At 67.4% G+C, this 115,343-nt stretch carries 98 protein-coding genes, 4 tRNA genes and 1 pseudogene (1 of these 103 running past the window's edge); 40 read left to right on the top strand and 63 right to left on the bottom strand.

What is annotated here, in order from left to right; genetic code table 11:
- The 14 genes from ACFWUP_RS08590 to ACFWUP_RS08525 all read right to left on the bottom strand — a co-directional run.
- Positions 1 to 1,015: the 5' portion of a VWA-like domain-containing protein gene (locus ACFWUP_RS08590; RefSeq protein ID WP_379232157.1), read on the bottom strand. 209 nt of this gene lie to the left of the window's left edge; only the first 1,015 of its 1,224 coding nucleotides appear in the window; it begins with the start codon at positions 1,013 to 1,015; the stop codon falls past the left edge of the window.
- Positions 1,012 to 2,247 carry an AAA family ATPase gene (locus ACFWUP_RS08585; RefSeq protein WP_379232155.1) on the bottom strand — a complete coding sequence of 412 codons (1,236 nt, stop codon included), beginning with the start codon at positions 2,245 to 2,247 and terminating at the stop codon, positions 1,012 to 1,014. Before ACFWUP_RS08585 ends, ACFWUP_RS08590 begins: the two co-directional genes overlap by 4 nt.
- 238 nt (positions 2,248 to 2,485) lie before the next feature.
- Entirely contained in the window at positions 2,486 to 3,970 is a 1,485-nt protein-coding gene (locus tag ACFWUP_RS08580) for a hypothetical protein (RefSeq protein ID WP_379232337.1), read from the bottom strand.
- 258 nt (positions 3,971 to 4,228) lie between these two features.
- Entirely contained in the window at positions 4,229 to 5,263 is a 1,035-nt protein-coding gene (locus tag ACFWUP_RS08575) for a polyprenyl synthetase family protein (protein WP_379232153.1), read from the bottom strand.
- Positions 5,264 to 5,292: 29 nt separating this feature from the next.
- Entirely contained in the window at positions 5,293 to 6,666 is a 1,374-nt protein-coding gene (locus ACFWUP_RS08570; protein WP_379232151.1) for a family 2B encapsulin nanocompartment shell protein, read from the bottom strand.
- Positions 6,663 to 8,918 (bottom strand): germacradienol/geosmin synthase, encoded by a 2,256-nt coding sequence (locus ACFWUP_RS08565; RefSeq protein WP_379232149.1) that lies wholly within the window; start codon positions 8,916 to 8,918, stop codon positions 6,663 to 6,665. Before ACFWUP_RS08565 ends, ACFWUP_RS08570 begins: the two co-directional genes overlap by 4 nt.
- A gap of 5 nt (positions 8,919 to 8,923) precedes the next feature.
- Positions 8,924 to 10,342, bottom strand: coding sequence for a family 2B encapsulin nanocompartment shell protein (locus ACFWUP_RS08560; protein WP_379232147.1), 1,419 nt, complete (start codon positions 10,340 to 10,342; stop codon positions 8,924 to 8,926).
- Positions 10,343 to 10,857: 515 nt separating this feature from the next.
- Positions 10,858 to 12,276 carry a glyceraldehyde-3-phosphate dehydrogenase gene (locus tag ACFWUP_RS08555; RefSeq protein WP_379232335.1) on the bottom strand — a complete coding sequence of 473 codons (1,419 nt, stop codon included), beginning with the start codon at positions 12,274 to 12,276 and terminating at the stop codon, positions 10,858 to 10,860.
- Positions 12,277 to 12,467: 191 nt separating this feature from the next.
- Positions 12,468 to 12,911 carry a DUF5990 family protein gene (locus tag ACFWUP_RS08550; RefSeq protein WP_379232145.1) on the bottom strand — a complete coding sequence of 148 codons (444 nt, stop codon included), beginning with the start codon at positions 12,909 to 12,911 and terminating at the stop codon, positions 12,468 to 12,470.
- A 68-nt stretch (positions 12,912 to 12,979) separates the two neighbouring features.
- Complete coding sequence (locus ACFWUP_RS08545; RefSeq protein WP_379232143.1) at positions 12,980 to 13,192, bottom strand: helix-turn-helix domain-containing protein; 213 nt, start codon at positions 13,190 to 13,192, stop codon at positions 12,980 to 12,982.
- A 193-nt stretch (positions 13,193 to 13,385) separates the two neighbouring features.
- Positions 13,386 to 14,360: a helix-turn-helix domain-containing protein gene (locus ACFWUP_RS08540; protein ID WP_379232141.1), complete on the bottom strand. Its 975-nt coding sequence runs from the start codon at positions 14,358 to 14,360 to the stop codon at positions 13,386 to 13,388.
- Positions 14,361 to 14,533: 173 nt separating this feature from the next.
- Positions 14,534 to 15,166 (bottom strand): GNAT family N-acetyltransferase, encoded by a 633-nt coding sequence (locus ACFWUP_RS08535; RefSeq protein ID WP_379232139.1) that lies wholly within the window; start codon positions 15,164 to 15,166, stop codon positions 14,534 to 14,536.
- Positions 15,163 to 16,329, bottom strand: a complete 1,167-nt coding sequence (locus ACFWUP_RS08530; RefSeq protein WP_379232137.1) for a ThiF family adenylyltransferase — start codon at positions 16,327 to 16,329, stop codon at positions 15,163 to 15,165. The genes ACFWUP_RS08535 and ACFWUP_RS08530 overlap by 4 nt, the downstream gene beginning before the upstream one ends.
- Positions 16,330 to 16,527: 198 nt before the next feature.
- Positions 16,528 to 19,101: a cytochrome P450 gene (locus ACFWUP_RS08525; protein WP_379232135.1), complete on the bottom strand. Its 2,574-nt coding sequence runs from the start codon at positions 19,099 to 19,101 to the stop codon at positions 16,528 to 16,530.
- A gap of 118 nt (positions 19,102 to 19,219) precedes the next feature.
- Here ACFWUP_RS08525 and ACFWUP_RS08520 point away from each other — a divergent pair, with 118 nt between their 5' ends.
- Both ACFWUP_RS08520 and ACFWUP_RS08515 read left to right on the top strand, forming a co-directional pair.
- On the top strand, positions 19,220 to 20,497 hold the full coding sequence (locus ACFWUP_RS08520; RefSeq protein WP_379232133.1) for a glycosyltransferase: 1,278 nt from the start codon (positions 19,220 to 19,222) through the stop codon (positions 20,495 to 20,497).
- Entirely contained in the window at positions 20,494 to 21,255 is a 762-nt protein-coding gene (locus tag ACFWUP_RS08515) for an ABC transporter permease (RefSeq protein ID WP_379232132.1), read from the top strand. The genes ACFWUP_RS08520 and ACFWUP_RS08515 overlap by 4 nt, the downstream gene beginning before the upstream one ends.
- Positions 21,256 to 21,261: 6 nt before the next feature.
- Here ACFWUP_RS08515 and ACFWUP_RS08510 read toward each other — a convergent pair whose 3' ends face one another.
- From ACFWUP_RS08510 to ACFWUP_RS08455, 12 genes are all read right to left on the bottom strand, one after another.
- Positions 21,262 to 22,185, bottom strand: coding sequence for a hypothetical protein (locus tag ACFWUP_RS08510; protein ID WP_379232130.1), 924 nt, complete (start codon positions 22,183 to 22,185; stop codon positions 21,262 to 21,264).
- Positions 22,182 to 22,820, bottom strand: coding sequence for a nitroreductase family protein (locus ACFWUP_RS08505; RefSeq protein WP_379232128.1), 639 nt, complete (start codon positions 22,818 to 22,820; stop codon positions 22,182 to 22,184). The genes ACFWUP_RS08510 and ACFWUP_RS08505 overlap by 4 nt, the downstream gene beginning before the upstream one ends.
- Positions 22,817 to 23,770, bottom strand: a complete 954-nt coding sequence (locus tag ACFWUP_RS08500; RefSeq protein WP_379232126.1) for a ScbA/BarX family gamma-butyrolactone biosynthesis protein — start codon at positions 23,768 to 23,770, stop codon at positions 22,817 to 22,819. Before ACFWUP_RS08500 ends, ACFWUP_RS08505 begins: the two co-directional genes overlap by 4 nt.
- Positions 23,767 to 24,666 (bottom strand): nucleoside-diphosphate kinase, encoded by a 900-nt coding sequence (locus tag ACFWUP_RS08495; RefSeq protein ID WP_379232124.1) that lies wholly within the window; start codon positions 24,664 to 24,666, stop codon positions 23,767 to 23,769. The genes ACFWUP_RS08500 and ACFWUP_RS08495 overlap by 4 nt, the downstream gene beginning before the upstream one ends.
- A complete protein-coding gene (locus tag ACFWUP_RS08490; protein ID WP_379232122.1) occupies positions 24,663 to 25,751 on the bottom strand; it encodes an SDR family oxidoreductase in 1,089 nt (362 codons plus the stop codon). The genes ACFWUP_RS08495 and ACFWUP_RS08490 overlap by 4 nt, the downstream gene beginning before the upstream one ends.
- Positions 25,748 to 25,993, bottom strand: a complete 246-nt coding sequence (locus ACFWUP_RS08485; RefSeq protein WP_379232120.1) for an acyl carrier protein — start codon at positions 25,991 to 25,993, stop codon at positions 25,748 to 25,750. The genes ACFWUP_RS08490 and ACFWUP_RS08485 overlap by 4 nt, the downstream gene beginning before the upstream one ends.
- The gene (locus tag ACFWUP_RS08480; protein ID WP_379232118.1) at positions 25,990 to 29,346 is read right to left on the bottom strand and encodes an AMP-binding protein; all 3,357 of its coding nucleotides are present in this window, start codon (positions 29,344 to 29,346) and stop codon (positions 25,990 to 25,992) included. The genes ACFWUP_RS08485 and ACFWUP_RS08480 overlap by 4 nt, the downstream gene beginning before the upstream one ends.
- The gene (locus ACFWUP_RS08475) at positions 29,343 to 32,063 is read right to left on the bottom strand and encodes a phosphoenolpyruvate synthase (protein WP_379232116.1); all 2,721 of its coding nucleotides are present in this window, start codon (positions 32,061 to 32,063) and stop codon (positions 29,343 to 29,345) included. Before ACFWUP_RS08475 ends, ACFWUP_RS08480 begins: the two co-directional genes overlap by 4 nt.
- Before the next feature lie 177 nt (positions 32,064 to 32,240).
- Positions 32,241 to 32,642 (bottom strand): hypothetical protein, encoded by a 402-nt coding sequence (locus ACFWUP_RS08470; RefSeq protein ID WP_379232114.1) that lies wholly within the window; start codon positions 32,640 to 32,642, stop codon positions 32,241 to 32,243.
- A 157-nt stretch (positions 32,643 to 32,799) separates the two neighbouring features.
- Positions 32,800 to 33,465, bottom strand: coding sequence for a Fic family protein (locus ACFWUP_RS08465; protein WP_379232112.1), 666 nt, complete (start codon positions 33,463 to 33,465; stop codon positions 32,800 to 32,802).
- Positions 33,466 to 33,600: 135 nt separating this feature from the next.
- Positions 33,601 to 33,672, bottom strand: a tRNA-Val gene (locus tag ACFWUP_RS08460).
- A 115-nt stretch (positions 33,673 to 33,787) separates the two neighbouring features.
- On the bottom strand, positions 33,788 to 35,338 hold the full coding sequence (locus ACFWUP_RS08455) for an ArnT family glycosyltransferase (protein WP_379232110.1): 1,551 nt from the start codon (positions 35,336 to 35,338) through the stop codon (positions 33,788 to 33,790).
- A 343-nt stretch (positions 35,339 to 35,681) separates the two neighbouring features.
- On the opposite strand from ACFWUP_RS08455, the gene ACFWUP_RS08450 reads away from it, so the two are divergent.
- From ACFWUP_RS08450 to ACFWUP_RS08430, 5 genes are all read left to right on the top strand, one after another.
- Positions 35,682 to 35,753, top strand: a tRNA-Gly gene (locus ACFWUP_RS08450).
- A gap of 40 nt (positions 35,754 to 35,793) precedes the next feature.
- Positions 35,794 to 35,864, top strand: a tRNA-Cys gene (locus tag ACFWUP_RS08445).
- A 1-nt stretch (position 35,865) separates the two neighbouring features.
- Positions 35,866 to 35,940 (top strand) — tRNA-Val (locus ACFWUP_RS08440).
- A gap of 178 nt (positions 35,941 to 36,118) precedes the next feature.
- A complete protein-coding gene (mraY, locus tag ACFWUP_RS08435) occupies positions 36,119 to 37,192 on the top strand; it encodes a phospho-N-acetylmuramoyl-pentapeptide-transferase (protein ID WP_379232108.1) in 1,074 nt (357 codons plus the stop codon).
- Between the two features lie 52 nt (positions 37,193 to 37,244).
- Entirely contained in the window at positions 37,245 to 38,432 is a 1,188-nt protein-coding gene (locus ACFWUP_RS08430; RefSeq protein ID WP_379232106.1) for a hypothetical protein, read from the top strand.
- Here ACFWUP_RS08430 and ACFWUP_RS08425 read toward each other — a convergent pair.
- Positions 38,398 to 39,351 carry a hypothetical protein gene (locus ACFWUP_RS08425; RefSeq protein ID WP_379232104.1) on the bottom strand — a complete coding sequence of 318 codons (954 nt, stop codon included), beginning with the start codon at positions 39,349 to 39,351 and terminating at the stop codon, positions 38,398 to 38,400. The genes ACFWUP_RS08430 and ACFWUP_RS08425 overlap by 35 nt on opposite strands.
- A 376-nt stretch (positions 39,352 to 39,727) precedes the next feature.
- Here ACFWUP_RS08425 and ACFWUP_RS08420 point away from each other — a divergent pair, with 376 nt between their 5' ends.
- A complete protein-coding gene (locus ACFWUP_RS08420; protein WP_379232102.1) occupies positions 39,728 to 41,824 on the top strand; it encodes a hypothetical protein in 2,097 nt (698 codons plus the stop codon).
- Between the two features lie 153 nt (positions 41,825 to 41,977).
- Here the strand turns inward: ACFWUP_RS08420 and ACFWUP_RS08415 are convergent, their stop codons facing one another.
- Together ACFWUP_RS08415 and ACFWUP_RS08410 are read right to left on the bottom strand one after the other, a co-directional pair.
- Positions 41,978 to 42,922 (bottom strand): LysR family transcriptional regulator, encoded by a 945-nt coding sequence (locus tag ACFWUP_RS08415; RefSeq protein WP_379232100.1) that lies wholly within the window; start codon positions 42,920 to 42,922, stop codon positions 41,978 to 41,980.
- A 64-nt stretch (positions 42,923 to 42,986) separates the two neighbouring features.
- A complete protein-coding gene (locus tag ACFWUP_RS08410; protein WP_379232098.1) occupies positions 42,987 to 44,498 on the bottom strand; it encodes a flavin-containing monooxygenase in 1,512 nt (503 codons plus the stop codon).
- Positions 44,499 to 44,628: 130 nt separating this feature from the next.
- Here ACFWUP_RS08410 and ACFWUP_RS08405 point away from each other — a divergent pair, with 130 nt between their 5' ends.
- Positions 44,629 to 45,168: a GNAT family N-acetyltransferase gene (locus ACFWUP_RS08405; protein WP_379232096.1), complete on the top strand. Its 540-nt coding sequence runs from the start codon at positions 44,629 to 44,631 to the stop codon at positions 45,166 to 45,168.
- A 39-nt stretch (positions 45,169 to 45,207) separates the two neighbouring features.
- Here ACFWUP_RS08405 and zapE read toward each other — a convergent pair whose 3' ends face one another.
- Positions 45,208 to 46,227 (bottom strand): cell division protein ZapE, encoded by a 1,020-nt coding sequence (zapE, locus tag ACFWUP_RS08400; protein ID WP_379232094.1) that lies wholly within the window; start codon positions 46,225 to 46,227, stop codon positions 45,208 to 45,210.
- 35 nt (positions 46,228 to 46,262) lie between these two features.
- Here zapE and ACFWUP_RS08395 point away from each other — a divergent pair, with 35 nt between their 5' ends.
- The 4 genes from ACFWUP_RS08395 to msrB all read left to right on the top strand — a co-directional run bounded on the left by ACFWUP_RS08395 (position 46,263) and on the right by msrB (position 50,516).
- Complete coding sequence (locus ACFWUP_RS08395; RefSeq protein WP_379232092.1) at positions 46,263 to 47,024, top strand: pyrimidine reductase family protein; 762 nt, start codon at positions 46,263 to 46,265, stop codon at positions 47,022 to 47,024.
- Positions 47,025 to 47,056: 32 nt separating this feature from the next.
- A complete protein-coding gene (locus ACFWUP_RS08390) occupies positions 47,057 to 48,610 on the top strand; it encodes an alpha/beta hydrolase (RefSeq protein WP_379232090.1) in 1,554 nt (517 codons plus the stop codon).
- 85 nt (positions 48,611 to 48,695) lie between these two features.
- The gene (locus ACFWUP_RS08385) at positions 48,696 to 50,027 is read left to right on the top strand and encodes a glycosyltransferase family 87 protein (RefSeq protein WP_379232089.1); all 1,332 of its coding nucleotides are present in this window, start codon (positions 48,696 to 48,698) and stop codon (positions 50,025 to 50,027) included.
- 60 nt (positions 50,028 to 50,087) lie between these two features.
- The gene (gene msrB / locus ACFWUP_RS08380) at positions 50,088 to 50,516 is read left to right on the top strand and encodes a peptide-methionine (R)-S-oxide reductase MsrB (protein ID WP_379232087.1); all 429 of its coding nucleotides are present in this window, start codon (positions 50,088 to 50,090) and stop codon (positions 50,514 to 50,516) included.
- A gap of 4 nt (positions 50,517 to 50,520) precedes the next feature.
- Here msrB and ACFWUP_RS08375 read toward each other — a convergent pair whose 3' ends face one another.
- From ACFWUP_RS08375 to ACFWUP_RS08355, 5 genes are all read right to left on the bottom strand, one after another.
- Positions 50,521 to 52,383 (bottom strand): glycosyl transferase, encoded by a 1,863-nt coding sequence (locus ACFWUP_RS08375; RefSeq protein ID WP_379232085.1) that lies wholly within the window; start codon positions 52,381 to 52,383, stop codon positions 50,521 to 50,523.
- Positions 52,384 to 52,510: 127 nt separating this feature from the next.
- Complete coding sequence (gene hemQ, locus ACFWUP_RS08370) at positions 52,511 to 53,206, bottom strand: hydrogen peroxide-dependent heme synthase (protein ID WP_379232083.1); 696 nt, start codon at positions 53,204 to 53,206, stop codon at positions 52,511 to 52,513.
- A 38-nt stretch (positions 53,207 to 53,244) separates the two neighbouring features.
- Entirely contained in the window at positions 53,245 to 54,483 is a 1,239-nt protein-coding gene (locus ACFWUP_RS08365; RefSeq protein ID WP_379232081.1) for a globin domain-containing protein, read from the bottom strand.
- Positions 54,480 to 54,953 (bottom strand): RrF2 family transcriptional regulator, encoded by a 474-nt coding sequence (locus ACFWUP_RS08360; RefSeq protein ID WP_379232079.1) that lies wholly within the window; start codon positions 54,951 to 54,953, stop codon positions 54,480 to 54,482. Before ACFWUP_RS08360 ends, ACFWUP_RS08365 begins: the two co-directional genes overlap by 4 nt.
- 316 nt (positions 54,954 to 55,269) lie before the next feature.
- Positions 55,270 to 56,241 carry an oxidoreductase gene (locus ACFWUP_RS08355; protein ID WP_379232077.1) on the bottom strand — a complete coding sequence of 324 codons (972 nt, stop codon included), beginning with the start codon at positions 56,239 to 56,241 and terminating at the stop codon, positions 55,270 to 55,272.
- A 40-nt stretch (positions 56,242 to 56,281) separates the two neighbouring features.
- Between ACFWUP_RS08355 and ACFWUP_RS08350 the strand changes: the two genes are divergently transcribed.
- Positions 56,282 to 56,704, top strand: a complete 423-nt coding sequence (locus ACFWUP_RS08350) for a MerR family transcriptional regulator (RefSeq protein WP_379232076.1) — start codon at positions 56,282 to 56,284, stop codon at positions 56,702 to 56,704.
- Between the two features lie 111 nt (positions 56,705 to 56,815).
- Here the strand turns inward: ACFWUP_RS08350 and ACFWUP_RS08345 are convergent, their stop codons facing one another.
- Both ACFWUP_RS08345 and hemE read right to left on the bottom strand, forming a co-directional pair.
- Complete coding sequence (locus tag ACFWUP_RS08345) at positions 56,816 to 58,174, bottom strand: protoporphyrinogen oxidase (protein WP_379232074.1); 1,359 nt, start codon at positions 58,172 to 58,174, stop codon at positions 56,816 to 56,818.
- Positions 58,175 to 58,447: 273 nt separating this feature from the next.
- The gene (gene hemE, locus ACFWUP_RS08340) at positions 58,448 to 59,503 is read right to left on the bottom strand and encodes a uroporphyrinogen decarboxylase (protein ID WP_379232072.1); all 1,056 of its coding nucleotides are present in this window, start codon (positions 59,501 to 59,503) and stop codon (positions 58,448 to 58,450) included.
- 356 nt (positions 59,504 to 59,859) lie between these two features.
- Between hemE and ACFWUP_RS08335 the strand changes: the two genes are divergently transcribed.
- Positions 59,860 to 60,498 carry a DUF3000 domain-containing protein gene (locus tag ACFWUP_RS08335; RefSeq protein ID WP_379232070.1) on the top strand — a complete coding sequence of 213 codons (639 nt, stop codon included), beginning with the start codon at positions 59,860 to 59,862 and terminating at the stop codon, positions 60,496 to 60,498.
- A gap of 22 nt (positions 60,499 to 60,520) precedes the next feature.
- The gene (locus ACFWUP_RS08330; protein ID WP_379232068.1) at positions 60,521 to 61,771 is read left to right on the top strand and encodes an HRDC domain-containing protein; all 1,251 of its coding nucleotides are present in this window, start codon (positions 60,521 to 60,523) and stop codon (positions 61,769 to 61,771) included.
- 80 nt (positions 61,772 to 61,851) lie between these two features.
- Here ACFWUP_RS08330 and ACFWUP_RS08325 read toward each other — a convergent pair whose 3' ends face one another.
- The 5 genes from ACFWUP_RS08325 to ACFWUP_RS08305 form a co-directional block, all read right to left on the bottom strand.
- A complete protein-coding gene (locus ACFWUP_RS08325) occupies positions 61,852 to 62,097 on the bottom strand; it encodes a hypothetical protein (protein ID WP_379232067.1) in 246 nt (81 codons plus the stop codon).
- 62 nt (positions 62,098 to 62,159) lie between these two features.
- Complete coding sequence (locus tag ACFWUP_RS08320; protein WP_379232065.1) at positions 62,160 to 62,480, bottom strand: AbrB/MazE/SpoVT family DNA-binding domain-containing protein; 321 nt, start codon at positions 62,478 to 62,480, stop codon at positions 62,160 to 62,162.
- A gap of 139 nt (positions 62,481 to 62,619) precedes the next feature.
- Positions 62,620 to 63,330 carry a hypothetical protein gene (locus tag ACFWUP_RS08315; RefSeq protein WP_379232063.1) on the bottom strand — a complete coding sequence of 237 codons (711 nt, stop codon included), beginning with the start codon at positions 63,328 to 63,330 and terminating at the stop codon, positions 62,620 to 62,622.
- A gap of 8 nt (positions 63,331 to 63,338) precedes the next feature.
- Positions 63,339 to 67,889 (bottom strand): DUF6531 domain-containing protein, encoded by a 4,551-nt coding sequence (locus ACFWUP_RS08310; RefSeq protein ID WP_379232061.1) that lies wholly within the window; start codon positions 67,887 to 67,889, stop codon positions 63,339 to 63,341.
- A complete protein-coding gene (locus ACFWUP_RS08305) occupies positions 67,886 to 68,215 on the bottom strand; it encodes a type VII secretion target (RefSeq protein WP_379232059.1) in 330 nt (109 codons plus the stop codon). Before ACFWUP_RS08305 ends, ACFWUP_RS08310 begins: the two co-directional genes overlap by 4 nt.
- A gap of 687 nt (positions 68,216 to 68,902) precedes the next feature.
- Here ACFWUP_RS08305 and ACFWUP_RS08300 point away from each other — a divergent pair.
- The 6 genes from ACFWUP_RS08300 (at position 68,903) to ACFWUP_RS08275 (ending at position 73,404) form a co-directional block, all read left to right on the top strand.
- A complete protein-coding gene (locus ACFWUP_RS08300) occupies positions 68,903 to 69,205 on the top strand; it encodes a hypothetical protein (RefSeq protein ID WP_379232057.1) in 303 nt (100 codons plus the stop codon).
- A 181-nt stretch (positions 69,206 to 69,386) separates the two neighbouring features.
- Positions 69,387 to 69,944: a DUF3558 domain-containing protein gene (locus tag ACFWUP_RS08295; protein ID WP_379232055.1), complete on the top strand. Its 558-nt coding sequence runs from the start codon at positions 69,387 to 69,389 to the stop codon at positions 69,942 to 69,944.
- Between the two features lie 26 nt (positions 69,945 to 69,970).
- Positions 69,971 to 70,363, top strand: a complete 393-nt coding sequence (locus ACFWUP_RS08290; RefSeq protein ID WP_379232053.1) for a hypothetical protein — start codon at positions 69,971 to 69,973, stop codon at positions 70,361 to 70,363.
- 32 nt (positions 70,364 to 70,395) lie between these two features.
- The gene (locus ACFWUP_RS08285; protein ID WP_379232052.1) at positions 70,396 to 71,667 is read left to right on the top strand and encodes a hypothetical protein; all 1,272 of its coding nucleotides are present in this window, start codon (positions 70,396 to 70,398) and stop codon (positions 71,665 to 71,667) included.
- A gap of 2 nt (positions 71,668 to 71,669) precedes the next feature.
- Positions 71,670 to 72,428: an ESX secretion-associated protein EspG gene (locus tag ACFWUP_RS08280; protein WP_379232050.1), complete on the top strand. Its 759-nt coding sequence runs from the start codon at positions 71,670 to 71,672 to the stop codon at positions 72,426 to 72,428.
- 136 nt (positions 72,429 to 72,564) lie between these two features.
- Complete coding sequence (locus ACFWUP_RS08275; RefSeq protein ID WP_379232048.1) at positions 72,565 to 73,404, top strand: class I SAM-dependent methyltransferase; 840 nt, start codon at positions 72,565 to 72,567, stop codon at positions 73,402 to 73,404.
- A 5-nt stretch (positions 73,405 to 73,409) separates the two neighbouring features.
- Here ACFWUP_RS08275 and ACFWUP_RS08270 read toward each other — a convergent pair whose 3' ends face one another.
- The 3 genes from ACFWUP_RS08270 to ACFWUP_RS08260 form a co-directional block, all read right to left on the bottom strand.
- Positions 73,410 to 74,270: a 3-hydroxyacyl-CoA dehydrogenase NAD-binding domain-containing protein gene (locus ACFWUP_RS08270; RefSeq protein WP_379232046.1), complete on the bottom strand. Its 861-nt coding sequence runs from the start codon at positions 74,268 to 74,270 to the stop codon at positions 73,410 to 73,412.
- Between the two features lie 93 nt (positions 74,271 to 74,363).
- A complete protein-coding gene (dxs, locus tag ACFWUP_RS08265) occupies positions 74,364 to 76,262 on the bottom strand; it encodes a 1-deoxy-D-xylulose-5-phosphate synthase (RefSeq protein WP_379232044.1) in 1,899 nt (632 codons plus the stop codon).
- Between the two features lie 256 nt (positions 76,263 to 76,518).
- Complete coding sequence (locus tag ACFWUP_RS08260; protein WP_379232042.1) at positions 76,519 to 77,817, bottom strand: RNA-guided endonuclease InsQ/TnpB family protein; 1,299 nt, start codon at positions 77,815 to 77,817, stop codon at positions 76,519 to 76,521.
- Positions 77,818 to 78,182: 365 nt separating this feature from the next.
- Between ACFWUP_RS08260 and ACFWUP_RS08255 the strand changes: the two genes are divergently transcribed.
- Entirely contained in the window at positions 78,183 to 78,848 is a 666-nt protein-coding gene (locus ACFWUP_RS08255) for an SIMPL domain-containing protein (protein ID WP_379232041.1), read from the top strand.
- A 416-nt stretch (positions 78,849 to 79,264) separates the two neighbouring features.
- Here the strand turns inward: ACFWUP_RS08255 and ACFWUP_RS08250 are convergent, their stop codons facing one another.
- Both ACFWUP_RS08250 and ACFWUP_RS08245 read right to left on the bottom strand, forming a co-directional pair.
- A complete protein-coding gene (locus ACFWUP_RS08250; protein WP_379232333.1) occupies positions 79,265 to 80,623 on the bottom strand; it encodes a class I SAM-dependent RNA methyltransferase in 1,359 nt (452 codons plus the stop codon).
- Positions 80,624 to 80,659: 36 nt separating this feature from the next.
- Positions 80,660 to 82,657 carry an APC family permease gene (locus tag ACFWUP_RS08245; RefSeq protein ID WP_379232039.1) on the bottom strand — a complete coding sequence of 666 codons (1,998 nt, stop codon included), beginning with the start codon at positions 82,655 to 82,657 and terminating at the stop codon, positions 80,660 to 80,662.
- Between the two features lie 172 nt (positions 82,658 to 82,829).
- On the opposite strand from ACFWUP_RS08245, the gene ACFWUP_RS08240 reads away from it, so the two are divergent.
- Together ACFWUP_RS08240 and ACFWUP_RS08235 are read left to right on the top strand one after the other, a co-directional pair.
- Positions 82,830 to 83,495, top strand: a complete 666-nt coding sequence (locus ACFWUP_RS08240; protein ID WP_379232037.1) for a potassium channel family protein — start codon at positions 82,830 to 82,832, stop codon at positions 83,493 to 83,495.
- Between the two features lie 2 nt (positions 83,496 to 83,497).
- Positions 83,498 to 84,169, top strand: a complete 672-nt coding sequence (locus tag ACFWUP_RS08235; protein WP_379232035.1) for a potassium channel family protein — start codon at positions 83,498 to 83,500, stop codon at positions 84,167 to 84,169.
- Positions 84,170 to 84,172: 3 nt separating this feature from the next.
- Here ACFWUP_RS08235 and ACFWUP_RS08230 read toward each other — a convergent pair whose 3' ends face one another.
- From ACFWUP_RS08230 to ACFWUP_RS08220, 3 genes are all read right to left on the bottom strand, one after another.
- On the bottom strand, positions 84,173 to 84,814 hold the full coding sequence (locus ACFWUP_RS08230; protein WP_379232033.1) for a sigma-70 family RNA polymerase sigma factor: 642 nt from the start codon (positions 84,812 to 84,814) through the stop codon (positions 84,173 to 84,175).
- A 125-nt stretch (positions 84,815 to 84,939) separates the two neighbouring features.
- The gene (locus ACFWUP_RS08225; RefSeq protein WP_379232031.1) at positions 84,940 to 85,686 is read right to left on the bottom strand and encodes a DUF3159 domain-containing protein; all 747 of its coding nucleotides are present in this window, start codon (positions 85,684 to 85,686) and stop codon (positions 84,940 to 84,942) included.
- A 3-nt stretch (positions 85,687 to 85,689) separates the two neighbouring features.
- Positions 85,690 to 86,097: an OB-fold nucleic acid binding domain-containing protein gene (locus ACFWUP_RS08220; RefSeq protein ID WP_067458744.1), complete on the bottom strand. Its 408-nt coding sequence runs from the start codon at positions 86,095 to 86,097 to the stop codon at positions 85,690 to 85,692.
- A gap of 74 nt (positions 86,098 to 86,171) precedes the next feature.
- Between ACFWUP_RS08220 and ACFWUP_RS08215 the strand changes: the two genes are divergently transcribed.
- A complete protein-coding gene (locus tag ACFWUP_RS08215; protein ID WP_379232029.1) occupies positions 86,172 to 86,921 on the top strand; it encodes an alpha/beta fold hydrolase in 750 nt (249 codons plus the stop codon).
- Between the two features lie 114 nt (positions 86,922 to 87,035).
- On the opposite strand, the gene ACFWUP_RS08210 is transcribed toward ACFWUP_RS08215, so the two are convergent.
- Entirely contained in the window at positions 87,036 to 87,929 is an 894-nt protein-coding gene (locus ACFWUP_RS08210; protein WP_379232331.1) for a DUF3710 domain-containing protein, read from the bottom strand.
- Positions 87,930 to 87,934: 5 nt separating this feature from the next.
- Positions 87,935 to 88,405 (bottom strand): dUTP diphosphatase, encoded by a 471-nt coding sequence (gene dut, locus ACFWUP_RS08205; RefSeq protein WP_266290988.1) that lies wholly within the window; start codon positions 88,403 to 88,405, stop codon positions 87,935 to 87,937.
- A gap of 123 nt (positions 88,406 to 88,528) precedes the next feature.
- On the opposite strand from dut, the gene ACFWUP_RS08200 reads away from it, so the two are divergent.
- The gene (locus tag ACFWUP_RS08200) at positions 88,529 to 89,035 is read left to right on the top strand and encodes a DUF3093 domain-containing protein (RefSeq protein ID WP_379232329.1); all 507 of its coding nucleotides are present in this window, start codon (positions 88,529 to 88,531) and stop codon (positions 89,033 to 89,035) included.
- A 96-nt stretch (positions 89,036 to 89,131) separates the two neighbouring features.
- On the opposite strand, the gene ACFWUP_RS08195 is transcribed toward ACFWUP_RS08200, so the two are convergent.
- Positions 89,132 to 89,434 carry a DUF4193 domain-containing protein gene (locus ACFWUP_RS08195; protein ID WP_056811237.1) on the bottom strand — a complete coding sequence of 101 codons (303 nt, stop codon included), beginning with the start codon at positions 89,432 to 89,434 and terminating at the stop codon, positions 89,132 to 89,134.
- Between the two features lie 375 nt (positions 89,435 to 89,809).
- Here ACFWUP_RS08195 and cei point away from each other — a divergent pair, with 375 nt between their 5' ends.
- Entirely contained in the window at positions 89,810 to 90,493 is a 684-nt protein-coding gene (cei, locus tag ACFWUP_RS08190) for an envelope integrity protein Cei (RefSeq protein WP_379232027.1), read from the top strand.
- On the opposite strand, the gene ACFWUP_RS08185 is transcribed toward cei, so the two are convergent.
- Positions 90,490 to 91,389: an inositol monophosphatase family protein gene (locus ACFWUP_RS08185; protein ID WP_379232025.1), complete on the bottom strand. Its 900-nt coding sequence runs from the start codon at positions 91,387 to 91,389 to the stop codon at positions 90,490 to 90,492. The two genes, cei and ACFWUP_RS08185, sit on opposite strands and share 4 nt — an antisense overlap.
- 96 nt (positions 91,390 to 91,485) lie before the next feature.
- Between ACFWUP_RS08185 and ppgK the strand changes: the two genes are divergently transcribed.
- The 3 genes and pseudogenes from ppgK to ACFWUP_RS08170 all read left to right on the top strand — a co-directional run bounded on the left by ppgK (position 91,486) and on the right by ACFWUP_RS08170 (position 94,991).
- Complete coding sequence (gene ppgK, locus ACFWUP_RS08180; protein WP_379232023.1) at positions 91,486 to 92,244, top strand: polyphosphate--glucose phosphotransferase; 759 nt, start codon at positions 91,486 to 91,488, stop codon at positions 92,242 to 92,244.
- Positions 92,245 to 92,472: 228 nt separating this feature from the next.
- A pseudogene (locus ACFWUP_RS08175) lies at positions 92,473 to 93,864 on the top strand (RNA polymerase sigma factor); the annotation flags it as partial.
- Positions 93,865 to 94,085: 221 nt separating this feature from the next.
- Positions 94,086 to 94,991 carry an MHYT domain-containing protein gene (locus ACFWUP_RS08170; RefSeq protein ID WP_379232021.1) on the top strand — a complete coding sequence of 302 codons (906 nt, stop codon included), beginning with the start codon at positions 94,086 to 94,088 and terminating at the stop codon, positions 94,989 to 94,991.
- Here the strand turns inward: ACFWUP_RS08170 and ACFWUP_RS08165 are convergent, their stop codons facing one another.
- From ACFWUP_RS08165 to ACFWUP_RS08155, 3 genes are read right to left on the bottom strand one after another with little or no spacing between them, the layout of a single operon-like run.
- Positions 94,992 to 96,170 carry a cation:proton antiporter gene (locus ACFWUP_RS08165; protein ID WP_379232019.1) on the bottom strand — a complete coding sequence of 393 codons (1,179 nt, stop codon included), beginning with the start codon at positions 96,168 to 96,170 and terminating at the stop codon, positions 94,992 to 94,994.
- A 7-nt stretch (positions 96,171 to 96,177) separates the two neighbouring features.
- Positions 96,178 to 96,660, bottom strand: coding sequence for a cation:proton antiporter regulatory subunit (locus ACFWUP_RS08160; RefSeq protein ID WP_379232017.1), 483 nt, complete (start codon positions 96,658 to 96,660; stop codon positions 96,178 to 96,180).
- Between the two features lie 37 nt (positions 96,661 to 96,697).
- Positions 96,698 to 97,069 carry a DUF952 domain-containing protein gene (locus tag ACFWUP_RS08155; RefSeq protein WP_379232015.1) on the bottom strand — a complete coding sequence of 124 codons (372 nt, stop codon included), beginning with the start codon at positions 97,067 to 97,069 and terminating at the stop codon, positions 96,698 to 96,700.
- Positions 97,070 to 97,472: 403 nt separating this feature from the next.
- Here ACFWUP_RS08155 and ACFWUP_RS08150 point away from each other — a divergent pair, with 403 nt between their 5' ends.
- Positions 97,473 to 97,667 (top strand): hypothetical protein, encoded by a 195-nt coding sequence (locus ACFWUP_RS08150; RefSeq protein ID WP_266291007.1) that lies wholly within the window; start codon positions 97,473 to 97,475, stop codon positions 97,665 to 97,667.
- 159 nt (positions 97,668 to 97,826) lie between these two features.
- On the opposite strand, the gene ACFWUP_RS08145 is transcribed toward ACFWUP_RS08150, so the two are convergent.
- On the bottom strand, positions 97,827 to 98,579 hold the full coding sequence (locus ACFWUP_RS08145) for a TetR/AcrR family transcriptional regulator (RefSeq protein ID WP_379232013.1): 753 nt from the start codon (positions 98,577 to 98,579) through the stop codon (positions 97,827 to 97,829).
- A 140-nt stretch (positions 98,580 to 98,719) separates the two neighbouring features.
- Here ACFWUP_RS08145 and ACFWUP_RS08140 point away from each other — a divergent pair, with 140 nt between their 5' ends.
- From ACFWUP_RS08140 to ACFWUP_RS08130, 3 genes are all read left to right on the top strand, one after another.
- On the top strand, positions 98,720 to 100,627 hold the full coding sequence (locus ACFWUP_RS08140; RefSeq protein ID WP_379232328.1) for a DEAD/DEAH box helicase: 1,908 nt from the start codon (positions 98,720 to 98,722) through the stop codon (positions 100,625 to 100,627).
- A complete protein-coding gene (locus ACFWUP_RS08135) occupies positions 100,627 to 101,175 on the top strand; it encodes a hypothetical protein (protein WP_379232011.1) in 549 nt (182 codons plus the stop codon). The genes ACFWUP_RS08140 and ACFWUP_RS08135 overlap by 1 nt, the downstream gene beginning before the upstream one ends.
- A 240-nt stretch (positions 101,176 to 101,415) precedes the next feature.
- Positions 101,416 to 101,895: a TetR family transcriptional regulator C-terminal domain-containing protein gene (locus ACFWUP_RS08130; RefSeq protein ID WP_379232009.1), complete on the top strand. Its 480-nt coding sequence runs from the start codon at positions 101,416 to 101,418 to the stop codon at positions 101,893 to 101,895.
- A 4-nt stretch (positions 101,896 to 101,899) separates the two neighbouring features.
- Here the strand turns inward: ACFWUP_RS08130 and ACFWUP_RS08125 are convergent, their stop codons facing one another.
- The gene (locus ACFWUP_RS08125; RefSeq protein ID WP_379232326.1) at positions 101,900 to 103,627 is read right to left on the bottom strand and encodes a DEAD/DEAH box helicase; all 1,728 of its coding nucleotides are present in this window, start codon (positions 103,625 to 103,627) and stop codon (positions 101,900 to 101,902) included.
- A gap of 188 nt (positions 103,628 to 103,815) precedes the next feature.
- Here ACFWUP_RS08125 and ACFWUP_RS08120 point away from each other — a divergent pair, with 188 nt between their 5' ends.
- Positions 103,816 to 104,973, top strand: coding sequence for a YihY/virulence factor BrkB family protein (locus ACFWUP_RS08120; protein WP_379232007.1), 1,158 nt, complete (start codon positions 103,816 to 103,818; stop codon positions 104,971 to 104,973).
- Here ACFWUP_RS08120 and ACFWUP_RS08115 read toward each other — a convergent pair.
- Complete coding sequence (locus ACFWUP_RS08115) at positions 104,940 to 105,182, bottom strand: DUF3039 domain-containing protein (protein WP_379232005.1); 243 nt, start codon at positions 105,180 to 105,182, stop codon at positions 104,940 to 104,942. The genes ACFWUP_RS08120 and ACFWUP_RS08115 overlap by 34 nt on opposite strands.
- 144 nt (positions 105,183 to 105,326) lie before the next feature.
- Between ACFWUP_RS08115 and ACFWUP_RS08110 the strand changes: the two genes are divergently transcribed.
- Positions 105,327 to 105,683 (top strand): DUF3099 domain-containing protein, encoded by a 357-nt coding sequence (locus tag ACFWUP_RS08110; RefSeq protein WP_379232324.1) that lies wholly within the window; start codon positions 105,327 to 105,329, stop codon positions 105,681 to 105,683.
- A gap of 24 nt (positions 105,684 to 105,707) precedes the next feature.
- Here the strand turns inward: ACFWUP_RS08110 and ACFWUP_RS08105 are convergent, their stop codons facing one another.
- Positions 105,708 to 107,036, bottom strand: a complete 1,329-nt coding sequence (locus ACFWUP_RS08105) for an MFS transporter (protein WP_379232003.1) — start codon at positions 107,034 to 107,036, stop codon at positions 105,708 to 105,710.
- Positions 107,037 to 107,330: 294 nt separating this feature from the next.
- Between ACFWUP_RS08105 and ACFWUP_RS08100 the strand changes: the two genes are divergently transcribed.
- From ACFWUP_RS08100 to ACFWUP_RS08090, 3 genes are all read left to right on the top strand, one after another.
- Positions 107,331 to 108,068: a VOC family protein gene (locus ACFWUP_RS08100; RefSeq protein ID WP_379232001.1), complete on the top strand. Its 738-nt coding sequence runs from the start codon at positions 107,331 to 107,333 to the stop codon at positions 108,066 to 108,068.
- 296 nt (positions 108,069 to 108,364) lie between these two features.
- Positions 108,365 to 109,864, top strand: coding sequence for a methyltransferase (locus tag ACFWUP_RS08095; protein ID WP_379232000.1), 1,500 nt, complete (start codon positions 108,365 to 108,367; stop codon positions 109,862 to 109,864).
- A 169-nt stretch (positions 109,865 to 110,033) separates the two neighbouring features.
- Complete coding sequence (locus ACFWUP_RS08090; RefSeq protein WP_379231998.1) at positions 110,034 to 111,002, top strand: sigma-70 family RNA polymerase sigma factor; 969 nt, start codon at positions 110,034 to 110,036, stop codon at positions 111,000 to 111,002.
- 122 nt (positions 111,003 to 111,124) lie between these two features.
- Here the strand turns inward: ACFWUP_RS08090 and ACFWUP_RS08085 are convergent, their stop codons facing one another.
- Complete coding sequence (locus ACFWUP_RS08085) at positions 111,125 to 114,109, bottom strand: GNAT family N-acetyltransferase (RefSeq protein WP_379231996.1); 2,985 nt, start codon at positions 114,107 to 114,109, stop codon at positions 111,125 to 111,127.
- Positions 114,102 to 115,343 (bottom strand): acetoin utilization protein AcuC, encoded by a 1,242-nt coding sequence (locus tag ACFWUP_RS08080; RefSeq protein ID WP_379231994.1) that lies wholly within the window; start codon positions 115,341 to 115,343, stop codon positions 114,102 to 114,104. The genes ACFWUP_RS08085 and ACFWUP_RS08080 overlap by 8 nt, the downstream gene beginning before the upstream one ends.

The raw sequence follows: 115,343 nt of genomic DNA, 5'->3' as shown, positions 1-115,343 counted from the left end.
CGGTGCCGCCACCGCCGACGAGCATCATGCCCTCGGCCTGGCACAGGGGGTGGGCGATGCGGGCCGCGGCATCGCAGGAGTAGACGGTGACCAGGTCGCGGCGGCCGCCGACGGCGCGGGTGATGGCGGCTACTTCGAGGAGGGCGCTGCCGAGTTCGTCGTCGCTGACCGAGCCCGAGGTGTCGATGACCACGCTCACCTTGGGTGGGGTGCGGCGCAGGCTCGGCAGGACGATGCCGGGCAGTGCCGCGGAGCGTCTGGCCGGGCGTCGGTAGGTGTAGTCCTCGCCGACGCCGGGGGCCGAGGCGGCCGCGCGCAGGGCCGCGCCGAGGAGGTCTCGCCAGGGTTGTGACGGGTGCAAGGCCTCGTTGGCCCAGCGTCGCCACCCCTGTGGTGCGTCGCCGGGGCGGCCGACGATGCCCTGCGCCACCAGGAACCGGACGCCTGCGCGCTGCTGTTCGCTGAGGCCGTCCGCGCCGTCAGGGCCCCATTCCCATTCGCGGTCCGATCCGTCCGCGCCGCTGCCGCAGTCGAGCCACGCCATGTCCTGTGTCTGCCACCCGAGGCTGAATTGGCCGAGGTAGTCCTCCATGAGTTGGCCTGGCGTCAGTCCGAGTGTGCTGGGCAGCACCGCGCCCGCGGGCTGGACCAAGCCGTCGCCGAACGCGTCGTCGTTGATCTCGGCGTCGGCGGCGATGTTCATGCGCAATCGCTCCCCCGGCCCGGTCAGGTCGTGGACGTGGGCGTAGTGGTCGCTGCGCGCGTGGTGCTCGCGCAGCAGGTGCGAAACCTCGTGCACCAGAATCGAAGCCAGCTCTTCCACGGGTGTGCAGTCGACGAACCTGGGCGATACATAGCACCGCCAGTATTTGTCCACGCCCATTGTCGGCGCGGTCGGCGACTCCACGATGTGCAGTGCGTACAGCGCGGTCGCCAGATACGGGCGGGCCGAAACCGCGTGCAGCCGTGCGGCATACAGCTTGTCGAAGTCCAGAGTGATGGTGTTCGCGGTCATCGGCCCACCTTGACGGCCACGCGGGCCGCGGCACGCTCGGCACTCTGTGACACCGACACCACCGCGGTGAGCTGTTCGATCGCCGCGGGTACCTCCCAGTCGTCGCGGCGCAGCGTGGCGAGGGTGGTCGCGGGAACCACCACCAGATCAGGGGCGCCGGTTTCTACGGCCTTGACCAGCAGCGACCATGCCGCGTCCCAGCGAGCCTTCTCCGGTCGTTTGCGGACCGCGGCCACGACACCGTCGAGCGCGGCCTGACGCAGGTCGCCCCGCACCGGCAGCTCGGCGGCGGCGGGATCGGCCAGCAACACCTCCGGGTCCGGCAGATCCATCCGATCGATGCTGGTCAGCAATTCGAAACCGGCGCCGTCGCCGACCGTGCCGCGGATCAGCTGCGACAGCACATCGCGACTCGCGTCCGCCGCGGTGGCGAAGGCGATCAGGCGCAGGGTCATCTCCCAGCTGCGCGGGGACGGCCACGGACCGCCGCGTCGGGTTTCGGTGGTCGGCATCTGATGCACGAGTTTCGGCCGTGCGGCGAGCAGTGTGCACACCGCCCGACGAGCGAAACCCACTGCCTCCGCGAACCTTTCAGGTGCGAGTCGGGGCAGGGTGGCGCGCGGCCATGTTCCACCGAGGCCGCGGACGACCACGTCGTGTTCGTGGGTCCACTGCAGGTGCACGAAACGGTTCGCCAGCGGCGGGCTCAGTTCCCAGCCGTCGGCCGCCGAGGAGCGCGGGTTGGCGGCGGCGACGATGCGCACGCCCGGCGGCAGTTCCAGTGCGCCGACGCGTCTTTCGAGAACCACCCGCAGCAGCGCGGCCTGCACGGCGGGCGGTGCGGTGGACAGTTCGTCGAGGAACAGCAAGCCGCGACCGGCGCGCACGAGTCGCACGGCCCAATCCGGTGGCGCCATCGGCACACCCTGGGTCGCGGGATCGTCGCCGACGATGGGCAGGCCCGAGAAGTCCGATGGTTCATGGACGCTCGCGATCACTGTGGTCAGCGGCAGGTCCAGTGACTCCGCGAGCTGGGTCAGGGCGGCGGTCTTGCCGATACCCGGCTCGCCCCAGAGGAGTACCGGTAGGTCGGCGGCTACAGCCAAGGTCAGCGCCTCCAGTTGGGTATTGCGACGCGGCTCTGTCTTCACCTCGCCGAGCAAGGTGAGGAGTTCGCCTGCGACGTCGAGCTGGGAGTCGGCGTATGCCGGGCGGAGAGTGTGAACAGTCATGTGTGAATCACCTTTGGGTTCAGAAGAATTGGACGGATCAGGAAGTGTTCGAGCTCGGGCTCGGCCGACGGATTACGAGTGCCACCCGGCGCGATCGCACGAGCGGGCCGGTTGACGCAGGGCCCCGCGACTCGCAGATCGGTCGGCCGTTGCGGCCAGGCGCCGATCAGTCGACCGGCGTTGGGCCGTGCGACCAGCACACGAAGTCGATGCGACCGCGCGTGACCGTGTCGACGACTCAGTGCAAGACGGCGTGCCTCGGACGCGCGCGGCGTCCCTTTCGGTCCTTCTGGTGGGCAGGGATGCGGCCGTGACCTGGCGCGGGTAGACCTGCCCGGAACAGCCCGTAGGTGATCCGTTGCCGCACAGCGTTTTCCAGGGCGTCCCGGAGTGGTCCGTCGCGGAGCACCGCGTCGGCACCGAGTCGGGCCTCGACGATGGCGAGGGCGCCGTCGATATCGCCGTGGTCGAGGCGGTCGCAGACGCCGACGAGCCAATCCGGTTGCCGCAGTGACCGGTCGATGGCTTGCAGACAGGGCATCGGGGTTCCGGTCAGGGCCGCGAGGAGTTCTTCGCGGCGGATTTCGGCGGGGTCGTGATCCAGGGCGGCGAGCACCCCGTTCACCAGACCGATCCGGTGGTGTTCGCCTCGGCACGCCACGATCCGATGGCCGGCGCTCGATCCGGCGGTATCGGTGTGCGCGCCGTCGTAGCCGAGCGCCGAAGCGACGAGTGGGTGCAGTTGATCGGCGGCGATCAGGCCGGCGCCGATCAACTCCAAGTCCGGGAGCACCCAGGTCGCCGCGTCCGGCAGGACCGGAAGTGCGGAGATTCCGCCACGCGGGCATTCCCTCGAAATCCGCACGGTGGATGAATTCGCATCCACGTCCAGGACCACTCGTTTGCGCGCACCACACCGCACGAGAACCAGCCCGGACCCCACCCCCTCGGCTCTCAGTAGGAGTCCCGCTTCGTCCGCCCACCGATCGACTGCACAACCCTGCGGCACCGATCCGGTCAGCCCGAAGTCGGAACGACCGGTCTGCACGACCGAACCAGCCGACCCGGAGTCGGAATGACCGGCCTCCAAGACCGGACCAGCCCACCTGGACTGGGCGTGACCAGCTTCCGCTTCCGAACCGGACCAACCGAAGCAGGGTCCGTCTCCCGGAGGCAGCGGCGTCGAGTCGTCTCCGTGCGTGCGTCTCGAGTCGGCCGATTGACCTGTCCCAGCGCGAGTTCGAAGCTCCGCGGCCCGGCGCGAATCCCAGAGGTGACGGTGCAGGTCGAGCCGATAGCGACTGTTGGGTCGTGGGTGTGGGTGCAAGCGCGCGCTGGTCGCGGGGCTCGCCGTGTCCCACAGCGCGAGGCTGATCCGCTGACCGGCCGCCGCCCACGCCGGTGGCGTGCGGACCACCAGGTACACGGAACCGATACTGGGCCTTGGCATTCCGGCATCGAGATCGCCGATACCCTCGGCGTCGTAGCGAGCCAGCGCCATCGTCAACCCGGGCCGCACCAATCCGTCCGGCGCGATTCTGGGTAGATGCCAGCGCAGCAGATCCGGGGCCAGGTACCGCAGGTCGGCCCGTACACGGGCGGCGAGTCCCCGCCCGTGCGTGCGCGCCAACGCCCGAAGGTCCACCTCGACATCGACATGGGCCGCGGCGCACGCCCCGGACCAGTCGCCGACGAGGCGCCGGGCGGTGGCGACCTCGATCATCGGAGGCGGTACGGCCAATTCGCGCACACGAGCCCAGAGATCCAGGCGCGCATCGTCATAGGACGCACGAAAGCCTGGCGGATGTTCTGTGATTTTCCCGCGATCGAGCGGGAGGGAAGCCGGTGCGATGACCGGCGAGGGGCTCAACGGCCCGGGCGCAGGACGCCCTTTCGACTGGAAGTCATGAGCCAAGTATGCACAACAACCCGCGACCCGACAAGCGCGGGCGGGCACCGGCCTGGCACCCGCCCGCGGTGATCAGCTGTCGCGTCGGGCCGCCGAAGCCGCCAGATTCCGCAGGTCAGCGACCGCCCCGTCCTCGCCCCGCACACCCGACAGGGCCAGCATGGCGCTCGAGAAGAGCTGGTCGATCTGGCTGCGGCTCCAGTCCCGCCCACCTGCCGACTCGACCAACTCGGCCGCGCGCACGAGATCGTCGTCGTCGAGTTCGGCATCGCGGCCGTACAGCTCCGCCAGCGCCCGCGCCTCCGGTGTCGCCGAGTTCAGCGCCCACACCACCGGCAGCGACTTCTTGCGGTTGCGCAGGTCCGAGTGCGCGGGCTTGCCGGTGACAGCGGGGTCACCCCAGATGCCGAGCAGGTCGTCGGCGTGCTGGAACGCGCGACCCAGCGCGTTGCCGAACCCCTGTAAACCGGCGATGGCACCGGGTCCGGCATCACCCGCCAGCGCACCCAGCGCACCGGAACACCCGAACAGGGCCCCGGTCTTACGGTCGACCATCGCGACGCACTCGGGCACGCTCACATCGGACCGTCGCTCGAAAGCCATATCGGCGGTCTGGCCTTCCACCAGGTTCAGCACCGCCGCGCTGAGGACCCGGGTCGCCGGCTCGGCAGTGCGCGCGCCGGTGCGGGCCAGTCCGTCGAAAGCCAGGGTGACCAGTGCGTCGCCGGCGAGAATGGCGGGTCCGATCCCGAAGACGTGCCAGGCGGTCGCGCGGTGTCGGCGGGTGGTGTCGCGGTCCATCACGTCGTCGTGCAGCAACGAGAAGTTGTGGACGAGCTCGACCGCGAGCGCCGCGGGCATCGCCTGCGAGATGTCGGCGCCGACCGCCCTGCCTGCCAGCAGAACGAGGTTGGGCCGCAACGACTTTCCTCCGTCGGCCTGTTCGGGGTTGCCGTCGGGATCCCACCAGCCGAAGTGGTAACCGGCGATGTGGCGGATCGCTTCGGGCAACGATTCGACCGCGGTCCGCAGCGCCGTCCGGAACGGCTCGCGACCGTCGACCGCAGGGGCCTGCTCGACCGCGATGCCAGTAGTACTGATCGTCATGCGCAGTTCCTTTCCATCGAGCCGATCGCCTACACAGCGGTGGTCAGCGCCCCGAGCGCGTCCGGGACGAGCACCGCCGCACTGTGGTAGGCGCTGATCAGATAGGAAGCGACCGCCTTGTCGTCGATTCCGTTGAACCGCACGGTGATTCCCGGCGCGTACTCGTCGGGCAGGTCGGTGCTGCGCAGCCCGACCACCCCTTCGTCGTCGGCGCCGACACGCATCGCGAGGATGGTGCTCGCCCCCGATGCGCTGATCGGGATCTTGTTCGACGGCAGCAGGGGCACGTCCCGCCAGGCCCGCACCGGCTTGCCGTGCAGTTCGGTCGTGCTCGGATAGATACCGCGCGCACTGCATTCGTGCCCGAAGCGCGCGATCGTGCGCGGGTGGGCCAGGAAGAACGCGGTTTTGCGGCGGCGGGCGAGCAGCCGATCCAGATCGTCCGGGGTGGGCTTGCCGCTCACCGAACGCAACCGCTGCGTCGGGTCGACATTGTTGAGCAGCCCATAGTCGGGATTGGTGAGCAGGTCGGATTCCTGGCGCTCCCGCAGGGCCTCGACTGCCAACCGCACCTGCTGGTCGAGCTGATTCATCGGCTTGTTGTACAGGTCGGTGACGCGCGTGTGCACCCGCAGCACGGTCTGCGCCACACTCAGTTCGTATTCGCGCGGGCTCGCGTCGTAGTCGACGAACGTGCCCGGCAGCACCGGCTCACCGACGTGCCCCGAAGCCAGGTCGATCGACGCCTCGCCGCGCTTGTTGTATTTGCCCCTGGCCTGCCGGTCGGCCTCACGGACCGCCGAAAGATGCTGCGCCAGTGCGGGACTGCGGTCGAGGATGCGCTCGAGGTCGTTCCTGGCCAGGCTGAGCACCGTGCAGCTGGTCTCGGCGGTGGCGGTGAATTCCCAGATGGCCGACTCGTCGAGGAGCACCTCGCTACCCAGCTCGCCGCCGTCGCCGACGACATCGAGCACCACCCGGTCCCCGTACTCGCCCGTGCGATTGGTGACCGCCTGCCCGTGCGCGATCACGAAGAGCCGATCGATCGGGCTGCCGAATTCGCACAGGGTCTCCCCCGGGCCGAACTCCTCCTGGACGAACGCCGAGGCGAGTTCGCGCAGGACGTCCTCGTCGTCGACACCGCTCAAGGCGCGCAGTTCCCGCAGTTCCGGTGCGATGACCTGGTAGTTCCCACCCGACAGCGTGCAGGTGATGTAGCCGTCGCCGACGGTGTAGGTGAGCCGCCGGTTCACCCGGTAGGTGCCGCCGTCGACCTCCACCCACGGCAGTTCGCGCAGCAGCCACAGCGGGGTGCGTTCTTGGTTCTGTGGAACGGATTTCGTGGTGGTGGACAGCGCCCGCGCCGCGGGGACGCCGAGGGCGGTGAGTTCTGCTGAAGTCACGAGCTACTCCTGACCGTTCGAGGGGAAGGGGTGCGCACAAAGTGTCGAGCGGCCGAGGTACCGAGCCCGTGCGGAGCGAACCTCGGCACCGCCGTGACGACACCGAGTGCCGGTGGGTAGCGCTGGTTTTCGGGCACATACCGGCTGGTGTCGCGGTGCCAGAGCAGCACGCCCGCGATCCAGTCCTGCAGTTCGCCCACGTAGTCGGTCAGCGCCCGGCGCGCGGCGGCGTCGAGCCGGTGGTGTTCGAACAGCACCGGCAGCTCTTCGAGCACGAGTCGCTGGAACTGCCGCATCCTGGCCCGCATGAGATCGGCCACGATCGCGACGGCACGGTCCCGATCGCAGGCGAGGAAGGTCTCGACCACGAGCACCATGTTGTGCAGCTCGCCCTCGTAGTCGATTTCCTTCTGATACGAGAACAGGTCGTTGATCAGGGCGGCGTAGTCCATCGCGGACTGTTCGATACCGCGCATGGTGCTGGTCTGGAACACCGCGTCGGGCACGAGGCCGCCGCGGCCGATCTTGGACAGACCGATCGTGAGATCGGAACCGAAAGTGAGCCTGCGCATTTCGAGGTAGTCCACCGGATCGGGCACCCGGTGCTGAATGTGGTTGGCCAGTTCCCACAGCCAGCTCTCGACCATCCGCTCGACCGAGGACTTGAACGTCTCTCGCGCGCCCGGTGCCATCGTGGCGACGGTGCGCGGCCACAGATCGGCCAGGCCGCGCTCGAGCGGATTCAGCGGCTCCGGTACGGCACCGAGGTCGACGGGCATGAACAGCGACAGGCGCGCGTTGGCGGCTTTGGCCGCCGCCATCGCACCGGTCGGGTTGAACAGGGCCGGGTAATAGTCGTCGGCCCAGGTGCCCCAGGTCAGCCAGCACGCCGACAAGGTGAGCGCTTCCGCGGTCGCATCAGGATCCAAACCCGCTGAGCACAGGGCGAAGTCGAATCCCACGTTGTCCTGCTCGGTCCACAGTTGGCGCCCACCCAGTTCGGGAATCGCGTCGTAGAAGCCGACGCGACCTGCCCAGTCAATGCTCTCGCGGCGAGCCGTGGGCAGGTGCGGGCACACACTCACCTCGAAAGGTACATCGAACTCGGGCAACGGCAACTGGCCGGCCGGGGCGCTCAGGCCCCGACTGTGGTTACGCAACCCACCGGGGGCCGCCAACCCGCGAGCCAACCCGGAAAGTCCCGATGTTCCAAGACCTTTCGGGCCACCGAGCACGGGCACCTGACGCGCCCCAGCCGACTCGTTCATGTACCGGTTGGACCGCAGATGCCATTCGTGCCCACCGGACTGCCAATCCTGCAGGCCCTGCACATACGACAACGTCGACGCCCGCCCGGCCGGGTCGATCGCGTGCTCGTCGAACAACGGTCCCAGCTCGGTGAGCACGGTGTTCTCGAATTGGTGCATGCGCGAGGTGAGCTGATCGTTGACCCGATCCGCCGCTTCCTGCGGCGAGCAGCCGAGAAAGTGCTCGACCACCAGCACGCCGTTGTTGACCTCACCTTCCTGTTCGGTTTCGCGCTGATACGAGAAGATGTCGTTGCGCAGGTGCACCGCGTCGGAGAAGGTGTCCTTCAGCACCCGCAGCGGCCGCGACCCGACCAGCGCTTCGGGCACTTCGATCCCGCGCGCGTATTCGACCAGGTCCGCCGACCAGGGCGCGCCGCCGACCTTGCGCCGCATCTCGATGTAGTCGATCGGATTCGGCACGCGCGCGCCGTTGATGTTGCGGATCTCCCACACGCAGTCCAGCAGCAGATTGCGGGTGCTCTCGGCGAACCGCTCCCGCCAGGCCGACGACATCACCGGTACGGTGCGCGCCCACAGATCCCCCAGCCCGGCCTCGTCGGGATTGGTCGGTTCCGGCATCGCGGCCGGGTCGACCGGCATGAAAGTGGCCAGCCGGTCGAGGTATTCGCGCGCGCCGTCGAGATCGCCGGTGCGCTTGAAGGCGTCGAGGAAGTGATCGTCGAAGTAGAAGACCCAGGTGTACCAGTCGGTGACGGTGTTGAGGACCTCGGCGTCGGCGTCGGGATGGGTGTAGGCGCACAGGCCCGCGTAGTCCATCCCGTCGAAGGTCGGCTCGTCCCAGACCACGTCACCACCGACCGTCGGTCCGAGCATGCCCATGTCGTGCGCCCACGACTTCGTATGCGCGCGAGCGGTTTCGACATTCGGGTTCAGCCTCGGCGGATGGGCGATGTAGAACTCGGGCAGGTGGAAGGGCTGCACCGCCGTCAGCCTTCGCGACCGATTTCGACGTTCTCGAGGATCGCCAGCGCGTCGGGCACGAGGACCGCCGCCGAGTAATACGCGCTGACGAGGTAGGAGATGATGGCCTTCTCGTCGATGTTCATGAACCGCACGTTCAGGCCGGGCTCGTATTCGTCGGGGATGCCGGTCTGACGCAGGCCGATCACGCCCTGGTCTTCCTCGCCGGTGCGCATCAGCATGATCGCGGTGGTGTTGGTGGCCGAGACGCCGATCTTGTTGCACGGCAGGATCGGAATGCCGCGCCAGGCGGGCACCTTGTGGCCGCCGAAGTCGATGCTGGTGGGGTAGAGGCCGCGGCGGTTGCATTCGGCGCCGAACGCGGCGATCGCGCGCGGATGCGCCAGGAAGAACGACGGGTCCTTCCAGACCAGTGCCAGCAGATTGTCCAGGTCGTCGGGCGTGGGCGGGCCGGACTGGGTGGAGATGCGCTGGTCGAGGTCGGCGTTGTGCAGCAGACCGAAGTCGGGGTTGTTGACCAGCTCGTCTTCCTGGCGCTCGCGCAGGGCTTCGATGGTGAGCCGCAACTGCTGCTCGGTCTGGTCCATCGGCTTGTTGTAGAGATCGGCGACGCGGCTGTGTACGCGCAGCACGGCCTGGGCGATGCTCAATTCGTATTCGCGCGGGGAGGTTTCGTAGTCGACGAAGGTGCCGGGCAGCACCGGTTCGCCGACATGGCCGGAGGCCAGTTCGATGCGCGCCTCGCCGTGATCGTTGGCTTGCTCGGCGAGCCGTTCGGCATCAGCGGCGACCGCGTCGAGATGGGCGCGCAACGACGGGATCGTGCGGTCGAGTTCGTCCAGCGCCGTCCGGTCCAGGACGAGCGCGGTCACCGGGGTGAGGGCTTTGACGCTGTAGCCCCAGGTCGAATCCTGGCCCGTGAGCGCCTCTTCACCGAAGAACGCACCGTCGGCCAGGGTGACGAGGACAGTGCTCTCCCCGTATTCGCCGGTGCCGACCTTGTTCGTCTTGCCGTGCGCGATCAGCACCAGCTCCTCGGCCGGACTGCCGAGGGTCACGAGGTTTTCACCGGCGGCGTACTCGCGCTGCACGAAGCGGCCGGCGAGGGTGTCGAGGGCGTCGTCGTCGGGGTAGTCGCGCAGATAGCCCAGCTCCCGCAGCTCGGCGGGGATCACCCGCACGTTCGCGCCGGTGGTGACGAAGGTGATCCGGCCGTCGCCGACGGTGTAGGTCAGTCGCCGGTTGACACGGTAGACGCCGCCGTCTGCCTGCACCCACGGCAGCAGTTTCAGCAGCCAGCGCGAGGTCTTGCCCTGCATCTGGGGCACCGACTTGGTGGTGGTGGCCAGATTGCGCGCGGCGGCGGTGCTGAGACTTTGCTGTGTGGACGCAGCGGGGGCGAAGGGTTCGGCCAACTCTGTCATGTGAAATCCCTTTTGTCGCAGTGCATGTGGACGAGCACGAGCCATACGGGGTGAAGATCACGAGCAGCGAAGCGGCGGCGATTCAAAGCAATCGCCTGGTAGCACAAGCTATTTCAGATTGTCGATGACATGACAAACGGATCTTTCAGCACGGGTTGTCGTCATCGACAGAAGGGAGAGAGGTGGATTGAACTGTGACACAACCACTTCGGGCTCATCAGACTCGAGCCACGAACGCCGCTCTCCCCCTACAAGGAAACCACGAGAGCGACTGTCTGGCAATCCCTTCCGGCACGCCGACATGCCGGTCCCATGCGAGAAAACGAATACGTTGCGCCCGGACGATCCGGCGATCTACCATCTTCGCTGCCGACAGGAACTCACTGTCCGGCAACACATCTCAGTCATTCGTCCAGATATCCAGCCGCCGCCCACACGCGGCGTTTCTCGGCCGACATGACGAAGGTCCCCTACCCATCGAGGCAGCGGACCTTCGTACGGACAGGACGGGCGAGCTACCGAGCGTCGGTCAGTTCGCGCGTGTCGGCCTGCGCACCCAGCTGCGGATAGGTCGGGTACTCGATGCCCGAGATGTACTGCACGGTCCGCACCACCTGGCACGAGTAGCCGAATTCGTTGTCGTACCAGACGTAGAGGATCGCGGTGTCGCCCTCGACGATGGTGGCGTTGGCGTCGATGATCGAGGCCGCGCGCGAGCCGATGAAGTCGCTCGAGACCGCGTCGGTGGCGGCGGTGTAGTCGAGGTTGCGGCTCAACGGGCCTGCGAGGGAGACCTGGCGCAGGTAGGCGAGCACGTCCTGCTTGGTCGTTTCCTGCTTCAGCTGCAGGTTCAGGATCGCGACCGACACGTCCGGCGTTGGCACGCGGATCGAGTTGCCGGTGATCTTGGCCTTGAAGTCCGGCATGGCCTTCGCGACGGCCTCCGCCGCACCGGTTTCGGTGAGCACCAGGTTGAACGGCGCGGAGCGGCCGCGACGGTCGGCCTTGTGGTAGTTGTCCAGGAGGTTCTGGTCGTTGGTGAACGAGTGCACCGTCTCGACATGTCCACGCACGATGCCGAATTCGTCGTCGATGGCCTTGAGCGGCGGCACGATCGCGTTGGTCGTGCAGGAGGCGCAGGAGAAGATCTGCTGCGACAGGTCCAGGTCGCGGTGGTTGACGCCGTGCACGATGTTGGGCACGTCGCCCTTGCCGGGCGCGGTGAGCACGACCTTGGCGATGCCGGGGCGCAGGTGCTGCTCCAGACCCTCGCGGTCACGCCAGCGGCCGGTGTTGTCGATCAGGATCGCGTTGTCGATGCCGTAGGCGGTGTAGTCGATCGTCGTCGGGTCATCGCTGTAGATGAACTTGATGACGTTGCCGTTCGCGGTGATCGTCTCGTTCTCGACGTCGACCTTGATCGTGCCGTTGAAGTGCCCGTGCACCGAATCGCGGCGCAGCAGCGAGGCCCGCTTGGCCAAATCGTCGTCGCCACCCCTGCGCACCACCACCGCGCGCAGGCTCAGCCCGTTGCCCGACCCGGCCTTCTCGATCAGCAGCCGGGTGACCAGCCGCCCGATCCGTCCGAACCCGTACAGCACCACATCACGCGGCCCCTGCGACACGGCCTTGTTGCCGTCACTCACCTCGGCCAGCACCGAGGTGGTGTACTCCTCGACCGACAGCCCACGCCCGTCGGCGTGATACGCCATCACGAGCTGACCCAGATCGATCTTGCACGGCCCCAGGTCCAGCCGGCTGATCACCTGCAGAAACGGCAACGTCTCGTCCACCGACAGCTCTTCGCCGCCGATCTGACGCGCGAACCGATGCGTGCGCAGAATGCTGATCACCGACTTGTTCACCAGCGACCGGCTGTGCAGCAGAATCGTCACACCCTTGCTGCGATACAACGTCCCGATGATCGGAATCATCGCCTCCGCCGCAGCTTCCTGAGCGTTCCAGCGATCAAGTTGTTCGGTAGTCAACACACGTCCTCTGGTTTCAACGATATTTCCGCTGCATCGATGCTAGTGAGCACGGAATTTTTCACCGATGCCCACTCCCCACCGGTGAGATCACCGTCGCACCGACACTCCCGGCCTCGGTCGAAGCCGACAAACGGTCAGCTCGTGGCAGTCCAGCGGATCATGGGTGGTTTCACCCTGGCGCACAACGGGTTTCCGGTGGCGTCGGTGAGCCCGAGCCGAGCTTCCAGTACTCCCGATTCCGCCGCGGCGGCCAAGGTCTCCGCCGGGACGTCGGCGAGCATCAGTTTGGCGCGGCGGAACATGGAGGGTGTTCCGGTGTCATCGATGGCGGCCCAGCTGAGGTAGAGGAACCGCTCCCCTGGGCGGCCCTGGATGTACGGACCGTGGACGTCCGCGGCGTCAACGGTGCACTCCACCGTCCACGTGACGGTTTCCGAGTCACCGCGCTGGAGGTCGAGTAGTTCTTGCGGACGATTCTTCCGCTGTACTCCGACGTGGATGTTCGAGTACGGCGTGTCGATCCCCGCCGGCCGACACGACGAACCGGGTAGCTGTGTCCCCACGATTCGGATGAGCATCCGTCCATTCTGCGGCACTCGACGTTGCGTCGGCTCGATCCGGGCCGAGCCGACGCAACGGATTCAGATCAGCAGGACACCGCACCCCTGGACGAACTGTCGAGGGGCACCCCCAGGACTCTCGACAGCTCGCCGACACTGTCGGCGCTGGGTCGCACCACATCGCGTTCCCAGCGGCTGATCTGGTTTCCGTCCGCGATTCCGATCCAGTCGGCCAACTCCGCCTGGGTGAATCCGGAGGCCATCCTCGCCGCACGAATAGCTTTGCCGATCGTGGACATGGTCTCCCCTCTCTGTCGACGCCCTTGGCACGGACTGCATCGGCGCGGGTGCCTGTCGGCGGCCCTACTCGTGATGCTGTCTCGCGCAGCCACATTCGAAAGATATCCGCGAATCGGCCCGCGCAGGAGGCTGTGACTGCACGGCAGCTGACTGTGCACGCACAAAGTTGCGCACCCTGTCGCGCAACCCCGATTACTTCGGTGGGTCGTCCGTCTCGGCGGCGCTGCGACGCCAGTCACGTGGTGTCATGCCGAACGCATCGCGGAATCGGCGGGCGAAATGGGCGGCGTCGCGGAAGCCGACGGCACCGGCCACCGCCGCGATGGAACGGTGCGCGTAGCCGATGTCGATGAGCATGTCGCGGGCCCGGACCAGGCGTTGTTCGATGATCCACTGCTCGAGGCTGATACCCGACTGCGCACACACCTTGTACAGGTGCCGCACCGAAATATTGTTGGCGGCAGCGATTTTCGGGATCTTCAAGGTCGAGTCGGACAGGTGGGTCCGCACGTACCCGAGGATCTGCTCGATCAGCAGCTGATCCGGGATGGCACCGGCGTCACCCGGACCACGGCCTGCCGCCGAGATCAGCAGCGCCCGAACCATTTCCAGGCACGACTCGCCCACCGAGGCGGCGGCCGGATCGGCTTCGAGCTGGTCGGCGATGGCGACGAGGTGCTGGATCTGCGCCGTGACCATCGGGTACAGCGGCGATGCCGCCAGTCGACCGTGCGCCGCGACAACCGTTTCCGCGGAAATGCCGAGGCGCTCCCTCGACAGCTGCAGACACAGCGTGCCGCCGAGACCGTGCCAGCCGGAGGCGAAGGTGGGGGCCAGGTCGATCACTTCGCAGGCGCCGGGTTCGATCAGCGTTTGCGCACCGAATTGTTCGTGCCTGCGGACCTGTCCGGTCTGTACGGTCACCGTCAAAGTGTCACTGGGCGTGGATCGCTCGTGCCTGCTGGTGCGGCAGACCTGGTGACCGGATACCTCCGAGCGGGTGAGCGCGATCGGGCCGAGCATCCAGGCCTGGTGCCTGCTGACCACTTCGGCAGGCGAATCCCACATCTGCAGGTTCGCCCCGATGTCGGCTTCCTGCAGGATCGCAGTCACGGCCTCGCGCCGGTCCGCCGGCGTGAAGTAGTCGGAGTCGATCAGCACTGCCATTTGTGATCTCTACTTCGGATTCTCGCCGGCGGTGGAGCCCCTCCCGTCGCCGGCCGCTACACGTTCTCGGGTGGTGGAATTCGGGCGAACTGATTACACAAGCCTCTAGTCGCCGATGCTATCGCGCCGTGGGGGCGCCCGGAGTCCGATTCGGCAGGACCGCCGCACCGATTTCACCGACCCGCGGTGGCGTGTTCTCGTGCCGTACCCGGCCGTAACGCCAGGATTCGACGTTCGGCGTTGGTCGCCGTCGCAGCCCACTCCGGTCGCAGCGCCGCATAGGTGCACACATCGCGCCACTGTCCCTGGGTTCGGTACAGCTGCCGCAGCCGCGCCTCCGGCGTCAAGCCCACTCCCGACATCACCGTGTCCATCACCGGATGGTCGTGCCGGTGTCCCGCCCAGACCCGGTGGATTCCGAGCGGCCCGAAGGCGAAGGCCGCCATGAGCCGCGCTGCCTCGATCCCACCCGCACGCAGTGCCCCTTCCGGAATCACGACGAGGCCACCGATCATCGCGTTGCTGCCGAAATCCTCGACCAGCAGGCTGATGGTGCCGACCATGGTGTCGGCAACCGGCGCCGTGATCGCCAACGTGTATTTGCGCCGCGGATTCTCCGCACGCGAGCGCAGGACGGCGTCGAACGAGGCCTCGGCCGCCCGGACGCCCACGCTGTCGGTGCCCATGTATCGGGTCAGGTTCGGGTCGGTGAAGATCCGCTGATAGACGCCGAGGTCACCGGCACGCAGCTCACGCAACCGCAGTCGCGGGCCGACCAGTTCCACGTTGCGCAGGTCGACGGTCAACGGACTTCTTCCATCTCGCGCACGAATTCCGGAGCGAAATCTGTCGCGGGGACGAGTTCGTCGAGGTCGATGTAGGTTCGCCCCGACTCGATCAGCTCGCCGAGCAGGATCCGACGAGCCGTGTCCGCCACCAGCGCGCCGCCGAGCATCACCCCGGAGGCGAGTTGCGGCCAGCTCGACAGGCTCCGGCCGATCTCGCCGATCGCCTCGCGCATCGCCGAACTGAGCCGCGACTCGTCGACCACCTCCAACAGAAACGACAGCCGCTCGTCCCGATTCATCTTCGCGACGTCGGCCGAGGTCGATCCGCCGATCCGGCCGTGGAACAGCGGGCGATGAGGTTCGAGATCGAAACGCTCCACATCCAGTAGGCCGCGATCGTTGGCGTCCATCAGTACCGGGATCCCGCGGCTGCGCGCGTACTCGCGGGCAGCGACCTTCGCCCATACCGTGTCGCATTCCTCCACCAGCAGATCCAGTGTGCCGTCGGGTCCGTCGAAGAACTCCCCGATCGACTCCTCGGTCAACCCGTCGGTGAACACCTCGATGTCGAGATAGGGGTCGATCTCGAACATCTGACGCGCCGCCAGCACAGCCTTGGAAACCCCGAGATCATCCACCCCGGCCCGCAGCCGGTTGAGATTCGACAGCCCGAGGGTGTCGAAGTCGGCCAGGCGGAACGATCCACCGACCCCTTCCATCGCCAGCGTCACCGCCGCGCTGTTGCCCACCGACAACCCGACCACACCGATCCGCCGCTCGCGCAGATCACGCTGCTGCGCCCGGTCGATCTTGTCGCGATTGCGATCGGTGCGCACCCGCTGGAAATCCTCGCGCGCCAGCACATGCACCAACCGGCCGTTCCACGGATAGAACACCCAGGTTCCCCACCGCCACAACGGCGTCTCGCCACAGAGCCGACGGCGCGCCGCTGCCAGCGAGTCCGTCGAATGCGCGACGGCGGGGTCCTCGCAGCGGATCAGTTCGTCGAGCTGATCTTCGATCGTGTCGTGCACTGCGCTGACGGCACTCGACGCTGCCAGCGCTTCCAGGTCACGCGATCCGTCCTGACTCGACGCATCGAGCAGCACGGGACAGAAATGCGATGTCGCAGCGCCGGGCGTGAGTACCGCCGGACGCGGAACCGAGCGATGCCGAACCATATGTGCACGAACCTCCGACGCTCATGAGGCGAACGGATATCCGCTCGTCTCTGTCGACCTGGACGCGCAAAGAATACACTCAGCACACCTTCAGCTAACCGACCTCCGGTTCACCGGCATGGCGCGGCAATCCCTCAATCCGACTGGGGCGGTGCGTAATCGAATCGCAGGAAAGGCGACCCGTCCGATCTCGGTGTCTCAGTCTCGCAACGATCCCGCAAGCATTCGAGGATGCAGGACCACCGGCAGGGCCGAGGGCGAGAGGACGAAGTCCCGGTTCGAGGCTCGGACTCGGGATTTCGGGGTGGGGGCAGGCCGCCAGCGGGTCAGCAGGGCCGCGGTGGCCATGGCGATTTCGAGCATGGCGAAGTGGTCGCCCAGGCAGCGCCTGCGGCCTACGCCGAAGGAGAGGCTGGCTGTCTTGGCGGCGTCATCGGAGCGGTCGGGGTCCCAGCGGGAAGGGTCGAAGGATTCCGGGTTCGGGAAGTAGCGGGGGTCGTGCTGAACCATGTAGGGGCTGAACATGATCGGGGATCCCGCGGGGATGGTCAGGGTACCGAGGTGGATGTCTTCGGTGGCGTTGGCGGCGCTGATCCACGGGCCCCAGAAGCGGATGGTTTCCGCTACCACCTGTTTGAGATAGGGCAGGTCGGAAAGGTGTTCGGGAGTGACCGGGGCCGAACCGATCACCGTGTCGAGTTCGGCGTAGAGGCGGTCGGCTACGTCGGGGTGGCGCATCACCTCGTGCCAGAGCCAGCCTGCCAGCGAGGCCATGGAGCCCACGCCACCGGCGAGCATGAGGATCGCCTCGTCGATGATGTGGTCGTCGGAGAGGGTCGCGCCGGTTTCGCTGTCGGTGTGGCGGATGAGCGCGGAGACCACGTCGTTGAAATCTTCGTCGCGGCGGCGATATTCGGTGATGATCGCGCCGACGGCGGTGCGCAGGTGGCGGGCCTTGGTTCGCCAGCGATAGTTGGCGATGACGCGCAGTCGTCGCAGCTGCGGGGGTAGGGCGGTGCGCATGATCACCTGACTCAGCAACCAGGGGACATTGTCGCGGATCTCGCGGCGGGCGGTCGCGCCGAAGTCCGCCGTGAACAAGGTGGCCGAGACGGTGTCCAGGACAAGGCCGTGGGCTTCGTCCATGAGGTTCACCCGCTCACCAGCGGGGAGTCCGGCCGCCCAGGTGTTGGCGATATCGGCTGCGGCATGGGCGTATTCGGCCAGGCGGGTTTGGCGCAGCGCGGGCGAGATCATTCTGCGGCGGAGTTTGTGTTCCTCACCGCGCAGGACATTGACCGAGCCGCCCGCTACGTCCTCGATGGCCTCACGGAGGTCTTCGCGGTCGAATTCGGCTGTGCTCAAGGCTACTTCGCGGACGAGTTCGGGAGTGGTGAGGAGGTAGCCGGTTTTGTTGCCGAAGCGGATTCGGACGATGGGGCCGAGGGCGGAGAGTGAGGTCACGAAGCCGGGGGCGTCGGTGAGGGCGCGCAGGCTGTGTCCGAGCACCGGGAGCTCTCCGGGAGCGGTGGGGACCTCCGCGAGGGTGCGCGGCAGTGGCTGGTCCGCAGGTGTTTCGCCGGCGCGGCGGTAGATCTCGAGAACCGATTCGATCTGGCGGGACTGCCGCACCGAATCGGTCCGCTCCCCCACGATCTTTCGCATATCCGCGAGCATCGATCGATCAGCGGCCAGCTGCACCAGGGTCTCGGTGAGCGCTTCGCGGGACGGGTCCGCCGAACGGATGCCGCCACCCTCGGGAACCGTCTCGTCGAGTGCGGGATCGCAGTAGACGATCGGCAGGCCGACCGCCAGCGCTTCGAGCAGCACCATGCCCTGGGTGTCGAAACCGTGCGATGTGAACAGCAGCGCGTCGGCTGCGGCCATGGCCTCCAGGCATTCGACCTGAGTCGCTCTGCCGTGCAATCGGATTCGATCCGCCAGACGGTACTCGGCGATCAGGCTCGTCGCTGGGCCGTGCAGATCGCCCTCCCCGTAGATGTCGAGGGTGCAGTTGTCGGTGTGCCGCACCGCCTCGATCGATTCGAGGAGGCGCTTTTCCGCCGAGAGCCGCCCGCACCAGACCAGTCGCAGCGGGCCGTCCGTCGCGGGCTCCGGCACGGAAACACCGTCGAGCAGCGCGTCGTCGACGCCGTTGGAGATCACGCGAACCGATCGGGTGAGCCCGTGCCCGACCAGGAGGTCGGCGAAGTGGCGGGTCGGGGCGATCACCTGATCGGCCGCTTGACCCTGTGCCACGATCGTCCACCACGCATGGCGGGCCGCTCGGCTCTCCGCACGACGGGGCATGTGATGGTCGTGCGGGACGAAACGCCCGTGCAGCGCGCGCAGGGCCAAGGCCGCCGGATACGGTGCGGGCGAATTGCGCTCGATGAACGCGTCATCACGGCTCTGCGCGGTGTGAACGAGCGGGATGCGGTGCCGCCGAGCGGCTTTCATCCCAGCGATCGAGACGCCGTATGTTGTGTGGGTGTGCACCACATCGACCGGTCCGCGCGCGGCGAACACCGAATCGATCAGTGCGTCATTACGCCCGGTGGGCGCCACCACCGCGAAGCCGTTCATCGCCAGGCCCGAAAGCGGCTGCAACTGCACGACATTCGGATCGTCGGACGTCAGTCCCGGCGATGGTGCGACGAACAGGGTGACGCGGTGACCGCCCCGCTCGAGCCCACGACGCAAGGCGTCGACCGCGGTCTGGACGCCACCGAGTGTCGCCGGGTGATAATCCACGAACATCGCGATATGCACCGATGCCAGTGTACGGACGCCCGACGCCGGCTGAAATGCCCATATTTCCATGGTCTGGACGGTGTACCGAGCAGCACACACTGTCGATGGGCCCCACTCCGACGCCGAAAGAAGCACCTTGCGCATAGCGATACCGCTCACCGGAACCCGTGGCGACGTGCACCCCATTGTGGCGCTGGGAGTGGAGTTACGGCGGCGTGGTCATGATGTGCTGATCGGAGCCCCGCCGAACCTGGTCGAGTTCGTCACCGCCGCCGGGCTCGAAGCCCGCGCCTGCGGGCCCGATGTGCAACAGCTCTACAGCTCCGACGAGGGCCAGCGCGCGCTGGCGGCGGGCAATACGCTGCGGTTGATGCAGTTGGTCGCGAAACAGATGTCGGGGTACGCCCAGCAGATGAATCGCGAGGTCATCGAGGTGTGCGCGGGCGCGGACCTGATCGTCGCGAGCACGGTGACCGAGGACCGCGCGAGTTCGGTGGCCGAGGCCATGGGCGTGCCGCTGGTCGTGGTGCACTACTTCCCGATCAGAGCCAACAGCGCCTACCCGTTCCCCGGCGCGCTGCCGCCGCAGTGGAGTCCACCGGCCGCGATCAACCGGGCGACGTGGACGCTCGCGGAGAATCTGCGTCGCGTGGTGTTCGCGCGTTACCTCAACGATCTGCGGGACATGCTGGGCCTGAAGAGGTCGTTCGCGGGCCCGGCCGCCACCCTTGCTCGGATGGATGTCACCGAAATCCAGATCTACGATCCCGCCTTGGTGCCGGGCCTGCCCGAGCAGTGGGACGAGCGCAGGCCCTTCACCGGCTTTCTGACCCTCGATCACGACACCCGGGTGGCTGTCGGCGATCTGGCGGGCGATCACGACGGCATTCTCTCCTGGATCGACGAGGGTGAACCGCCGGTCTTCTTCGGCTTCGGCAGCATGCCGGTTCGCGATGCGGGCGCCGTGCTGTCCATGGTCGACGAGGTCTCCGCCCGGCTGGGCGTGCGCGCGCTGGTGAGTGCGGGCTGGAGTGATCTGGACACCGGGACGGCCCACCACGGCGCACAGCTCAAGATCGTCGGCGACTTCGCCCACGACGCCGTGTTCCCGCGCTGCGCCGCCGCGGTACATCACGGCGGGATCGGCACCCTGTTCGAGAGCCTGCGCGCAGGCTTGCCGACGCTGGTGTGCTCGGTGTCGTTCGAGCAACCCCTGTGGGGCGGACAGGTCGAACGGCTCGGGCTCGGCGCGCATCTGCCGTTCACGAAACTCACCTCGGCGCGGCTGGAGCAGAAGCTGGCCCCGCTGCTCACCGCCGAGCGGCGCGCTCGGGTGGCGGAATTCGCGCGCACGCTGCGCACCGAGGGCACGACCGCGTATGCCGCCGACCTCATCGAGGCCGCCGCCAAGTGACGACGCCCGTGATCCTCGCCGATACGTTCGTCATGTTCCGGCGCTGCGCGCGGCGGACGCTGCGCAGCACGGACACGCTGATCATCTCGCTGACCATGCCGATCCTGGTCATGCTGTTGTTCACCTACGTCTTCGGCGGGGCCATCGATGTGGGTGGGCCGTACCTGGATTACGTGGTGCCGGGAATCATGTTGCTCTGCACCGGATTCGGGGCATCGATCACCGCGACCGCGGTGTGCGCCGACATGACGAAGGGCAGTATCGATCGCTTCCGGACCCTGCCCATGTTCCGGCAGGCCCTGATCGCCGGGCATGTCGTCGAGGGCGTGGTTCGGACTGTGGCTGCCATCGGTATCGCGGTCGGTGTGGCGGTGGCGCTCGGGTATCGCCCGGCCGCGGGTCCGCTCGGCTGGCTGGGGGCGTTCGCGATCGTCACGCTGTTCGTGGTGGCCGTGACCTGGATCGCCGTGGCACTCGGGATGGCCGTGGACAATCCGGAGGCGGCGGGCGGGCTCACCTACGCGATCACCTTCATCCCCTACGTCAGCAGCGCGTTCGTGCGGACCACCACCATGCCGAGCTGGATGCAGGGCTTCGCCGAACACCAGCCCGCGACGCCGATCGTGGACACGGTGCGTGGACAGTTGGACGCGACAGGTGCTGGGAATTGGGGTGTGGCCGTGGCGTGGTGTGTGGCGCTCGCGGTGGCCGGCTTCGCCGGTGCCGCAACTATTTACGGGCGGCTGGCGCGCCGCTGACGTCGATCAGGTCAGGACGAGCGCCTGGACGAGGAGCGTGATGTACAGGGCCAGGATGAAAAGGACCGCGGGCACCGCCGGGTAGTCCGGCTCGTCCGAACGATGGAACTTCCAGGCTCCGGCGGCGGGAATCAGCAGTAGCGCCAAGGGGATCCAGCCGATCAGGGCGGCGGGCTCGCTGTGGTCCCAGGGCCGCACTATCGCAATTTCGCACACCACCGCCACCAGTGCGAGCAGCAGCGACACAGCCACGCTGCCGGATGTGCCCAGCGCGTTCGAGTACAGCAATTCCCCTCGCCTGTTGATCCGTGAGGTCTTGCGAGCGAACTCGAACTGCAGGAACGCACCCGCGAAGACGATCGCGATGACCGCTACCCGCCGACTCGACCCGACCTCCCCGGTATCCACGGCCGACAGCACCACGTACCCGGTCACGATCAACTGCACCGGATACGTCACAACGAGATTCAGCAGGATGTTCGTGCGCACGGTCTCCGACAGCCGCTCCACTCCCCACAGCAGCAGCCCGTAGACGAGCACAGCGGCGATCATGACCGCTGAGGTCACCGACAGCGCCAGGCTGCCGACGATCGAAACGAACGCGATAACGCCCATGGCACTGCGCAATTCGACCGCGCTGACCGCCCCGGTGACCAGGGGTCGGTCGGGATTGTGGACGCGGTCGTACTCCAGGTCCTTCTGTTCGTCGACCATGCGCAGATAGAGCAGCACAACGGCCACTATCGCGATACGCGTCGCTGTCGCACCGGTGGGGGTCCACGTCGTATCCGGTTGTGAGACAAGAGCTGCCGTGCCCTCCAGGGCCAGGACCCACAGCACCCCGTAGAGCAGGTAGTGCGGTTTGTACATCACCCGGGTGAATCGCACGATCCGCCCGATGGATGCGACAAGGTTCGGGCGGGCACTCACGGCTGCGGCTCTCCCGGCATCGGCCGTTCCCAGCCGTCCCACCCGGTCACCTCGACCGCCGGTGTGCGACGCGGCGCGGGTTTGTCCGCACCGGGCAGCAGGTGCGCCACCGGCAGCAGCGCCACCTGGGTGACGTCGTCGGGAATGCCCAACAGCTCGGCGACTTCCCGCTCGTAGACCAGATGCGCGGTGGTCATGGTGGAGCCGAGGCCGCGTTCGCGCAGAGCCAGCATGAAGTTCCACACCGCCGGATAGATCGACCCGTAGAAGCTGGCCAGTCGCAGCGCCGACGGCTCAGCGGGCGGGCGACCGAGGGCACAGACCACCACCAGCGCGGGGACCTCGTGCAGATGCTCGGCCAGATACCGGCCGGAGGCCAGGTCCGCGAGCTGATCCGGTCGCGGCGTGCGGGCGGACAGATAGGCGGCGAAACCTTTTCGGTAGTACTCGGCGACCTGTCGTTTCAGCTCCGGATCCTGCACCACCACGAAGCGCCACGGCTGGCGGTTGGTGCCGCTGGGGGCGTGCACCGCGATGTCGAGGCAGTCCAGCAGGTCCTGGCGCGAGACCTCGCGGTGCAGGTCCAATCGCCGCCGGAACGCCCGCGTGGTGGTCAGCAGCTCGACCCCCATCATCGGTCGGCCCCGGCGAATTCGAGATCGATGCGAGCCGCCACCGCGCCCTGCTGCTCGATCTCACAGCGCACCACGGTGGAATCGACGCCGACGTCCACGATCTCGGCGACACATTCCGCGGGCAGGTCCAGCTCGACGAAGGAAATGAAAGTGCTTGTCACACTGATCAATCTCCGCAGGTCGGGCTGTAGCGCGGCAAGCGCGATCTGCCTACACGCTTCGATGAGCAGGTTGCCGGGGACGTGGTCGAGCTCGTGGTCGAACAGAATCGGATGCGAGGTGTCGGCCACGAGCGCCGCACGGGTGATGCCGCCACTCGATGTCGGCGGTCCGATCACCACATTGCGCGGGTTCTCCCGGCCGACGAGAGCCGCGGGCGCGCGCTCACCCACCGGTGCGGCGCTGTGAAACGTGCCGAGCCCCAGCTGTTTCCGGAACCCCGTCCGGATTCCGGCCCATCGGCTCGGCGAAACCCAGGAGAACGATCCGTCCACGGTCGTCATGGGCACACCCGCGCAGCTGATATCGAGCACCAGGTCCAGGCCCTCGAGTGCATCGCCCCGGTAGTGCGTGCGCAATGCCCGCACCCGCATGTCCAGATCCGCCGGTGCGGTGCCGATATCCCAGGCGGTGGTGTCGGGCCCGGTGCCGTTGAAAGTGCGGACCAGGAACGCCCGGTCGGTGGGGATGTCGTAGAACTCGTGGGTCACCGCGATGGAGGCCTGCCGGGCTGCCTCCATGACCAGCACCAGATCATGGCGCAGACTCAGCGCACCGACGTGATCGCCGTAATGGGCGTGCATACGCGGCAATTGGGCGCCGACCACGAAGGTGTCGGGTGCGACCGCGTCCAGGGAGGTCACGAACACTTCGGCGACAGCCTGCCGGTGCGCGAGCGACCGGGAGACGGTGCGGATATGGGAGGCCGTCACGGCTCGGGTATGGGTCACAGTCGTGCCTCCAGCCAATCGTCGACGCTGACCGGCGGCAAGGTTTGTGGCTGCGAACCGACGCGCATGGGAAGAACGTAGGAACCGAGCACGATGACCGACCAGGGATCCAGGTCCCGGCCCTCGGCCCATGCCGCCTCCAGCAGTTCGGCACAGTCCGCGCCGGACTCCGGCTCCGGCACCCCGAGCTCACCGCACACCCGGGTGAGCGCGTCCGCATGGTCGAAACTGCGAGCTGGGGCTTCGGCGTAGAGCTCGTGTGCGAGCGCCGTGGCCGTCGCCGTCTGGTCCGTGCCCGTGAGCGCCTGGGTGAGCACCTGCGACCTGGTCCGCTCATCGAAGTAGATGGCGAGTTCGCGCAGGACATCGGCCGGATCGTCGGGCGAATGGACGAGGTTGAGCAGGTAGCTGTGCCTGCCGAGCAGATACCGCAGCTCGCCCGGCTGCCGCTTGCGTGGATCGGTCGGACCCTTGACCGCGGTGAGGCGGACCGACACCGGAGGTTCGGTATCCGGGCCCTGGATGACCAGCAGCAGCACATCGGAAATGCCCACCAGCAGATCGGCCAGGCGGCGGCGTTGCGGTGAGGCGATATTCCAGGCGAAGTACCACAGGGCGCGCGCCAGATTCCGGTCCACCGCCACGCGCTGGGCGCCGACCACGCGGAAACCGTTCTCGTCCAGCCATTGCAGGGTGGGCTCGACGGCACGCGCGACTATCGCGTCGGGTTTGAGCAGCAGTAGCGAATGCTCCCTGGCGAAGGTCGCGGCATCGATTGCCATGCGCTCTAGCTGCTCGACGGTCTCGAGAACATACGTGTCTTCGATGTAGGCGTCGACTTTCGGCTCGGACGGCGTCAGCTGTGAGAGCAATGCGCGGAGCGGGACGGTGGTCATGCTCGACCACCGATCTCGGTGCGCGCCAGCATTTCCGCGACCGACACCAGCGGCGTGCCCAGATAGCCCGACTCCAAGCAATAGTCCAGGAGCATACGCAGATAGTCCTTTCCGGTGGCCGGGGCGGACCGGCCGAGAATCGCATCGGCCGCGGCGGTGTCGAACACCACGCGGCGTTTGAAATAGCTGGTGTAGAGCGAGCCGATGCGCAGGTAGTACTCGCGTTCGATGGCATCGAGTTCGTCGGCGCGGAAGGTGGTTTCGGGGACGAAGGTGGCCACCTCGAAGGACGGGTACTCCGCGAGCACGTCGGAGACCTCACGCAGCGACAGCGTGTCCCGGCCGAGTGCGTGCAGGGTGCGCCCTTCAGCGGCGTCGAATCCCAGTGCGGCCGTGGTGATCACCTCGGCCACGTGATCGACCGGCGCGAGCGACAGCGTCGCGTCGTAGCGGCCGGGCAGCGTACGCAGCTTGCCTTCGACCATGAGTTTGACGACGGTGTAGAGGTTCTTGTACTCGCGAATCACGCCGGTAGTGCTGTCACCGGTGACGATGCCCGGCCGCACGATGGCCCACCGCAGGCCGCGCTCACCCGCGCCGCGAACCAGCGCTTCGGCGCGGAACTTGCTCTCCTCGTAGCCATTTCCGAATGCGTGACCGGCGGGCAGCTCTTCCTCGGGAACGGTGCCGCCGCGCATGCCACAGACGTAGGCGGTGCTCACGTGCACGAGCGGCACGCCCCATTCGAGAGCCAATTCGATGGCGTTGGCCGTGCCGCGCACATTCAGTTCTTCGTAGGTGGTGTCGGTGGCGTCGAAGGCGGTGGTCGCCGCGGAGTGCACGATCATGCCCACGCGTTCGGCGAGTTCGGCCTTGTCCTGCGGCAGGAACCCGAACCCCGGCGTGCGGATATCGCCCGCGACCCGAAGCTGAGCCTCCGCGGTTGAGCCGTCATTGCGGACAATCGACGAATTGCTGTGCAGCACAGCGGCTACGGGCAGACCGGCGGCATTGAATCGCGCCACCACCTCGGCACCGACCAGGCCGCTGGCGCCGGTGACCAGCACCAGGTCGCGCGCACTCATGCCGCCACCGTTCGGGCAACCAGCTCGATGACCTGATCCACCCGCAACACGCCGATGAGGTCCTCGGGGCGGTATCGAGGCAGCCCGAAGGTGCGTTCCAGCACCAGCGTGAGCTCCATGAGACGCAGCGAGTCGTAGCCGAGATCCTCGATGAGCCTGTGGGTATCGGACAGTTGCCCTGGCGGCTGCGGTGCCATGGTGGCGACGATGTCGCGAACGCGGGCGGCGGGATCGGTGCTCATGAGTGCTCGCTTTCACGCAGGTGCGGCTGCTGCCCGCCGCTGGCGAGGAGGTCGCGCATTTCGTCCAGGGGCAGTTCGGTCTTCAGGTAACCCGCTATGCGTAGCCAGTCGTAGCCGATGGCGAGAGTGCGCTGCCACTGTTCGCGGGAATCGAACGAGGCGGGGAAACCGTTAACGGAGTCGGGTTCCCCGGCGACGCGACGCGCCAGGGTGACGAAGTCGTCGAGGACCGCGAGGCCTTCGAGGGGGTCGCCACCGGTCGCGATGATTGCCGAGAACCGCACTTGCCGTGCCGCTTCCAGCTTGGCGAGCAACTCCTCGCACTGTGGTGCGTGCGGAGGAACCAGTCGGCGCACGGTGTCGACGGGGGCGACATCCGCAGGTAGGGGCTGGATTCCGAACGCGGACAGCATCACTCGCACGCCCATGGCGGTGAGTCGATGTCCCGAGATGTCGGCGACTGCACCCTGCGCGCTCTTGATGGCTCCGACAAGGTCTTCGCGGGCATTTTCCAGCACCACATTGGAGAACACCAGGTTCAGTCCACATTCGGTGAACTTGGCGGCGGAAATCGGTACGAGGGAAGCGATTTCGGCCTCGGAGGCGGCTCCGGACAGCCCGAGTGCGGGTGCGGCTGTGCTCGGCACGGGGGTGTAGGGCTGCACCGGTTTACACATGGCCAGCGCGGGTTCGATGACATCGCCTCCGCGCCACTGCAATCCGACCAGACCCAGCCGGACGAACTCGGCCAGTGCTCCGCCGATGTCGTGGCGTGCACGGGCCAGTACATCGCGCACCGAATGCCGGAACACCACCGAACGCCAGGCGATCGCGGCGTCATCGGCGAGAGCGAAGACCTCGTTGTCCGCGCGCAGCACGTGTACGCGGGAGCCGATGGACCAGGTCGTGACCTGCGGTCTGCGCGCGAAGATGATGCGGTGCGGGTCGTCGGCGATGTCGGTGATGCCGAGTTCGGTTGCCAGAGTCAGCAGCTGTTCCCAGTGCGTTTGCTCGCCGCGGTCGGCCGCCGGATCCGTCAGCGACCGATACCGGTCGATCAGCTCGTGCGAACCGAGGCGATCGAGCTGCGTGGGCAGCCATTTGGTTTCGACATAGGTCTCACCGCGGCGGGCTGCCCAGCTCTTCACGGCTTGGAGCAGACCGTCCGCGGCCCATTCGTCGGCCTCGGCTCGGGCACCGAAGGCGCGCAGGGCGACAGCGAAACGCAGGGCCTGGGTGGCGCGTGCGGCCCACCAGTCGGCCGTCACCGCACTGAAGTCGGGGTAGGTGATGATCGAGCGCAGCGCGTCGAGATCGACCGCCCCCGTGCGCAGGACCGTGGCCCGCAGGAAGCGCTGGCAGCGATTGAGCAGATCCTCGCTCGGCTCGGCGGCGACCTGCTCGAGCTGGCGCCGTAATTGCGCCACCGATCGGGTGCGCACCTCCACCCGCCTGCCGTCGAGGAACAGCACGGTCGGCAGGGTGGGCAGCTCTTCGGAGCCCTCGGCGACGACGAAGAAGTCGATATCGGAGCCCTCGTTGCCGAACCCCTCGGCCAGGGAGCCTTCGAAGAGCACGGCCGCATCGGCGGGCACCGCGACGGCTTCCAGCGCGGCGTCGAGCAGCTGCCGGACCCGCTGCTCGGGCAGACCCGGCTGGGCAGTCTCGGCGTCGTGCACCACCGCCCCGTCGAGCGCGCCGTCGCGCAGCAGCTGCCACATGTGGCGGCGACGCGGCTTGCCGCTGGACGTGCGCCTGATGAGCCCGCGCGGCCCGGTGACGATGCTGATGGTGTGCGCGGGGCCGAGATGACCACGAATGATCTTGCGCGCCTCGGTGATCCAGTCACCGGCGGCGGTCTCGGCGAACAGGGCGATACCCCGCTCCCCCGCGTCGGTGATACCGACGGCGGCGAGTTTTCCCTTGGTGATGCCGGTGTCCTGTGCGATCCGGGATTCGATGTCCTCCATGAACACCGGGCGCCCGCGCACCTTCAGGCTCGAACCCATCCGGCCGAGTACGAAAACCTCATCGCGATAGCGGAATCCGGCGTCGCCCGAGTACAGCTTGCCGTCGCTGATATGCGTCGACGAGCCCGCACCGGCGGAGCCGGCGTAGCCGAGTGCCACCGAACCGCCGGACACCACCATCTCACCGAGAACGCCGTCGGGGAGTTCGTGGCCCTCGTCGTCGACCACGGTGACCGTCGATTCGGGGGTGGAGTAGCCGAGGCCGGTGATCCAGCCCGCGCCATCGACCCGGCGGGCGTCATCGATGAGCGCCTCCTCCAGCACCGGAACCCGCTGTCCGAAACGGAGATTCGGGTTGTCGATGCGCAGTGCGGTGATCGGCCGACGGGTGGGTGAGGAGGTGACCATGAGCGTCGCCTCGGCGAGGCCGTAGGCCAGCGTATAAGAGCCCATGGAAAAGCCTTGCGGCCCGGTGAGATTCGCGAACGACATCAGGTCCGATACCTCGACCGGTTCGGAACCGATCGCCAGGGTCCGCCAGCCGGACAGGTCCAGATCCGCGATCTCCTCGGGCCGAACCCGGTGCGCCACATAGCCGAGCGCGAACGACGGCGAGAGTGAGTGTTGGGCGTGCGTCATGGTCCGCAGCCAGCGGGCAGGCTCGCGCACGAACTGGTCGGGGCGCATGAGGTAGAGCCCGCCCTGGTTGGTCACTGTGGCGAGGAGCGCGCCGACCAGACCCATATCGTGGTAGAGCGGCAGCCACGACACCATCACTTCACCCGGCTGCCATTCCAACAGTCGGGTGATCATGGCGATATTGTTCGTCAGGTTCGGCCAGCTCACCTGCACGCCACGGGGCGTCCCGGTCGAACCGGAGGTGAACTGCAGCAGCGCTACTTCGGCCGGCGCACCGAATTCCCTTGTCTCACCGGCAGGTTCGAGAGTCGCGGTATCGATCACCAGCACGGCCTCGTCGTAACCCGCGCGTTCGGCGGCCTGACGCACGAAGGTTTCGAACTCCGGCGAGGTCACCACCAGGCGTGGGGTGGCCTGCTCCAGAACGGCCGCGATATGGGCGATGATCTGTTCGAGGTCGCCGAACATGGGCGGGGCCACCGGCGTGAACACGCCACCGCACGCCCACACCGCGTAAAAGGCAGCGACACAGGGGAATCCGGTCGGCATGATGACGCAGGCACCGTCGCCGTCGCCGAGTCCGTGCGCACGCATGAGCGCGGCGATCGACCACGTTTGATCGGCCAGTTCGCGGTAGCTGCGGTACTCCCAGCCGTCGTCCTCGTCAGCCAGGTGGATACCGGCGGTCTCCGACGGGTGGGCGAGCCAATCCCGCACGGCCGCACAATCTTCAGAGAGCTTCATCGGGGGAGAACTCCTTCGGCGAGTACCGTGACCGTGCCATTGACCCCATCCACGCGAATGCGCATACCCGTACGCAATCGCGTGGCAGCGTCCTTGACCTGGACCACGGTCGGCACGCCCAGTTCACGCGCCACAATAGCCACATGGGTCAGCGGGCTGCCCCGTTCGATGACCAGCGCGGTGGCCGACGGCAGAGCCGCCACCCAGCCCGGATCGGTGCGATAGGCGACCAGAATGCCACCCGCCACATCGCGCGGTTCGTCCACGACTACCGCCGGACCCTCGACTACGCCTGCGGCAGAGGGCGTTCCGGCGAGCACCGTACCCACCGTCGCGGCAGCGGTGGTGGTGATGGGCACCCAGCCCTGCCCCGCCAGCTCCGCACGACCCAGCCGCGGTCCCACGGTCCGGAATCGCGCGGGCGCCACGAGCGCGGAGTCCCTGGCCCGCAGCGCTTTCCGGCCCGCCACCAGGTCGCGCAGGTCCGCGGTGTCCTGGCCCTCGTAGGAGCCGCGCAATTCCTCGTTGGTCAGGTAGAACACGTCGGCGAATTCGTCGAGCACCCCGCGCGCGACCAGATCCCGGCCCATGGCGCGGATCATCCGCTTGATCATGCCGAAGGCACGGGTACGGCAGAAGCGCAGCCGTTCGCGATGCGCGGCACAGCGAGAAGCCTTGGTGCGCAGGCGCTCATAGACGCGGCGGCGCAGCCCGCGCAGGTTCGCGTCCAGGTAGGCATCGGCCTCCACCGAGCGGCTCGCGGTGGCGGCATCACCGACGCGACCCGAGGCGCTGCGCAGCATGACGAACAGGCTCGCCGGATCCTCGCGCAGATCCGGGGTCTCCAGCTTCAGCTCATCGAGACTGCGGTAGCCGTAGCGCTCGATATAGCTGTCCACCTGAGCGAGGAAGCCTTCGCGGCCGGACTGTTGCAGCTCGGCGTAAATCTGTTCCGGTGCAGTGGAATTGACGAGTTCGGTCAGATCCGCGTCCGCGCGCACCAGCCGTGCCAGTTCGGTCATGGCGCGGGCGGGCTCGGCCGATTCGACATCGGCTCCCGGGCCGACCACGGCGTAGAGGAACCACTCCGGCGCCTTGGGCAGGAACAGCTTGGTGAGCAGATAGGTGAAGCCGGTGAGGGTGAGCAGAATCGCGTCCAGGACCATGAGCGGGCCCCAGCGCTCGACCAGGTCCTTGTCGACCTTGCGGTAGGCCTCGTACGCCTGCGGACCGGTCAGGGTGGTGTAGTCCAGGGCGTCGTATTCGTCGTAGACCCGGTAGAACTCGGCGCTGAACTGTTCGACCATGTCATCGATGCCGAAGAGCCGCCGAACGTAGGTCACCGTGGTCAGCGCGCGCGAGCGCAACCGGGCGATGGGACTGCGGAATACGAACGGGCGCAGCGTTTTCGCTATGTCGTCTTCGAGTGGCTCGTCCACGCCGAGTGCGGCTTCGAGGACCTTGCGGTTGAGCGGATAGCCGGGTGCGATGCCGACCATGCGGTACCAGTGCAGCAGGTTGTAGTAGACGTGGCCGTGAAAAGTGCCCAGCAGCACCGAAGTCCACGCATCGGTCTGGCGCAATTGTTCTTCGGGCACCCCCAGCGATTGCGCGTAACCCCGGTACACGCGGCCGTAGATATCGGCCGCGGTGGTGTAGGTGAGCGGTGAAGTGACGCCGTTGAAACTCTCGATAATGTTGGAGTTGTCCCAGATTCGCAGCTCACCGGCCGGAATCGTCTCGCCCGCACCACGCAGTTCCACCGTGCGCCCCGGAGCGGGCGGCGCTGCGAGGGTGGTGATCGGACGGGACTGCAGGACCCAGATGCCGGTATCGTCGATGGCCCATTCGATGTCTTGCGGTGCACCCCAGTGGGTTTCGAGCTTGCGGCCGACCTCGGTCAGTTCGGCGACCTCGGCGTCGTCGAGTACGGCGACACCGCGTTGTTCGGCGTCCACCTCGACAATCTCGCAGCCCTGTTCGCCCCCGGGTTCGAAGCGGCGGTCCTTGTCCCCCAGCACACTGTCGAGCATCGCACCGTCGACCTTGTCGACGGTCACCGAATCGGCGTCCACCGCGCCCGACACCAGGCCCTCCCCCAGCCCGTACACCGCGCTGATCACCACTTCGTCCCGCGCGCCCGTGGTGGGGTTCGCGGTGAACACCACCCCGCTCGCCCGCGCGGTGATCAATTGCTGCAACACCACCGCGGGCGCGCCGGCGCGAGGCAGCTCACGCGCGAAGGCATAGCGAATCGCCCGCTCGGAGAAGGCCGATGCCCAGCAATCCCGCACGCGCGCGGCGATCGCCTCGACCCCGCGCACATTCAGGAAGGTGTCGAACTGTCCCGCATACGAATTGTCCGCACCGTCCTCGGCCAGCACCGACGACCGCACCGCGATCGGTCCGGTGCCGAGCCGCTCGCTCGCCTGCCCGACCAGCTCCCGCACCGCGTCGGGCAGCGGCGCGGCCACCAGCGCGGCACGCAGCGCGGCCCCGCTGACCACCGCCTGCTCCAGCTCGGTGATCCCGGCGAACTTCGCTATCGCACCACCCAACCCTGCCGCGTCGACAAAGGCAGCGAACGCGTCACTACCGAGCGCCACCCACGGCGGCACCCGCACCCCGCTGCTGTGTAACCCGAAAAGCCCACGTGCCTTCCCGCCCGCGAGCTCATCGATCACTACCGAATCGGACCACGGACCCAGCACCTGCACTACGGCTCTCCCATCACCTCCCGGTCTACGAACCAAGCACCGCGCTGGTTCGGCCGGGAGCCACCCACGATCAAAGGACCCTCTCTGAGTAATGCAAATTTCACAGGTGCGCCAGCCCAGACTTCTTGGGTTTGCGCCGAGCCGGCTCTCGTGATCGAGTCGTGGCACCGCACCGCATCATCTGTCCGCCGAACCGCTCGCCGAACCGCTGCCCAGGATGCACAGCGGATTCGCCACCACAGCCGCCTGCGCCGAACCGGAGGACGAACCGGTGATCCCGGAGCCGACCGGGGGCGTAACCGGCACCGGTGCCGACGGATTACCCGAACCGCCGGCCACCATCGACTCGCCGTCGAGATTCGCGGGAGCCGAAACGTCGAGCAGATCCAGCACGGTCGGTGTGATGTCGGCCAGGGTGTACCCGTTGTTCTCCGTTCCCGCCGCGAACCCCGCTGCCCGCGCGATCACGAAACTGGCTGTCTCGTAAGCACTCTGGCTACCATGCCCACCATCGGGCGTGTGTCCGTGGTCGGTGGTGACCAGAGCAGCCGCCACGAGCATGCGGTGAATACGAGACATGCGCGGCACCGTAGTTGCCACGCGCCCCACCACCCGACGAATTGGACAATTGACCGAGAACATCCCGGTCACCGGGAATCCCACCCAGCGACGAGCGTCGGCCGGAAAGGCTCAGTCAATCCGCAATGCGTGCAGGATGGCAGGTCGACCGCAGCAACTACTTACGTCGGTCGTCCAGGGCCGTGAGTCCGTGGGAGCGCAGGAGCTCCTTCACACCGTCGCGTTCATCGCGGATATATGCCAAGGCGAGGCAGTCGTTGAACCGGTTCGCGAGGCTCGGATCGTCTTCGTCGACAGGGACGACCAGAAGCGTGTCCACGTCCGCATCGAGCAGCACCTTGTTCGCGACGAAGATGGCCGTGCGCTTGTTGCCGTCCTCGAAGGGCTGGGCCTTCGAGAGCTCGACGAACACGTCCAGCGCGTTCTCGATCACGTCGTCACTGCGCAGGGTGCGGTCGAGAAGGCGTTGCAGGTCCCGGTCGGTCATGGCGGTCGGCTCATGGCGGCCATATCGCGTCTTGACGCCGATCTGCTGGTCGGCTGTTCTGAGTTGGCCAGGGTGCAGCGCGGCGCTGCGGGTGAGCTGCTGGTTGACGGATTGGACGAAGGCCGCGTCGACCGTTCCGCCCCGGTGGTCGATGATGAACTGCGCCGCGTCGCGCAGATCCTCTAGTAGCGCGAGGTCAGATCGCGACGTGACACCCGTCAGACTGCCGGAGCGCAAGAAATTCTCCGTGTCGAGGCGGCCCGTAGCAAGACCATCGAATACCTTGCCCGAGGAGTACACGACTCCGGCGAGGTCGACGACGTCGATGCGGGTCACGATGCATTCCTTTACGTGAGCAGCGTTCGAACCGAGACGGTCGAGCCGAGTACCTCAGAACCTGGCATCGACCTCATAGGACTCAACGAAAATGGCAGGCCATCACCGCAAGGGCTCTGTCCTGCCATTTTACTGTGGTCCCAGCTGGTTTCGAACCAGCGACCTTCCGCGTGTGAGGCGGACGCTCTCCCGCTGAGCTATGGGACCGAACTGTGTGTCGGGCGGGTTGTGGGCCGCTCGAACGAGATGGAACATTAGCACGAGGGACCGGGATGACACCAAATCGCCTTGTGAACGGGGGGTTCGGGGACTTGGTGTCGGTTCACGGGGTTGGTGGGGCTACGTGGTATTTCAGGGTCGGCCATGTTGTGGACATGGGGGTCAGGGGGTTGCGGCAGATCCAGATGTTGATGTCGAAGTTCTGGCCGCTGAGGCCGAGGGGGTCGGTGAGTTGACGGGCCAGGGTGGTTTCGGCGAAGCCTGACAGGAAGTCGCGCTGTTCGGAGCCGTGGTTGAAGCCGACGTAGACGATGGTGTCGGCTGAGTCCGGTGGGGTGCCGAAGGCGGCGAAGCCGCGGTGGGGGCTGTAGACCGGGGGGATCCAGGCGGAGCGGCCGTAGTGGTCGAGGGCGCCTGCTTGGTTGTAGGCGGCGGCGACGACCACCGCGTCGGCTTGGTCGGCGGGCGGGAGGGTGATTGCCACCTGGTGTACGGCGTCGGCGAGTGTGTGCCAGGTGTCGTTGCCGTAATGCTGCAGGGGCAGCCAGGGGCTGTTCGGATCGGCGATCCAGCTGCTCGGGTAGGGCAGGGACGCGAAGAAGGCCAGCAGCGCCGCAGAGCACACGACCGCACCGGTGCACAAGCGCCGCAACGCGATTCGCGGATCGGCGGCGGCGAACAGCGTGGAGAGCATCGATGCACCGAATCCGAAGAGCATGGGGAAGGCCCCGGCGACGTAGTAGGAGCGGCCGTGTCCGGCGATCACCATGATCACCATCAGCACGGCCGCGACCAGCAGGAACCGGTACTGCCGCAGATGGGGTGCGCGGACCAAGCCGTACAGGCCGAGCAGGGCCAAACCGCCGCCGAGGAAGCCGGGAAGGATGATGATGGCCCCGACGGTCCCCCACTGCCCACCCATGGTCTGCGCGGTTTCGTGGGCGATGGCCTCGTTGGTCGCCAGCTGCGGCCAATCGTGGGTCGCCTGCCACAGCAGTGCGGGCATCATGGCGGCGGCGAGAATCAGCAGGCCGAGCCACAGTGCGGGGCGGCGCAGCATTTCCCGGGGGCCGATGACGAGAATGCCGGTGCCGACGGCAGCCGCCAGCATCAGCACCAACCATTTGTTCTGCACATCGATCGCCGCTGTCACCCCGAGCGCGACGAGCAAGCGGTCCTGGCGGGTGCGCACCCATCGAACCAACAGCCAGATGATCAGCGCCTGGCAGGCCACGTCGAAGGAGACGCTGGTCAGCACAGTGAAGCCGAAGACGAGCGGGGATGTGGGGAAAGCCGCGGCGGCGAGGATTTGGTAGCGCGGGCGGGCACCGCATTCGTAGGCCACCGCGGCCGCGAGGATCGACACCGCGATCAGCAGGAGCAATCCGGGGATTCGCAGGGGGATTATCGAGCCGGGCGCGATCAGCTCGCCCAGTCGTGCGATCAGCGGTACCACCGGTCCGTTGTCGACAAAGCTGACCGCCAGTCGGCGACCGCACGCGAGGTAGTACAGCTCGTCGCCGGCGATATGCAGCCGCACCGCCGAGACCGACAGGATGAGCGCCGCCAGACCGGACACGAGCAGGACACCTCGCCAGGCGAAAGGCTCTCGCGTGTGCGTCGCCTCGGGGGTGGTTGCGTAGGTGGGGGTCAAGAACTTCTCCGCCGTCGTGCATGGCCGGGGCCCAATGAAGGATGGCGGGGCGTCGACCGATCCAACATATTAAATAACACTGTTTCACTTTGCCCAACGGGAAAACGACCGGAACCGAACGTCCCAACCTCGTTCAATGCCCCTACTCACGGTGCACGATGCGGCGGACAGCGGCCATAGGGAGTTGGCTCAGCACCCAGTGGACGACATGCGTGTGATTCACATTTAGGGCCGTTTACCAGGCGATTTGTAGTCTGCGGCGAACGTCGGCTAATGTTCTCTTCGCACCGCAGAGAGCAGCAAAGCCGAGAGGCCGAGCCGCTCCCCTAAGTGTGAAGTAAATGCGGATGTGGCGCAGTGGTAGCGCATCACCTTGCCAAGGTGAGGGTCGCGAGTTCGAATCTCGTCATCCGCTCGAGAGGTAGGTAAGGCACTAGCCCCATCCTCCTTTGTACGGTGGAGTGGCCGAGTGGTGAGGCAACGGCCTGCAAAGCCGTGCACACGGGTTCGATTCCCGTCTCCACCTCGCGCGATTAGCTCAGCGGGAGAGCGCTTCCCTGACACGGAAGAGGTCACTGGTTCAATCCCAGTATCGCGCACCACCGTACCGAGTCAGGCCCCCTTTCGAGGGGGCCTGACTTGTTTGCGTTACCCGTCATGTGGGCGGAGTCTGTAACCCAGGTCACTCTGATCGCGGTTCTCGGGTGGGCTCCCCTAGTATCGGCACTCGGCATCGCCGGGCGGTCCGGTGCGAGGCCGGCGGTATGAAGGGGCAATCGAGTGAGGCAGATCCTGTTGTCGGCGGGGATCGCCCTGGTCGTCACCATCACACTCACACCGGTGTTGATCCGGGTTTTCGCGCGGCGCGGGTTCGGGCAGGAGATCCGGATCGACGGGCCCGCCAGCCATCAGGCCAAGCGTGGAACGCCGACGATGGGTGGGTTGGCGATCGGGGCCGGGGTGTGGGCCGGATATCTGGGGTCGCATCTGATCGGGCTGCTGTGGGACGCGCCGGGGCCGAGCGCGTCGGGTGTGCTGGTGCTGCTGCTGGCGTCGGCGCTCGGCATGGTGGGGTTCCTCGACGACTCGATCAAACTGCGCAAGCACCGCAATCTCGGATTGACCGCGGCGGGCAAGTACATCGGGCAGATCGGGGCCGCGGTGGTGTTCGCCGTGCTGGCGCTGCGCTTCCCCGGCGCCACGGGGCTCACGCCCGCCGGACGCAATCTGTCCTACGTCCGCGACATCAGCACCATCACCTTCGCGTCGCTGTTCTTCATCGCCTTCATCGTGCTGCTGGTGGTGGCGTGGTCGAACGCGGTGAACATCACCGACGGACTCGACGGGCTCGCGGCCGGATCGATGAGTCTGGTGCTCGGCGCGTACGTGGTGATCACACTGTGGCAGTACGAGAATTCGTGCGAGATCAGCCCGGGACGCGCCTGCTACACGGTGCGTGACCCGCTCGATCTGGCGATGGTCAGTGCCGCGGGCGCGGCGGCGTGCATCGGATTCCTGTGGTGGAACGCGGCACCCGCCAAGATCTTCATGGGCGACACCGGTTCGCTCGGACTGGGCGGACTGCTGGCCGGGCTGTCGATCACCAGCCGCACCGAACTGCTCGCGGTGGTGATCGGGGCGCTGTTCGTCGCCGAGATAATGTCGGTGGTGCTGCAGATCGTGGTGTTCCGCACGACGCATACCCGGCTGTTCCGGATGGCGCCGTTCCATCATCACTTCGAACTCAACAACTGGCCCGAGACCGCGGTGATCATCCGGTTCTGGGTGCTGGCGGGGATCGCGGCGGCGACCGGGTTGTGCCTGTTCTACGGCGAGTACATGACCTCGCTCTAGTTGTCGGAGCCTGCGGCTACGCTGACTCGATCGAGCGAGGGAGGTCGCCGCTGTGAGTGCCGAGATCGTCATGCCAACCGGTCACGATATCGCCGCCGACGTCTCGTTCGAGCTCGAGGAACTCGATGAGCTGGTCGGCGAGCTGCTCACCGACCATGCCGAACGCGCGGCTCGTGATGCGCGAATCGTCGCGTTGCGGCTCGGGATCGGCGGCGTGCGGCCGGAAACCCTCACCCGCATCGGCGCCCGCTACGACCTTGCCCGCGACCGGGTTCGTCAGCTCTACACGAAGGCGATCGGGCGGATCGTGCGCGAAGCCGGGCGGTCGGGACACCGGGCGACGCAGGTGTTCGCGCACCGCTATCCGGTCGACACGGGTGATCTGCGCCTGGTGCGCATGCTGCTGGCCGAGACCTACGCGACCGACACCGACCTGGTGGCCATGGAGTGGTCGTATCTGAAGCTGCGGCTGGCCGGCCACGAACCGGGCGACGCCAAGCGGGTCGCGGGCTATGTGATGCAGCGAATCCTGGGGTGGCAGAAGAAGACTGCCAGCATTCTGGCCAAGCTGCACGTGCCAGCGGACGGCGCCGACGAGCTGGTGCTAGACGACGTCGAGTGGTCGACCGGGTCCGCCGCACCGCTGCCCACCGAATCGGCGCGGGTGGCCGACGGTGACGACGACGGACGCGGACGGTTCTACTTGGCGAAGGTCGGCCGCGATGTCGCCTACGACTCGGCCATGGTGGCCCGGCTGCTGCGGACCCTCGACGCCGACCCGGCGGTGGCGGCGTTCCAGGAGGAACCGACCGCGCTGACCTACCGGTTCGACGGCGAGGACCAGGTGCACTATCCGGCCGTCGCCGCACAGCTCACCGATGGGCGCACAGTGCTCGTCGACGTGGTCCCGCTGGGCCGGATCGCCTTTCACCACAATCGAATCCAGACCGAACTCGGCCGCGTCTACGCGCACGAGCACGGCTGGGGCTGGCTCGCGTGGACCGGCAGTGCGCTCGGCCCGGCCCAGCTCGTGGCGCGGTCGGTCGACAGCTCGATCGAGGAACGGCTCGCCACCGACCTCACGCAGGGCGCCTACGATCGGCCCGCGCTGGCCGCGACGACCACCGAGACCGGCATGGATCTGCTCGACCTGGCCGGTCTCGTCCTGCGCAACGACTGGCAGTGGGACCGGATGCCGATGCGGCTCAGCGCATCACCATCGCGCCCGCCATCACCGTGAGGACCAACAGCATCGCGCAGCAGGTGAGCCACTGGTACTGATTCAGGGTGCGATCCATCCGGCCGATGCTCGCGCGCAGGCTCGCCGCGACGCGCTGCTGGGCGACGAGTTCGCTGCGCAGCCCGGCCATGGTGATGGCCTCGGCGTCGGCGTTCACCCCGGCCCGCTCGATCCGGTTGTGCAGGCGCCCGACCAGGCGCTGCTTGTCGCGCACGGTCTGGCGCGAGACCGCCAGCTCCACGCGCTGATCGCGCAGCTCGGTGCGCTGACGTTCGATCATGGCGGCCTGCGCCGCGGTGTGCCGTTCCCAGGTGCCCACGTCGGCCCACCCTCCTGTCGTGAGATCCGCGTGCCCCCAATGGGTTTCGCCGGATACCCAGCCTTCGAGAAAATCGCGCAATTCAGTGCTGCCGCGCGTCGGGGCGGCAAAACCGGTCTCGCCCGCGGCGAGCATGCCCTGGTCGATGCGGTAGTCGGCGCCGGCGGGCTCGAAATCGGCGATGCCGACCGCGGGGACCAGCGGCACCCAGAAACCCCGCGGGCACACCCACAGCACATCGTCGATTCCGGCCGCCTGCAAGCGTTTCCGGTGGGCGCGGGCCGCGGTGATGTCGAGGGGGCCACTGCGCACCTCGACCACGCAGCGCCGGTCGCCTCGGCGCCAGTAGATGTCGACGGGGATGTCGTCGATGCGCGCGTCGACCTCGGCCTCGTCGGCGCCCGCCGCCGTGAGCCTGCCGCAGATCCAGTGTTCCAGACGCTGGGTGTTCCATTGCGTCGCACTGCATTCGGGGCAGCCACAGCCGTAGCCGGAACGTTCGGTGACGGCGCGACGGCTGCCCTCGGAAATACCCAGTTCGTCGAGCAACGCTCGACGCCCACACACCACCTGGGTCTCGCTCAGCCGCTTCGTCCTCACACCATCACTCCCTCACCTCGGGACCCGTCGTAGGCTCACGCGCACGTCCTGGCGACACCAGGTTCCCGCAGGCACCGACAAGGCGCCAGCCCCCTTGACCCGCGTTCGGGTGCGTCACCGGCTGGTGAGCGAGATCACAAACGCGACTCTGCTTGTATATCAAGCCATTTCATTGTGCCAACGTCGCACAATGCGGCCTATATCTTGATCATTTCGATACACAGACCCGGCCTGTTGCATGTCCGTTTCATCCTGATTGCGAATCAGTTCGGCGCGTCGCGGAACCGGTCGCGACACCACCTCCTCTTGCCCCGGTGGATATGATCGCTGCGGCCGAGGCGGGCACGCTCGGGCGACCACGGGAAGTAGGGTGTGCATGAACCACGCTGAGCACGACGAATCCATCGGGTCGATGCTGGCGAGTATCGCCACGGCGCTGCGCGAAGTCAGCGACAAGCTCGATATCGTCGCCGCGCGGGTCCAGCTCGACGTACCGACCTTCCCGGCCGACGAAGACGTGCCCGACCACATCCGGATCAGGCGGCTCGAATCCTGGGCCTTCCGTGCGTCACAGGACATTTCACGCCTGAGTTCCCGGTTGGATGCCCTCGACAGCGACGGTGAGCCCGATTCCGGGCGTCCCGTGCGCAGTACGCCCAGCCGCCGCGAGGTCCGTGAGGCAGCGGAGGCGGCCGAACGCGCCGCCGACGGACCCGACGACCAGCTATCGGCCGCCGATCCTTTACCGCCGCACCAGAACCGCGATGCCGACGGCGCCCGTCCCCCGCTAGAGCGCCGCACCTCCCCCGCCCGGCCGAGCACCGACCACCTCGGCGACCCCACCGCGTTGGCCGCGACGCCGATCCCCCGTACCGCGCCGAGCGAGGCGCCCTTCGGGCAGCCGATCGCGTTCGACACCGATATGTTCGCCGATGTCGGTGACTCGGATGCCGAACCACAGGCACCGAGTCGACGGCCCGCGCCCGCACGGCTCAGTGGCGCCGCGGCGAACGGTGCCGGTGAGCGGGTGTCTGTCGGCACTGCGACGTCGACGAACGGGTCCGGTGGGAGCGGTGTGGCCGGTGACATCGCGTCCTCGCGTAATGGTGCGGCGGTGCCAGCGGTGATCGGAACGGTGTTGACGGCGCCTGCTGACGACCAAGCGTCCGGGACGAGTGCGACGAAGCCTGCCGCGGCGGCATTGCGCGAGCCCGAGTCGGGGCTCGCGAACGCGGCGGACAGTGCGACCCTCCCGAGGACTTCGAGCACGGCGGGGAGCGCGACGCTCCCCGGGACTTCGAGCACGGCGGACGGCGCGACCCTGCCGGGGAGTGCGAGCGTGATCGGCGCCTCGACCCTGCCGGGGAGTGCGGATGTGCGCACTGTTGTGCGTGAGGGTGACGTGCGGATCAGCGGCGTCAACGGGTCCGGCGCGACGAAGCAGGTTCCGGCCGAAGCGCAGTCGGCGAGGGCCGAGGCGAACGTCGGCGATTCAGTGGCGGCGGGAATCGGTGCCAATCCTTCGGTGCCGGCGGGCATGGGTCCCGATGCCGTTGTCGAGCGGGCGCGGCCGGTCAAGAAGCCGTCGGAGAGTTCGGGTGACCGGCTCGACGCTCCTTCGCCGGATGCGTTGTCCGGCAAGGGGCACGGTGTCGCGGCAAACCCCACCCGGCCCGAGAACGACCATCTGTCTTCGGGGTTCACGACAGGTGGTCGGCCCTCGACGGCTCCGAATGGCAAGCCGATCAACGGATTCGGGCCGCACACTCCCGACGTCACTCGATCCGACAGCGCGGCGGATGCGCAGCCCGCGGGCAACACCGCCAACGGCATCCACTGGTCGTTCTCGGAAGACCCCGCGCCCTCATCGACAACACCGGATCGAAATGGCCACGCCCGCAACGGCTTCACCACCGACTCCGCGCACCGTAACGATTCCCTCTTCGGGGACTTCACTCCCCGTGACCGCCTGACCACCGGCGAAACCCCCGAGTCGGCCGTCTCCACCCCGCCCGCGCGGCTCACCCCGCCCAGCGAACTCACCCAGCCGAATCGGGTCCCGGATTCGACGCCCGAAGTCGGCTCATCGCACGTCAACGGCTCGAGTGACAGCCCACGTCCGAGCACCGATCGACCGGCGAACACCGGCAGGCTGCCCGGCCAGCCGCCGCTCACGAACCCGGCGACCACCGATCACGAGCGCCCGGCCGTGGACTTCGATCCACCGACCCTCGGCTTGCCCACCGGACGTGCATCCTCGACCGATCCCCTCGAACGCCCTGCCACCGACCCGGCTCCGCCCACCGCCACCGACTCGGCCGGCATCACCGTCACCGGCACCTACCGCGCCTTCGACATCGAACGCGCCCACGTGGACAAGCTGCAGGCCATGCTCGACGAACTGAAACGCTCGGCAGGCCTCCCGCCCGGCCGTCGCGACGTGTTCGGCCCACCGACCCCCGACCTCGGTTAGGCGTACCTCCGCATTCGCTCTGGCCGTGCGCAGCTGAGGAACGCTCCGCGACCGCGCACATCAGGCGTACCTCCGCATTCGCTCCGGCCGTGCGCAGCTGAGAAACACCACGCGCCTACGCCACTCACCTACGCACCGCGAAGGGTGCGCCGGTCAGGCCGGGGTTGCGAGCGGGACCAGGCCTGGACCCATCTCCGGTTTCGGGGGTTCGTGCAGGACGGTGCCGATGAGGTCGCGCAGGGCGCGGTGGCCCGCGTCGGCGGTGTTGCGGGGATGCCATGCCATCGCGACGACAGGGGCGGGCAGTGGCAGCGGGATCTCGAACATCGCCAGGCCGAGTGCGGTGCGTGCCGCGCGTGACAGCAGTTCCGGTGCGGGGCAGACCAATTCGGTCGAGGCGAGGGTGAGCAGCGCGGTGGGGAGGTCGGCGACGGTGGCCACCACGCGGCGGGTGCGGCCGTGCAGGGCGAGGCGGTCGTCGATCGGGCCGTGGGTGCGACCGGTGGCCGACACCTCGAGGTGGCGGGCCGAGGCGTAGGCGGCGACCGAGGGGCGGTCGGCGGCGAAGGGGTGGTCGGGGGCGGCGACGCCGATCCAGCGGTCGGCGAACAGGCGTTTGACCACCGTCTCGGGGTCGGTCTGGCCGATCATGCCGACCTCGACGTCGACCCGGCCGTCGCGCAGGGCCACCGCGCCGTCGGCGGCATCGGCGGCCAGCAACCGCACCGTCACCCCTGGCAGCTGTGCGTGCACCGCGGCCAGCAGCGGACCGGACAGGCTCGCTCCCACCGAATCACCCACGCGGACAACGAAATCGCGGTTCCGGCCTGGTCCGTGCCCGTCGCGGGCGGTGAGCAGCGTTCGGGCCTGATCGACCAGGCTCGCCACATCGTGGCGCAGTTCGAGGGCCCGTGGCGTCGGCACCATCTGGCGGCCGGAGCGCACGAGCAGTGGATCGCCGAGCACCTCGCGCAACCGGGTGAGGGTGCGGCTCATCGCCGAGGTCGAGGTGTGCAGCCGCCGGGCCGCCTCGGTCACGCTGTTGGTGTCGAGCAGCGCGTCGAGGGCGAGCAGTAGGTTCAGATCCAGCGCATCCACGCGAGGATTATCACCAACGCACCGATCGCCGCCAAGCGTTGCCGACGGCGATCCGGCGTGTCGGCTATCGCTCCGCTACGGGCGCCGGGGTGGGCGCGACGGGAGCGGCGACCGCGGCGCGATTGCGCAGCACGCCACGGTAGGACGAGGGCCGAACGGGTCGCACCCACTGGGCCAGCCGCGACATCAACGGCAGCGGGGTGCCGAGGTCGTCGAGCATCTCGTCGATATTGGCCAGCGAGAACGGCACCACCGAGGCACCGTGCGCGTGGTTGCCGTCGCTGCGTTCGCGCGACCATTCCAGGCGCGCGTCGATCTCGTTGTTCATCAGCTCGGCCATCGGCGGGACGAACCGGCCGGTGAGCAGCCCGGCGATCCAGTGCGCGCCCACCTCGGCGCTCAGCGCGCTCACGTTCGAGCTGTTGTAGCCGGCGAAGCTCAGGTTGGGGACCTCCACCGGCAGGATGTGGCGGTAGAGCCGGAAATCGCCCACCTCGTCGGTGAGCGCGCGGCGCACGAACGGGGTGAGGAACGGGACCTCTTGGCGGTAGCCGGTGGCGCAGACGACGATCTCGGCCAGTTTCAGGCTGCCGTCGGCCAGGCGCACCGCAGGTCCGTGCTGGCCACCGATCAGTTCGGTGATCTCGGTGTCACGGTGCACGCTGATCCGGCCCGCCTCGACCTGCTCGGCGAAGCCCTCGGTGGCCAGGCTCGCGCTGCTGGTGCCGATCTCGGCGATCGGGCCGGTGGGGACCAGATCGAGCTCGCGCAGCCGCAGCTTGCGCGTCACGCGCTCCTGCAGCAGGTCCATGTTCGACTGGCGCAGCGCGAGACGGTCGAGGAGTCGTTCGGCGCGGTGCGGGAAGCGCGACGGGAAGTGCGCCTCCCCCGCGCGGGTCAGCAGCAGGCGCTCGTAGTCGGCGCCGAAACCGAGTTTGCGCGGCATCTTCCAGGTGAGTCTGCGCGCCACCACGGTGGTCTCGTCGGCGATGTGGCTCACGGCCTCGGCCACATCGCAGGCGGATTTGCCGTAGCCGACCACGACCACCGAACGGTCACGCGCCTGCTCGACGTCGTGGAAATCCGAGACGTGGCACAGTCGCCCGCCCGCGGCGCGGAAGGCTGCGGCGCCGGGCAGATCGGGCACGACCGGATCGCTGTAGACACCGTTGGCGACGATCAGGTGGTCGCAGGTGGTGCGGTGCACGCCCATCTGGTCGCGGATCTCGAGCAGCCAGCCGCTGTCGACCGGGTCGGCCGCCACCACCTCGGTGCCGAGGCGCAGGTGCGGGCCGAGGCCGAACTCCTGCACGTATCCGGCCAGGTAGGCCTGCATCTGCTGGCCGTCGGGCCAGCGGGGGAAGTCCTCTGGCATCGGGTGATCGCTGAAGGCGTAGGTGAACTTGCTGTTCTGCGCGCGAAGTCCCGGATACCGGCGGGTGGCACTCCACACACCGCCGACGTCGGGGGCTCGGTCGAAGACTTCGACCGGGAACCCCGCCTGACTCAATACCTTCGCGCAGGCCAAACCCGCCACTCCCGCACCGACGATCCCGATGCGGCTACCGCTCGTCATGCGCAGGAGACTACTCGGACAGACGCGTAAGGTGCCACCGCGCTGGACAGGCCACAGTCCGCTCAGCGCTGCCCGGTCCGGGCACACTGTCGTACGCCACGGCCCGAGCGACCCGTGCTGTACTGGATGGATGCCCAACAGTTCCGTCGTCGTCGATCGGGCCGGACTCTGGGATGCCGAGGCGCTCAGCGATGTCGCCGCCGCGACGTTCCCGCTCGCCTGCCCGCCCGAGGCCACCGCGGGCGACATCGAGATCTTCCTCGAGCAGATGCTCTCGGGCGAACGCTTCGGCGAATACCTCTCCGACCCGGCCAAGACCGTGCTCAAGGCCGTGGAGGGTGACGAGATCGTCGGCTACGCCATGCTCATCGCGGGCCGACCGAGCGATCCGGACGTCGCCGCGCAGGTGAGCGCGGGCGAGGTGGTGGAACTGAGCAAGATGTATGTGCTGCCCGGCCATCACGGCAGCGGGGTCGCCGCGGCGCTGATGGAATCGTCGATCGACACCGCGCGCGACTCGGGCGCCGAGACGGTGTGGCTCGGGGTCAACCAGGCCAACGAGCGCGCGCAGAAGTTCTACGCCAAGCACGGTTTTCGGCAGGTGGGCACCAAGACGTTCGTGGTCGGCAACCAGCTGCATTCCGATTTCGTCTTCGAACGCGCGCTGTAGACAGCGGTCCCGGACTGGCCGGGACCGTTGCGAAAAGGCTTATGCGGCAGCAGCTTCGAAACGCGACAGGGCCAGCAGACGCGAGATCGCGCGCAGGTACTTCTTGCGGTAGCCGCCGTCGAGCATCTCCTGCGAGAAGATCTCGTCGAGCTTCACGCCCGAGACCGTCACCGGAATGCTCGCATCGTAGAGGCGGTCGGCCAGCACGACCACGCGCAGCGCGACGGCCTGGTCGGTCACAGTGTGCACGTCGGAGATGTACACCGACGCCACGCCCTGGATCAGCGCACCGAACTTGGACGGGTGCAGCGTGCTCAGGTGCTTCAGCAGCACGTCGAACTCATCGAGCGTGGAGCCGGGGGTGTTCGCGGCGCGTTCGACGAGCAGCTCGTTCGAGGTGGGTTCCGGCGCGGGCGGCAGGTCGCGGTGGCGGTAGTCGGGCCCGTCGACGCGCACCGGATCGAAAATCGAACCGAGCTTCTTGATCTCGCGCAGGAAGTCCGAGGCCGCGAAACGACCCTCACCGAGCTGGCCGGGCAGCGTGTTCGAGGTCGCCACGATGGAGACCCCGCGCGCCGACAGCTCGGTGAGCAGGCGCGAGACCAGCATCGTGTCGCCCGGATCGTCGAGTTCGAACTCGTCGATGCACAGCACACTGTTGGCCGCGAGCCGTTCGACGGCGTTGTTGAAGCCCAGCGCACCGACCAGGTTGGTGACCTCGCCGAAGGTGCCGAACGACTTGGGCGCCGGGGAGCTGTGGAAGATCGAGGCGAGCAGGTGGGTCTTGCCGACACCGAAGCCACCGTCGAGATACAGGCCCGCGCCCGAGACCGCCTTCTTCTTGCCGAAGAGGCCCTTCTTCGAGTTGGCCTTGTGGATTTTCGCCACCTGACCTGCGAAAGCCTCGGCCTTGGCGACCGCAGCGGCTTGGCTGGGTTCGTTGGGGTCGGGGATGTAGGAGGCGAAGCTGACCTCGTCGAACATGGGCGGGGGCACCATCTGCGCGACGAGTTGGTCGGCCGGGACCTCCGGATGACGATCGACAAGGCGTTCTTGCATGGACAAATGGTACGGACGTGGTTGCATCGATCCCTATGCAGCGTATCCACAATGTGACCCAGCTCGCAGACCTCGACGACGACGCACTGGCCAGGTGCTATGCCTATCCGCGGCATCTGGACGAGCCGTGGGTGCGGGCGAACTTCGTCAACAGCATCGACGGGGCGTTCACGGTCGACGGTGTTTCCGAGGGCTTGGGCACCGATGCCGACCACCGGGTGTTCACGGTGCTTCGTGAACTGGCCGACGTGGTCCTCATCGGTGCGGGCACCCTGCGCGCGGAGAACTACGGCGGCGCGCATCCCGACCGGCGGCGGCGCATCGCCCACCACCAGCACGGCATCGGCGGCCACTCCGAGGGCACCCCGCCGCCGATCGCGGTCGTCACCGCCACCGCGAAGCTCGATCCGAGCGCGAAGATCTTCACCGATGCCGAGGTGCCGCCGCTGATCATCACCACGACCCAGGCCGAACCCGACCAGATCACCGCGCTCGAGGACGCCGGCGCGGTGGTGGTGATCGCCGGGACAGCCGCGATCATGCCCGCCGCGCTGATCAAGGTGTTCGCCGAACGCGGTCTGCACCGGGTGCTGTGCGAGGGCGGACCGCATCTGTTCGGGCAGCTGGCCGAGGCCGGACTGGTCGACGAACTGTGCCTGACCATCGCCCCGATGCTGGTCGGCGGCGCGGGCGGGCGAATCTCGCTGTCGGCGAGCACATTCGACACCCCCATGGCACGCAAGCAACTGGTGCTCGACGACGACGGCACCGTCCTGGCCCGCTGGGCCCGTCGATGAAACCTGGCGCCGAACCTGGCAGTGTGTAGCGCATGCGTTGGACTCGGGCCGCGGCAACGGCCGCGACACTGTCGATCATGCTCGCGGGCTGTGGGGCCGGACCGTCGGATCGGCCCGTCGTCGCCGTCGAACGGCCAGGGGCCGGTGGCGCGCAGACCGAGGCGCCCGAACCGCAGGACCTGGCCAAGGCCGAGGTGCCCAAATCCGACCTCGCCTGGCGTGACTGCACCGAGGCCACCTTGAGTTCGCTCGACTTCGGTGCCGCCCCCGCGGGCCTGGTGCTCGACTGCGCGGAGTTCTCGACCCCGATCGACACCGCGGGCAGCGTGCTCGGCACCTTCCGCGCGGGCGCCCTGCGTGCTCGGCTGCCGCAGACGCCCGCCGACGCGGCCCCGCTGGTGCTCACCTCCGGCTCGGACCGTTCGTCGGCCTCGACGCTGGCAGGGCTCGCGATCGGACCCAACAGCGCGTTGCTGGCCGCGCAGCCCATCGTCGCGGTGGATCGGCGCGGCATCGGCGCCTCCCAGCCCATCGACTGCATTCCCGCGCAGTTGCGCGCGGTGATGACCGACCTCGGCCAGACCGGCGTCGGCAACGACGATCAGGTCGGTGCCGTCGCGGGCTTCAGCCAGGACGCCACCATCGCCTGCCGCGATTTCCTGCAGCCCTACGAAGGCACGTTCGACGCACCGCACGCCGCCGACGACATCGAACAGCTGCGCAAGCAGTGGCAGGTCGACAAGATCAACGTGCTCGGCGCGGGCAACGGCGCCAAGGTGGCACTGAGCTACGCCCGCCGCTACGGCGACCACCTGGCCCGGCTGATCCTCGACGCCCCCGAACCGGTCGGCGCCGACGCCACCACCATGGCCGAAGCGCGCGTCACCGGTGCCGAAGCGGCGCTGACCGCGTTCGCGCAGCGCTGCAAGGCGGCCAACTGCGCGCTCGGCGCCGATCCGCGCGCGGCGATCACCGCGCTGATGGCCAAAGCCACCAGCGGCGAGCTCGGCGAGATCTCGGCGGCCGACCTGTCGACCGCGCTCACCGGTTTCCTGTCCAGCCCCCGCGGTGACCAGGCGAATCGGGTCACCGCCATGGCCGACATCCTGGCCGCCGCCGACCGCGGCGATCGCGGACCACTCTCGGCCATGATCGTGCGCGAGGCCGCCGCGATCACCTCCGACGGCGAGTTCGTCAACCGGTGCACCGACAGCCAGCAGCCCCCCACCGCGGACAAGGCCCGTGAACTCGCCCAGACCTGGGCGAGCAAATATCCGGTATTCGGGCGCAACGCCGCCATCGGGCTGATGGTCTGCTCGGCCTGGCCGGTGTCCACCGCGGCGCCGCTGCCGTCGAAACTCGAACTGCCGGTGCTCGTGTTCGCCGGGGCCGCCGATCCGATCGTCGGCGGACCCGCGCCCTCGGTGACCGGCGCGCTCGGTTCGGCAGGCGCCCAGCACGCCACCATGACCTGGCAGGGCTGGGGACACCCGGTCGTCGCGCACTCCGGTTGCGCGCAGAAGGCCGTCGTCGACTACCTCGCGGAAGCGAAACTTCCCGGCGACGGCGGCGCCTGCCCGGCCTGATCCAGCTGGCGGCAACCAGGCGGTTCCGGCGCGTCATCCGGGTCCGGCGACACCATCGCAACCCGATTCGGTGTACCGTGCCCCAGTGTTGTTCCGACAGCTCGAGCCCCGTACCGCTCGCACCTCCGCCGAGGTGATCAAGTTCGCGCTCTGGCCCTTCGCGGTCATGATGGTGCTGAACCGCGTCTTCATCAAGGCGATCAACGGTTTCGTCACCGACGACTACCGGCCGGTGTACAACGCCTCGTTCGCGTTCCTGAACGGCAAGCCGCTGTACACCGCCGACTTCTCGTCGGTCGACCCGCACTATCTCTACTATCCGAGCGGAACGCTGCTGATCGCGCCGGTCGCGATCATCGAATACGAACTGTCGCGTTGGCTGTTCATCGGGCTCAACGCGGCCGCGATCGTGCTCGCCTGGTATCTGATTCTTCGCCTGTTCAAGTTCGGAATCGGCTCCGTCGCCGCGCCCGCGCTGCTGCTGGCGATGTTCAGCTCCGAGACGGTGACCAACACATTGGTGTTCACCAACGTCAACGGATGCCTGCTGGCGGCCGAGATGCTGTTCATCACGCTGCTGCTGGCACGTCGAGACCTCTGGGCAGGCGTGGCGCTGGGTTTGAGCATCGCGGTGAAACCGACGCTGGCGCCGTTGCTGTTGGTCGCGGCCGTTCGAGGCCAGTGGAAGGTGTTCATCACCGCGCTCGGGGTGCCGTTGACCCTCACCGCGATCGCCTGGCCGCTGTCGGCGGACCCCGAGAAGTTCTTCACCCACGTGATGCCGTATCTGTCCGAGACGCGCGACTACTTCAACAGTTCAGTCGGCGGCAGCGGGCTCTACTACGGCTTGCCGGACTGGCTGACCCTGCTGGTCAAGGTCGTGATGGCCGCTGTGGTGGCGGTGTCGCTGTGGCTGCTGTGGCGCTACTACCGCCACGACGAGCTGTTCTTCGTCACTACGTTCTCCGGGGTGCTGCTCACCGCGTGGTTCCTGTTGCCCTCGCTGGGCCAGATGTACTACTCGATGATGCTGTTCCCGTTCCTGATGACCGTGGTACTGCGCAATTCCGTGCTGCGCAACTGGCCCGCGTGGTTGGCGATCTTCGGGTTCATGACCTACGACAAGTGGCTGTCGGATCGCTGGCAGGGCATCGGCCGCAACCTCGAATACCTGCGGGTGACCTTCGGCTGGGGGCTGCTGCTCATCGTTGTGTTCTGCGTGCTCGGCGACCGCTACCTGGCGGCGCGTCGCGAGGGCAGGCTGCAGTTCGGGATCGACCCGACCTGGATCGCGAACGCCCCCGATTCGCGTGACGGCACCGACGAACCGGCACCCGCCGCACCGGCCGCGCCCACCCCACCGCATCGCGAGGATCCGGTGGCACCGGTCGAGGAACGCGAGCCCGCGCTCAAGTAGTTATCGGCCGGTGACGTAGCCCTTACGGCGCGCACCGGCCGAAACCATTAGCGTGGAGCCATGAGTTCCGATACTTCGTTGCCCACGCCGCGCATCCAGCTGACGCCGCAGCAATGGCGGGCGAAACTGGATCCCGAGGAATACGCCGTCCTGCGCGAGGCCGCCACCGAGCGACCGTTCATCGGCGAATACACCGACACCAAGACCGACGGCGTCTACACCTGTCGCGCCTGCGACGCCGAATTGTTCCGCAGCACAGAAAAATTCGACTCCCACTGCGGCTGGCCGTCGTTCTTCGACCCCGCCGACTCCGACGCGGTGATCCTCAAGCCCGACGACACCATGGGGATGCGCCGAGTCGAGGTGGTGTGCGCCAACTGCCACAGTCACCTCGGCCACGTCTTCGAGGGCGAGGGCTACCCGACGCCCACGGATCAGCGCTACTGCATCAACTCGATCTCGCTCAAGCTGAAGCCGACGGCCGAATAGCGCCTCACACGAGATCGCGCACGTCCCACACCCACACATCGTCGACCTGCTTGCCCGGTACGCCGAGCAGGTCGTCCACGGTGCGTCGCAGTGCGTCATCGCTGTGCGACGGCGGCAGCACCATGACATCGGCGCCCCAGTAGCGCAGGTCCGCGACGGCCCGCTCACGTTGAGCTCGGTCGACCACCGGGACGATGCCGGTCTCGCGGACCAGCATGAGCAGAACCGCGGTGGGTCGGGGTTCGGCGCCGTAACCGGCCACCTGCTCGGCGCCGACCGGGCCGACGAAGTAGCCGCCGACGAGCGGGAAGGTGAAGTCGGCGTCGATCTGCCACCGCAGGGCGCCGGCGTCGCCCGGGGTGGGCGGCGGCACGATCACCACCGAGCCGTCCGAAACATAGTGGCGCACAGTGCCTTCGGCGAAGAAGGCGGGCGTCGCGGGGCGTTCGGTGACGGGGAGCACGGTCGGCGCGATGGGCAGCAGCGCGAAGGCCATGGCGCCGAACCAGGCAACGGCTCGCCGCGTCGTACCGGCGGTTCGCAGCGATTCGATCGCCCGCTGGGTGCCGAGCGCCAGCACTATCGCGATGGCGGGAACGGCCACCATGGCGAACCGTGATTCGACGATCCCGTTCAATGGCGGCAGCCACCCGAAGGCCAGCCACGGCATCGGAATCATCGAGAATTCACCCTCACCGAAGCGCACGACGCCGTCGAAGGACAGCACAATGCCCATCGACAGCGCCGTGAACACCACCCCGACGATCGCGGCGGCCTGCACAATGCGCTCGCGCCGCAGAAAGAACACGGCCACGGCGATGAACAGCAGCAGCGGCCAACCGAAGTAGGTGTTGTCCTCGGTCGGATTGATACTCACGTCAGGACCGAACGAGAACATGCTGCCCGCCGATTCCGGTGAGAACTGCACCAGCGACACGATGTCGTTGCCGACGCGGCCGATGCCTTCGAATCGGTACGACTGCGGTCCGGCGAACTGCCACCAGAGACCGAAACCGGTGAGCGCCAAGGTGATCAGCGCCGCGAGCAGTATCGACGGTGCCGTCGCGCGCGCCGTGCAGGCGATGGCGCGCGGGGTGCGCACGTAGGCGACGGCGAAGGCCCCGAAGCCGAACGCGAAGATCAGCAGCGGCTCCTCACCGAGGGTGAGCTGCAGCGCCACCAGCAGTCCGAGCACCGCGGCGGCGCGCGGTTGCCATACCCGGTGCGTCCCGTCGGCGTTCTCCGCGTTGCGCGCCATTTTGACGGCCTGCACGGCGATGAGCGGAAGCAGCATGAGGAACACGAAATTCGCGTGCCCGTTGGTGTGCGCGATCATCGCGGGCGCGAAACCGCAGAACGCACCGCCGATGGCCGCGGCGAACTTCGAGGACACCAGCTCGCGCGAGAACACCCAGTACCAGGCGAATGCCGTGCCGAACAGGCCGAAGGTGAGGGCCGACACGAAGGTGACGGTCGGCCCGAAAAGCAGGGTGATCGGGGCGAATGGGATGCCCCAGCCGTACATGAGGGTGTTGGCCATCATGTTGATGCCGTCGGGATAGTTCTGCAACTGGGTGCTGAGCGGGCTGTTCAGGTGGACGAGGTTGTGCGCGGTGATGGCGTAGAACCACTCGTACAGCGTCTGGTCCTGCGCGCTCTTGCTCAGGTAACCGCTACCGGTGTTCGACCACAGCCCGGCGAGGACGAAAACCGCCAGCGACAGATAGCAGCCCGCCACGATCAGGTCGGTGCGCGCGCGACGCAGCCGGGTGCGTGGCTCCTCGACAGTTTCGGGTTCCGCTCGATCGATGACTCCTACCGCGGAGCGATCCTGTTCGGACCGGTCCGTTCCCCACCCTTTGACCACGCGCGCATCTCTCTGAACCTCAAAGCCACAATCGGCCCGCTCACGATACTCGAGTGGGGAATCCGCCGCGACGCGAGGCCGATGCGAAAGGCCCACTCAGCTGAGTGGGCCTTCGGTGTTCGCTCCGCTACGGCAGCGCGGTGATCAGCTGTTCGATCTCCACGCGCGGGCCGGTGAAGAACGGCACCTCTTCGCGCACGTGCAACCGCGCCTCGGTGGCCCGCAGGTCACGCATCAGATCGACGATCCGGTGCAGTTCGGGGGCCTCGAAGGCCAGCAGCCACTCGTAGTCGCCCAGTGCCATCGAGGTCACGGTGTTGGCGCGCACGTCCGGGTAGCCGCGGGCGGCCTTGCCGTGGTCGGCGAGCATCTTGCGACGCTCCTCGTCGGGCAGCAGGTACCACTCGTAGGAGCGCACGAACGGGTAGACGCAGATGTAGTTGCCCGGGTCCTCCCCCGCCAGGAACGCGGGAATGTGGCTCTTGTTGAACTCCGCGGGACGGTGCACCGCGACGTTGCTCCATACCGGGAGGCTGGCTTTGCCCAGTTCGGTGGTCCGGCGGAAATCGGCGTACGCGGCCTGCAAATCCTCGACCCGCTCGGCATGGGTCCACAGCATGAAGTCCGCGTCGGCCCGCAGCCCCGCCACGTCGTAGATCCCGCGCAACACCACACCCTTGTCGGCGAGCCCGTCGAAAAAGGCCTGCGCTTCCTTGATCGCCGCCGTGCGGTCCTCGCCGAGCAGCCCCGGCTGCACCTGGAACACCGAGAACATCAGGTAGCGAATGGTGGAGTTGAGCGCCTGATAGTCGAGTTTCGCCATGGTTCACATCCTCCCATCTGTGGGGTGCCGGCCGCCGATCAGGCCGGGCAGCTCGGCAGGCGCCAGTCGGTGGGGGTGAACTGTTCGAGGTGCACCCGCTCCGGACGCACACCGGCGGCGACCAGCTGGGCGCGCACCGATTCGAGGAAATCCGGTGCGCCACAGACATATACGTCGGCACCGGGAAGTAACTTCACGTCGGACAGATCCATCCGGCCGGTCCGCGCACCGTCACCGCCGCCGGTGTACCACAGCGACTTGGTGCCCGCCGACAACCGGGACACCAGCACCCGCTGACGGTCCCGCAACGGATGACTCTCCGGTGTGCGGTCGGCATGCAGAACCTGTACCGGCCGGTTCGGATTGTGGGCGACCAGGTGCTCGAGCACCCCGATCATCGGCGTGGTTCCGATACCCGCCGAGATCAAGATCAACGGTGTTGTCGCCGACGGTTCGACAGTGAGATCACCGAAGGGAACGGTGATCTGGAGCTGGTCACCGACGTCGAAGTACTCGTGCAGGTACCCGGAGACCTCACCGGCCGGACAACCGTTCGCCGCGTCGACCCGCTTCACCGCGAAAGCCAGCCTGCCCTCGGCAGGCGCACCGACCAGGCTGTACTGCCGCAACTGCCTGGCACCGTCGTCGAGCTGCACCCCTACCGAAACGTACTGTCCGGGAACGAAACTCGGCAGCGGCTTCGCCGCATCCATGGACTCGACCGCGAAGACGGCGACGCCGAACGTATCGTCTTGGCGCGCAACGACCATCACGTCCCTGAACACATCTCCCGGCGCCACACCGGCGTCGGCGTAGAGCCGGTCCTCCTCGGCGATCAGCGTTCCCGCCATCATCCAGAACACCCGGTCCCAGGCCTGCGCGACCGGCGCGGTCACCACATCGACGCCGAGGACCTCGACGATCGCCGCGAACAGATTGTCGTGCACCACCTCGTACTGTGCGGCGGTGACGCCGAGCGAGACGTGCTTGTGAGCGATCCGCGACAGCATCTGCGCGGGGTGCGGGAGTTCGGGGTCGATCAGGTAGGTGGCGTAGACCGCGATCGATGCCGCGAGCGCCTTGGGCTGACTGCCCGCGGCCTGGTTACCCCGGTTGAACAGGTCGCGCAGCAACTCGGGATGGTCGTCGAACAGCCGCCGGTAGAAGGCGGTGGTGATGGAGTCGATGTGCACACCGATCAGCGGCAGGGTGGCGCGGATGATGTCGGCGTCGGCCGTGTCGAGTTCGGGTTCGGTGTACTGCACGAAGGTCGTCATGGTGTGTCCTCGTTCTCTTCGGGCGTGCGCGCGGGGGTAACCGCCAGCAAACGCAGTAATTGCGCGGAGGGACCGGCGACCATTGATTCGACGGTGTATTCGTCGAGTACCGCGTAGAACGCGGCGGTCGCGTCGGCCAGTGCGCGTCGCAGCCGGCAACCGGCGATGAGGGGACATGGGCGATCGCCCGTGCACTCCACGACTTCGCGGTCGTCTTCGAGCAGGCGGATCAGTTCACCGATGCGGATCGTGTGACCCGCCGGGGTGAGCGTGAGTCCGCCGGAGCGCCCACGCTGCACCTCGACCAGGCCGAATCCGGTCAGCAATGTGACCGCCCTGGCGACGATCCGCTCGGACGCCCCGACCGATCGGGCGATCAGCCCGATCGTGATCCGGGCGTCCTCGGTCTCGCCCACAGCGAGCCGCATGACGGCCCGCAGGGCGATATCCGTGGTCGGTGCCAGCTGCATATCTCTACGCTAGGCGACCCGCATGCGAAATCCGCTATGAATAGATGGTGCACTCTATTACGCCCACACCGACGTAATTCAGGCCACATACTTCAAATACGGCAACTATTCCGCTATCGCCTACTCGCCCGCCAAGGCGACGCCTCATCACTCCCGAACACCGAGGTCACCGTCGACACCTCACCTCGATGAAGTTCGACGGGCCCGAGATCGGGGTCGAGAACCAAGGTCCGCACGCTGCGCTGCTCATCAGCAATAGTCACAGCGCGCGATCATGCAACATAGCTATCGCCGAGCCTCCGCGACACGCCGCTGGTCAGTGTGCGTGGTCTGTGAAGTCGTCCAGACCGGTGAGCTCACTCGACAGCGCCCAAAGACGCTCAGCTGAAGCGGGTTCGACGGCCCACGCCTTGACCCCGCCGACGAGCATGTCGTCGTCGGTGGCGAGTTCCGCGACATCGCAATCCTGGCAATAGACACCGCCGAATTCGGCGAGCGACGCGGCGGTTGCCGCCCAGACTGCGGTCGCGGCCCCCTCCGCCGGGGTCTTGAAGCCGTCCGCCTGGCGACCGTCACTACCGATCCAACCCTGCGCCACCTGTTCCGCATGGGCGATATTGCGTTGCAGCGGCGTGAGAATGCTCCCCGGATGCACGGCGTAGGCACGTACCCCCGACGCCGCTCCGATCGCGTCGAGGTGTGTGGCGAACAATGCGTTGGCGGTTTTGGACTGGCCGTACGCCTGCCAGATGTCGTAGCCGCGACTGAAATGTAGGTCGCTCCAGCGGATATCGGACAGAAAGTGCGCCGATGACGCCACCATGACCACCCGAGCCCCATTCGGAGCCAGCGCGGGCCGCAACCGGTTGACCAGTGCAAAGTGCCCGAGATGATTGATCGCGAAGTGCGCTTCCCAACCCGGCCCGACCTGCCTGCGCGGGTAGGCCATGACACCGGCGTTCGCGATGATGATGTCGACGGTCCGGCCGGTGTCGAGAAATCGTTCACTGAAAGTCCGAACACTGCCGAGATCGGCGAGGTCGAGTTCGTCCACCTCCACACTCTCGATGTCGCACAGCGCTTTCCGGGCCGCCTCGACCCGTCGAGCGGGCACGACGACGTGTGCCCCGGCGCGCGCCAACGCCACGGTGGCCTCCTTACCGAGACCCGAGTAGCCACCGGTGACGAGGACTGTCTTCCCCGCCAGATCGACGCCGTCGACAACCTCGCCGGCCGTGCTGCGCGGGCCGAACCCGCTACCGATTCTGTGCTGCTGTGTGATCGCCATGTGGTAACGCTAAAATCTAGAGTGCGATCTAGGTCAAGCGGTGAGGGCGTCCATGGTGAACGGTCTGTCCATCGGTGACGTAGGGCGGGCCACCGGCCTCGGGGTGCACGCCCTGCGATACTTCGAACGCGAAGAACTGATGTTGCGCCCGATTCCACGGTCCTCCGGTGGACAGCGCGTCTACGCACAGGCCGATGTCGATTGGCTCCTACTCTGCAATCGCCTACGCGAGTCCGGGATGCCCATCGCGACCTTGCGGACCTTCGCACGGCTCGTTCGCTCGGGCCCAGGAAACGAGCGTGAAAGACTTGCCCTGCTCGAGGCTCACGAGCAGGCCGTTCGCGACAGACTGGCCGACCTGACTGCCGATCTCGAAGTGATCCGCAACAAGGTCCTCGCCTACCGCAAGCATGTCGACGACGGAACCGCGGCAGGAGTCTGGTCCCCCACGCCGTCTGCCTGACGATCGATCCGTGCGGTGGCACTCCGGTTCGGTGCAGCTCGAGTCTTGGCTGTTCCCGCGTTCGCCATCCGATCGTCGAGGAACAGGCAGCCTCGCGTCACAACGAGGTCGTCAGTCGATGCGAGAGGCCAGCGAGGTAGCGATGCGGTCGGCCGCCGCGGTGCCCGAGGCGACGCAGGCGGGGACGCCTACGCCGTGGAGGTAGGCGCCTGCTACTGCTAGGCCGTCGAGGGGGGCGAGGGCGGATTCGAGGGTGGTGATCCGGGTCGTGTGGCCGGGGGCGTATTGGGGGAGACCGCCGGGCCAGCGTTGAACCACGGCTTCGAGGGGGGTGATCGGGATGCCGGTGACGGTGGTGAGGTCGGCGACTGCGGCGGCGATGAGATCTTCGTCGGACCAGGCGAGCGGCTTCTCGTCACCCAGGCGGCCGAAGGAGGCTCGGACCAGGGCGACGTCGCGTTCGGCCAGGTGGGGCCATTTGCGGCTGGACAAGGTGAAGGCCTTGGCGCGCAAGGGTTCTCCGGTGGCGACGAGGATGCCGGAGTTGTCCGGGAGGGCGGTGTCGCGCGGGAGTGACATGGCGACGAGCGCCGACGAGGACAGTTCGATTCCGGCGGCTGCTTCGGCCGCTTCGGGTGCCACGTAGTGCAGGAGACGGGCGGTGACGGGTGCGGGCGTCGCGATGACGACGGCGTCGACGGCGCCGAGCGGGTCGACCACCCAGCCGCGGGGTGCGCGGGCTATGCGCGTCGCGGCCGTGATGGTGACGAACCGGGCTGCCGAAGCGTCGGTCAGTGCGGCCAGGAGCGCGCCGTAGCCATCGCGTAAACCACCGAATACCGGGGCGGAGCTGGGGGCAGGCATTGCCGCGCGGACGGCCTCGGTCAGGCTCGACGCCCCGCCGTCCAGGGCCGCGGCGAGGGTCGGCAGCGCGGCACGGACGCCGATGGACGCGCTGGTCCCCGCGTACACCCCGCCCAGCAGCGGGTCGACGCTGCGCTCGACGACCTGGCTGCCGAAGCGGTCAGCCACCAAGGTCTGCACGTCGATGTCGGAGCCTAGTTCCCAGTGCAAGGGGCGGTCCGCCTCGGCCGCGACCCGGTCCAGAGTCGCATCGTCGACGAGCCCGCGCAGCGACTCGGCATCGGACGGAATGCCCATCAGAGTGCGCCCAGGCAGCGGATGCGCCGCTCCTTGCGCCCAGATCAACGGGCGCTTTCCGGCGGGCCGCACCAACTGGTCGTCCAGTCCGAGCTCACTCATCAACTCGAGCACCTCGGGCCTGCGCCCTACGAACGCCTCGGCACCGAGATCCACTGGCTCCCCGGCCAATTCACCGGTGTGCAGCACCCCGCCGAGGCGCCCGCTCTGCTCGAGCACGACGATATCGACGCTCTCCCCCAGCTGCTGCCGCAACCGATACGCCGCGACGAGCCCGCTGATTCCGCCACCGATAACCGCGATCCGCATGTCTCGACCGTAATCGCGCGCCCCGCCGACCGGTGGCACCCACCCCTGGCCGGTGTCAGCTGGATCACCGTCCCGGCCTAATCGTCCACAACGACTCGATCCAGTCAGAAAACTGATTTCGAGGAGGCCGATCGGTCGATTACGCCGGTCGACCCGCAGGCGAGGGCCTGCGCTGGGCGAGAGCCGATCGACGGACTGGCGTAATCACGCAAAACGGCTCGCAAAAATCAGAATTCTGATTGAAAGCCGCCGATTGCGTGATTACGCCGGTGACTACAGCGAGTGCACCAGTTCGACCAGCGCGGTCAGCACGCCGGGATCGGTATCGGGCAGGACCCCGTGACCCAGGTTGAAGATGTGACCGGTCGCGCCGAGAGTGATCGCCTCGTCGGCTTCGCGCACGATCCGGCGCGTCTCTGCCTCGACCGCGTCGAAACCGGCGAACAGGATCGCGGGATCGAGGTTGCCCTGCAAGCCTTTTCCGGCACCGACCCGCCGCACCGCGTCAGTGAGCGGCACCCGCCAGTCCACGCCGACCACGTCGGCGCCTGCCTTGCCCATCGCGCCGAGCAGTTCGCCCGTGCCGACGCCGAAGTGGATGCGCGGCACCCCGGCCGAGGCGACCTCGGCGAACACCCGCTCCGAATGCGGCAGCACGTACTCGCGGTAGTCGGCCAGCGAGAGCGCGCCCGCCCAGGAGTCGAACAGCTGCACCGCGTCGACCCCGGCCGACAGCTGGGCCTGCAGGAAGGCGATAGTGATGTCGGTGAGGGCGCCGAGCAGGGCGTGCCAGGTCTTCGGGTCGGCGTGCATCATCGCCTTGGTGCGCTCGTGCTGCTTGCTCGGCCCACCTTCCACTAGGTAGGAGGCCAGGGTGAACGGGGCACCCGCGAAACCGATCAGCGGGGTGTCGCCGAGCGCGTCGGTGAGCAGTCGCACGCCTTCGGTGACCGCGCCTACTTCTTCGGGACGCAGCCGCGGCAGCGCGCGCACATCGGCTTCGGTGCGAATCGGCGAGGCGATGACCGGGCCGACGCCGGGCACGATGTCGAGGTCGATGCCCGCGGCTTTGAGCGGAACGACGATGTCGGAGAACAGGATTGCCGCGTCGACACCGTGACGGCGGATCGGCTGCATGGTGATCTCACACACCAGTTCCGGGTCGAAGCACGACTCGAGCATGCCGATGCCCTTGCGCAGTTCCCGGTACTCCGGCAGCGATCGGCCGGCCTGACGCATGAACCACACCGGGCGCCTACTCGGCGTCGCGCCGGTGGCGGCGGCCAGGAAAGGTGCATCGGTCAACCGGCGGCGGGTGTAAGTGCTCATCGCTGATCATCCTAAGCGTCGCGTCCGGATGAACCGCATCCCCTGGCGGGTGTAGGACCAACAACACGTTCGGTGAGATCACGACCCGCGAAATCACGGCTCGCGAACACACAAGCGGCCGTCGGGTGGTGCTCGCGGCGGCGCCGGGTCGATCCGGCCGCGAGCAGTCCGATTCCGCCTCGGTCAGCACGTATCGCCGCGAAGGGCATCTCGACGTCCCCCGGGTCACCTTTCGTCGCATATCGCGCATCACCGAGACTCCCAGAATGCGCCCTGCGCAACGCGACCCGCACGCAACGCGCACAGGCGGCGCGCCTCCGACGGCGGCTGGCACCCACCGTCTACCGTTGCCCCTCGTGACACCGCTCGACATCCGCGACGGCGCCGCACCGACCGGGGGAACACCCCGCGAGCCTGCTTCTTTTCGGGCGGCGGTCGATGCGATGGGCACCGCAACAGTGCACCCACGAATCGAGTTGGCGCCTATCCGTCCCCCGCAACGGTTGGCGCCGTTCTCCTATGCGCTCGGAGCGGAGGTCATCCACCCCGACAGCGCCGTGGTGCCGATCGACTCCGAGGGCGACGCGTTCGGCAGGCTGATCCTGCTACACGACCCCGACGGCGACGAGGCGTGGAACGGTGTGTTCCGGCTCGTCGCCTACATCCAGGCCGATATCGACGCCGCGCTCGCCGCCGACCCGCTGTTACCCGAGGTCGCGTGGAGTTGGCTGGTCGACTCACTGGAATCGCGTGGCGAACCGTTCACCGCCCTCGGCGGCACAGTCACCGCGACCAGCTCGGTCCGCTACGGCGATATCGCGGGCCCCCCGCGCGCCCATCAGCTCGAACTGCGCGCGTCGTGGACGGCGACGAGCACCGAGATGCGACGACACGTCGAAGCGTTCTGCGAAGTGCTGGCCTTTGCCGCCGGGTTGCCGCCCGCCGGGGTGACCCATTTACGACCGGAGTCCTATACCCGCACCGATCACCCTTGATCGCCACGTAGAGTTCACGTTTATGTCGGTCGCCGAGGAACCCACCGCAGCAGAGCCCCTGCTCGCCCCTGCCGAGGGGGTTCCACCCGTGCTGGCGACCGCCGACGAGGTCGCCGCGGCCGCCAAAACGATCGCCGCCGGTACCGGCCCGCTTGCTGTCGATGCCGAACGCGCGTCCGGTTTCCGCTATTCGGCGCGGGCGTACCTGATCCAGCTCCGCCGCGAGGGCGCGGGCTCGTTCCTCATCGACCCGATTCCCGTCACCGACGCGCTGACTCCCCTGGCCGAGGCGATCAACGACCTCGAGTGGGTGCTGCATTCCGCCGACCAGGACCTGCCCGGCCTGGCCGAACTGGGTTTGCGCCCCGCCCGCCTGTTCGACACCGAACTCGGCGGCCGCATCGCCGGCTACGAACGCGTCGGCCTGGCCGCGATGGTCGAAAACCTCCTCGGCCGCTCCTTACGCAAGGGCCACGGCGCCGCCGACTGGTCGAGCCGCCCGCTGCCCGACGAATGGCTCAACTACGCCGCCCTCGACGTCGAACTACTCCTCGAACTACGCGACACCGTCGCCGCCGATCTCAGTACCCAGGGCAAACTCGACTGGGCCGCAGAGGAATTCGAACACGTCCGCACCATGGACCCGCCCGCCCCCAAGGCCGACCGCTGGCGCCGCACCTCCGGCATCCACACCCTGCGCCGCACCCGCCAACTCGCGATCGTGCGCGAACTGTGGACCACCCGCGACGAACTCGCCCGCGCCCGCGACGTCGCCCCCTCCCGCATCCTGCCCGACTCGGCCATCGTCACCGCCGCCACCAGCGAACCCCGCTCGATCGCCCAACTGCGCACCCTCCCCGTCTTCGGCGGCCCCCGCCAACGCCGCTACTCCCGCGACTGGCTCGCCGCCGTCGAACGAGGCCGCACCCTCCCCGACAAACAACTCCCCCCACTCACCCTCCCCTTCGACGGCCCACCCCCGGTCAACCGCTGGGAACGCCGCGACCCCGTCGCCGCCGCCCGCCTCACCACTGCCCGTGGGGCGATGGGCGAACTCTCCACCGAACATTCCATCCCGGTAGAGAACCTGCTGTCCCCCGACCTGGTCCGCCGGCTGTGCTGGGATGGGCTGCCCGACTACAAGAATGTTGGTACTCCCGAAGAGTTGTCGGCGAGGATCGAAGCCTTCCTCCTCGCCGGCGGGGCCCGCAACTGGCAACGCGCCCTTGCGGTCCCGGCGCTGACCAAGGCATTGACACCCGCGACCACCTGACTACAGCAAGTTCACCTCCGCCAAGATCGCGCGGAGGAGTTCTTCGTCCCTGCTGTCGACCGAGTTCGACAGATGCACCGTCAGGGCCTGTCATAGATTCCGTGGTCGCCGATCCGCCGCCACACCAGAATGGGCTCGCTCTTGTCCGTCTTCTCCAGGTGGAAGGTCGCCCGACCATCCGGCGAGGCGAAGTTCCAGGTCAACGAATACACATCGGTGTTGCTGAGCTTGTGAATGCGCAGCCGTTTCGGCCAGGGTGGCGAACCGGCGAACGCACCAGCGTCGAGTGCCGGTAGGAAATGTAACCGCAAGGCCTGCTGAAACATTCGCTGTTGTTCAGGGGGCATACGGTGGAAATCTCGATCGAACGACGCGAGCGTCCGATACTTCATTCTTGAACCTCGACAGGCCCGGACGCCAAGGTATCGAGGTGGGCAAGGAATGACTCGGCGTCATCGAACGTGCTGTGCCGACCCGCTTCGACGTCAGCCTCAGCCTCCCTCTCGGCCGCCTGATGCCCCTCGTTCCAGAACCAGATCTCATCAACCGGCACCGGCAAGGTCGGGCGCAGCTCGATGACCCCATCGTCTCGCTCAGTGACCTCCAGCTGCGCTCCCGGCTCGTCCAGCCGATACTTCTTGCGCAACTCAGCAGGTAGCGCGACCGTGCCACGTCCCTGGATGGCGGCGTACCCGCGAAAATTGGCCATACTCAAGTGTGACCTCATGCAGCAAAGCCGTCAAGCAGCAAAGCTGTATCGACCTCGAGCAGCTCGAGGGGCTCCGACCGACGGGATGTCAGTTCTGCCGCCCCTCGTCCCACTATTCCTGGGTCTCACTCCGTAGCATTTAGCCCGTTAAGAGTTTCCGCCAAGAATTGTCAATTTCTTCAACCGTTCTTACGGGTTCAAGATGTGCGCCAAAGTTCAACCCGATGAAGGTTCGGGCAGTTTCAAGGGGTATGCCGAAGGCATTGTGCATCAGCCCGAGTAGTGCAATTGGAAATTTGCCCTCCTTCAGGCCGCTAGATTGTAAGATGTGAACCATTTCTACGAATCCCGAACCTTGGCTATTCATGTCGCGAACGAGCTCAATTGTGCGAGCCTTCTGCGCGTCTCTCAAAGCCGCCCGCGGTTCGAGGGAATTTGCCGAGACGATCCATATTCCGTCCTCCTCGGTAGTCACGCCGACAAAAGGCATACCTGATGGACTGATTGTAACGAATTCCGGCTCTCCAATGTGCTCGCCAGCTATATGCGCAATACGCGGTTTTGCTATTAATCCCACCCACCTCCAGTGGTTCCACCCCGTTAAACACAATAAGAATCTGCCGCACGTGTCGATCACGCCCGCAGATGTTGCACATTCGTACCACCGCTCGTCAACGACATTCAGAAAGCCGTCCAAATCGTCATCTACGACGAAATCAGGAACTTGACTCCCGAGATTCATTTCGACCCATGCATCGCGCGGATCAGGAAGGTTGATCGAGTCCTTCGGTAGCCCCTCTAGCAACTCAAGTCCGGCTCCATGGAGAATTTTACGCACCTCCGCAGCCATTCTTACCCCTAACTTCCAGCAGGATAGTAGTAGTGATGTTTTCCATCAATTTGCTTGTACCTGTCGAAGTCCCTATTGCCACCCCAGCCAAAGTCAACACCTTGCTGTTCAACTGCGTTTGGAGACGGTCCTCCTGCATGGAAGTGCGGCATCGGGGCCTCCGGATCGGCAGTATGCTCCGCAATTACCCGTGAACCCGCCGGGGTCTCGAACTGCATGTAATTTCCCCATGCTCCAGGGTTAGCGGGATCATACCGGTACCCTTCATCGCGCCTCCGCATGACATCACCACCGACCTCCCATGAAAGATCAGGTTGTTGACCACGCGGAATGCCTGCTCGGTCATATGCTGCATCGAGGGCAGCCTGGCGACTATCGAATGTCCGGTTGTCAATCTTCTTGCACGCCAACCCACTGACGTCGATCCATGCCGTCGGATTATTCGGGTAGGTGCCAGGATTCGGCGCAGGGGCCAAACCCAACGGGTCCTGGGTGAGGTAGCGGCCCGTTTCGGGGTCGTAGTAGCGGTGGTGATTGTAGTGGAGGCCGGTTTCGGGGTCGTGTTGTTGACCTTGGAAGCGGTGTAGGGTCCCGGGGCCGGTCCAGGCTGTGCTGCCCCACAGGGTGGCATTCGCTGACGAGATGATCTCGCCGGTGGACGGGTCGGCGAGGTGAGTGGGGGCGCCTTGGAGGTTGGTGACTATTGCCCAGAACTGGTTGTCGACGGACTGTGTGAGGGGGACGTGGGTGGCGGGGTGGTTGGTCCAGGTGTGGGTGCTGGTGTTGGTTGGGGTGGTGGTGGTTTGTTCGGTGAGGTGGGGGCCGTCCCAGGTGAAGGCCGTGTGGGTGTTGGTGGTGTGGTGGTGTTTGGTTGTGCGGCGGCCGAAGGGGTCGTAGGTGTAGGTCCAGGTCCCACCATTGTCGGGGGTGGCTACCTCGGTGAGTTGGTCGAAGGCGTTGTAGCGGTAGCGCCAGATGGCGGGTTTGCGCGAGAGGCGGGTTTTTTCCTTGCGGATCAGGCGGCCAGCGTTGTCGTAGTGGTAGCGGGTTCGGCCGGCGCGGATCAGTAGGTTGTTGCGGTATTCGAAACGCGAATCGAGCGGCGACGGGTGGGGATCGGGACCGTATACGGGTGTGGGGCCAGGGTCCGGCGAGGTGGGTAAGTCGACTGTGGTGAGGTTCGAGAGAGCGTCGTAGGTGTACTGCTCGGTGAGACCGGCACCGGGGACGGTGATGTGGGTGACGCGGCCGAGGACGTCGAGTGCGTAGTCGCGGCGGTAGTGGCCGGTGTGCGTTCTTATGGTGTGGCTGGTGATGTAACCGTCTGCGCGCCAGGCGTATTCGTCACGTTCGAGGAGGCGAGCGGGGGCGCTGGTGCGGGGGTCGAGCTGGACGAGTTCGCGGCTAAGGGTGTAGCCGTTGGGGGTGTAGGCGTTGTGTTGGCCGATTCCTGCGCTGTGCCAGCTATTTTGGCGGCCGAGTGCATCGTGGGTGAAGGCGAATCGGTGGCCGTTGGTAGTGAGGGCGGCGATCCGGCCGGTCGGAGTGTGTTCGTAGTGGACGTAGGCACCGCTGGGTGTGCGGTAGCCGGTTCGGAGACCGTGACTGTTGGAGGCGTAAGTGCTGGGGCGTTCGTCGACGTGCTGTGCCAGTAGGCGCCCGGCGGGGGTGTGCTCGAAGGTGAGCGAATGGATCATGGTGTCGTGCAATCCATTTTGTGCGCTCATGAGCTGACCGGTCGGGGTGTAGGTGCGGCTGATCCATTCGCCGGTGTCGGTGCTGATTCCAGTGAAGCGCCCGAGGATGTCGTAGCTGTGGCGGCGCTGCACACCGGTCGGCGTCGTGACGGTAGTCGGGCGGTTGAGCAGGTCGTATTCGGTGGTGATGACCGAGCCGTTGAAATCGTTTTCGGTGCAGACGTTGCCAGAGAGATCGTATTCGTAGGTCCAGGTGTCGCCGAGGGGGTTGGTGACCGAGGTGAGGCGGCGTTCGGTGTCGTGGGTGTAGGAGGTGACGGTGCCGTCGGCGAATTCGCGGGTGCTGACCACGTCGAACGCGCCGTAGGTGTAGCGGGTGATGGCGTCTATCTCGTTGGTGTGAGTGAGCAAGTTACCCTCACCGTCATAGGTCCATGACTGGGTGGCACCGTCGGGATCGGTGTGGGAAAGCGTCTGCCCCTCCGCCGAATACGAATAGGTGCTGCTGTTGCCGAGGGAGTCGGTGACCACGATGAGGCGGCCGAAGTGGTCGCGCTCGACGACCGTGACTGCGTTGCTGGGCTCGGTGGCTCTAATCGGTAGCCCGGCGGCGTCGACGTCGACGTGAGTGGTCGCCCCGGTTGAGACGGTGATCGAGGCGGGTGCGCCGCATGAATGGTGTGTGTAGGTGGTGGAAATGCCGTCTGCGTCGGTAACGCTGGTGAGGTTGCCGTGTTCGTCGTAGGTACGGATGACAGTGGTCCCGTCGACATCGGTGACCGTAGCCGGGCGACCGGGCGCGGCGTAGGTGATGGTGATGGCTTGTTGGTCGGGGCGGCGGACCAGGACCAGGTCACCATCAGCGTTGTAGAGGTAGACGGTGGTGTTGGTGTGAGCGTCGATGTGGCGGATCGGTTGGCGGTATTCGTTGTAGTCGGTGATCGAGGTCGCCCCGCGGGGGTCGATCAGGTTGCGCAGGCACAGGTCTTCGTCGAACTCGAAAACTTGGGTAGCGCCGAGGGAGTTGGTGTGATGGGTGCGGGTGCGCCGAAATTCGGGGAGTTGTTCGTAGGTGAAGGTGGCGGAGAGGATGTTGTCGGTGCCGACCTGTTTGATCACCCGACCGGTCCGGTCGTAGGTGTTGTGCATTTCGGTGCCGCGGGAATCACGCCACGACAGCATTCGCGCGTCGTTGTCGTACCGGAAGTGGGTGGTGGCGCCGACGCCGTTGGTCACCGAAGTGAGATTGCCTGCGGTGTAACCGAATTCGCGAACCGGTGTTTCGACTGTGTCGCTGGCGGGGGTGGTGCCGAGGACGGTCAGGCCGGTGACGCGGTCGTCGGTGGTCTCGACACGGACGCGGTAACCGCCGGAGTGGGTGACTTCGACGGGGTGGCCGGTGTCGGTGTAGTGGAAGGTGATTCGGTTGTGGTGGCGGTCGACGATCTCAGCGATCGGGTAGTTGCCGGTCGCAGTGTCCGTCGCGGTCGAGGTGGTATTGGGCCGGAAACACCAGGTGAGTTCGCGGGTGGGGTCGTGGACCGAGTAGGCACCTGTTTCGGTGCGGGTCATCATCGCGCGGATACCGTGGTGCACTGGCCGGACCGGGACGTCGGGGGCGGTGTGGGGGAATTGCCACACCTCACCATCAGGGCCGACGAACCGGACCCCGACCTGGTCGATCTCGACACGCATATCCAAAGTCGCAGCCCACGACGGGCCGAACCAACCACCGAACCGATACGACGAACGATGCCGGCGAGTCAACACCAACGCCAACACGCCAGGGAGTTCGACATCGGTTTCGGGTAGCAGGAACTCACCGGTCGCGACGTCGACGGGGTCACCGCAGTCGATGGTTTGCTTCGCGGTCTTGTTGACTTCGGGTTTCTGTGACCCGGACTGATCGGGAAGCTTGCCGGTCTCGGGGGTACTCGCCGGTTTCGTGGTCCCCGAGGTATCGGGGCTCTCGGGGGTTTTCGACGGTGTCTCGGGTGTGCTAGCCGGATTCGTCGGCGTGTCCGACGGTTTGGTGCTCGACGGGGTCGTCGAGGGATCAGTGTTCTTCGCAGCCGCCGGGCTGGTGGTGTCAGCGTTCTTCGACGTCTTGGACGGGGTCTTCTTGAACGCTTTCGCGATATCACCGAACGCCGACTTCAACTGCTTCAACAACGGTTTCAGCTTGTCCATCGTTTTAGCGAGCTTGGAAAACAGCTTCGAGATCGTCGAAACAGTTTTCGCGATATACGACGTGGCTTGGACCGCGACCAAAGGCGTCGCCAAACCGACCGAGAACACCAACTCCGCCGCCCAGACCGCGAGACGACCCACGGTTTGAGCGACGAGGTCGCGCACGGTTTCGCGGACCGCGGCCACGATCCCACCCGCCATCCGGATCGCTGACGCCGCAGCAGTCGCGGCGGTGTTGGCCGCGGTGAGCAAGTTGGTGGTGTTCGAGGCTGCGTTTTTGTAGGCGGTGGCGGTGAGGCCGGTCCAGTCCGTCACGTCGGTGGTCACGGCTTTGTTCTGGGCGGTCGCTACTTCGCTGATGCGGGTGGCGACGTTGTCCCAGGTCTTGGCATAAGCCTCGATCTGGGCGGGATCACCAGCGATCCAGTCCAGGGCGTCTTGCAATGGTTGGCAGTGCTCGATCAACCAGCCGACCCCGTAACCGGCCAAAGTGCCGAGGGGATCGACAACGAGGGAGACGGCTTCGGCGGCCAAACCGACGACACCGAGACCGACTTCGATCCAGGAACCACCGGAGATCGCGTCGGAGAGGTCGGTGACGGAGCTGACCAGGCTGATCCCGGTGGACCAGTCGGTAGTGTCTTCCTTGGCCGCGATCAACGGGTTGGTCACGACAGACCCGATTCTTGGGTCTTGAGCGCGGCGGCATTCGTGGCGTCGCGGGTAGTGAACGCATCAGCGACAGCGGTCAGGTTCGAGCTGGTATCACCGAAGGCGTCGATCGCCGCTTGGATCGCGTCGATACCGTCGGTCTCGACCGCATCCACGAACAACGGGCCCAGGAAAGCACAGAGTTTACCGAACGCGTCGGACGGGGCGGAGACGGCTTGGGCTGCTTGGAGGGCTTCGGTCAGGCCTGAACCTGCCGACGAGACGTTCGTGGCGTGGGATTTGATTGTGTCCGGGGAGATGTTGAGTTCCCCGCCTGCGCTGGTCATGGTGACGTCCCCCTCGTGCTTGAAGCCACCCCGGGTCGCCGGGCACTCCCTGCCCTCGACCTGCGGTGTTCGATCCCGATCGACCAGGTCGGAACCGGTGGTTGCGACCTGCGGCACGCAGTGCCAAGGGCCGAGCGTAGCGGATCAGGATGGGTTGGGGTTGGTGGTGAAATCGATGGAACCGGAGCGGGCTTCGGTGCGTCTAAGGGTGCGAGGGAGTGCCATCCTGGCGGCAATCGTGGCTGTGGGGCGGGCGCCTTCACGAGCAGAGGAGGTCGGTGGCCGTGGTGGATCGCAGTGAGGGGGTGGAGGCTGGTGAGTTGTGGGTGGGGTGGTCGTATTACGGGGATCGGGTCGGAGATATGCGGCAGTTGGCGTAGGAGGGCGACGGGCGTGCGTTCGCGACGCTTCTGGAGTATCTGGCTCGGACTGATGACATCGATCGGTTGCGTGCCGAAACGGTCGAGTTTCCCGAGGCTCGATCGTTGTTGGCGCGGATGTACTTTCGGCGGGGTGATGACGAGGCTGGGCTCGCTGAGCTCGATGTGATGGAGAGCGATCCTGAGCTTTGTCACCGTGCGAGGTCGATGCGGCTGGCGGAGTTGATCCGGCTCGAACGGCTCGCGGACATTCAGGTGATGGCCGAGGTCGGGTATCGGAAGGCTGAGCGGTATCTGAGGAGCACCCGTGTCCATGATCGATGAGACGCATCCTCTCTACGACGTCGTCATGGGAACGATCGATCGGGGGGCGCGGGGCGGGTCTGTGATGGATGTTGTCGACTGGTTGATGGAGATCTATCCCGAGCTGCGGGAGGGCGGCTTCACTCTTGCAACGGTGCTGCGGCTCGCGTTCGGGGTGCCGATCGTCGAGCTGCACGTGATCATTGCGTGGGTGAGGGGCGAGAAGTCGCGGGAGTGCGCCGAGGAGACACTCGAGCGGATGGCGCGCGAGCGGTGGGCCGCTGCGGCTCGGCAATGGAAGGTATGACGGAACACGGTGGGGCTGGGGAGGTTTCGTAAGGTGGGTGTGGAGGGGTGAATTGGGTGGGGTGGTGTCGTAGGCTGTGCGGGACGACGGGGTGGCCGGGTGCGGGGAGCATTTGGGGCTGCCGTGGGGTTGGTGCGGGCTCGGCCGGACGGTGTGGCTCGGTGATCGGGGAAGATGGAGGATGCTCGTGCGGCGACGGTCTGCGGTGGTGACCACGGTGTTGTGTGGGGTGCTTGCGGTGGGGGGGTGTTCTTCCACTGAGAGTGGGAATGCTCAGCCGAGTACGACTACGGATCTGTCGGCTGCGACCGCGGCGTTGTGGGATCCATGTTCCCAGATCCCGGATTCGACGTTGACCAGCTTGGGATTGGATGTCAAGTCGAAGCGGTCCGGCGTCCTCGGGGTAGAAGAGCCTGGGTGGAAGATTTGTCGCTGGGATGATGTGAACTTCCCCTCGGGCTTCGGGATCGGCGTCTACTCAACCGTGCACACGGTCGATGAAGTACGTGCGAAACCCACCAATATTGAATTCAAGGACGTCGTGATCGCAGGCCGTAGCGGTGTGCAGTTCAGACAGAGCCACTACGACGCGAACGAGGACTGCTCGATCGCCTTTCCTACGGCCACCGGAATGGCGCAGCTGGACATGCTCAATGGCGGAACCAAAGAGAAGTTGGTACCGCCATGCGAACGACTTCAACCGATCGCGGAAGCGATCGTTCCACTCTTTCCAAAATAAGACAGTCGAGAAAACTAGGGGGCGTCGTGGCTTCGGAAAACGAGAAGTCCCGCTGGCAGTATCTGAACGAGGAGGCAAAAGCGGGCCGTCTATACCTCGATCCTTCGGTAGCCACGAGCTGCCGTGATGCAAGCAATATGCAGATCGATCTCTTCTTGCGATTGAAGACCGACCTGCAGACACTCGCGACAGTGACCGGCCTCGGACGATTCACAGCCGCCGACGAGCTCGCGAAGATGCTCGGCATGAAAGCTGTTGGCGGAGAACGCGACTTCGACACTGCGTTCAAAGAGCACATCGAGGTACTAACGCTCATCCGCGACACCATCGAGATCTCGGTGAAGAAGTACGAAGATCAGCAGATCGCCCAAGCGCAGGCACTGAACTCACAGGGCGCCAACATCCCCGGGGGTAACTAGTGTCGTTCTTGGACAATCCTCTCGTTCAGGGCGTGGGCGGCGCCGTACCGGGCGTCAACACCTTCCTCATGCTGCGGGAATACGCCAATGGCAGCAAGCCGATCCGTTCGATGGACGAGAGCCCGGACGCGCAGATCGCACGAAAACGGCTGGAGGATTTGAAGTCCGAATTCGATGGCGCCTACCAAGGGTCGAAGGTTCATACCTACGAAGAACCGAGTGGTTTGTCCGACCTCTACGAGCGGGTTTCCGCGATGTCGATGGCCGATGTCAACTCGCTGCACACCCGCTGGGAGACATTGCGTAACAAGCTCGAAGAAGGATTCAAGACTTACGACAGTAAGATCGCCGCCGCGATTGCCGAGAAGTGGGTCGGCGACGCGGGAGCCAGTGCCGGCGCCGGAATCAAGGAATACGTCGACAAGTCGAGCAATCTCCTGACGTCGGCGCAGATGATGGCCGAGAAGGTGAAGGTGGTCGAGTCGGCCATGCAGATCGCCAAGGATCGGGTCAAGCCGCACGAAGGGTCCACGATCAGCGGCATCGCGAGCTACATCCCCGGGCCCACCTGGAAGATGGACAGCCATAACGCCGACACCGCGAAATCCGAAGGGGCGGAGGTGATCAGGGGAATCTACTACACGGCGATCGAGATCGCGGACACCAAAGTCCCCCTTGTGCCGCAGCCGTACAACCCCCTCGAAACCGGTGCCAAGCCTGGCGAAGACAAGGGTGACGACGGCAACACGGGCACGAAACCCACCACACAGCAACCCACGACGCAGCAGCCCACCACCCAGCAACCCACCACCGAACAGCCAACCACCGAGACGCCGACGACGGAGGATCCGTCCGACGACGACACCGGTGACGACACCACCCCGTCGAGCACGGAGCCGGCCGCGACGACACCGCAGTCCGCCGTGCCGACCACGCCGACCTCTCCTGCGGGCACCACTCCGGCAGGAACGACACCGATGGGAACCGGTGGCTCCCCCGGTGCCGGGTCGCCCGGCGGGGGCACACCAGGATCCGCCGTTCCGGGAGCGTCGGTGCCCGGCACGCCGGGTGGCGCTGCGGCCGGCAAGGGCGGCGCTGCCGCCGGCGGTGCGGGATCCGGTGGCGCGGGGCGCGGGATGGCGGGCATGGGCGGTATGGGTGCCGGTGGCGGTCGCGGGAAGGGCGACGACGAAAAGGAGTCCGGGACGAAGGACTATCTGATCAACATCGAGAACGGTGAAGAACTCACCGGGCTCAGCGAGGATCAGCGCGCCAAGACCGTTCCGCCCGTGATCGGAGAATGACCATGGCTCAGTGGCAATTCAGCGCGCTCGGGTTCACCGTGCTGTGGCGGTCCGCGGACCGCGATGTGCTGCCCTATCCCCTGCAGACGCACTCCGATGCCGTGACCGTCGACGACTACGACCGGCTCTGGCAGGCCGAGGCGCAGCGGATTCTGCCGATGTACGACCAGTCCCTGGATTCGGCGGTGCGGATTCTGCTCGACCCGGAGGCACGTTTCGAACTGGCCGGGTTCGGCGACGGGGAGAAGTTGCGGTCGTTCGCGGCGGTGCGCGGGCACCAGGCGGTGCTGGTGGAACAGCAGCGGGTGCCAGTCGACCACGACGGTGGCGACATCCGGCTGAGCACGTTCGAGATCGAACAGCTGCCCGACAAGCTCCTTGCCCGGCTGCCGAAGACGGGGGCGGCAGGCGGGGAGGGGTTCACGATGAACAGCAACGACCTCGACGAGGAGGCGCCCTACGATCCGTGGGCGGCCGACCGGCGCACTCCGCAGCAGAAAGCGGACGATTTCTTCGGGCGGACGCGGTCGACGCTGGTGTATGTGGCGGGCTATCCGGGAGCGGCGATCGACAACCGGCCGCAGTCCGCGCAGGGCTTCCATGTGATGGACTTCCCGGACGGGCGCTACGTGGTCACCGAGCGCGGTGCTGTTATCGAGGCGCGCCCGGCTGATTCGGGTGAGGTGCGAGGGGCGTTGGTGCGGTTGATGAAATCGGCGCTGGCGATCTATCGCGAGGACAACGAACCCGCCTACCGATAGACAACTCATCGACCCCTGTCGCGAGCTGCGGCGGGGGTCGATGGTGTTATCCGGCGGCACATAGTCAATCGACCCGATGCGTGCTCGACGCTAGCGTTTGTTCTCGTCATCACGCCGCCGTCGAAAGGTTCCCGCCGTGCTCGAAGCCGAAGCGATCGCTGCCAATCGGGCGAATTGGGATGATCGGGCCGATGTGCACGCTCGGTCGCAGATGTATGACGTTGATGCCTTCTTGGCCGATCCGGGTGATGTTTCCTCGGTGGTGCGCAACGATCTCGCAGTGCTGGTGCCGCATCTTCCTGCATCGGGGATCGACGGGCGGTCGTTGCTGCATCTGCAGTGTCATATCGGGACCGACACCGTGTCGTGGGCGCGGTTGGGGGCGGTCGACGTGCACGGGCTTGATCTGTCGCCGAATTCGTTGCGGCATGCGGCGCGGATCGCTGAGGCTGACGGGCGTGACATCACCTGGGTAGAAGGGGATGCGCGGTTTGCCTCGGCGGTGATCGGGCGGCGGTTCGACACCATCGTGACCAGTGCGGGGACCATTGTGTGGTTGCCGGAGCTCACGGCTTGGGCGCGGTCGATTCATGATCTGCTCGAGCCCGGTGGGGTGTTCTTGATTCGGGACGACCATCCGATTCTGGGGGCGATGGGGTTCGAGCCGTGGGAGATCGATGACGATTATCTCGGGGGTGGGGGTGCTCGGGTTTACTCGGATTCGGGGAGTTATACCGAGGATTCGGCGGGGCAGGTTGCGCATACCGTGAATCACGAGTGGCGGCATGATCTGGGTGAAGTGGTGGGGGCGTTGCTCGGGGCGGGGCTGGTGATCGAGTCGCTGGTGGAGTTGCCCTTTATGGATTGGCCCGCGTTCGCGGATCTTGTTGCCTGCGAGCAGGGTTGGAGGCTGCCGGAGGGGAAGCCGCGGATTCCGTTGAATTTCGGTGTCGTTGCCCGGCGGCCACGCGACTGAGGGGTTCAGTTCTCGTCGAGGGCGTGCAGGATTTTGCGGGTTTTGTCGTCGCGGGCTGTCACGCCCTGTTCGTAGTTCTGCTCGCCGTTGCCGTAGGCGTTGTCGACTTCCTGGACGATCATGCCCATCTTCGACTTGTCGGGTGAGCCGATCTCGAAGGTCATCTGGGAGCCCACGTTTTCCATCAGGTGGCGGATTCCCGCGGGGCCGCCGCCGAGGTTCATGCCTTCGAAGGGGCCGACGGTGGCCCAGCGTAGGCCGAGCGAGGCTTTGACCAGGTCGTCGAGGTCTTTTGCGGCGATGATGCCCTGTTGTACCAGGTAGATCGACTGGTCGTTGAAGACCTTCTGGAGGCGGTTGCCGACGAAACCGGGGATTTCGCGCTGCAATCGGATCGGGGTTTTGCCCAGGTCGCCGTAGACCTGCATCGCGCGGTCCATCGCCGCGGTGGAGGTCTGTTCGCCGGGCACGACCTCGACCAGCGGCATGAGATCGGCGGGGTTGAACGGGTGCCCGATCAGAATGCGGTCCGCCGCGGAACAACCCTGGGCGATCTGGGTGGGCAGCAAGGATGACGAGGAAGAGGCGAGGACGACACCGTCGGCGGTGGCGGCAGCGAGTTCGGCGAAGAGTTCGTGTTTGAACTCGAGGCGTTCGGGGCCTGCCTCCTGCACGTAGTCGGCGCCGTCGGCTGCCGCTCCGGCCTCGGGGTAGGCGGTGACCGAAAGACCGGCGAGTTCGTCGTGCACGATCTGGTCGAGGTCGGGGCGTGGATCCGCCAGGGCCACATCCCAACCACCCCGCGCGAACAACTTCGCCCACCCGAGGCCGATCACACCGGCCCCGACGATCGCCACCTTCGCCATGAACTCTCCTCCGAGTCGACAATCGCGAGTAGACCGTTCGGCAGCGAGGGTACGTGGCGACCGGGCGAGGCGAGGCCCGACACGCGGCGCTGATCAGCGTGCTTGGAGCCAGCCGCCGATCCGCTGGGCGATGGCGTCGGGGGTGAGGCCGAGGTCTTCGAGGATTTCGTTGCGGGAGGCGTGGTCCAGGAACTGTTGGGGCACACCGAGATCGCGGGTGGGGACGTCGAGGCCCGCGTCGCGCAGGCGCGCGGAGACGGTGGAGCCGATGCCGCCGTGCAGGCCGCCGTCTTCGACGGTGACGACGAGGCGGTAGTTCTCGGCGAGCTTGACGAGAGTGTCGGAGACCGGGATGACCCAGCGCGGGTCTACGACGGTGACCGAGATGCCTTGGGGTTCCAGGAGTTCGGCGACCTTCATGGCGGTCTCGGCGAAGGGGCCGACGGCGACGATCAGGACGTCGCCGTGCTGGGACTGCGCCGAGCCCGCGCCGGGGACGGCCAGGCGGAGCACGTCGAGGCCGTCGAGGCGTTCCACGGCCGTGATGTCTTCGGCGACACTGCCTTTCGGGAAACGCAGCACGGTCGGACCGTCGGAGACGGCGAGGGCTTCGGCGAGTTCCTCACGGAGGGTGGCGCCGTCGCGGGGGGCGGCGACGCGGATGCCGGGGATGATGCCGAGCAGCGAGAAGTCCCACATGCCGTTGTGGCTGGCACCGTCGGGGCCGGTGACGCCCGCACGGTCGAGCACGACGGTGACGGGCTGCTTCAGCAGCGCCACGTCCATCAGGAGCTGGTCGAAGGCGCGGTTGAGGAAGGTGGCGTAGATGGCGATCACCGGGTGCATGCCTCCCAGCGCCAGGCCTGCGGCCGAGGCCATGCCGTGCTGTTCGGCGATGCCGACGTCGAACATGCGCTCGGGAAAGCGTTCACCGAACGCGGCCAAGCCTGTCGGACCGGGCATGGCGGCGGTGATGGCGACGATGTCGTCGCGGCGCGCGCCGTGTTCGATGAGCTCCTCGGAGAACACCGCGGTCCAGCCCTTGGCCTTCTTGCCGGCGAGGGGTCGGCCGGTGAGGGGGTCGATCGGGTCGCAGGCGTGCATCTGGTCGGCGACGTGGTTCTCGGCGTGCTCGTAGCCGTTGCCCTTGCGGGTGACCACGTGCACGACGACGGGACCGCCGAAGTCCTTGGCGCGCCGCATCGCCGCTTCGAGGGCGACGAGGTCGTGGCCGTCGACCGGGCCCACGTATTTCATGCCCAGATCGGAGAACAGTTCCTGCGGGCTCACCGCGTCCTTGATCCCGGCTTTGAGCGCGTGGACCATCGAATACGCCGAATCCCCCACGGCGGGAATGCTTTTCAGGATGCGTTTCCCGGCGTCGAGGGCGTGCTCGTAGGCGGGCTGGGTGCGCAGGGCGGTGAGGCGGTCGGCGAGACCACCGATCGTGGGGGCATAGGAGCGGCCGTTGTCGTTGACCACCACCACCACCGGACGATCGGGCGCGCCCGCGATGTTGTTGAGCGCCTCCCAGCACATGCCGCCGGTGAGCGCGCCGTCGCCGACGATCGCGACCGGGGTGCGGTTCTGGTCGGTGAGCGCGAACGCCTTGGCGAGGCCGTCGACGTAGGACAGCGCGGCGGAGGCGTGCGAGGACTCGACCCAGTCGTGTTCGCTCTCGGCGCGACTCGGGTAGCCCGACAGACCGTCGCGCGAGCGCAACGAGTCGAAGCGGTCCTTGCGGCCGGTGAGGATCTTGTGCACGTAGGCCTGGTGGCCGGTGTCGAAGATCAACGGATCGGCAGGCGAATCGAAGATCCGATGCAGAGCGATGGTCAGCTCGACCACGCCGAGATTGGGGCCGAGATGGCCTCCGGAGGCGGCGACCTTGCGCACCAGGAACTCGCGGATCTCGTCCGCCAGTTCGCGCAGTTGCGGCACGCTCAGCCGGCGCAGATCTTCGGGTGAATCCACCCGCGACAGCACTCCCACCTGAACTCGCTCCCTCCGGATTACAGTGTGATCCGCCCAGTGTATTTGCCCGCCTGACGGGCACAGGCTCGCGGGCCCTTCCGAGAGTGTGCGATGCGAGGTCTACGGTCGCGGTCCCGATGTCGGCCTATGCCGCTGAGCAGGCCGCGCGAGCTGAATTCGGGTTCAGCGGGCTTCAGGCCGGGGACCTCACCAGCCGATCAGCTGTGAGGACAATCTCCCCGCGCAACTCCTCCTGACTCGGCGAAGCCGCCGCCTACCGTGACGCCGTTTCTCTCGCGAGCCGTTCAACGAGTTGACGTCCTCCTCTGGCCGAAGCCTCTGGATTCCAACTCACCTCAACGGTGGTCGGGGTGGTAACGCCTCGCGGGTTCCCACCTAGTTCCTGCTTCACAGACCGGGCAATCCCGAAGTCTCCACAGGCAGACACCGACAGCCCGTCGGCAAGAATATTCTTCGCCGCGTTCACGTCCGCATTGTCGGTAAACCCGCAGGTAGTGCACCGAAATACCGCTTGACTCTCACGTGATTCCGGATCAACCATGCGACACACCGAACAGCGTTGTGACGTGTAGGCGGCAGAGACTTTCACGATCGTTGTACCCGTATACCGCGCAGCATTGTGTAACGCCGACTCGAACTTGTACCAGCCCTTGTCCAAAATGCTGCGGTTCAATCCGGCCTTCTGCCTGATATTCGAACCCGGTTGTTCAACGGTTCCCTTCGCCGACGCTGTCATGTTCCGGGTCTTCAACTGCTCGAGCGCAACCAGGGTATGCCGGGTGGTCAGTCGATTCGCGGTCCATGACACGAAATCGGATCGGCGGTCGCGTTCACGACGCTTGATCCGACGCATCGCGGCGATCGTCTTCTTGGTGTTCACCGAGCCCTTATGGCGCCTGGAAAGCTGCTTCTGCAACGCTCGATACCGGCGCGCTTCTCCGGAGGTACGGAACTGACGGTCGCGCAGCGTGCCGTCCGAGCAGGCGAGGGCGACAACCACCCCACGATCAACTCCCACTGCGGTGGCACAAGGATGCCGACCAGGGGTAATTCGGCCGTCGTCGACCACGAACGACACAGACCAGTGGTGCCCGTCGCTCGACACCGTCGCCGAGCGCACCGCGCCACCGAGGGGACGTGACCAGCGGAACCTAACCCACCCGAACTTGGGCAGCTTGCAGCGTCCCCAGCGCTTCCCCAGCCGTTCCACGGTGATCTGATCGCCAGCGGGAAACCGGAACGACGGTGACCATCGACGTACGGACCGCCACTTGACCCGAAACGTGCCATGCTCACGACACGCCCGGTCCAGGTCCATCAGCGTCTGTTGCAACGCATGCGATGGTGCGAGCTTCAACCATCTGTGGTCAGTCTTCGCATCGACGAGCTGACCGGCCTGCTCGTGGTAGTTGATCCACGCACCGCGCCGCCGATACTCCCGACGCTGCTCCAACGCGGTGTTCCACACCGAACGGCAGATCCCCGCAATACTCCCAGCGAACTCGGCCTGTTCCGGGGTGAAAGCGAGCCGGTACTTTCGTCCGGTCAACACGATTCTACGAAACCGTCGGTCGATCGAGGTCGGGTCTCGAGCTCCATCAGCCACGCACCTCTCCACCGCGAACACGCGATTGAACAGACGGTCGAATCCCACCACTAGGCAACAGGTTCAGGTTTAGTTATACCGCACGGCTATCGCCTATCGGAACGCTGGGCCGACATCACTCAACCGATCCAGCGAGGCGATGACTCCCGGCGCAAACAGCTCCGATGTTACTCGGGAACAGTCATGGCTTCGCGGAAACGGCTCGAGAGGAATACAGCGGACCCCAGCGGGCTTTGAGCCGCGCCACGGAACTCGTTCCTGATGCGAGACGTTGAGGAGCACAGCAGCCTTCGACCGACAGGAGTACCGCGGTGAGCAAGAAGTCCTGGCAGGCGAGCACGACCACCTTCGGACGCGGAGTGGTGCGCGCGGTCCCCGACCTGATCCGGTTGACATTGTCGGTGGAATCGCGAGCCGACACCGTCGTGGCCGCTTATGGGCGGGCCGGCGATCGGGTGAGTGCGGTTGTCGCGGCGCTGCGAGCGGCCGGTGTGGGTGACCCGGACATGGCGACCAGTGGGTTGAGTGTGCGCACCGAGACGGTCTACACCGACAACGGACGCACCGAGATCGCCGGGTATGTGGCATCCACCGGGCTCAGCGTCTCACTGCGCGAAGGCACCGATCCCGCCGAGACCGTCGCGGCCGCCGTCAACGCGGGCGGCGACGATGTGCGCCTGGGCGGGCTGAACCGCGCCATCGCCGACCCCGCTCCCCTGCTGGAACAAGCCCGCGACGCGGCCTTCGACGACGCGAAAGCGAAAGCCGAGCAGTACGCGACCCGAGCCGGGGTCACCCTGGGCCCGGTCCTACAGATCACCGAGGACACCACTCCCCCCACCTCCCGCGCCTACGACATCAGCGCCGAAATGGATTCCTCCCCCATGCTGATGGCCCGCGCCAGCTCGCCGGTCCCCATGGTCCCCGGCGAAACCGAAGTAGGCGCAACCGTCCAGGTGACCTGGGCCCTCAACTAACCCACCGACACCGTTCACCCTAGATCCGCTATCACCGCACTATCAGCCACACCGTTCCCCAGTTCCGCTATCACCGCACTATCAGCCACACCGTTCCCCAGTTCCGCCATGACCGCACTATCAGCCACACCGTTCCCCAGTTCCGCCATGACCGCACTCCCAGCCACATCGTGCACCCCGATCCGCCATGACCGCACGACCCAACCCCGCACCTGCGACCCCTAGGGAGCAGCGGCCACGCAGTGGCCGGTCGCGGCCGGGTCGCCGGTTAGCCGCCGTTGCGAAGCGGCGCAGCCGCCAGCAACGGCGGCTAACCGGCGGCCCCTCGGGGCCGCGACTCGAGCGCGCCAGCGCTCCAATAAACACAGCCTCAAACCTCTGGGACTACTAAACCCCCGAAGCTCTGCCGCACAACCTCACCGGTCCAACATCGCCACACACTCAACATGATGCGTCCCCGGAAACGCATCGAACGCCCGCAACTCCGCCAAGTGATACCCCGCGTCCAGATACAACCCCAGATCCCGAGCGAAAGCCGCCGGATCACAACCGATGTGCACAATCCGACGAGGATCCGCATCGGTCACCGCAGCGACAACATCCTTGCCCGCCCCAGCCCGCGGCGGGTCGAGAACAACAACATCCGGCCGCCCCGAAGCACCCCGCGCCCACCGCTCGACACGATCGGCCCGCATCACCAACCACGGCAAATCCCCCAACACAGCCATCCCGTCGGCAACCGCCGACCGAGAAGACTCCACCCCGGTCACCGCCCCGGTCTGCCCCGTCTGCTCGGCCAGTCGAGAAGCGAACACCCCGACCCCGGCATAGAGATCCCAGCCGGACCCACCGGGAGCCAGCCCCGACCACTCAGCGATCAGATCCGAATAACATTGCGCCGCACCACGATGCGCCTGCCAGAACCCCGTCGCCGACAACTCCCACCGACGCCCCGCCACATACTCCACAACCCGGCCCGAGCCTTCGACCACACACTCCTCACGCGGAGCGTTCATGGCCGACTTCCGTGAAGCCGCCCGATCCCGAATCGCCCCACGCTCGTCGCCCACCGGCGGCGTCGACTCACGACGACGTCCCGGACGCTGCCCACGACCACGACCCGCACCACGCGGAGTCTCGGGCCGACCGGCCGGACCCCCGGCAGCCGTCTCCGCCAGTTCGACGATGTGGCGCGCACCGTCGCCGTCCACCGCGACAACCAGGTCGGCACCCGGCGTCCACAGCCGATCCGCGACACCGTCGAGCGCACCCGCGACAGGCTGCGGGCAGCGCAGATCGTTGATCACCTCGGTGCTGCGGTAGCGGTGCACACCCGCGCGCCCCTGCGCATCGACAACCAACCGCACCCGCGTACGCCAACCACCGGTGATGTCACCGGGATCCCCGGCGATCGGCTCGACCGTCACCTCCGGCTCGATCTTGGCCAACCGCCGCAACTGCTCGGAGACCACTGTGGCCTTGAGCGCGCGCTGCGCCGAGGGGGTAGCGAAGGAGAAGTCACAGCACCCCGCACCGCCCGGCCCCGACACCGGGCAGGTGGCAGGCACCCGATCCGGGGACGCCTCGATGATCTCGATCGCGTCGGCCCGGCAGAACGACCCGCCACGGTCCTCGGTCACCCGGGCCCGCACCAGCTCACCGGGTAGCCCGTGTCGCACGAACACGACCCGCCCCTCGTGGCGCCCCACGATGAAACCACCGTGTCCGGGCGCCCCGAGACGCACCTCGAATTCCTGTCCGCTCCAATCACTCACGGTCACACCCACTCTCACCCTCGACCGGCGCGGCGCTCATTCGCGACGTCCTGGTCGTTCGAAACCTCGGCGCACCGAACCCGGTGCGTTCACTTCGCCTGCCTGCTTGGCCCTGGTGGAGGAACTGAGCTGCCACGGCACGCTCGTCACCATCACACCCGGCTCGAACAGCAGCCTGCCCTTCAACCGCAGCGCGGACTGGTTGTGCAGCACCTGCTCCCACCAGTGCCCGACCACGTACTCGGGGATGAACACCGTGACCACGTCGCGCGGCGCGTTCTTGCGCACCCGCTTGACGTATTCGAGTACCGGTTTGGTGATCTCGCGGTAGGGCGATTCGATCACCTTCAGCGGCACGTTGATCTCGCTGTTCTCCCACTCGCGCACCAGCTTTCGGGTGTCGGCGTCGTCGACGTTGACCGTCACCGCCTCGAGGGTGTCCGGCCGCGTCGCGCGGGCGTAGGCCAGTGCGCGCCGGGTGGGCAGGTGCAGTTTGGAGACAAGGACCAGGGAGTGGGTGCGGCTGGGCAGCACACCGTCCCAGTCGGATTCGTCGAGTTCGCGCGAGACCGAGTCGTAGTGCTTGCGGATCAGCTTCATCACGATGAAGATCGCCACCATCACGATGATCGCGATCCAGGCGCCGGCGAAGAACTTGGTGACCAGCACGATCACCAGCACCGCACCCGTGGCGGTCAAACCGATCGCGTTGATCACCCGCGAACGCATCATCTGCCTGCGCTGGGCCGGGTCGGTCTCGGTGCGCAGCAGGCGCGTCCAGTGTCGCAGCATGCCGGTCTGGCTCAGCACGAACGAGACGAACACGCCGACGATGTAGAGCTGGATGAGCTTGGTCACCTCGGCGCCGAAGACCACCACGAACGCGATCGCCGCACCCGAGAGGAACAGGATGCCGTTGGAGAACGCGAGCCGGTCGCCGCGAGTGTGCAGCTGGCGGGGCAGGTAGCGGTCCTGGGCCAGGATCGAGCCGAGCACGGGGAAACCGTTGAACGCGGTGTTGGCGGCCAGCACCAGGATCAGCGCGGTGACGATGGTGATGAAGAAGAAGCCGATCGGGAAGCCGTGGAACACCGCTTCGGCAATCTGCGCGATCAGCGTCTTCTGGTGGTAATCGGCAGGCGCGCCGACCAGGTGCGACGGGTCGTGGGCGTAGACGACCTTGATCTTCTGAGCCAGGATGATGATGCCCATCAGCAGCACGATCGCGATGGTGCCCAGCAGCAGCAGGGTGGTCGCGGCATTGCGCGACTTGGGTTTACGGAACGCCGGCACACCGTTGCTGATGGCCTCGACACCGGTCAGCGCCGCACAGCCGGAAGAGAAGGCGCGCGCGATCAGGAAGGCGAAGGCCAGTCCGTAGAGATGCTCGTCCTCGGCATTGAGCCCGAAACCGGCGGATTCGGCCTGAATGTCGTGGCCGAGTACATAGGTACGGAACAGCCCCCAGCTCAGCATCGCGACCATGCCGACGATGAACGCGTAGGTGGGAATCGCGAAGGCAGTGCCGGATTCGCGGATGCCACGCAGGTTGATCGCGGTGAGGAGCGCGATCGCCACCACCGCGAACAGCACCTTGTGGGTGGCGACGAACGGGATCGCCGAACCGATGTTGGAGGCGGCCGAGGAGATCGACACCGCCACGGTGAGCACGTAGTCGACCAGCAGCGCGCTGCCGACCGTCAGACCCGCGTTGGGGCCGATGTTCTTCGTCGCGACCTCGTAATCGCCGCCACCAGAGGGGTAGGCGTGCACGTTCTGCCGGTAGCTGGCCACCACCACCGCCATCACCAACGCGACAGCGACGCCGACCCACGGCGCGTACACATAGGCCGAGATACCCGCCGCCGACAGCACCAGGAAGATTTCCTCCGGGGCATAGGCGACCGACGACATCGCATCGGAAGCGAAGACCGGAAGAGCGATACGCTTGGGCAACAACGTGTGGCCGAGCGAATCGCTACGGAACGGCCTGCCCAGCAGCATGCGTTTGGCTGCCGTCGTCAACTTGGACACCGGGCTGAGCATAGAGGAGTTCACCGGTCCCTTCGCGCACACGTTCGTCGGCGTCACGGCGAGGTCGAAGATTGTTTGCGCCGCGTCGCCGAGGGGAAAATGGGCGATGGAAGCATCCGGCGGGTACGGTCCTTGCCGGACGCCACGGGTAGGCCAGGAACGAGGGTGCACGGTGTACGTAGTGATCATGGGGTGCGGGCGTGTCGGCTCGTCGCTGGCGCGTGCGCTGACCCGGGTGGGTCACGAGGTCACGGTCATCGACCGCGATCCCACCGCTTTCCGTCGTCTGGGCGAGGGATTCACCGGCCAGCAGGTGATCGGCGTCGGTTTCGACCGTGACGTGCTGACCCGCGCGGGCATCGAACGCGCCGACGCGTTCGCCGCGGTGAGCTCCGGTGACAACTCCAACATCATCTCCGCCAGGGTGGCCAGGGAGATGTTCGGCGTCGAACGTGTCGTTGCTCGCATCTACGACGCCAAGCGCGCCGAAGTGTACGAACGGCTCGGCATCCCGACCATCGCGACGGTCCCGTGGACCACCGACCGGTTCCTGCGCACCCTCATCGGCGACAACTCGACCACCACGTGGCGCGACCCCACCGGCGCGGTCGCGGTGACCCAGCTGACCCTGCACGAGGACTGGTCCGGCCGCACGGTGCGCGACCTGGAACGCGACCTGAAGGTGCGGGTGGCGTTCGTCCTGCGCTTCGGCCAGGGCCTGCTCCCCGAATCCAAGACGATCGTCCAGGCCGACGATGTCGTCTACGTCGCTGCCACGTCCGGCACCGTCGGCGAGGCGATCGCGCTGGCCGCCAAGGCACCACTGAGCGAGGACTGAACATGAAGGTCGCCATCGCCGGAGCGGGCGCGGTCGGGCGCTCGATCGCCAGGGAACTACTGCGCGGCGGGCATCGGGTGATGCTGCTGGAGCGCCAGCTCGATCACATCGATCCGGCCGCCATCCCCGACGCCGTCTGGGTACACGCCGACGCCTGCGAGCTGTCGCTGCTCGAGAACGCCGATCTCGAGACCTACGAGGTGGTGATCGCGGCCACCGGTGACGACAAGGCGAATCTGGTGCACGCCCTGCTCGCCAAGACCGAGTTCGGGGTGCGCCGGGTGGTGGCCCGGGTCAACGATCCGCGCAACGAATGGCTGTTCAACGAGTCGTGGGGAGTCGACGTGGCGGTGTCGACACCCCGGCTGCTCGCCTCGCTCGTCGAGGAGGCCGTGTCGGTGGGTGATCTGGTGCGGCTGATGACGCTGCGGCAGGGGCAGGCCAACCTGGTCGAGATCACCCTGCCCGCCGACACCCAGCTGGCCGGTAAGCCGGTGCGCACGCTGTCGATGCCGCGCGACACCGCGCTGGTGACGATCCTGCGCGGTGGCCGGGTGATCGTGCCGCAGCCCGACGACCCGTTCGAGGGTGAGGACGAACTGCTGTTCGTCACCTCGGTGGAGGCCGAAGAGGATCTGCGGCTGACCCTGGCCACCCACGGTGTGAAACCGTAGGTTCTAGGCGGCGTTGAGCTGCGCGCGCAGCTTGTTGAGCGCGCGATGCTGCATCACCCGGACCACTCCGGGGCTGGTGCCGATGGCCTCGGCGGTCTGGGCCGCGCTCCACCCGAGCACGATGCGCATGTGCAGCACCTCACGGTGGTTCGGCGCGAGCACCTTCATCAGTTCGTGGGTGGCGGCGCGGCGTTCGAACGCCAGCACCCATTCTTCCGGGCCCGCCGAGGTGCTCGCGGTATCGGGGAGTTCGGCCGTCGGGTAGGCGGTGTGCTTGCCGCGACGGAAGGCGTCGGAGACCTTGTTGGCGGCGATGCCGTAGACGAAGGCCAGGAACGACTTGCCCTGATCGCGGTAGCGCGGGATCGCGGTGACGGTGGCGATCAGGACTTCCTGGGTGACGTCGTCGGCGGTGACGGTGAGATGGCCGGTGGCGCCCATGCGGCCCGCGCAGTAGCGGCGAACCAGCGGGTGGACCAGACGCAGGATCTCGGCGACGGCGTCGCGATCACCGCGAGCCGCGGGGCCGATCAGCTTGTCGAGTTCGAGGCCGATGCGCTTGCTCTCCGAGAGCACGGCCGTCTTGGAGGTGTCGCGTCGGGGTGCGGCGGCCGGTCGCTCGTTTCGGTGCTCGGTTGCCATCATGGTCGCCGTTCCTTTCACGATCATCGCGTTTTTCGGTACGCATTGATCGTGCGACGAACGGGGTCCGGCAACCAGATACCCCAGGGTGGGTACTTCCCCACCTCCGGCGGGGCATTACCCCACCCTTACGCGGGCACGGATTCCGTTCCGGCCCCGGCCTTTTCTCCCTTTTCGGCGGGCATGTGCCCGGCCTTGCGCACCGCCCACACAGTGACCACCAGGGCGATCGCGGTGAGCGGCCAGCCCATGCCGATGCGCGCCACGGCCAGCCAGGTGGTGTGGTCGGTGTCGTAGAGCTGCGACTGCACCAGGTAGCGGGCGCCGAACACCACCACCCACACGACGGTGGCCAGGTCGTAGAGCTTGCGGATGCGCTTGTCGGTGCGCCAGCGGTGACCGTGGCCGTTGAGCGCGCCCCAGATCACCCCGACCAGCGGTCGGCGCAGCAGGATCGACAGTGCGAACACGCCCGCGTACACCAGGCTGGTGTAGATGCCGAACAGGAAGAAGCCCTTGGCCTCCCCCACCCGCTGGGCGATGAACGCGCACAGGCCGACACCGAGGAAACCGGAGATCGCGGGCTGGATCGGGCTGCGCTGCACGAGCCGCCACACGAGGATGGCGGCGGCGACGCCGAGGGCGGCCCAGATGGCCACGGTGAGGCCCGCGAAGGTGTTCACGGGGACGAACACCAGAACGGGGAGCGTGGAATAGATCAGGCCGCTGAGACCACCGAGTTGTTCGAGCAAGGTCTGTTCGGCCTTGCCGACCTCGGCATCGACCTCCGGGTCCACCGTCTCATCGGTGACCACGGGCAACGCCACGGTGGCTTCGGGGTCCGCGGCAGTGCGGTACTCGTCGCTGGAGGGCATACGTCAGCTGTTCCCGCGCAATTCGTAGTAGGGGTTGAAGATCACTTTGCGGCCGTCGCGGTCGCCCACGCGCCCACGCACCAGGATGCGCCTGCCCGGTTCGATACCGGGAATGCGCCTGCGCCCGATCCACACCAGGGTGATGGCATCGGTGCCGTCGAAGAACTCGGCCTGCACCGTGGCACCGGCCGCCTTCGGACACGCCTCGACACTGCGGAGCCTGCCCAGAATCGTCGCCTCTTCACCGCGACAGCAATCCTTGGCCCGCCTGGCACCGGAGGCATCGGCCGTCTCGGCCAGTTCCTCGGCGTCGAGCTGGTCGATATCGGCGGTGAGTCGGCGGCCGAGTCGTCGAAAATATCCTGAATCCGGGCCCGATCCCGACTTGTGTCCGCCCGTGGATGACGACATGGCACGCTTCTCCCGCTAGTTGGCCGTACACCGCCACTGTAGATGGGCAAACGCCCGGCCGCTACGCTGCGTCGGTGTTGCGCACCCCACCCCAGGTCACCGTGGTCGCCCTGCCGGGGACCGGTTCCGACGCCGATTTCGCGGCCCGCGCGTTCGGGCCTGCCGCCCTCGCGCGCGGACTCTCGTTCGAAGCGGTCGAACCGGACCCGCAGGCCGTGATCGGGAGCTGTACCGCGGCTTTGGACGCGGCCGCGGCGCGCGGTCCGGTCCTGGCCGCGGGCATCTCCCTCGGCGCCGCGATCGCACTCGACTGGGCAGCCGAGCACCGTACCGCGGTTGTTGGTGTCATCACAGCATTACCCGCCTGGACAGGTCCCGAAACCGCCGCGTGCCCAGCGGCGTTGAGCGCCGCAGTTACCGCCGAGCAATTGCGCGCCGACGGGCTGGAGGCGGTGATCGCACGGATGCGGGCCTCGAGTCCGGCGTGGCTGGCCGACGCGTTGACACAGTCGTGGCGTGGGCAGTGGCCGCATCTGCCCACGGCGCTGGACGAGGCCGCGGGGTACGCCTGGCCGTCACTGGAGGCGTTGGCCGACAACGACGTACCGGTCGCGGTGGTCGGGGCCGGTGACGATCCGATCCACCCGATCGCGGTCGCCGAGCAGTGGGCATCGACCTTGCCGTCAGCGCGGCTGCACCGAGTGACGTTGGCCGAGCTGGGAGCGAACCCCGCGATCCTCGGACACACCGGATTCGCCGCGCTCGACGCTGTCGTGCCCGAGCTCGTCGCGACGGCGCACCAGGGTCGACACACTCCCGACTGATCCCTGCCCGCGCACGGCCCCACCCGACCGCCGAGCTCCAACCAGCCGAATCGGTACGGACGCAACACAGCCGGTTTCGGAACTACATCGAAACCGGCTGTGCGACAAAGATATTCAGTTGAGTCCGAGCTGCTGCATCGCCGACCCGTCCGCGCCTCGACGTGGCTCGTCGGGCAGTTTCGGTGGGAGAGCCGACGGCGGTGGGGCGGCAGCCGCGGCGGCCTGGGCCTCGAGGGCCGCTTGTTGCGCCTCGACCTGCTGCTGGTGGGCCGCGGCGAGCTGTTCGGCCAGCTCCTTGGGCAGGACGACCGGCAGCGGGTCGCGGACCGGGAGCGGTTCCGTGCCGCGGCGGACCACGGCGTCGGCCAGGACCGCGCGGGCCGCGGTGATCAGCGGGCTGCGGTCGTCGACGGCGCCCTTGGGGCCCGCGGCTACGAGGCGGATCATCCAGCGTGGGCCGTCGACACCGATGAAGCGCAGGTCGGCGCCCTCGGTGATCGCCTTGACCTCGCGACCCCACGGACCCTTCTCCACGGCCACGCTCGCGCCGTCACCGCGTAGCGACTCGGCCAGGTCCGCGGCGACCGTGCGCCACTGACCGGCCGACTTCGGTGCGGCGTAGGCGGCGACGGTGAGCCTGCCGTGTTCGGTGGCCAGGTGCACCGCCTGCGGGGTGCCGTCGGGGCTCATCTCCACTTGCAGCTGCCCGCCCTGCGGCACCGGAATGCACACCGAGCCGAGGTCGAGGCGCCGCGCGATGGCCTCGTCGGAGACCTCGGTGATGTCGTAGGGGCCCGCGGCGGCGTCGGGGGCGTGGTCGAAGTTGCCGTAGATGCGCTCGTCGGTGGGGGCGTCGTCGAAGTCGAGGCGGGCGAAGTCGGGGCGCTGGAACTCGTCGGTGTCGTACTCGTCGGAGTCGGCGTCCAGGTCGTAGTCGGCTTCGTCGTACTCGACCTCGTCGTATTCGACGTAGTCGTCTTCGCGCGCGCGCTTCTTCCTACCGAACAGACCCATCACGCCTCCTTGCCGGCCAGGCTGGCATGCCCGCCGCTCGACCCGTATCCGCCGGTGCCACGGGCGGTGTCGTCGAGATCGTCGACCTCGGCGAAATCGACCAGCTCCACCCGCTGGACCAGCAGCTGGGCGATGCGGTCGCCGCGGCGCAGCTCGATGGCGGTGCGCGGGTCGTGGTTGATCAGGCACACCTTGATCTCGCCGCGGTAGCCCGCGTCGACCGTGCCGGGTGTGTTGACCACCGACAGGCCGGCCTTCGCGGCCAGGCCGGACCGGGGATGGATCAGACCGACCGTGCCCATCGGCAACGCGATCGCGATCCCGGTGCCGACCAGCACCCGCTCGCCCGGTTCGATGATCACATCCTCGGTGGTACAGAGGTCGACGCCCGCGTCACCCGGATGGGCACGCGTCGGCACAGGGATGCCGGGATCGAGCCGCCGCAGCGGAATCGGTGCAAGTGCGTTCACATCGGTCGAGACTACGCGCTCGAGCGCGCGAGTACGCGCTCGCGGGGCGGACCTTCTCGTCACCGTCGCGATGCGGTGACCTAGTGTTGAGGGGTGCCCGACCAGCCCCATTCACCGACGACCGTGACCACCGACGCCGACCACCACGCGCCGAGCGCGCCGAGTCCGTCGCCGTACTCCGAGCGGCTGTGGGTGCCGCTGTGGTGGTGGCCGGTCGGCTTCGCGATCGCGGGCCTGCTGGCGGCCGAGATCCACATGGGCGCGCCGGGGCTGCGGGCCTGGCTGCCGTACGTGTTGCTGGCGCCGGTCCCGGTGTGGATTCTGTTGTGGATGAGCAGGCATCGCCTGGATGTGACGGTGGCCGATGACGGCACGGCGGAACTACGCGTCGACCGCGCCCACCTGCCGGTGAGCTTCGTCGCGCGCGCCGCGGCCGTCGCGCCGACGGCCAAGAGTGCGGCGCTGGGGCGACAACTCGACCCCGCCGCCTATGTGCAGCACCGGGCGTGGATCGGCCCGATGGCATTGCTGGTTCTGGACGACCCGGACGACCCGACGCCGTACTGGTTGATCAGTACACGTAGGCCGGACCGGGTCTTGGCCGCGCTCGGACTCCCGAGCGCGGGCTGACCCTTCCTCACTGATCCCTAGCGGATCAGTTTTCCTTGCCTCAGTGCGCGCAGTTCCAATGAGCTGTCCACATTGTGATGTGCGCTCACACCCGCATCACAATGCGCAGTCCATGCAGATGAGCTGTCCACCCTTTTCGGTGGCCAGTCGGCTGCGGTGATGCACGAGGAAACAGCTCGAGCAGGTGAACTCGTCCGCCTGCTTCGGGACCACCCGAACGCTGAGTACCTCGTCGGACAGGTCCGCGCCGGGAAGCTCGAACGATTCCGCTGTATCGGATTCGTCGATGTCCACGACGGCGGACTGCGCCTCGTTGCGGCGGGCCTTCAGCTCCTCGAGCGAATCCTCCGACACCTCGTCGGATTCGGTGCGCCGCGGTGCGTCATAGTCGGTTGCCATGTCGTCTTCCCCTCAGTCCTTACTCCGTATATCCCGGATCAGTCGATTGCCGTAACCCCGCAGGGTTCCGGCGTTCGTACCGCCCCGCCGGTGGTGCACCTCACACGTGCACCGGTCGTCTATCAGGTTCGATCGTCTGGCGATCAACTCCGACAGCGTTCGGTAAACGCAGGACATGCCCTTGTTGTTCCCGCGACCGACCACCGTTTCACCGGTAAAAATTCGATCTGGGCGGGCAGACAATAGCGGACCGAGGCCGATAAGTCGCAATCAAACCCGCGCGGGGCGCAAACCGACGACGAATCGTCACCTGTCGCGGAACTCGCCGAGACCTCCCGGACTCGCGCGCCGCCGCGGGACTCGTAGAGTGAGCGGGTGGTTTCACTGATCACCGAAGGCAGCGCGACTGATCGCGACGGCAAACCCTTTCCGCGGCGGCGGCCCGAGCTCTGGCTCGCGCTCGTCCTCGTGCTGGCTCTGGTGAGCCTGTTCGTCTGGATCACGGCGTTTCGCACCCGTGACGACAGCAACGAACCGATGGCGTGCAACGCGCCGAGCACGCCGACGGCAACCAACGCACCGCAACCCGCGGCGCTCGGCACCCGGGTGGGTCCGACGCGCCTGGCCGAGGTGGACCCGGCGGCCCTGTCGGAGTCGAAGGTGCGGGTGTTCAACGCCAACGGCAAGAGCGGGCAGGCGGGCAACATCGCCTCGGCACTGGCCGACCTCGGCTTTGCCGGCGCGCCGGGGACTCAGGTCGGTAACGATCCGGTCTATGTCAGCGGCGACCTCACCTGCACCGGGCAGATCCGGTTCGGCGTGAACGGCCGACCGGCGGCCGCGTCGGTGCAGCTCGTCGCGCCCTGCGCCGAGCTGATCGAGGACCCGCGCACCGACGACACCGTCGACCTGGTCCTCGGGCAGGCGTTCGGTGAATCGCTGCGCCCCGGCGCCGATGCCGAGGCCGTGCTCCGATCGCTGAAGAACCTGGCCCCCGGCGCCAGCTCGTCCTCGATCGACCCCGATCTGCTCGACGCCGCGCGCGAAGTGAAGTGTTAGTCCGGTAGGGCCGTCGGCGCGCCGACACGATCGAGCAGTTCGTTGAGGTCCTCGGCGATGCCAGGGGCCGCGACGACGGTCAGCTCGCCCGCGGCACCGCCGACGGTGACCGGCGGGACGTGCACGACCGCGCCCGCTTCGGCGGCGATGAGCGCGCCCGCGGCCCAGTCCCAGGCGTTGAGGCCGTGTTCGTAGTAGGCGTCGAGCCTGCCCGAGGCGACGTGACACAGGTCCATGGCGGCGGCGCCGAGGCGGCGGATGTCGCGGATCCGCGGGAGGATCTCGGTGAGCAGCCGGGCCTGACGGGCCCGGCGCGCGCTGCCGTAGGCGAAGCCGGTGGCTACCAGGGCCACCGACAGCGAATCCTCCGTACTGCAGCGCAGAGTCACCCGGGTGCCGTCGGGGCGCACAGCGTGCGATCCAGCACCCAGTGCGGCGCTGTAGGTGGTGGCGGCGGCCACGTCGACCACCGCGCCCGCGACGGGCTTGCCGTCGATCACCGCGCCGACCGAAACGGCGTACCCGGGCAGCCCGTAGAGAAAGTTCACGGTGCCGTCGATCGGGTCCACGACCCAGGTGACGGTGCCGGGGGTGGTGGCGCCGACATCGCCGCCGCCTTCCTCACCGAGAATCGCGTCGGCGGGCCTGCGCTCGGCGAGCAACCCGCGGATCAGCTGCTCGGATTCGGTGTCGACGATGGTGACCGGATCGGTGACGTGACCCTTGGTGGCCACGGCGCCTTCGACGGGTCCGCCGTCGGCGAACACCTCGGGTCTGCGGGCGCGCACATGCGCGGCGGCCGCTTCGGCCAGCTCGACGGCCAGGCGCCGCAACTGGTCGTATTCGGCGGATGTGGCGGGGGCGGTTGCGTTCTCGGGCTCGGTGTATTCGGGCACCCACCCATCGCATCACATGTCGTGGCGCCTCGCTCGAGGGGTGACTACCGCTACTCTCTGTGAGGCACATCGACCGCGTCAGCAAGGGGTTGAACCATGTCCGCTCGGGGGCACGCATTCGGAATCGATATCGGCGGCAGTGGCGTGAAGGGCGCCGTGGTCGATCTGGCCACCGGTCTGCTAACGCATGACCGCATCAAGATCGCGACGCCGCAGCCGTCCACACCCGCCGCCGTCGCCGCGGCGGCGGCCGAACTGGTGGCACAGGCAGGCTGGGAGGGCCCGGTCGGCCTCACCGTGCCGTGCGTGGTGCTCGACGGCCACACCAGAACCGCGGCCAACATCGACCAGGCCTGGATCGGCACCGACGCCCGCGCGCTGTTCACCGCGGCGCTGGGCGGGCGGACCGTCACCGTGCTCAACGACGCCGACGCCGCGGGCCTTGCCGAGGACTCCTACGGCACCGCCCGCGACCTGCACGGGCTGACGCTGCTGCTCACCTTCGGCACCGGCATCGGCTCGGCGCTGCTCTACAACGGCGTGCTCGTTCCCAACTCCGAACTCGGCCATCTCAAGATCGAGGGCGTCGACGCAGAGGATCTGGCCGCGGCCTCGGTCAAGGACAACGAGAACCTCAGCTACCCCGAGTGGGCGCAGCGGGTGAGTCGCGTGTTGCGTCACATCGAGGATCTGTTCTGGCCGAAGGTGATCGTGGCGGGCGGCGGCATCAGCCGCGATCACGAACAGTGGATTCCCTTGCTCACCAACCGAACTCCGGTGATTCCGGCTGTGTTGAAGAACACCGCGGGTATCGTCGGCGCGGCGATGGCCATCGATGCGGGCATCGCGCCGTAGCCCCGCACAGCGGGTGACGCAACGCCTGGGTGGCATCGTGCCATGAGTACCCTGGTTGGATCGTTACAATGGAACACGTCCGGCGGTGAGCCGGTGAAACCTTCCGGCCGCGGCCGGTCGCGAGAAGGTCGGTGAACGAGCGCCGACTTCCCCCGGCCGACGCATCGCCGGTGCAACCCGACCGACCGCTCCGCCGGAAAATCACTCTGGCGTGACGCCGCACGAGACCGTCACGAAAGGGCGTACGTGGTAGCCACGAATACCCGTCAGACCGCCGACTCGGCCTCCGACGCCGATGCCGACGACGCCGTAACCCCGGCCAAGAAAGCGCCGGCCAAAAAGGCCGCCGCCAAAAAGGCCCCGGCGAAGAAGGCCGTAGCCAAGAAGGCGCCGGCGAAGAAGGCTGCCGCCAAGAAGGCTCCGGCCAAGAAGACCGCCGCGAAGAAGGCGACCTCGGGCGAAGGCGGTGAGGAGCAGCTCGACGACGAGTCGGTCGAGGTCGACGATCTCGGTGATCTCGAAGTCGCCGAAGACGAACTCGTCGAGGAAGTCGTCGTCGTCGAAGACGTCGCCGAGGAGACCGCCGAGGTCGCCGAGACCGCGGAGCCGTCCGAGAAGGACAAGGCCTCCGGCGATTTCGTCTGGGACGAGGAGGAGTCCGAAGCGCTGCGTCAAGCACGCAAGGACGCCGAACTCACCGCCTCCGCCGACTCGGTGCGCGCCTACCTCAAGCAGATCGGCAAGGTCGCGCTGCTCAACGCGGAAGAGGAGGTCGAACTCGCCAAGCGGATCGAGGCCGGTCTGTTCGCCGCGGAGAAGATGCGCGAGTTCGCCGAGGCGGGCGAGAAGCTCTCGGTCACCACGCGCCGCGATTTCAACTGGATCGTGCGCGACGGCAACCGGGCCAAGAACCACCTGCTCGAGGCCAACCTGCGACTGGTCGTCTCGTTGGCCAAGCGCTACACCGGCCGTGGCATGGCGTTCCTGGATCTCATCCAGGAAGGCAACCTGGGTCTGATCCGCGCGGTCGAGAAGTTCGACTACACCAAGGGTTACAAGTTCTCGACCTACGCGACGTGGTGGATCCGTCAGGCCATCACCCGCGCCATGGCCGACCAGGCCCGCACCATCCGTATCCCGGTGCACATGGTCGAAGTGATCAACAAGCTCGGCCGGATACAGCGTGAACTGCTCCAGGACCTGGGCCGTGAGCCCACGCCGGAGGAGCTCGCCAAGGAAATGGACATCACGCCGGAGAAGGTGCTGGAAATCCAGCAGTACGCGCGTGAACCCATTTCGCTGGACCAGACCATCGGCGACGAGGGCGACAGCCAGCTCGGTGACTTCATCGAGGATTCCGAGGCGGTCGTCGCGGTCGACGCGGTGAGCTTCACCCTGCTGCAGGATCAGCTGCAGTCGGTGCTGGAAACGCTGTCCGAGCGTGAGGCGGGCGTGGTGCGGTTGCGCTTCGGCCTCACCGACGGCCAGCCGCGCACCCTCGACGAGATCGGTCAGGTCTACGGCGTGACGCGTGAGCGCATTCGCCAGATCGAATCGAAGACGATGAGCAAGTTGCGTCACCCGAGCCGTTCGCAGGTTCTGCGCGACTACCTCGACTAGCGGTTTCTCCACCGTCGGTTTTTCCCCAGCGAGGCCCGTGTCACCCATTCGGTGGTGCGGGCCTCGTTTCTTTTCGTCGCGGTAATCGTTTCGTGATCAACCCCACACCGATGGATTGCACAGTGGTGGACACAGATTGGCAGTCTTCACCGTATTGTCACATCCAGCTTTTCGTTCTACCGCCTCCGGTCTCGCGGTATTTGCATTGAGGGTCTTCGCGCGTGCTCGACATCTATCACTTCAGCTACGGCTGGATCACTCCCGTTCTCGCCTACTTCATGTCGGTGACGGGGTGTCTGCTGGGGCTGCAGTGCGCGGCCCGCGGTCGTAATGCCACCGAGGGACGTGCGGGCTGGCTCATCGGCGCCGCGGTCGCCATCGGCGGAACCGGTATCTGGGTCATGCATTTCATCGCCATGCTCGGGTTCACCATTCGCGGCGCCGATATTCGCTACGACATCCCGTTGACATTGTTCAGTGCGATCACCGCGATGGTGGTGGTCGGGATCGGGCTGTTCATGGTGAACAAACCGCAGCCGACACTGCGTTCGTTGCTCGCCGCGGGCACCATCGCCGGACTCGGTGTCGGGACCATGCACTACACCGGCATGTACGCGATGAAGTCCAGTGCGACAGTGGAATACGACGCGGGGCTCGTGGCGCTGTCGATGGTGATCGCGGTGGTGGCCTCGATCGTGGCGCTGTGGTTCACGTTGCGGGTCAAGGGTTTTCTCGCCACCGTCGGTGCGGCGCTGATCATGGGCGTGGCGGTGTGCGGCATGCATTACACCGGCATGGCGTCGATGCACGCGCACGCCGGACAGCACGGCACGCCGACCAGCGGTGCCGAGGCGATGGAACTGCTGGCGCCGCTGATCGGGGTGAGCAGCATCGTCACGATGCTCGTGTTGATCAGCGTGAGCCTCACTGAGATCGAGAACGAGGAAGCGCTGCCGAGGATGTGGCTGACCTCGCGGCACCGTCCGCGGCCGCGACCGGCCAAGCCCGCACCACCGGTAGCGCAGCCGGTCGCGGCGTCGGTCGCACCGCAGGCTCAGCACGATTACCGCACCGAGGAATTGCGCTACGACGGCGCGGGCGCCTGGCCGCGCCGGGTCGTGGACTGATCAGCTCGACGCGAGTCCCGCACGGCGTCTGACGAATTCGACGACCGGTTCGACCACGCGCGCCGCGATCGGTCCGAGGATCGCCATCAGCAGCACATAGGCCGAGGCGAGCGCGGCCAGTTTCGCGTCGGCCTTGCCGTAGGCGACCGCCAATCCGGCGATGACGATGGAGAATTCGCCGCGCGCCACCAGTGCGGCCCCCGCTCGCGCGCGACCCATTCGCCGGATGCCCTGCTTGCTCGCCGCCCACCAGCCGACCGCGATCTTGGTGGCGGTGGTGACCACGGCCAGCCCGACCGCCCAGGCGAACACCGGTGGGATCGCGGCCGGGTCGATCGACAGGCCGAAGGCGACGAAGAAGATCGCGGCGAACAGATCACGCAGCGGTTCCAGGAGTTTCGCGGCTTCGTGGGCGGTGGAACCGGAGATGGCGATGCCGAGCAGGAACGCGCCGACCGCCGCCGAGACATTGAGCGCCGAGGCCGCCCCCGCCACGAGCAGTGCGGCACCGAGCAATTGGAGCAGGAACACTTCGCGATCGGCGCTGTCGAGGACCGCCGAGACGACCCGCCCGAAGCGCAGCGCGACGACGAGCACGACCGTGATGGTCGCCAGCGCGATCGCAAGGGAGATCATGCCGCTGAGCAGGCTCAATCCCGCCAGCATCATGGTAAGAATCGGCAGGTACACCGCCATCGCGAGGTCTTCGAACACCAGGATCGACAGCACCACCGGGGTCTCGCGGTTACCGAGGCGGCCCAGATCGTCGAGCACCTTGGCCACGATGCCCGACGACGAGATGTAGGTGACTCCGCCGAGCACCACGGCGCCCAGCACACCCCAGCCCAGGATCAGCGCCACCGCCACCCCGGGCAGCGCGTTGGCCACCAGGTCGAGCACGCCGGCCCCCCAGGAGCGCCGCAGCCCGGTCATCAGCTCGGGAGCGGTGTACTCGAGCCCGAGCAGCAACAGCAGCAGCACGACGCCGATCTCGCTCGCCATGTGCCCGAACTCGGTGGCGGCGTGGAGTTCGATGAAACCGCCCTGCCCGAACGCGAGCCCACCCAGCAGGTACAGCGGAATCGGGGACATCCCGAACCGGCCCGCGACCCGTCCGCAGATCCCCAGCGCGAACAAGATCACGCCGAGCTCGAGCAGAGCCAGGGCCTGCGAGGTCACGGCGCCGTCAGCCGTGACCGAGAATCTTCGCGGCCGCTTCCAAGCCGTCCGGGGTGCCGACGACCACGAGCAGATCACCCTCGGTGAAGGTGAAATCCGGGCCGGGTGAGGGGTGCAGCTGACCGGCGCGCATCACCGCGACGATCGAGGTCTTGGTGCGGGTGCGCATGCCGGTCTCGCCGAGGGTGCGTCCCGCGTAGGGCGATTCGTCGACGATCGCGAGCTGGCGGGTGGTGATGCCGGGCAGATCGCGATGGTCGTCGTTGAGTTTGGCGACCAGTTGCGGCGCGCCGAGCAGGTTCGCCAGCACCGACGCCTCGTCGGTGGACAGCGGCACCTGGGCGGCGATGGCGTCCGGGTCGTCGGATTTGGACACGATCAGGTCGATATCGCCGTCGCGGTGGGCCACCACGCCGACGCGGCGCCCCGACCTGACTTCGAAATCCTTACGCACTCCGATGCCCGGTAGCGCTGTGACGTCGACGTTCACCCACTCAACAGTAGACGCGCTCGGTCTCGATTGTGGTCTACGCCACTCCCTCTCGGCGCGGTGTGGTGAACACGCCGTCGGCATCGGGCAGGTACGGCTGCGCGGCCAGCACCGCGGCCACCGGCAGCGGGGCGTACAGGTGCGGGAACAGCATCGACGACGGGTCGGTCGGCACGCCCGGCTCCCACTTCACCTCACCGGTGAACGCCGCCGGGTCCAGCCACAGCACGACCAGGTCGGTGCGCCCGGCGAAGAGCCGGTTGGCGGGCAAATGGACCTGCTCCGGGGTGGACAGGTGCACGAAGCCCGCCTCGGCCAGCGACGGTGGCCTGCGTTCGCCGTCGTTACGAGCTTGTTCCCATTCTTGGGAAGAACACAGGTGAACCAGCGTGTGAGTGTCGGATGTCACGGGTAATCTCCGGGTAGACAACAGGTTCGGACGGTCAGACCCTGTCACAACTCGATCATGTTCGGCCCGGTTCGGTGGTTACGCCCCGTGCGTAACGAGCAACACCGCAGCGAGCGACATATCGGTGAGTAGCAGGATCGAGTGGGAGGTGGCATCAGCGCTTCGCGGGTGATCGGTGGGTGCTCGAGATCCGGATCCGGCAGGTGTTCGCTTTCAGCGAAACCGCAGGTCTGTTATCGAAAACACAAAGATTCACTTCCGGGAACAAAGCCTGAACCCCGAACGTCTGACAGAGTAGTCGTACCACTGCTGGGAAGTAGCGGATGCGAGCCTCGTGGAGTGACCACGGGGCCCACACCTAGGCGAACGGCCACGCAGCGCCGGGAGCCGGGACGGAGGAGTCATGCCAGGAACCCTGACCAGCACCCCACTGACCGCAGTTGATCGTTGCGATCGTTGCGGGGCGGCTGCCCGAGTGCGTGCAGTTCTTCCCGCGGGTGGCGAGTTGCTCTTCTGCCAGCACCACGCGAATGAACACATGGACCGTTTGCGCGAGCTCGAAGCCGTGATAGACACCGACGCAGCGCCCGCGATCTGACCACTCCTCGCGTCCGAAACAACCACATCTGACAACAGAAAACCACCGACAGCGGGCGACCCGAACAGGGCGCCCGCTGTTGCTGTCTTCAGCATCTACCCTGGTCATCGGCGCTGACGCGGGTGCGCGCGCCTCCCGCGGCGTCGCCGTACCCAGCCCTCACACGTCCGCGAGAATCCCCTCGACGAGAAGTGCGACGCCGTAGTCGAACGCGCCGTCCGGGTCGGCGGGAGCCTGGTAGTGCTCACCGGCGGCCGTGCCGATGCGGCCTGCCAGGGGGAATTCGCCGGCGGGCATCACCCGGGCCAGCAGCGGGCCGGTGATCTCCCACCACTGCGCGTCGCTCAGTTGCGCGGCGGCACCCGCGGCCGCGACGGCGAGGCGAGCGTTCCCGGTGGCGAAATCGGTGAGGACCGCGATCGCGCGGTCCATCGCCAGATCGCTCAGGCCGATGCCGTCGATCGCGGCCAGCTGACGTTCGAAGCGGCGCGTCCTGCCCGGCCCGAGGACCTGACGCCACGGCGAGACCTCGAGGAGCCAGGGGTGCGCGATCAGTTCGGCCCTGAGCCCGCCCGCGATGGCGATCATGCGGTCGCGTACCGGCAGGTCGGCCGGGATCGGAGCGTCGGCGGCGGCGACGGCGTCGACCATGAGCACGATCAGGGCGTCCTTGCTGGGGACGTAGGTGTAGAGGCTCATCGCCCGCAGGCCGAGTTCGGCGGCGACCGCGCGGATCGTCAGCTTGGCGATGCCGTCGCGGTCGGCCAGGGTGATACCGGCCGCCACCACGTCGTCGACGGTGAGACCGGGCTTCGGGCCGCGCGCGCCCGGCGTGGACGGCAAGTGGTGGCGCCACAGCAATTCGAGGATCCGGGCGGCCTGTGCGGCGGATTTCGCGTCCTCGTCGGGCACCAGCGGTCCTCTTTCGAAAATGGTTCGAGCGTTGCGGGAACAAACTCAGTACAGTGTACGTTGTTCGATTGTTCTTTCCCCTCGATCACCAGGAGAATGTTCTGCCCGCACTTCAGGCCACCTATCTCCCCGACCGTCACCTGTTCGCGCTGTGGACCTGGACCGGACACCAAGCCGGGCCCGCGCCGACGGGAATCGGCGATCCGGAACAGCTCACCCTCGCGCTGCCGATCGGCGAGCGGGGGGCGATCGAACCTGTCGAGGTCGCGACCGCGGTGGTGACAGCCACCGAACTCGCGGGCGTCGTCGGCGAACTCGCGCCGTCGGCTCTGGCTTGGCGTGCCTTGCTTGCCCCGACCGACACCAGCGCTGCCCGTCGGCAGGCCGAGGACGCTTCGCGCACCTCGCCGACCTCGTCAGGCGGGGTAGTCGGGGGTCCGGCAGGCACACATGCCGCGTCGACCGACGCGGTGGGCGCCACACTGCCCGATGCCGTTGCCGATGCGGTGGGCTCCCCACGGCCGGTCGCCGCGCATGCCGTTCCCGACACGCTGCCGATCGCCGCGCATGCCGTTCCCGATGCGGTCGGGACCGCGATTGTGTCGGCCGAGCGGGCTGCGCGGGTGTTGCGCGAGACGCAGGCGCTCGACGGGGAGCTCGCGGGGGTTCTCGATGCCACGCTGCGGCCCTATCAGGTGCGCGGGGTGGGGTGGTTGCGCGAGACGGTCGCGGCCTATGGCGGGGCGGTGCTGGCCGATGAGATGGGTCTCGGGAAGACGGTGCAGACGATCGGGTTCCTGCAGGGGCGTGCCGACGGGCCGCAGCTGGTGGTGTGTCCGACCTCGCTGGTCGGCAACTGGGTGCACGAGATCGGTCGGTTCGCGCCGGGGTTGAAGGCGGTGTCGTGGCGTGGTGGCGCGGTGAACGCCGGGGCCGGGGCGGTTGTCGTGACCGGGTATCCGACGCTGCGGCTGCACGGGGCGGCACTGACCGGACAGCAATGGGCGACGGTGGTGTTCGACGAGGCGCAGGCGTTGAAGAATCCGCGCACGCAGGTGTCGAAGGCGGCGCGGACGTTGAGCGCCGACGCGAAGGTCGCGTTGACCGGCACGCCGGTGGAGAACCACCTCGACGAGCTGTTCGCGCTGCTCAATCTCACCGTGCCGCGACTGTTCGCGCATCGCACGCAGTTCCGGCGCCGGTTCGTGCGGCCGATCGAGGAGGGGTCGGCCACGGCGGCGGCGCGGCTGCGCGATGCGGTCGAGCCGGTGGTGTTGGGACGCAAGAAGCTTCAGGTGGCGGCGTCGCTGCCCGCGAAGATCCACAGCGATCTGCTGTGCGATCTCACCGCCGAGCAGGAACGGGTGTACGACGCGGTGCTCGCCGAAGCTCTCGACGAGGGATTCGGCACCGGCCTGCAACGCCAGGGACGCGTGCTGGCCGCGCTGACCCACCTCAAACAGGTGTGCAACCACCCCGGTCTGGTGTCCGGTGACCTGGACGAAATCGCCGGGCGCTCAGGCAAACTCGACCTGTGCACCGACATCGTGGCCACCAATCTCGACACCGGTGACCCCACGCTGATCTTCACCCAGTACCGCAAGACCGGCGACCTGCTGGTGCGCCACCTCGCCGAACAATTCGGGATCGAGGCGCCGTTCTTCCACGGCGGGCTCGACGCCGGCCAGCGCGGCGACCTCGTCACCCGCTTCCAGGCACCGGACGGTCCGCCCGTGCTGATCCTGAGCCTGCGTGCCGCCGGTACCGGTCTCACCCTCACCCGGGCGGCCGACGTGATCCATTTCGATCGCTGGTGGAATCCGGCGGTGGAGGCCCAGGCGTCGGACCGGGCGCACCGGATCGGGCAGACCCGCACCGTCACCGTCACCACCCTCACCAGCGCCACCACGGTCGAGGAACACATCGCGGCGATGCACACCCGCAAGTCCGCGCTCACGGACCTGTCCGACGCCGCCGGCATCGCCGAACTTGCCCGCCTCGACGACGACGCCCTCGTCGACATCCTGCGCCGGAAGCGAGAGAACTGATGCCCGACAACGAATTCGGTTATACCCCATGGGGTATGGACTGGGTGCGCCTGGCCGAACCGCTACGCCAGACCCGTCCCGAACCCCTGCTGCCCCGCGCCCGCAGCATCGCCCGCAACGACGGTGTCCGCCTCGAGATCGAGGGTCGAACGGTGCGCGCGCACCTGCATCGCGGCGGTCAGGCCTCGATCGCGCACGTCGAAGTGGCGCCGCTGTCGCGAGCGGCGGTGACCGCGATCGGTCACACGATCACCGACCCGACCGTCCTCACCGACGAGATGCACCGCGCCCTGCTCGACGCGGGCCACTCCCCCGCCCCGACCTTGATGAGCACCGACTGTTCCTGCTCGGCGCGGACCGCCCGCTGCGTACACGTGTTCGCGACGCTGTACACGATCGCCCGCAGGATCGACGAGAATCCGCGCCTCGCACTGGAATTGCAGGGCTACTTCGACGCGACCGCCGAATCCGACACTCCCGCCCAGGAATCGCGCTGGACTGCCCTGCACACCCTCGACCCGGCCGACTTCTTCGACGCCGCTCGCTAGGCGCGAGACTTCCTCGAGCGCAACGGGTTATCCGCGAACCGGCCGCGGCCTGGATCATCCAGTTCGATTCGGGCCCGACCGAACACGGCCCGGACGACGGCCATTTCGTGACCGCGCTCAGCGAAGCCGCGCCCAGGAGCCCTGTTCCGCGCCGCCGTCGAGCTCTACGGCCGCACCGAGGGTTCACACACCGCAAGGGCACTGCGCGAGCAACCCACCGCCTACGCCGCGATCGAGGCGATGCTGCGCGACAACATCGCCACCTACACCGAGCCCGGCCTGCCGAACGGCTGCATGGTGGTCCTCGCGGGCGCGACCTACGCCTCCCGCACCGCGCCGATCCGCGAATTCCTCATCGAAGCCCGCCGCCACACCACAGCCGACATCCGCGCCCGGCTCGACCGCGGCGTCACCGACGGCGACCTCGCCCCCGATACCGACACGGCATCGCTGGCCATGCTCTACAGCACTGTGCTGTACGGACTGTCGATCCAGGCCAGGGACGGCGTCAGCGCCGACGAACTGAGCCAGCCGTCGACAGCGCCATGCTGCCGCTCGACGCTGCGAGTCGTTAGGCACGGCGCGTCACTCGACGGCCGCGCGTCACTCGACAATGCGCGCAGCAATTCGGGCCGGGAGGGCTCGCGACCGCCAACCCGGCGAGACGAATCGCACGCGAGGCATGAGACATCGCGGCGCAACCTGGAGCGGCCCCGGTGATCTCTCAGAGTCGACGTAACGCCGCGATGCGTTCGCCCAGTTGGTCCACGCTCGCCAAAGCTGTTGGCGGACCGCCACATTCGCGACGGAGTTCGCCGTGGATCACGCCGTGCGGTTTGCCGGTGCGGTGGTGGTGCATGGCGACGAGGCTGTTGAGTTCGCGGCGCAGTTCGCCCAGTTTGTCGGAGGTGGCGACGCGTTCGGCGACGGCGGGGGGTGGCACGGCGGCCTCGGCGGCAGCGCTGCGGTCGGCGAGTTGGCGAGTCTGGCGGTCGCGGAGCAGCGCGCGCATCTGGTCGGCGTCGAGCAGACCGGGGATGCCGAGGTAGTCGGCTTCCTCGTCGCTGCCCGCGATGGTGGAGGTGCCGAAGGAGGATCCGTCGTAGATCACCTGGTCGAGTTCGGCGTCGGCGGCGAGTGCGACGAAGGACTTCTCGTCTTCGCCCGGCTCGTCCTTGGCCTTGTTCGCGTCGATCAGCAGCTCGTCGTCGAGGCCCTCCTTCACGCGATGCGGCTTGCCGATGACGTGGTCGCGCTGCAGCTCGAGCTGGGCGGCCAGGTCGAGCAGCACCGGCACCGACGGCAGGAACACACTCGCCGTCTCGCCGGGCTTGCGCGCACGCACGAAACGGCCGATGGCCTGGGCGAAGTACAGCGGCGTCGAGGCACTCGTGGCGTACACGCCGACGGCCAGGCGCGGCACGTCGACACCCTCGGACACCATGCGCACCGCGACCATCCACGGCTGGGTGCCCTTGCCGAACTCGCCGATGCGCTGCGAGGACTGCGGGTCGTCCGACAGCACCACCGTTGGCCGCTCACCGCAGATGTGTTCGAGCAGTTCGGCGTAGTCGCGGGCGCGTTCCTGATCGGTGGCGATCACCAGACCGCCCGCGTCGGGCATCCCGGAGGCGCGCAGCTGACGCAGGCGCATGTCGGCCGCGCGCAATACCGCCGAGATCCAGTCACCGGCCGGATCGAGGGCGGTGCGCCATGCACGCGCGGTGTGCTCGGCGCTGAGTGGTTCGCCGAGGCGGGCGGTGTGTTCCTCGCCCGCGCTGTCACGCCAGTGCGCGTCGCCGGAATAGGCCAGGAACACCACCGGACGCACGACGCCGTCGGCGAGCGCGTCGGCATAGCCGTAGGAGTGGTCGGCGCGCGAACGCGGGAAACCGCCCTCATCGGGCTCGTAGGTGACGAACGGAATCTTCGAATCGTCGCTGCGGAACGGGGTTCCGGTGAGCGCCAGACGCCGCGTCGCGTCGCCGAACGCCTCCTCGGTCGCCTCGCCCCAGGTCTTGGCGTCGCCCGCGTGGTGGATCTCGTCGAGGATCACCAGCGTGCGCCGGTTCTCGGTGCGCACCCGGTGCCGGGTGGGGTGGGCGGCGACCTGCGCGTAGGTCACCACGACGCCGTGATAGTCACCGGAGGTGCCGCCGGTGGAGTTGGAGAATCGCGAGTCGAGCTGGATGCCGGTGCGCGCGGCCGCGGCGGCCCACTGGTGCTTGAGGTGTTCAGTGGGGGCGACGACGGTGATCTGATCCACCGTACGATCGGCCAGCAACTCCGCGGCTACCCGCAGCGCGAAGGTGGTCTTACCGGCGCCGGGTGTCGCGACCGCGAGGAAGTCGCGCGGCTTGGTGGCCAGGTACTTCGTGAGTGCGCGCCGCTGCCAGGCGCGCAACGAACCCGAGGGGGCACCTCCCGCGGCAGTTTCGCCCGGTGTCCCCACTTGCTTCGCCGTAGCGGCACCACCCGACCCAGTCACGCAGTCGACCCTAGCCGCCCGATGCGGCGTGTCGCCAAACCGACGCGGGGTGGGCGACAGGCATCACATCAGCACCCGTGGTCACCGGCCATTTACCTGTTACCCGCCGACACGATGCCCGACCCGCACCCCACAGACCGCCGACGTGGGAGATGCTTGACAGCGAGATGAACAACGACCAGGTACCGGCCGCCGACGCGGTGCACACGCCGCCGCACCCGCCCGGCGACACGCCCGCACGCCCCGTGGCGGGAGCGCACGCCGTCGGGCAACGCCGCAGCGATCGCGCGCGGTGGATTCGATGGCTGGCGACCGCGTGGCGACTTTTCGTGCGGGTCTGCGTCAAGTGCTGGGACGACTCGATTTTCACCAAGTCCGCCGCCGCCGCGTTCTGGCAGACGTTGTCGCTGGCGCCGTTGTTGCTCGGCATTCTGGGCAGTCTCGGCTATGTGGGCGGCCTGTTCGGGCCCGACACCCTGCAGGTCGTGGAGGCGAAGATCATCGCCTTCAGTCGCGAGTTCTTCAGCCCGTCGGTGGTCTCGGATCTGATCGAACCGACCGTCGACGATGTGCTCGGCAAAGGCCGCGGTGCGGTGGTGTCGGTGGGTTTCGTGCTGTCGCTGTGGGCCGGGTCCTCGGCCATGTCGACCTTCGTCGACGCCATCGTCGAGGCGCACGAGCAGCAGGATGCCCGGCATCCGATCTGGCAGCGGATCTTCGCGCTGGTCCTGTACGTCCAGTTCCTGGTGGCAGCAGTGTTGATTCTGCCGGTGATCGCGCTGGGGCCCGTGCGGATCGGGCGGGTGCTGCCCGAGTCGTGGCGGGAGCCGGGATTGCGGCTGATCGACACGTTCTACTACCCGATCGTCGGGCTGCTGTTGATCGTCGGGCTGACCACGCTCTACAAGTTGGCCCTGCACAAGTCGCTGCCGTGGCATCGGCTCTTCGGCGGTGCGCTGGTGGCCGGGGTGTTCTTCATGGCGGCGAGCGAGCTGCTGCGCCGGTATCTGTCGTCGATCAGCGCCACCGGCGTCAGCTACGGCGCGCTGGCCACCCCGATCGCGTTCCTGCTGTTCACCTATTTTCTCGGCTTCTCGGTGATCCTTGGCGCGGAGTTCAACGCCGCGGTGCAGGAGTTCTGGCCCGCGCGGGCCACCCGGATCGAGCAGGTGAAGGAATGGATCACCAGCCAGGTGCGTGGTGATGACGACGACGAGCACGACGAAACCGCCGGTGCCTCGGTGGAGGCACCGGCGTCACCAGCCGAGCCGTCAGCTCAGTCGTCGCCGCCCTTGCGCAAGCCCTCGTAGACCTTCTTGCAGTCCGGGCACACGGGCGAGCCGGGCTTGGCCGAACGCGTCACCGGGAAGACCTCGCCGCACAGGGCGACGACCATCGTGCCCATCACGGCACTTTCGGCGATCCGGTCCTTCTTCACGTAGTGGAAGAATTTGGGGGTGTCGTCGCTGGTCGTTTCGTCGGTCGTGGTTTCCGGGCGTACCAGAGTGTCTGTACTCACGCCTTCCATGATGCCGCATGCGTGGGCCGGCTCGCTGACCAGCCGCGTGTGCGCTCGCTGACGTCGAGTGGGAGACTCGGGGGTATGCAGTCTCACGGCGATGTCCCAGGCGCCGACGAATCGAAGCCTGACCCGGAAGTCACGATGCCCGCCGAGCCGAAGCCCTCGCGTGGGTTCTTCCGTGATGCCTCCGCCGAACACGCCGTGCTGATCACCGAGGCCGCGCCCTCCCTGGACGACCAGCATCGCGCCAGGGTGCGCCGCTACACGTTCATCATGGCCTTTCGTATTCCCTGCCTGATCCTGGCCGCGGTCGCCTACAGCGCGTTCGAGAACCCGCTGCTGTCGATCCTGATCATCGCCGCCTCGGTGCCGCTGCCGTGGATCGCGGTGTTGATCGCCAACGACCGCCCGCCGCGCACCAAGGACGAGCCGAGTCGTTGGGACGGCCGCGACAATCAGATCGCACTGGAATCGGGACACCGCAAGGCTGTGGAATAAGCGGCTGGCGCCGCGGGTGTTCGGCTATACGACGATTTTGGGTCTGCGGATCAGGATCGACATGATCGCCGCTATCCCGCAGAGGGCTCCTGCCACGTACCAGGCGAGGTCGTAGGAACCCTGTAGATCGCGGATGAAGCCCGCACCGGTGGCGGCGATGGCACTGCCCACCTGGTGGGCGGCGAAGACCCAGCCGAAGGCGATGGGGCCGTCGGCGCCGAAGAGTTCGCGGCACAGCATCACCGTCGGCGGGACGGTCGCGATCCAGTCCAGGCCGTAGAACACGATGAACACCCACATGCTGGGCTGGGTGTGCGGGCCGAGCAGCGACGGCAGAATCAGCAACGACAGGCCGCGCAGCGAGTAGTAGCCGAGCAGTAGATATCGCGGGTCCACCCGGTCCGACAGCCAGCCCGAGGCGATGGTGCCCGCCACGTCGAAGACGCCGACCAGCGCCAACAGCCCGGCCGCGGTGGTCGGTGGCATGCCGTGATCGTGTGCCGCAGTGACGAAATGGGTGCCGACGAGGCCGTTCGTCGAGGCACCGCAGATCGCGAAACCGCCTGCCAGCAGCCAGAATCCGGGTCGGCGCGCGGCCGAGGCCAGCACCTTCAGTGCCCGGTTGGCCCCGCCCGTGGCCGGAACACGCTCGCCCGCATCCGAATCCGCGGGGGCGCCGTACGCGCGCACACCGACATCGCTGGGGTAGTCGCGCACGAACAGCCACACCAGCGGCACCACCGCCAGCGCGACCGCCGCCACGATCAGGGACGGCAATCGCCACCCGTGTGCGTGGGCCAGCATCGACACCACCGGCAGGAATATCAGCTGACCGGTGGCGCCCGCGGCGGTGAGCACGCCGGTGACCAGGCCACGGCTGCGGACGAACCACCGTCCGGTGATGGTGGCGACGAACGGCATGGACATCGATCCGACGCCGATACCTACGAGGAGTCCCCAGGTCGCCACGAGCTGCCAGGCCTGGGTCATGAACACCGTCAGCCCGGCGCCGGCGGCGATCAGCACCAGCGCCGAACACACCACCTTGCGGATGCCGAAACGGTCCATCAGCGCGGCGGCGAACGGCGAAATGAGTCCGTAGAGCAGCATATTCAGGGATACGGCGGTGGAGATCGTCGCGTGTGACCACCCGAATTCGGTGTGCAGCGGCTCGATGAGCACGCTCGGGACCGAGCGGAAGGCGGCAGCGCCGAGCAGGGCCACGAAACCGACGCCCGCCACGATCCAGGCGGGGTGGAGTCGGCGGCGCGTGTCGGTGACCGATGACGGTGCGGGTGTGAGGTCGCCAGGTTCGTCGCCGGTGGGCGGCAGGGGCGCACGTAAATCGGTCACTCGCCCAGCGTGCCGGATCACGCCCGCGCGAGCGAGTGGCCGGTGTGACATGTTTCGCCAATATCCTGCCACCGAGCAGTCATGTCGCCCGGTCACTGAGCGTGCTCGAGGTCAGCGCGCACGCTGCGGTGACCCGCCTTCGCACGCGGCACCCGTTCGCCGCTGTCGACAAGACCGTCGACAGCGGAGCCCGGGCGGCCTACCGTTCGGACAGGACCACTTGCGCTGCCCTACAGGCCAACCGGATTCGGCCGATGGATCGGCGGGTGCTCCTCTTATCGGAAGGGAGACAGCATGATTCGCTGGACCTGGGCGTTCCTCGACCGGCCCGTCGAGACATTCGGCGCGTGCGCGCAGTTCTGGGCGACGGTCACCGATTCCACCATGTCGGCACCGCGCGGCGAGCACGACGAGTTCGTGACGCTGCTGCCCGCCACCGGGCCCGCCTGGATCAAGATGCAAGCAGTCGGTGACGACGGCGGCATCCACCTGGACCTCGATGTCGACGACATTCCCGCGGCGGTGGCGACCGCGACCGGCCTCGGCGCCCGCGTCGTCGCCGAGATGCCCGACTTCACCGTGCTGGAATCGCCTGCCGGACAGACGTTCTGCCTCACTCCGGCCGCCGCGGACGCGGGCCTCGGTCCGGCGCCGGTCACGGTGTCGACCGCACCCGACGGCACCGTGACCCGCCTCGACCAGGTCTGCCTCGACCTGTCCCCCACCGACATCGACGCCGACACCGCCTTCTGGCAGGCACTCACCCACTGGACGCACAAGCCCGGCCGCCGCCCCGAGTTCTCCCGCCTACGCGGCCCCGACCAGCCGGTGCACTTCCTGCTCCAGCGCCTCGACGACCCGGGCCCGGCAGGCGCCCACGCCGACCTGGCCTCGTCGAACATCACCGCCACCGCCGCCTGGCACGAATCCCTCGGCGCGACCCGAGTCACCGACGCCGAACACTGGATCGTCCTGCGCGACCCCGGAAACGCGCTGTACTGCGTGACTTCCAGGGATCCCTACACCGGCTGAGCCACCGTTGGCCATCGACCTGACGCAAAGACCGTCGATGCGCCCATCCGACGCGACGCCATTCCGTGTAGCCGAGCCGAGCAAGCAGCAGCCGTCACAGCCACCCCGACACGCACAGCAGGTCCGGCAGGGCTGCCGGTATCCGACCGAACCGCATTCGCGCCGCACCGAGCCGCGCGATCGTCGTCCGCCTCGGCCACCGCGACGCGAGGTCCGCGCGCGGCGACACAGCGCCAACTGGTCGATCGCAGCGCTCGCGGTCCTGGCACAGTAGTCGGGTGCCTATGAACCCGACGATGAACGATTCCCTGCTCACCGCGTTGTGCCCGGACCTGCGTACCGCGCTGATCCGGGTCGGTTACGACGCCGACACGCTGGTCGAAGCGTTGGGCCCGGATGTGCATGCGGCACTGGGGCGTTCGGAACCGGTGCCGGTGCGCAGGGCCGCACGCGCGGCGGGCGACCTCGGCACGCTGGTGCGGTTGTTGCTACTCGGGGATGCGCTGCCCGAGCGTGACGTGGCCGCCGCGCTGGCGCCGGTTCGGGTCGACGACGCCGTCGCGGCGGGGCTGCTCGCGCGCGACGGTGACGAGGTCAGGGCCGCACTGGATCTGCGTCCGCTCGACGCGGGCGCGGGGACCCGATGGATCCTGTCCGATCTCGACGACTCGATGCGGCGTCGCACGCTCACCTCCGATCATGTGCTCGGCGTCGGGCACGCATCGCTGTCATTGCTGCGGGCGACACCGACCGAACCGGTCGGCACCGTGCTGGATCTGGGCACCGGGTGCGGTGTGCAGGCCGTGCACGCGGCCGGTTACGCGGGCCGGGTCACCGCCACCGACGTCAACGCGCGGGCGCTGTGGCTGGCACAGGCCACCGCCGCGCTCAACGAACTCGACATCGAACTGCTCGAGGGGTCCTGGTTCGAGCCGGTGGCCGGGCGGCGCTTCGACCAGATCGTGGCCAACCCGCCGTTCGTGGTCGGCCCGGCGCGCATCGAGCACACCTACCGCGACTCAGGGCTCGCCCTCGACGGTGCGAGCGAACTGGTCATCGGCACGGCGCCCGAGCTGCTGGCGCCCGGCGGGACGGCGGCCATGCTCGCCGCCTGGGTCCACGTCGACGGACAGGACTGGCGTCAACGGGTGTCGAGCTGGTTGCCCGCGCACGGCGTCGACGCGTGGGTCGTCCAGCGCGATGTCGCCGATCCGGGCCTCTACGTCGGCACCTGGCTGCGCGACGCGGGCCTCGACCCCCGCGACCCGGCCGCCCAGGAACAGGCGGCCCGGTGGCTCGACGCCTTCGAAGCCGCCGATGTGGAAGGTGTCGGGTTCGGGTTCGTCTATCTGCGGGCGATCGACGGCCCCACCGAGCTCCTCGCCGAGGACCTCACCCACGGCTTCGACGACCCGCTCGGCACCGAGGTGGCGGGTTACTTCGCGCGGTCGGCATGGCTGCGCGCGGTGGCCGCCGACGAGAACATCGCGTGGACTTCGCGTTTCGCGCCGAGCCCGGCGACCGCGCTGGAACGGGTGTACCTGCCCGGCGAGTTCGGCTGGACCGAGCAGGTGGCCCGGCTGCATCGCGGCGACGGTCCGCGGTGGCAGCACGAGGTCGACGAGTCCACGGTCGCGCTGGTCGCGGGAATGCGGCCCGACGGGCTGCCGTTGTACGAACTGATCGAACTTCTCGCCCTCGCCGACGGAGCCGAGCAGGTCACGCCGGAATTCGCCGCCCAGGCACTCGGTGTGGTCGCCGGACTGGTCCGGCACGGATTGGTGCGGCCCGTCTGAGCCGCCCCGCGGTGGGGACGAGTTCCGACCACGGCACCCTTCTCAGGAACTTCTCAGCCGTTGGGGTCCGAACCAGCAGCTCAGAGCGGTTTACCGCGCACGAGATCGGGAACTTTCTCTAAGTCGGGTCCGTTGATCGGAGTAAGACACCACCGACAGGAGGCAAGTCATGACAAGCCCCGCCACCACTCGTTTGCGCCCCAGCGAGGCCGATATCGACGCCCAGAGCCCCGCAGCCGATTTGGTACGCGTGTACCTCAATGGTATCGGACGCACGGCGCTGCTCACGGCGGCCGACGAGGTCGAGTTGGCCAAGCGCATCGAGGCGGGCCTGTATGCCCAGCACCTGCTCGCGACCGGCAAGCGGCTGACCGCGGCCCGCAAGCGCGATCTGGCGATCCTGGTCCGCGAGGGCTCCGCCGCTCGCTCGCACCTGCTCGAGGCCAACCTGCGCCTGGTCGTCTCCCTGGCCAAGCGCTACACCGGCCGCGGGATGCCGCTGCTGGACCTGATCCAGGAGGGCAACCTCGGGCTGATCCGCGCGATGGAGAAGTTCGACTACGCCAAGGGCTTCAAGTTCTCTACCTACGCCACCTGGTGGATCCGTCAGGCCATCACCCGTGGCATGGCCGATCAAAGCCGCACCATCCGGCTGCCCGTGCACCTGGTCGAACAGGTGAACAAGCTCGCCAGGATCAAGCGTGAACTGCACCAGCAGCTGGGCCGCGAGGCCACCGACGCCGAACTCGCCAACGAGTCGGGCATCCCGGTGGAGAAGATCGCCGACCTGCTCGACCACAGCCGCGACCCGGTGAGCCTGGACATGCCCGTCGGCAACGACGAGGAGGCCCCGCTCGGCGACTTCATCGAAGACTCCGAGGCCACCTCCGCCGAGAGCGCCGTCATCGCGGGCCTGCTGCACCACGACGTGCGCAGCGTCCTCGCCACCCTCGACGAGCGTGAGCAGCAGGTCATCCGCCTGCGCTTCGGCCTCGACGACGGCCAGCCGCGCACCCTGGACCAGATCGGCAAGCTGTTCGGGCTGTCCCGCGAGCGGGTCCGCCAGATCGAGCGCGAGGTCATGTCCAAGCTGCGCAAGGGCGACCGCGCCGACCGTCTGCGCGCCTACGCCAGCTGATCGAAAATCTCGACGGCCCCACGGGGTCGTCTGTCGAAACGCCGACCGGCGACCGCGCACCCCTCCCCTCCGGGTCGCGAGCCGGTCGGCGTTGTTCGTTGCGCCGGTCGACCGGCCACCGCTCAGGCCAGCCTGCGGGGGCCGGTGTCGAAGCGGCTCGGTTCCGGGCCGATGCGCGCGCGGGCGTAGATGATCTCCGCCGACGCCGCGGCGGCGAGGACCGGATCGCAGGAGAGTTCGCGCATCTGGGGAATGTCGTCGAACAGGGCCGAAATGCGTTGGGCCAGTTCGGCCAGCGCGGTCTTGTCGACGCCGGTGCGGCCCGGCCCTTCCGACAGCAGTGGTGCCGCCCGCGGTGCGTCGATGAGCGCGGTCGCTTCCTCCTCGGTCAGTGGGAGTGCGCGATAGGCGCGGTCGCCGAGCAGGTCGATGATCATGCCGGACAGGCCGAATCGGATGACCGATCCGAACGAGGGGTCGTCGGTGACGCTCAGGACGCAGCCGACGCCCTTGGTCGCCATCTTCTGCACGTGCAGCAGCGGGTCGCCGCAGATCTCCACCAGGTCGGTGTAGGCCTGGCGGACCGCGTCCGGTCCCCATAGGTCCAAGCGGACCCCGATCAGATCCGGCCTGCGCCGCCACAGCTCCCCCGTTGCCTTGGCCGCGACCGGATAACCGAGCTCTTCGGCCGCGGCGACTGCCTGCTCGGCATCGCGCACCGCCCGGAACTCGACCACGTCGATGCCGTAGCACTCGAGCAACCGCGCCGCCTCCTCGTCGGTGAGCCAGCGCCCACCCGACTCCGCCAGCCACCCCTCCACCAGCGCCGCGGCGGCCGCGGTGTCGATCCCCGGCGGTCGAACCACCGGCGAGATCGGCCGATCCCGCCACCGCGCGTACCGGCCGACCCTGGCCAGCGCCCGCGCGGCCCGCTCGGGATCCGGATAGGACGGGATGGACCCCCGCGCAGGCGCACCCCCGGTGGTCCGCACCGCCAACTGTCGCGGAATACCCGACTCCGCCACGAACGTGGTGAGCACCGGTTTGTCCGGCGCCGCCGCCGCAGCCGCCCGCAAGGCATCTCCGAAGCCTTCCATGGGCACCGGAACCGGCGGTGCGACCACCACGATCACCGCATCGACCTCGTCACTGTGCAGCGCGGCGAGCACCGCTTCCCGGAAATCGGCCGGTGTCGCCTCCGGCCCGAGATCCACCGGCCCATCCACGGTCTGCGTGGTCGGCTCGGCGCTGTCTCGAGTCCGGTCAGTCGGCCCAGCACTGCCCGTGGTCAGGTCTGTCCGCCCACCACGACCCATTGTCAGGCCGGTCGGCGCTGCGCTGTCACTGGTTCGGTCGCCCTCCCCTGCGCTCCCCCCGCCGACGCCGGCGGGATCAGTGCTGCCCCCCAGCCGGTCCGTCGTCCCGGCGCCCCGGCTCTTCCGCCGGGAACGCAAGCTCCATGCCGTTCGCCCGGCACGCTGCACGCCGTGTTCGGTGGGGCGGGCGCCGGGACCTCGGTCGACGGCGGTGGCGGGGCGGTGGACCTGTAGGCCTTCGCTACGGGCGGCGTCGATGGCCAGCCAGTTCAGGGCGGCGCTGTTGCCGACCACGGCGACGCGGGGGCCCATCGGGAGCGGCTGGCAGGCCAGGAGGGCGGCGCAGTCGAACAGTTCGGAGATGGAGTCGACCTGGATGATGCCGGCCTGGCCGAAGAGGTCACGGACGACGGTGCGATCCATGTCGGCGCCTGCCGCGAGGCGGCCGCTGCTCACCGCGACGATCGGTTTGGCGCGGGCCACCCGGCGTGCGAGCCGGGAGAACTTGCGCGGGTTACCGAAGCTCTCCAGGTACAGCAGGATCACCTCGGTGTCGGCGGCGGTGTCCCAGTACTGGAGCAGGTCGTTGCCCGAGACGTCGGCCCGGTTACCCGCCGAGACGAACGTCGACAGTCCGAGGTTGCGGGCCGCGGCCTCGCCGAGGATCGCCGCGCCGAGGGGGCCGGATTGGCAGAAGAAGCCGATTCGGCCGCGTTGGGGCAGCACCGGGGCCAGGGTCGCGTTGAGGCCGACAGCGGGGTCGGTGTTGGCGATACCGAGCGCGCTGGGACCGACCACCCGCATCCCGTGCCCGCGTGCCGCGGCGACCAGGTCGTGTTCGGCGGCCAACCCCTGTGCCCCGGTCTCGCCGAAGCCCGCGGTCAACACCACCAGGCCCTTGACCCCTTTGGCCATGCAGTCGTCGAGGACCGCTCCGATCGCGGCGGGCGGCACCGCCACCACCGCCAGGTCCACCTCGTCGGGGATCTCGCGCACCGTGGCGTAGGCCCGCACGCCGCGCACCGAACGCCGGTGCAGGTTCACCGGAAAAATGGGCCCGCTGAAACCGCTCGCCAACAGATTCGCGAGCACCGCACCGCCGACACGGGTCCGTTCCGGCGAGGCACCGATCACCGCGATCGAACGGGGGGCAAGCAGATTGCCGACGCTGCGCGCCTCCGAGGCCGCCTCGCGCGAATCCCGCACGGTGCGTAGCGCTTCGGTGGGGTCGATGGCGAATTCGAGGTGTACCTCGGACCCGTCGCGGCTGCGCTGCAGTTGGTAGCCCGCTTCGCGAAAGACCGTGATCATGGCTTCGTTCTCGGCCAGCACCTCGGCGACGAACGCCACCACTTCGTTCTCGGCGGCGGCGCCGGCGAGGTGCTCGAGCAGCACCGAGCCGAGCCCACGCCCCTGGTGCTCGTCGGCGATCACGAACGCCACCTCGGCCGCGCGGGGGCCCGGCCGGGAGAGCAGTTCGTAGCGGGCCACGCCGATGACGGCCGTGCCGAGTACCGCGACGAGCCCCACCCGGTCGCGGTAGTCGACATGGGTGGTGCGGTACATGTCCTTCGGCGAGATCTGCGGGTACGGGCCGAAATAGCGCAGATAGCGGGTGCGATCGGACAGACCGGTGTGAAAGGCCGCGAGCGCGTCGGCGTCGGCGGGCACGATCGGGCGTAGCTGGACCACGCCACCGTCGGCGGCGAGCACGTCGCCGTACCAATGCTGGGGCGGCGCAGGCGGATTCGCCGGGGTGTCGGCGGTGTCGGGCACCAGCGGCTCAGTCACGGGGATCCTCCGGGTCTAGTCCGAGCAGACCGAAACTCGCCCGCCGGGTGGCCGTGATGGCGGTGTCGATCGCACGCTGTGCGCGGATCTGGCCCGCGTCGCCGATCTCCGGAGTGCCGCCGGGACCGTCCCAGGCGCGGTAGGCGGTGTCGCCGCCGTCGCCCATGCTCGTCGGTGGTTGCACACGCGGCGCGGACGCGCGGACCTGGTCGATCCAGTCGGTGGGCACAGGCGTGTCGGGAGCGAGCGGCCGGTCCAGCGCCGCGGCCAGCAGGTGTGTCCAGGCGCGCGGCACCACCCGGACCACGCCGTATCCGCCGCCGCCGATGGCCAGCCACCGCCCTTCGGCGTATTCGTCGGCCAGGTCGCGCATCGCGAGGAAGGCCGCCCGCTGGCCGTCGACGGTGAGTTCGAGATCGGCCAGTGGATCCTCGCGATGAGTGTCGACACCGCACTGGCTGATGATGATCTGCGGCCGGAACGCGGCCACCGCCCCGGGCACCACCGCGTGAAAGCCTCTCAGCCACTGCGCATCCCGCGTTCCCGGTAGCAGTGGCAGGTTGATCGAGGTGCCCTCGGCCGCGCCGACCCCGGTCTCCTCCGGCCAGCCGGTATTGGGCCACAGTGTCGCCGGATGCTGATGCAGCGACACCGTGAGTACCCGGGGGTCGGCGTAGAACGCGCGTTGCACACCGTCGCCGTGGTGCACGTCGACGTCGAGGTAGGCGATGCGGTCGAAACCGTGGTCGAGCAGCCACGAGATTGCGATCGCGGCGTCGTTGTAGACGCAGAACCCCGCCGCCGAATCCGGCATGGCGTGGTGCATTCCACCACCGATGCTCACCGCGCGCCTGGTCCGCCCCGCCGCGATCTCGCGGGCGGCGGCGAGGGTTCCGCCCACGATCACCGACGCCGCTTCGTGCATGTGCGGGAACACCGGATTGTCGGCGGTGCCGAGCCCGTACGCGGCGTCCTCGGGTGTCGGCGGGCCCTGTCCGGCCCGACGTACCGCCTCGATGTAGGAGCTGCTGTGGACCCGCATGAGGTCGGCCTGGGTGGCCGCACCGGGTGCCAGCGGCTCGACACCTTCGAGAACACCTAGGCTTTCGGCCAGCGACATGGTGTATTGCAGGCGGGCCGGCTTCATCGGATGCTCCGGACTCCAGGTGTAGCCGAGGAATCGCTCGGTCCACACGACGGTCCCTGCTGGTTCGCTGCGCTGCGACGTGACCAT

The sequence above is a fragment of the Nocardia sp. NPDC058658 genome, from assembly GCF_042716665.1.
Classification (GTDB): domain Bacteria; phylum Actinomycetota; class Actinomycetes; order Mycobacteriales; family Mycobacteriaceae; genus Nocardia.
The sequence above is the reverse complement of the archived record's forward strand: the minus strand, read 5'-3'. Positions and strand labels throughout refer to the sequence as shown.

Coding starts and splice junctions, on each gene's coding strand:
- ACFWUP_RS08585 (WP_379232155.1), bottom strand. CDS start 2,247: ATGACTGTTCACACTCTCCGCCCGGCATACGCCGACTCCCAGCTCGAC.
- ACFWUP_RS08580 (WP_379232337.1), bottom strand. CDS start 3,970: ATGATCGAGGTCGCCACCGCCCGGCGCCTCGTCGGCGACTGGTCCGGG.
- ACFWUP_RS08575 (WP_379232153.1), bottom strand. CDS start 5,263: ATGACGATCAGTACTACTGGCATCGCGGTCGAGCAGGCCCCTGCGGTC.
- ACFWUP_RS08560 (WP_379232147.1), bottom strand. CDS start 10,342: ATGACAGAGTTGGCCGAACCCTTCGCCCCCGCTGCGTCCACACAGCAA.
- ACFWUP_RS08555 (WP_379232335.1), bottom strand. CDS start 12,276: ATGATTCCGATCATCGGGACGTTGTATCGCAGCAAGGGTGTGACGATT.
- ACFWUP_RS08550 (WP_379232145.1), bottom strand. CDS start 12,911: ATGCTCATCCGAATCGTGGGGACACAGCTACCCGGTTCGTCGTGTCGG.
- ACFWUP_RS08545 (WP_379232143.1), bottom strand. CDS start 13,192: ATGTCCACGATCGGCAAAGCTATTCGTGCGGCGAGGATGGCCTCCGGA.
- ACFWUP_RS08540 (WP_379232141.1), bottom strand. CDS start 14,360: ATGGCAGTGCTGATCGACTCCGACTACTTCACGCCGGCGGACCGGCGC.
- ACFWUP_RS08530 (WP_379232137.1), bottom strand. CDS start 16,329: ATGGTTCGGCATCGCTCGGTTCCGCGTCCGGCGGTACTCACGCCCGGC.
- ACFWUP_RS08505 (WP_379232128.1), bottom strand. CDS start 22,820: ATGATGGGGGTCGAGCTGCTGACCACCACGCGGGCGTTCCGGCGGCGA.
- ACFWUP_RS08495 (WP_379232124.1), bottom strand. CDS start 24,666: ATGACCACCGTCCCGCTCCGCGCATTGCTCTCACAGCTGACGCCGTCC.
- ACFWUP_RS08490 (WP_379232122.1), bottom strand. CDS start 25,751: ATGAGTGCGCGCGACCTGGTGCTGGTCACCGGCGCCAGCGGCCTGGTC.
- ACFWUP_RS08485 (WP_379232120.1), bottom strand. CDS start 25,993: ATGAGCACCGATCCCGCCGCCCGCGTTCGCGACATCGTCGCCACCATG.
- ACFWUP_RS08480 (WP_379232118.1), bottom strand. CDS start 29,346: ATGAAGCTCTCTGAAGATTGTGCGGCCGTGCGGGATTGGCTCGCCCAC.
- ACFWUP_RS08470 (WP_379232114.1), bottom strand. CDS start 32,642: ATGTCTCGTATTCACCGCATGCTCGTGGCGGCTGCTCTGGTCACCACC.
- ACFWUP_RS08420 (WP_379232102.1), top strand. CDS start 39,728: ATGAACCACGCTGAGCACGACGAATCCATCGGGTCGATGCTGGCGAGT.
- ACFWUP_RS08410 (WP_379232098.1), bottom strand. CDS start 44,498: ATGACGAGCGGTAGCCGCATCGGGATCGTCGGTGCGGGAGTGGCGGGT.
- ACFWUP_RS08405 (WP_379232096.1), top strand. CDS start 44,629: ATGCCCAACAGTTCCGTCGTCGTCGATCGGGCCGGACTCTGGGATGCC.
- zapE (WP_379232094.1), bottom strand. CDS start 46,227: ATGCAAGAACGCCTTGTCGATCGTCATCCGGAGGTCCCGGCCGACCAA.
- ACFWUP_RS08395 (WP_379232092.1), top strand. CDS start 46,263: ATGCAGCGTATCCACAATGTGACCCAGCTCGCAGACCTCGACGACGAC.
- ACFWUP_RS08390 (WP_379232090.1), top strand. CDS start 47,057: ATGCGTTGGACTCGGGCCGCGGCAACGGCCGCGACACTGTCGATCATG.
- msrB (WP_379232087.1), top strand. CDS start 50,088: ATGAGTTCCGATACTTCGTTGCCCACGCCGCGCATCCAGCTGACGCCG.
- hemQ (WP_379232083.1), bottom strand. CDS start 53,206: ATGGCGAAACTCGACTATCAGGCGCTCAACTCCACCATTCGCTACCTG.
- ACFWUP_RS08365 (WP_379232081.1), bottom strand. CDS start 54,483: ATGACGACCTTCGTGCAGTACACCGAACCCGAACTCGACACGGCCGAC.
- ACFWUP_RS08360 (WP_379232079.1), bottom strand. CDS start 54,953: ATGCAGCTGGCACCGACCACGGATATCGCCCTGCGGGCCGTCATGCGG.
- ACFWUP_RS08355 (WP_379232077.1), bottom strand. CDS start 56,241: ATGGCGATCACACAGCAGCACAGAATCGGTAGCGGGTTCGGCCCGCGC.
- ACFWUP_RS08345 (WP_379232074.1), bottom strand. CDS start 58,174: ATGCGGATCGCGGTTATCGGTGGCGGAATCAGCGGGCTCGTCGCGGCG.
- hemE (WP_379232072.1), bottom strand. CDS start 59,503: ATGAGCACTTACACCCGCCGCCGGTTGACCGATGCACCTTTCCTGGCC.
- ACFWUP_RS08330 (WP_379232068.1), top strand. CDS start 60,521: ATGTCGGTCGCCGAGGAACCCACCGCAGCAGAGCCCCTGCTCGCCCCT.
- ACFWUP_RS08325 (WP_379232067.1), bottom strand. CDS start 62,097: ATGTTTCAGCAGGCCTTGCGGTTACATTTCCTACCGGCACTCGACGCT.
- ACFWUP_RS08320 (WP_379232065.1), bottom strand. CDS start 62,480: ATGGCCAATTTTCGCGGGTACGCCGCCATCCAGGGACGTGGCACGGTC.
- ACFWUP_RS08315 (WP_379232063.1), bottom strand. CDS start 63,330: ATGGCTGCGGAGGTGCGTAAAATTCTCCATGGAGCCGGACTTGAGTTG.
- ACFWUP_RS08305 (WP_379232059.1), bottom strand. CDS start 68,215: ATGACCAGCGCAGGCGGGGAACTCAACATCTCCCCGGACACAATCAAA.
- ACFWUP_RS08295 (WP_379232055.1), top strand. CDS start 69,387: ATGCTCGTGCGGCGACGGTCTGCGGTGGTGACCACGGTGTTGTGTGGG.
- ACFWUP_RS08280 (WP_379232050.1), top strand. CDS start 71,670: ATGGCTCAGTGGCAATTCAGCGCGCTCGGGTTCACCGTGCTGTGGCGG.
- ACFWUP_RS08270 (WP_379232046.1), bottom strand. CDS start 74,270: ATGGCGAAGGTGGCGATCGTCGGGGCCGGTGTGATCGGCCTCGGGTGG.
- ACFWUP_RS08235 (WP_379232035.1), top strand. CDS start 83,498: ATGAAGGTCGCCATCGCCGGAGCGGGCGCGGTCGGGCGCTCGATCGCC.
- ACFWUP_RS08230 (WP_379232033.1), bottom strand. CDS start 84,814: ATGATGGCAACCGAGCACCGAAACGAGCGACCGGCCGCCGCACCCCGA.
- ACFWUP_RS08225 (WP_379232031.1), bottom strand. CDS start 85,686: ATGCCCTCCAGCGACGAGTACCGCACTGCCGCGGACCCCGAAGCCACC.
- ACFWUP_RS08220 (WP_067458744.1), bottom strand. CDS start 86,097: ATGTCGTCATCCACGGGCGGACACAAGTCGGGATCGGGCCCGGATTCA.
- ACFWUP_RS08195 (WP_056811237.1), bottom strand. CDS start 89,434: ATGGCAACCGACTATGACGCACCGCGGCGCACCGAATCCGACGAGGTG.
- ppgK (WP_379232023.1), top strand. CDS start 91,486: ATGTCCGCTCGGGGGCACGCATTCGGAATCGATATCGGCGGCAGTGGC.
- ACFWUP_RS08150 (WP_266291007.1), top strand. CDS start 97,473: ATGCCAGGAACCCTGACCAGCACCCCACTGACCGCAGTTGATCGTTGC.
- ACFWUP_RS08135 (WP_379232011.1), top strand. CDS start 100,627: ATGCCCGACAACGAATTCGGTTATACCCCATGGGGTATGGACTGGGTG.
- ACFWUP_RS08130 (WP_379232009.1), top strand. CDS start 101,416: ATGCTGCGCGACAACATCGCCACCTACACCGAGCCCGGCCTGCCGAAC.
- ACFWUP_RS08120 (WP_379232007.1), top strand. CDS start 103,816: ATGCTTGACAGCGAGATGAACAACGACCAGGTACCGGCCGCCGACGCG.
- ACFWUP_RS08110 (WP_379232324.1), top strand. CDS start 105,327: ATGCCCGCCGAGCCGAAGCCCTCGCGTGGGTTCTTCCGTGATGCCTCC.
- ACFWUP_RS08100 (WP_379232001.1), top strand. CDS start 107,331: ATGATTCGCTGGACCTGGGCGTTCCTCGACCGGCCCGTCGAGACATTC.
- ACFWUP_RS08095 (WP_379232000.1), top strand. CDS start 108,365: ATGAACGATTCCCTGCTCACCGCGTTGTGCCCGGACCTGCGTACCGCG.
- ACFWUP_RS08090 (WP_379231998.1), top strand. CDS start 110,034: ATGACAAGCCCCGCCACCACTCGTTTGCGCCCCAGCGAGGCCGATATC.
- ACFWUP_RS08080 (WP_379231994.1), bottom strand. CDS start 115,343: ATGGTCACGTCGCAGCGCAGCGAACCAGCAGGGACCGTCGTGTGGACC.